112 protein-coding genes and 1 tRNA gene (1 of these 113 only partly in view) are annotated in these 112,269 nt (G+C 60.0%); 59 read left to right on the plus strand and 54 right to left on the minus strand.

Annotated elements, in window-relative coordinates; translation table 11 throughout:
• A partial coding sequence (locus tag JFU58_RS03065) for a WD40/YVTN/BNR-like repeat-containing protein (protein WP_201139828.1) occupies window positions 1-719 on the minus strand: 719 nt, incomplete at its 3' end.
• Window positions 720-1,046: 327 nt separating this feature from the next.
• Between JFU58_RS03065 and JFU58_RS03070 the strand changes: the two genes are divergently transcribed.
• Window positions 1,047-2,162 carry a Gfo/Idh/MocA family protein gene (locus JFU58_RS03070; protein ID WP_201139829.1) on the plus strand — a complete coding sequence of 372 codons (1,116 nt, stop codon included), beginning with the start codon at window positions 1,047-1,049 and terminating at the stop codon, window positions 2,160-2,162.
• A 136-nt stretch (window positions 2,163-2,298) separates the two neighbouring features.
• Here JFU58_RS03070 and JFU58_RS03075 read toward each other — a convergent pair whose 3' ends face one another.
• The 5 genes from JFU58_RS03075 to JFU58_RS03095 form a co-directional block, all read right to left on the minus strand.
• Window positions 2,299-5,412 carry an efflux RND transporter permease subunit gene (locus JFU58_RS03075; RefSeq protein WP_201139830.1) on the minus strand — a complete coding sequence of 1,038 codons (3,114 nt, stop codon included), beginning with the start codon at window positions 5,410-5,412 and terminating at the stop codon, window positions 2,299-2,301.
• A complete protein-coding gene (locus tag JFU58_RS03080; RefSeq protein WP_093198509.1) occupies window positions 5,409-6,680 on the minus strand; it encodes an efflux RND transporter periplasmic adaptor subunit in 1,272 nt (423 codons plus the stop codon). Before JFU58_RS03080 ends, JFU58_RS03075 begins: the two co-directional genes overlap by 4 nt.
• Window positions 6,673-7,911 carry a TolC family protein gene (locus JFU58_RS03085; protein WP_201139831.1) on the minus strand — a complete coding sequence of 413 codons (1,239 nt, stop codon included), beginning with the start codon at window positions 7,909-7,911 and terminating at the stop codon, window positions 6,673-6,675. Before JFU58_RS03085 ends, JFU58_RS03080 begins: the two co-directional genes overlap by 8 nt.
• Window positions 7,912-8,007: 96 nt before the next feature.
• Window positions 8,008-8,355, minus strand: coding sequence for a hypothetical protein (locus JFU58_RS03090; RefSeq protein ID WP_201139832.1), 348 nt, complete (start codon window positions 8,353-8,355; stop codon window positions 8,008-8,010).
• Between the two features lie 297 nt (window positions 8,356-8,652).
• On the minus strand, window positions 8,653-9,558 hold the full coding sequence (locus tag JFU58_RS03095; RefSeq protein WP_003219728.1) for a hypothetical protein: 906 nt from the start codon (window positions 9,556-9,558) through the stop codon (window positions 8,653-8,655).
• Between the two features lie 368 nt (window positions 9,559-9,926).
• On the opposite strand from JFU58_RS03095, the gene JFU58_RS03100 reads away from it, so the two are divergent.
• Together JFU58_RS03100 and JFU58_RS03105 are read left to right on the plus strand one after the other, a co-directional pair.
• Window positions 9,927-10,610: a response regulator transcription factor gene (locus tag JFU58_RS03100; RefSeq protein ID WP_003219726.1), complete on the plus strand. Its 684-nt coding sequence runs from the start codon at window positions 9,927-9,929 to the stop codon at window positions 10,608-10,610.
• Window positions 10,588-11,985, plus strand: a complete 1,398-nt coding sequence (locus tag JFU58_RS03105) for a sensor histidine kinase (RefSeq protein ID WP_017477141.1) — start codon at window positions 10,588-10,590, stop codon at window positions 11,983-11,985. The genes JFU58_RS03100 and JFU58_RS03105 overlap by 23 nt, the downstream gene beginning before the upstream one ends.
• 132 nt (window positions 11,986-12,117) lie before the next feature.
• Here JFU58_RS03105 and JFU58_RS03110 read toward each other — a convergent pair whose 3' ends face one another.
• Genes JFU58_RS03110 through JFU58_RS03120 form a run of 3 tightly spaced genes read right to left on the minus strand, consistent with a single transcriptional unit; the run spans window position 12,118 to window position 14,382 of the window.
• The gene (locus JFU58_RS03110) at window positions 12,118-12,534 is read right to left on the minus strand and encodes an SRPBCC family protein (RefSeq protein ID WP_177070124.1); all 417 of its coding nucleotides are present in this window, start codon (window positions 12,532-12,534) and stop codon (window positions 12,118-12,120) included.
• Window positions 12,535-12,563: 29 nt separating this feature from the next.
• Window positions 12,564-13,361, minus strand: a complete 798-nt coding sequence (locus JFU58_RS03115; RefSeq protein ID WP_063031301.1) for an SDR family NAD(P)-dependent oxidoreductase — start codon at window positions 13,359-13,361, stop codon at window positions 12,564-12,566.
• A 16-nt stretch (window positions 13,362-13,377) separates the two neighbouring features.
• The gene (locus JFU58_RS03120; RefSeq protein WP_063031303.1) at window positions 13,378-14,382 is read right to left on the minus strand and encodes an aldo/keto reductase; all 1,005 of its coding nucleotides are present in this window, start codon (window positions 14,380-14,382) and stop codon (window positions 13,378-13,380) included.
• A 118-nt stretch (window positions 14,383-14,500) separates the two neighbouring features.
• Between JFU58_RS03120 and JFU58_RS03125 the strand changes: the two genes are divergently transcribed.
• On the plus strand, window positions 14,501-15,442 hold the full coding sequence (locus JFU58_RS03125) for a LysR substrate-binding domain-containing protein (RefSeq protein ID WP_201139833.1): 942 nt from the start codon (window positions 14,501-14,503) through the stop codon (window positions 15,440-15,442).
• 73 nt (window positions 15,443-15,515) lie between these two features.
• Here JFU58_RS03125 and JFU58_RS03130 read toward each other — a convergent pair whose 3' ends face one another.
• The 5 genes from JFU58_RS03130 to JFU58_RS03150 form a co-directional block, all read right to left on the minus strand.
• Entirely contained in the window at window positions 15,516-15,725 is a 210-nt protein-coding gene (locus tag JFU58_RS03130) for a YXWGXW repeat-containing protein (RefSeq protein WP_076016843.1), read from the minus strand.
• A gap of 237 nt (window positions 15,726-15,962) precedes the next feature.
• Window positions 15,963-16,439 carry a periplasmic heavy metal sensor gene (locus JFU58_RS03135; protein ID WP_093198533.1) on the minus strand — a complete coding sequence of 159 codons (477 nt, stop codon included), beginning with the start codon at window positions 16,437-16,439 and terminating at the stop codon, window positions 15,963-15,965.
• On the minus strand, window positions 16,436-16,867 hold the full coding sequence (locus tag JFU58_RS03140; RefSeq protein WP_093198538.1) for a hypothetical protein: 432 nt from the start codon (window positions 16,865-16,867) through the stop codon (window positions 16,436-16,438). Before JFU58_RS03140 ends, JFU58_RS03135 begins: the two co-directional genes overlap by 4 nt.
• Complete coding sequence (locus tag JFU58_RS03145) at window positions 16,864-17,445, minus strand: RNA polymerase sigma factor (RefSeq protein ID WP_063031311.1); 582 nt, start codon at window positions 17,443-17,445, stop codon at window positions 16,864-16,866. The genes JFU58_RS03140 and JFU58_RS03145 overlap by 4 nt, the downstream gene beginning before the upstream one ends.
• A 47-nt stretch (window positions 17,446-17,492) precedes the next feature.
• On the minus strand, window positions 17,493-17,813 hold the full coding sequence (locus JFU58_RS03150; RefSeq protein WP_201139834.1) for a YXWGXW repeat-containing protein: 321 nt from the start codon (window positions 17,811-17,813) through the stop codon (window positions 17,493-17,495).
• 270 nt (window positions 17,814-18,083) lie between these two features.
• On the opposite strand from JFU58_RS03150, the gene JFU58_RS03155 reads away from it, so the two are divergent.
• Window positions 18,084-18,227 (plus strand): hypothetical protein, encoded by a 144-nt coding sequence (locus tag JFU58_RS03155; protein WP_167410160.1) that lies wholly within the window; start codon window positions 18,084-18,086, stop codon window positions 18,225-18,227.
• A gap of 4 nt (window positions 18,228-18,231) precedes the next feature.
• Here the strand turns inward: JFU58_RS03155 and JFU58_RS03160 are convergent, their stop codons facing one another.
• Window positions 18,232-18,480, minus strand: coding sequence for a DUF1652 domain-containing protein (locus tag JFU58_RS03160; RefSeq protein ID WP_017477131.1), 249 nt, complete (start codon window positions 18,478-18,480; stop codon window positions 18,232-18,234).
• A gap of 243 nt (window positions 18,481-18,723) precedes the next feature.
• On the opposite strand from JFU58_RS03160, the gene JFU58_RS03165 reads away from it, so the two are divergent.
• Window positions 18,724-19,668 carry a diguanylate cyclase gene (locus JFU58_RS03165; RefSeq protein ID WP_063031317.1) on the plus strand — a complete coding sequence of 315 codons (945 nt, stop codon included), beginning with the start codon at window positions 18,724-18,726 and terminating at the stop codon, window positions 19,666-19,668.
• A 286-nt stretch (window positions 19,669-19,954) separates the two neighbouring features.
• On the opposite strand, the gene JFU58_RS03170 is transcribed toward JFU58_RS03165, so the two are convergent.
• The 5 genes from JFU58_RS03170 to JFU58_RS03190 all read right to left on the minus strand — a co-directional run bounded on the left by JFU58_RS03170 (window position 19,955) and on the right by JFU58_RS03190 (window position 22,813).
• Window positions 19,955-20,215 carry a hypothetical protein gene (locus JFU58_RS03170; protein ID WP_017477129.1) on the minus strand — a complete coding sequence of 87 codons (261 nt, stop codon included), beginning with the start codon at window positions 20,213-20,215 and terminating at the stop codon, window positions 19,955-19,957.
• Between the two features lie 4 nt (window positions 20,216-20,219).
• Entirely contained in the window at window positions 20,220-20,666 is a 447-nt protein-coding gene (locus JFU58_RS03175) for a GNAT family N-acetyltransferase (RefSeq protein ID WP_093198545.1), read from the minus strand.
• Between the two features lie 90 nt (window positions 20,667-20,756).
• Window positions 20,757-21,656 carry a helix-turn-helix transcriptional regulator gene (locus tag JFU58_RS03180; protein ID WP_063031321.1) on the minus strand — a complete coding sequence of 300 codons (900 nt, stop codon included), beginning with the start codon at window positions 21,654-21,656 and terminating at the stop codon, window positions 20,757-20,759.
• A gap of 36 nt (window positions 21,657-21,692) precedes the next feature.
• Entirely contained in the window at window positions 21,693-22,388 is a 696-nt protein-coding gene (locus JFU58_RS03185; RefSeq protein WP_201139835.1) for a fumarylacetoacetate hydrolase family protein, read from the minus strand.
• Between the two features lie 95 nt (window positions 22,389-22,483).
• Window positions 22,484-22,813: a hypothetical protein gene (locus JFU58_RS03190; protein ID WP_017477125.1), complete on the minus strand. Its 330-nt coding sequence runs from the start codon at window positions 22,811-22,813 to the stop codon at window positions 22,484-22,486.
• A 213-nt stretch (window positions 22,814-23,026) separates the two neighbouring features.
• Here JFU58_RS03190 and JFU58_RS03195 point away from each other — a divergent pair, with 213 nt between their 5' ends.
• Window positions 23,027-23,572 (plus strand): hypothetical protein, encoded by a 546-nt coding sequence (locus tag JFU58_RS03195; protein ID WP_093198553.1) that lies wholly within the window; start codon window positions 23,027-23,029, stop codon window positions 23,570-23,572.
• 62 nt (window positions 23,573-23,634) lie between these two features.
• On the opposite strand, the gene JFU58_RS03200 is transcribed toward JFU58_RS03195, so the two are convergent.
• The 3 genes from JFU58_RS03200 to JFU58_RS03210 form a co-directional block, all read right to left on the minus strand.
• Window positions 23,635-24,273 (minus strand): hypothetical protein, encoded by a 639-nt coding sequence (locus JFU58_RS03200; RefSeq protein ID WP_063031325.1) that lies wholly within the window; start codon window positions 24,271-24,273, stop codon window positions 23,635-23,637.
• Window positions 24,274-24,390: 117 nt separating this feature from the next.
• Window positions 24,391-24,711 (minus strand): DMT family transporter, encoded by a 321-nt coding sequence (locus JFU58_RS03205; RefSeq protein WP_063031327.1) that lies wholly within the window; start codon window positions 24,709-24,711, stop codon window positions 24,391-24,393.
• 68 nt (window positions 24,712-24,779) lie between these two features.
• Window positions 24,780-25,226, minus strand: a complete 447-nt coding sequence (locus tag JFU58_RS03210; protein ID WP_093210093.1) for a carboxymuconolactone decarboxylase family protein — start codon at window positions 25,224-25,226, stop codon at window positions 24,780-24,782.
• A 195-nt stretch (window positions 25,227-25,421) separates the two neighbouring features.
• On the opposite strand from JFU58_RS03210, the gene JFU58_RS03215 reads away from it, so the two are divergent.
• From JFU58_RS03215 to JFU58_RS03225, 3 genes are all read left to right on the plus strand, one after another.
• On the plus strand, window positions 25,422-26,024 hold the full coding sequence (locus tag JFU58_RS03215) for an FMN-dependent NADH-azoreductase (protein ID WP_063031329.1): 603 nt from the start codon (window positions 25,422-25,424) through the stop codon (window positions 26,022-26,024).
• Window positions 26,025-26,041: 17 nt separating this feature from the next.
• Window positions 26,042-27,454, plus strand: a complete 1,413-nt coding sequence (gene pdxR, locus JFU58_RS03220; RefSeq protein ID WP_201139836.1) for a MocR-like pyridoxine biosynthesis transcription factor PdxR — start codon at window positions 26,042-26,044, stop codon at window positions 27,452-27,454.
• Between the two features lie 83 nt (window positions 27,455-27,537).
• Window positions 27,538-28,131 carry an LOG family protein gene (locus tag JFU58_RS03225; protein WP_093198563.1) on the plus strand — a complete coding sequence of 198 codons (594 nt, stop codon included), beginning with the start codon at window positions 27,538-27,540 and terminating at the stop codon, window positions 28,129-28,131.
• A gap of 55 nt (window positions 28,132-28,186) precedes the next feature.
• Here the strand turns inward: JFU58_RS03225 and JFU58_RS03230 are convergent, their stop codons facing one another.
• The 5 genes from JFU58_RS03230 to JFU58_RS03250 all read right to left on the minus strand — a co-directional run bounded on the left by JFU58_RS03230 (window position 28,187) and on the right by JFU58_RS03250 (window position 35,926).
• Window positions 28,187-30,676: a TonB-dependent siderophore receptor gene (locus tag JFU58_RS03230; protein WP_063031335.1), complete on the minus strand. Its 2,490-nt coding sequence runs from the start codon at window positions 30,674-30,676 to the stop codon at window positions 28,187-28,189.
• A gap of 89 nt (window positions 30,677-30,765) precedes the next feature.
• Window positions 30,766-31,710 carry a FecR family protein gene (locus JFU58_RS03235; RefSeq protein WP_201139837.1) on the minus strand — a complete coding sequence of 315 codons (945 nt, stop codon included), beginning with the start codon at window positions 31,708-31,710 and terminating at the stop codon, window positions 30,766-30,768.
• Entirely contained in the window at window positions 31,707-32,252 is a 546-nt protein-coding gene (locus JFU58_RS03240) for a sigma-70 family RNA polymerase sigma factor (protein ID WP_063031339.1), read from the minus strand. The genes JFU58_RS03235 and JFU58_RS03240 overlap by 4 nt, the downstream gene beginning before the upstream one ends.
• A 257-nt stretch (window positions 32,253-32,509) precedes the next feature.
• A complete protein-coding gene (locus JFU58_RS03245) occupies window positions 32,510-33,355 on the minus strand; it encodes a DNA/RNA non-specific endonuclease (RefSeq protein WP_093198573.1) in 846 nt (281 codons plus the stop codon).
• 423 nt (window positions 33,356-33,778) lie between these two features.
• Window positions 33,779-35,926 (minus strand): TonB-dependent receptor family protein, encoded by a 2,148-nt coding sequence (locus tag JFU58_RS03250; RefSeq protein ID WP_201139838.1) that lies wholly within the window; start codon window positions 35,924-35,926, stop codon window positions 33,779-33,781.
• 216 nt (window positions 35,927-36,142) lie between these two features.
• On the opposite strand from JFU58_RS03250, the gene JFU58_RS03255 reads away from it, so the two are divergent.
• From JFU58_RS03255 to JFU58_RS32465, 3 genes are read left to right on the plus strand one after another with little or no spacing between them, the layout of a single operon-like run.
• Window positions 36,143-36,301, plus strand: a complete 159-nt coding sequence (locus JFU58_RS03255) for a hypothetical protein (protein ID WP_167410161.1) — start codon at window positions 36,143-36,145, stop codon at window positions 36,299-36,301.
• Window positions 36,302-36,305: 4 nt separating this feature from the next.
• Complete coding sequence (locus tag JFU58_RS03260) at window positions 36,306-36,944, plus strand: helix-turn-helix domain-containing protein (protein WP_017477116.1); 639 nt, start codon at window positions 36,306-36,308, stop codon at window positions 36,942-36,944.
• Between the two features lie 60 nt (window positions 36,945-37,004).
• Window positions 37,005-37,526: a hypothetical protein gene (locus JFU58_RS32465; protein WP_177026302.1), complete on the plus strand. Its 522-nt coding sequence runs from the start codon at window positions 37,005-37,007 to the stop codon at window positions 37,524-37,526.
• Between the two features lie 262 nt (window positions 37,527-37,788).
• On the opposite strand, the gene JFU58_RS03270 is transcribed toward JFU58_RS32465, so the two are convergent.
• Complete coding sequence (locus JFU58_RS03270; RefSeq protein ID WP_201139839.1) at window positions 37,789-39,117, minus strand: LLM class flavin-dependent oxidoreductase; 1,329 nt, start codon at window positions 39,115-39,117, stop codon at window positions 37,789-37,791.
• A gap of 74 nt (window positions 39,118-39,191) precedes the next feature.
• On the minus strand, window positions 39,192-39,716 hold the full coding sequence (locus tag JFU58_RS03275) for a MarR family winged helix-turn-helix transcriptional regulator (RefSeq protein WP_177026303.1): 525 nt from the start codon (window positions 39,714-39,716) through the stop codon (window positions 39,192-39,194).
• 120 nt (window positions 39,717-39,836) lie between these two features.
• On the opposite strand from JFU58_RS03275, the gene JFU58_RS03280 reads away from it, so the two are divergent.
• Complete coding sequence (locus JFU58_RS03280; protein WP_201139840.1) at window positions 39,837-40,637, plus strand: SDR family NAD(P)-dependent oxidoreductase; 801 nt, start codon at window positions 39,837-39,839, stop codon at window positions 40,635-40,637.
• 14 nt (window positions 40,638-40,651) lie between these two features.
• Here the strand turns inward: JFU58_RS03280 and JFU58_RS03285 are convergent, their stop codons facing one another.
• Window positions 40,652-40,906 carry a hypothetical protein gene (locus JFU58_RS03285; RefSeq protein WP_063031352.1) on the minus strand — a complete coding sequence of 85 codons (255 nt, stop codon included), beginning with the start codon at window positions 40,904-40,906 and terminating at the stop codon, window positions 40,652-40,654.
• A gap of 86 nt (window positions 40,907-40,992) precedes the next feature.
• Window positions 40,993-41,298: a putative quinol monooxygenase gene (locus JFU58_RS03290; protein WP_063031353.1), complete on the minus strand. Its 306-nt coding sequence runs from the start codon at window positions 41,296-41,298 to the stop codon at window positions 40,993-40,995.
• A 153-nt stretch (window positions 41,299-41,451) separates the two neighbouring features.
• Here JFU58_RS03290 and JFU58_RS03295 point away from each other — a divergent pair, with 153 nt between their 5' ends.
• Entirely contained in the window at window positions 41,452-43,167 is a 1,716-nt protein-coding gene (locus tag JFU58_RS03295; protein ID WP_201139841.1) for an amidase, read from the plus strand.
• Here the strand turns inward: JFU58_RS03295 and JFU58_RS03300 are convergent.
• Window positions 43,158-43,433: a hypothetical protein gene (locus JFU58_RS03300; protein WP_017477108.1), complete on the minus strand. Its 276-nt coding sequence runs from the start codon at window positions 43,431-43,433 to the stop codon at window positions 43,158-43,160. The genes JFU58_RS03295 and JFU58_RS03300 overlap by 10 nt on opposite strands.
• Before the next feature lie 262 nt (window positions 43,434-43,695).
• Here JFU58_RS03300 and JFU58_RS03305 point away from each other — a divergent pair, with 262 nt between their 5' ends.
• The 7 genes from JFU58_RS03305 (at window position 43,696) to JFU58_RS03335 (ending at window position 55,601) form a co-directional block, all read left to right on the plus strand.
• Window positions 43,696-46,350 carry a LuxR C-terminal-related transcriptional regulator gene (locus JFU58_RS03305; RefSeq protein WP_330564181.1) on the plus strand — a complete coding sequence of 885 codons (2,655 nt, stop codon included), beginning with the start codon at window positions 43,696-43,698 and terminating at the stop codon, window positions 46,348-46,350.
• Window positions 46,351-46,521: 171 nt separating this feature from the next.
• Window positions 46,522-48,600 (plus strand): hydantoinase/oxoprolinase family protein, encoded by a 2,079-nt coding sequence (locus JFU58_RS03310; RefSeq protein ID WP_207198210.1) that lies wholly within the window; start codon window positions 46,522-46,524, stop codon window positions 48,598-48,600.
• Window positions 48,601-48,613: 13 nt separating this feature from the next.
• A complete protein-coding gene (locus JFU58_RS03315; protein ID WP_201139843.1) occupies window positions 48,614-50,272 on the plus strand; it encodes a hydantoinase B/oxoprolinase family protein in 1,659 nt (552 codons plus the stop codon).
• Between the two features lie 82 nt (window positions 50,273-50,354).
• Window positions 50,355-51,245 carry a hypothetical protein gene (locus JFU58_RS03320; RefSeq protein ID WP_177070097.1) on the plus strand — a complete coding sequence of 297 codons (891 nt, stop codon included), beginning with the start codon at window positions 50,355-50,357 and terminating at the stop codon, window positions 51,243-51,245.
• A 32-nt stretch (window positions 51,246-51,277) separates the two neighbouring features.
• Entirely contained in the window at window positions 51,278-52,099 is an 822-nt protein-coding gene (locus JFU58_RS03325; protein WP_177070095.1) for an aspartate/glutamate racemase family protein, read from the plus strand.
• A 25-nt stretch (window positions 52,100-52,124) separates the two neighbouring features.
• Entirely contained in the window at window positions 52,125-53,474 is a 1,350-nt protein-coding gene (locus JFU58_RS03330; RefSeq protein ID WP_242488204.1) for an MFS transporter, read from the plus strand.
• A 168-nt stretch (window positions 53,475-53,642) separates the two neighbouring features.
• Window positions 53,643-55,601 carry an avidin/streptavidin family protein gene (locus tag JFU58_RS03335; protein ID WP_201139844.1) on the plus strand — a complete coding sequence of 653 codons (1,959 nt, stop codon included), beginning with the start codon at window positions 53,643-53,645 and terminating at the stop codon, window positions 55,599-55,601.
• A gap of 103 nt (window positions 55,602-55,704) precedes the next feature.
• On the opposite strand, the gene JFU58_RS03340 is transcribed toward JFU58_RS03335, so the two are convergent.
• The 6 genes from JFU58_RS03340 to JFU58_RS03365 all read right to left on the minus strand — a co-directional run bounded on the left by JFU58_RS03340 (window position 55,705) and on the right by JFU58_RS03365 (window position 61,443).
• Window positions 55,705-56,250: a hypothetical protein gene (locus JFU58_RS03340; RefSeq protein ID WP_177070091.1), complete on the minus strand. Its 546-nt coding sequence runs from the start codon at window positions 56,248-56,250 to the stop codon at window positions 55,705-55,707.
• Window positions 56,251-56,326: 76 nt separating this feature from the next.
• Window positions 56,327-56,887, minus strand: coding sequence for a hypothetical protein (locus tag JFU58_RS03345; RefSeq protein ID WP_177070089.1), 561 nt, complete (start codon window positions 56,885-56,887; stop codon window positions 56,327-56,329).
• On the minus strand, window positions 56,887-57,453 hold the full coding sequence (locus tag JFU58_RS03350) for a hypothetical protein (RefSeq protein WP_177070087.1): 567 nt from the start codon (window positions 57,451-57,453) through the stop codon (window positions 56,887-56,889). The genes JFU58_RS03345 and JFU58_RS03350 overlap by 1 nt, the downstream gene beginning before the upstream one ends.
• Before the next feature lie 84 nt (window positions 57,454-57,537).
• On the minus strand, window positions 57,538-57,906 hold the full coding sequence (locus JFU58_RS03355; protein WP_201139845.1) for a hypothetical protein: 369 nt from the start codon (window positions 57,904-57,906) through the stop codon (window positions 57,538-57,540).
• A gap of 120 nt (window positions 57,907-58,026) precedes the next feature.
• Window positions 58,027-60,177: a phosphocholine-specific phospholipase C gene (locus tag JFU58_RS03360; RefSeq protein WP_201139846.1), complete on the minus strand. Its 2,151-nt coding sequence runs from the start codon at window positions 60,175-60,177 to the stop codon at window positions 58,027-58,029.
• A gap of 54 nt (window positions 60,178-60,231) precedes the next feature.
• Window positions 60,232-61,443: a XylR family transcriptional regulator gene (locus tag JFU58_RS03365; RefSeq protein ID WP_093198609.1), complete on the minus strand. Its 1,212-nt coding sequence runs from the start codon at window positions 61,441-61,443 to the stop codon at window positions 60,232-60,234.
• Window positions 61,444-61,596: 153 nt separating this feature from the next.
• On the opposite strand from JFU58_RS03365, the gene xylA reads away from it, so the two are divergent.
• From xylA to JFU58_RS03385, 4 genes are all read left to right on the plus strand, one after another.
• On the plus strand, window positions 61,597-62,913 hold the full coding sequence (gene xylA, locus JFU58_RS03370) for a xylose isomerase (protein WP_201139847.1): 1,317 nt from the start codon (window positions 61,597-61,599) through the stop codon (window positions 62,911-62,913).
• A gap of 57 nt (window positions 62,914-62,970) precedes the next feature.
• Complete coding sequence (xylF, locus tag JFU58_RS03375; RefSeq protein WP_093198614.1) at window positions 62,971-63,972, plus strand: D-xylose ABC transporter substrate-binding protein; 1,002 nt, start codon at window positions 62,971-62,973, stop codon at window positions 63,970-63,972.
• A 68-nt stretch (window positions 63,973-64,040) separates the two neighbouring features.
• Window positions 64,041-65,600 carry a D-xylose ABC transporter ATP-binding protein gene (xylG, locus tag JFU58_RS03380; RefSeq protein ID WP_201139848.1) on the plus strand — a complete coding sequence of 520 codons (1,560 nt, stop codon included), beginning with the start codon at window positions 64,041-64,043 and terminating at the stop codon, window positions 65,598-65,600.
• Window positions 65,601-66,737: a sugar ABC transporter permease gene (locus JFU58_RS03385; RefSeq protein ID WP_063031366.1), complete on the plus strand. Its 1,137-nt coding sequence runs from the start codon at window positions 65,601-65,603 to the stop codon at window positions 66,735-66,737.
• A 13-nt stretch (window positions 66,738-66,750) separates the two neighbouring features.
• On the opposite strand, the gene JFU58_RS03390 is transcribed toward JFU58_RS03385, so the two are convergent.
• Entirely contained in the window at window positions 66,751-67,500 is a 750-nt protein-coding gene (locus JFU58_RS03390) for a hypothetical protein (RefSeq protein ID WP_177026312.1), read from the minus strand.
• Window positions 67,501-67,690: 190 nt separating this feature from the next.
• Between JFU58_RS03390 and JFU58_RS03395 the strand changes: the two genes are divergently transcribed.
• On the plus strand, window positions 67,691-68,251 hold the full coding sequence (locus JFU58_RS03395; RefSeq protein WP_177070077.1) for a fasciclin domain-containing protein: 561 nt from the start codon (window positions 67,691-67,693) through the stop codon (window positions 68,249-68,251).
• A gap of 56 nt (window positions 68,252-68,307) precedes the next feature.
• On the opposite strand, the gene JFU58_RS32155 is transcribed toward JFU58_RS03395, so the two are convergent.
• The gene (locus JFU58_RS32155; protein ID WP_063031373.1) at window positions 68,308-68,505 is read right to left on the minus strand and encodes a hypothetical protein; all 198 of its coding nucleotides are present in this window, start codon (window positions 68,503-68,505) and stop codon (window positions 68,308-68,310) included.
• A 203-nt stretch (window positions 68,506-68,708) separates the two neighbouring features.
• Here JFU58_RS32155 and JFU58_RS03400 point away from each other — a divergent pair, with 203 nt between their 5' ends.
• From JFU58_RS03400 to JFU58_RS03425, 6 genes are all read left to right on the plus strand, one after another.
• Entirely contained in the window at window positions 68,709-69,077 is a 369-nt protein-coding gene (locus tag JFU58_RS03400; RefSeq protein WP_177026313.1) for a hypothetical protein, read from the plus strand.
• A 52-nt stretch (window positions 69,078-69,129) separates the two neighbouring features.
• Window positions 69,130-69,432, plus strand: coding sequence for an ArsR/SmtB family transcription factor (locus tag JFU58_RS03405; RefSeq protein WP_017477097.1), 303 nt, complete (start codon window positions 69,130-69,132; stop codon window positions 69,430-69,432).
• Between the two features lie 61 nt (window positions 69,433-69,493).
• Window positions 69,494-70,486 (plus strand): zinc-binding dehydrogenase, encoded by a 993-nt coding sequence (locus JFU58_RS03410; protein ID WP_201139849.1) that lies wholly within the window; start codon window positions 69,494-69,496, stop codon window positions 70,484-70,486.
• Window positions 70,487-70,525: 39 nt separating this feature from the next.
• A complete protein-coding gene (locus tag JFU58_RS03415) occupies window positions 70,526-70,780 on the plus strand; it encodes a hypothetical protein (RefSeq protein ID WP_017477095.1) in 255 nt (84 codons plus the stop codon).
• Between the two features lie 234 nt (window positions 70,781-71,014).
• Window positions 71,015-72,343: an OprD family porin gene (locus JFU58_RS03420; protein ID WP_201139850.1), complete on the plus strand. Its 1,329-nt coding sequence runs from the start codon at window positions 71,015-71,017 to the stop codon at window positions 72,341-72,343.
• Between the two features lie 726 nt (window positions 72,344-73,069).
• Window positions 73,070-73,483: a hypothetical protein gene (locus tag JFU58_RS03425; protein WP_201139851.1), complete on the plus strand. Its 414-nt coding sequence runs from the start codon at window positions 73,070-73,072 to the stop codon at window positions 73,481-73,483.
• 367 nt (window positions 73,484-73,850) lie between these two features.
• Here the strand turns inward: JFU58_RS03425 and JFU58_RS03430 are convergent, their stop codons facing one another.
• The 3 genes from JFU58_RS03430 to JFU58_RS03440 form a co-directional block, all read right to left on the minus strand.
• The gene (locus JFU58_RS03430) at window positions 73,851-74,225 is read right to left on the minus strand and encodes a hypothetical protein (RefSeq protein ID WP_201139852.1); all 375 of its coding nucleotides are present in this window, start codon (window positions 74,223-74,225) and stop codon (window positions 73,851-73,853) included.
• Window positions 74,222-74,557 (minus strand): hypothetical protein, encoded by a 336-nt coding sequence (locus JFU58_RS03435; RefSeq protein ID WP_201139853.1) that lies wholly within the window; start codon window positions 74,555-74,557, stop codon window positions 74,222-74,224. The genes JFU58_RS03430 and JFU58_RS03435 overlap by 4 nt, the downstream gene beginning before the upstream one ends.
• Window positions 74,558-74,703: 146 nt before the next feature.
• Complete coding sequence (locus JFU58_RS03440) at window positions 74,704-75,162, minus strand: Hsp20 family protein (RefSeq protein ID WP_201139854.1); 459 nt, start codon at window positions 75,160-75,162, stop codon at window positions 74,704-74,706.
• A 513-nt stretch (window positions 75,163-75,675) separates the two neighbouring features.
• Here JFU58_RS03440 and JFU58_RS03445 point away from each other — a divergent pair.
• Window positions 75,676-76,587, plus strand: coding sequence for a bifunctional GNAT family N-acetyltransferase/nucleoside diphosphate kinase regulator (locus tag JFU58_RS03445; RefSeq protein ID WP_201139900.1), 912 nt, complete (start codon window positions 75,676-75,678; stop codon window positions 76,585-76,587).
• A 259-nt stretch (window positions 76,588-76,846) separates the two neighbouring features.
• Here JFU58_RS03445 and JFU58_RS03450 read toward each other — a convergent pair.
• A tRNA-Ser gene (locus JFU58_RS03450) sits at window positions 76,847-76,937 on the minus strand.
• Between the two features lie 152 nt (window positions 76,938-77,089).
• Here JFU58_RS03450 and JFU58_RS03455 point away from each other — a divergent pair.
• The 7 genes from JFU58_RS03455 to JFU58_RS03485 all read left to right on the plus strand — a co-directional run bounded on the left by JFU58_RS03455 (window position 77,090) and on the right by JFU58_RS03485 (window position 81,302).
• Window positions 77,090-77,761, plus strand: a complete 672-nt coding sequence (locus JFU58_RS03455) for a Bax inhibitor-1/YccA family protein (RefSeq protein WP_003219636.1) — start codon at window positions 77,090-77,092, stop codon at window positions 77,759-77,761.
• 89 nt (window positions 77,762-77,850) lie between these two features.
• On the plus strand, window positions 77,851-78,243 hold the full coding sequence (gene tusD / locus JFU58_RS03460; RefSeq protein WP_017479530.1) for a sulfurtransferase complex subunit TusD: 393 nt from the start codon (window positions 77,851-77,853) through the stop codon (window positions 78,241-78,243).
• A gap of 1 nt (window position 78,244) precedes the next feature.
• Window positions 78,245-78,595 carry a sulfurtransferase complex subunit TusC gene (gene tusC / locus JFU58_RS03465; RefSeq protein ID WP_177026315.1) on the plus strand — a complete coding sequence of 117 codons (351 nt, stop codon included), beginning with the start codon at window positions 78,245-78,247 and terminating at the stop codon, window positions 78,593-78,595.
• Complete coding sequence (gene tusB / locus JFU58_RS03470; protein WP_201139855.1) at window positions 78,595-78,888, plus strand: sulfurtransferase complex subunit TusB; 294 nt, start codon at window positions 78,595-78,597, stop codon at window positions 78,886-78,888. The genes tusC and tusB overlap by 1 nt, the downstream gene beginning before the upstream one ends.
• Window positions 78,885-79,220, plus strand: coding sequence for a TusE/DsrC/DsvC family sulfur relay protein (locus tag JFU58_RS03475; RefSeq protein WP_093198666.1), 336 nt, complete (start codon window positions 78,885-78,887; stop codon window positions 79,218-79,220). Before tusB ends, JFU58_RS03475 begins: the two co-directional genes overlap by 4 nt.
• Entirely contained in the window at window positions 79,217-80,218 is a 1,002-nt protein-coding gene (locus JFU58_RS03480; protein ID WP_063031395.1) for a glycosyl transferase family protein, read from the plus strand. Before JFU58_RS03475 ends, JFU58_RS03480 begins: the two co-directional genes overlap by 4 nt.
• An 88-nt stretch (window positions 80,219-80,306) precedes the next feature.
• On the plus strand, window positions 80,307-81,302 hold the full coding sequence (locus tag JFU58_RS03485) for a glutathione S-transferase family protein (protein ID WP_063031397.1): 996 nt from the start codon (window positions 80,307-80,309) through the stop codon (window positions 81,300-81,302).
• Between the two features lie 129 nt (window positions 81,303-81,431).
• On the opposite strand, the gene cysG is transcribed toward JFU58_RS03485, so the two are convergent.
• Genes cysG through JFU58_RS03515 form a run of 6 tightly spaced genes read right to left on the minus strand, consistent with a single transcriptional unit; the run spans window position 81,432 to window position 88,937 of the window.
• On the minus strand, window positions 81,432-82,826 hold the full coding sequence (cysG, locus tag JFU58_RS03490) for a siroheme synthase CysG (RefSeq protein ID WP_093198669.1): 1,395 nt from the start codon (window positions 82,824-82,826) through the stop codon (window positions 81,432-81,434).
• Window positions 82,827-84,107, minus strand: a complete 1,281-nt coding sequence (serS, locus tag JFU58_RS03495; protein WP_201139856.1) for a serine--tRNA ligase — start codon at window positions 84,105-84,107, stop codon at window positions 82,827-82,829. It abuts the gene before it with no gap.
• 16 nt (window positions 84,108-84,123) lie between these two features.
• Complete coding sequence (gene crcB, locus JFU58_RS03500) at window positions 84,124-84,498, minus strand: fluoride efflux transporter CrcB (RefSeq protein WP_201139857.1); 375 nt, start codon at window positions 84,496-84,498, stop codon at window positions 84,124-84,126.
• Complete coding sequence (locus JFU58_RS03505) at window positions 84,498-85,820, minus strand: replication-associated recombination protein A (RefSeq protein ID WP_063031403.1); 1,323 nt, start codon at window positions 85,818-85,820, stop codon at window positions 84,498-84,500. Before JFU58_RS03505 ends, crcB begins: the two co-directional genes overlap by 1 nt.
• A 27-nt stretch (window positions 85,821-85,847) precedes the next feature.
• Window positions 85,848-86,471, minus strand: a complete 624-nt coding sequence (gene lolA, locus JFU58_RS03510) for an outer membrane lipoprotein chaperone LolA (RefSeq protein ID WP_026078226.1) — start codon at window positions 86,469-86,471, stop codon at window positions 85,848-85,850.
• Window positions 86,472-86,528: 57 nt separating this feature from the next.
• On the minus strand, window positions 86,529-88,937 hold the full coding sequence (locus JFU58_RS03515) for a DNA translocase FtsK (RefSeq protein ID WP_063031405.1): 2,409 nt from the start codon (window positions 88,935-88,937) through the stop codon (window positions 86,529-86,531).
• A 487-nt stretch (window positions 88,938-89,424) separates the two neighbouring features.
• Here JFU58_RS03515 and aat point away from each other — a divergent pair, with 487 nt between their 5' ends.
• The 3 genes from aat (at window position 89,425) to infA (ending at window position 91,187) form a co-directional block, all read left to right on the plus strand.
• A complete protein-coding gene (aat, locus tag JFU58_RS03520; RefSeq protein ID WP_076016782.1) occupies window positions 89,425-90,105 on the plus strand; it encodes a leucyl/phenylalanyl-tRNA--protein transferase in 681 nt (226 codons plus the stop codon).
• 55 nt (window positions 90,106-90,160) lie between these two features.
• The gene (locus JFU58_RS03525; RefSeq protein WP_017479517.1) at window positions 90,161-90,868 is read left to right on the plus strand and encodes an arginyltransferase; all 708 of its coding nucleotides are present in this window, start codon (window positions 90,161-90,163) and stop codon (window positions 90,866-90,868) included.
• A gap of 100 nt (window positions 90,869-90,968) precedes the next feature.
• Window positions 90,969-91,187 carry a translation initiation factor IF-1 gene (gene infA, locus JFU58_RS03530; RefSeq protein ID WP_002553999.1) on the plus strand — a complete coding sequence of 73 codons (219 nt, stop codon included), beginning with the start codon at window positions 90,969-90,971 and terminating at the stop codon, window positions 91,185-91,187.
• A 234-nt stretch (window positions 91,188-91,421) separates the two neighbouring features.
• On the opposite strand, the gene clpA is transcribed toward infA, so the two are convergent.
• Both clpA and clpS read right to left on the minus strand, forming a co-directional pair.
• A complete protein-coding gene (gene clpA, locus JFU58_RS03535; protein WP_010172706.1) occupies window positions 91,422-93,692 on the minus strand; it encodes an ATP-dependent Clp protease ATP-binding subunit ClpA in 2,271 nt (756 codons plus the stop codon).
• A 29-nt stretch (window positions 93,693-93,721) separates the two neighbouring features.
• Window positions 93,722-94,090 (minus strand): ATP-dependent Clp protease adapter ClpS, encoded by a 369-nt coding sequence (gene clpS, locus JFU58_RS03540; RefSeq protein WP_003219604.1) that lies wholly within the window; start codon window positions 94,088-94,090, stop codon window positions 93,722-93,724.
• Between the two features lie 218 nt (window positions 94,091-94,308).
• Between clpS and cspD the strand changes: the two genes are divergently transcribed.
• The gene (gene cspD / locus JFU58_RS03545; protein WP_063031411.1) at window positions 94,309-94,575 is read left to right on the plus strand and encodes a cold shock domain-containing protein CspD; all 267 of its coding nucleotides are present in this window, start codon (window positions 94,309-94,311) and stop codon (window positions 94,573-94,575) included.
• Between the two features lie 71 nt (window positions 94,576-94,646).
• Here the strand turns inward: cspD and icd are convergent, their stop codons facing one another.
• The gene (gene icd / locus JFU58_RS03550) at window positions 94,647-95,903 is read right to left on the minus strand and encodes an NADP-dependent isocitrate dehydrogenase (protein ID WP_003219599.1); all 1,257 of its coding nucleotides are present in this window, start codon (window positions 95,901-95,903) and stop codon (window positions 94,647-94,649) included.
• 494 nt (window positions 95,904-96,397) lie between these two features.
• On the opposite strand from icd, the gene JFU58_RS03555 reads away from it, so the two are divergent.
• The 14 genes from JFU58_RS03555 to nuoF all read left to right on the plus strand — a co-directional run.
• Window positions 96,398-98,623 (plus strand): NADP-dependent isocitrate dehydrogenase, encoded by a 2,226-nt coding sequence (locus JFU58_RS03555; protein WP_177026321.1) that lies wholly within the window; start codon window positions 96,398-96,400, stop codon window positions 98,621-98,623.
• 228 nt (window positions 98,624-98,851) lie between these two features.
• On the plus strand, window positions 98,852-99,298 hold the full coding sequence (locus JFU58_RS03560) for an NUDIX hydrolase (protein WP_201139858.1): 447 nt from the start codon (window positions 98,852-98,854) through the stop codon (window positions 99,296-99,298).
• 59 nt (window positions 99,299-99,357) lie between these two features.
• Window positions 99,358-100,482, plus strand: a complete 1,125-nt coding sequence (mnmA, locus tag JFU58_RS03565) for a tRNA 2-thiouridine(34) synthase MnmA (protein WP_063031417.1) — start codon at window positions 99,358-99,360, stop codon at window positions 100,480-100,482.
• Window positions 100,479-101,102 carry a high frequency lysogenization protein HflD gene (gene hflD / locus JFU58_RS03570; RefSeq protein WP_010172715.1) on the plus strand — a complete coding sequence of 208 codons (624 nt, stop codon included), beginning with the start codon at window positions 100,479-100,481 and terminating at the stop codon, window positions 101,100-101,102. Before mnmA ends, hflD begins: the two co-directional genes overlap by 4 nt.
• Before the next feature lie 124 nt (window positions 101,103-101,226).
• Window positions 101,227-102,597, plus strand: a complete 1,371-nt coding sequence (gene purB, locus JFU58_RS03575) for an adenylosuccinate lyase (RefSeq protein WP_017479511.1) — start codon at window positions 101,227-101,229, stop codon at window positions 102,595-102,597.
• 84 nt (window positions 102,598-102,681) lie between these two features.
• Complete coding sequence (locus tag JFU58_RS03580; RefSeq protein WP_017479510.1) at window positions 102,682-103,848, plus strand: ribosomal protein uL16 3-hydroxylase; 1,167 nt, start codon at window positions 102,682-102,684, stop codon at window positions 103,846-103,848.
• The gene (locus JFU58_RS03585; RefSeq protein WP_017479509.1) at window positions 103,841-104,263 is read left to right on the plus strand and encodes a GNAT family N-acetyltransferase; all 423 of its coding nucleotides are present in this window, start codon (window positions 103,841-103,843) and stop codon (window positions 104,261-104,263) included. The genes JFU58_RS03580 and JFU58_RS03585 overlap by 8 nt, the downstream gene beginning before the upstream one ends.
• 221 nt (window positions 104,264-104,484) lie before the next feature.
• A complete protein-coding gene (locus JFU58_RS03590; protein ID WP_201139859.1) occupies window positions 104,485-105,222 on the plus strand; it encodes a secretin N-terminal domain-containing protein in 738 nt (245 codons plus the stop codon).
• 494 nt (window positions 105,223-105,716) lie between these two features.
• Window positions 105,717-107,042 carry an isocitrate lyase gene (gene aceA / locus JFU58_RS03595; protein WP_003219577.1) on the plus strand — a complete coding sequence of 442 codons (1,326 nt, stop codon included), beginning with the start codon at window positions 105,717-105,719 and terminating at the stop codon, window positions 107,040-107,042.
• Window positions 107,043-108,182: 1,140 nt separating this feature from the next.
• On the plus strand, window positions 108,183-108,596 hold the full coding sequence (locus tag JFU58_RS03600) for an NADH-quinone oxidoreductase subunit A (protein WP_003219575.1): 414 nt from the start codon (window positions 108,183-108,185) through the stop codon (window positions 108,594-108,596).
• Between the two features lie 10 nt (window positions 108,597-108,606).
• Window positions 108,607-109,281, plus strand: a complete 675-nt coding sequence (locus tag JFU58_RS03605; protein WP_003219572.1) for a NuoB/complex I 20 kDa subunit family protein — start codon at window positions 108,607-108,609, stop codon at window positions 109,279-109,281.
• 72 nt (window positions 109,282-109,353) lie between these two features.
• Window positions 109,354-111,138 (plus strand): NADH-quinone oxidoreductase subunit C/D, encoded by a 1,785-nt coding sequence (gene nuoC / locus JFU58_RS03610; protein WP_003219570.1) that lies wholly within the window; start codon window positions 109,354-109,356, stop codon window positions 111,136-111,138.
• Between the two features lie 2 nt (window positions 111,139-111,140).
• On the plus strand, window positions 111,141-111,638 hold the full coding sequence (gene nuoE / locus JFU58_RS03615; RefSeq protein ID WP_003219568.1) for an NADH-quinone oxidoreductase subunit NuoE: 498 nt from the start codon (window positions 111,141-111,143) through the stop codon (window positions 111,636-111,638).
• Window positions 111,635-112,269, plus strand: the 5' end (the start) of a protein-coding gene (nuoF, locus tag JFU58_RS03620) for an NADH-quinone oxidoreductase subunit NuoF (protein ID WP_063031425.1). 721 nt of this gene lie beyond the right edge of the window; 635 of the gene's 1,356 nt are visible here — the first part of the coding sequence; it begins with the start codon at window positions 111,635-111,637; the stop codon falls past the right edge of the window. The genes nuoE and nuoF overlap by 4 nt, the downstream gene beginning before the upstream one ends.

Raw genomic sequence — 112,269 nt, forward strand, 5'->3', positions numbered from 1 at the left:
GCCTGGGCGGTGCCGATCACGCCGAACAGCGAGCCCTCGTAGGGGCCTTCGAGTTTTTCCCAGGCTTGCCCCTCGTCATGGGAGCGGAACATGCTGCCCTGCTCGCCGACGATAAACAGCCCGGCGTCTTTCACCTGGGCGATGGCGTTGAGGTGGAATTGGTCTTCGTTGTCGAGGCGGTCGCTGACGTCATCCCAGGTCTTGCCGCCGTCGGTGGTTTCGATCAGTGCACCGTAGGCGCCCACGGCAAAGCCGTTGCTGGCGTCCTTGAACCAGACGTCGAGCAGCGGCGCTTCGCGCTTCAAGTCCTGGAATTGTTGCGTCCAGGTCACGCCGCCATCGGTAGTGGCGAGGATCTGTGCGTCATGGCCCACCGCCCAGCCGTGTTGGTCGTCGGCGAAAAATACGGCGGTCAGCAGTTGCCGGGTGGGGACTTTGGCCTGAGTCCAGGTGGTGCCCTGGTCGTCGGAATAGAGGATGTGCCCGCGATCACCGACCGCGACCAGGCGTTTGCCTGCGTGCACCACGTCGATCATCAGGCTTTTGGCCGCCTTGGGGGATTCAATGGCAAACACCGCTGCGGCGGTGGTTTCAGTGGCGGCGTGGGCCGGTGTCGACAACGCGACAACCCCCAGCAACGAGAGCGCTGTGGCCAGCAATGCGACCCTGCGCGTGGCCTTCGGGCGGAAAAACACCACACCCATGACAGGCTCACTCATAGACCTTTCTCCCATTTATTATTGTTAGGTCGTCTTGCCGTGGGGAGCCCTGAAACCTGCAATCTAGAGCGCCTTGAGCAAGCTGGGCCATCCTAGCGGGCTTTGGAATCGTCTGACAATCGGCGCTACGTTATGTTTTGTTAACTGGAGGGGGTTTGAGCCAGTGCTGAATGTAGCGCTATCAGCAGCGGTGATCGTAGAGGGGGGCTCCCTCGCCACAGGGTGAATGGGGAACCCCGAAATGAATTTTTATTCTATGTGTTGAGTTTTGGGAATATTTATTCCATAAATAGCCCTCTCAAAACAATAATTCGAAGGAACCCGGCTATGCGCGAACTCGGAATCGGCCTGATTGGCACAGGCTTTATGGGGCGTGCCCACGCTCTGGCATTCAATAACGCACGGGCGGTGTTTGAACTGCCGGTGAAGCTCACACTGGCCGCCCTGGCCGATGCCGATACCGAACGCGCGACACGCTGCGCCGCGGACTGGGGGTTTGCCCAGGCCCATGGCGACTGGCAGCACTTGATCGACGATCCCAAGGTCGATGTCGTCGCCATCACGACCCCTAACCATTTGCACTTCCCGATGGCCATGGCTGCGCTGGCGGCGGGCAAGGCGGTGTATTGCGAGAAGCCGCTGGCGGTGAGCCTGGAGCAGGCGGCCGCCATGCGTGACGCGGCGAGCAAGGCCGGGGTGGTGACGCGGGTGGGTTATAACTATCAGCACAACCCGATGATTGGTTTGGCCCGGCAGTTGATCGCCAGTGGTGAGTTGGGAGAGATCATCAGTTTTCAGGGGGAATTCAGCGAGGATTTCATGGCGGATGCATCGTCGCCGTGGTCGTGGCGCTGTGAGGTGGGGCATGCCGGCGGTGCCTTGGCGGACTTGGGCAGTCACTTGCTGTCCATGGCGCGGTATTTGGTGGGGGATGTGCTGAGTGTGTGTGCCGATACGCAAACGGTGCATGGGCAACGGCCTGCTACGGCGGGGAGTGAAGCACTGCGGGAGATTGCGGTGGATGATCAGGTGCATGCGTTGCTGCGATTTGCCAATGGTGCGCGGGGGACGGTGAGCAGCAGTTGGCTGAAGCATGGGTATAAGAATCACCTGAGCTTTGAGATCAGTGGCACCCGGGGCACGTTGTTGTTTGATCAGGAGCGGTTGAATGAATTGCAGCTGTTTCGGGTTGGGCAGGAGGGGTTTCAGCGCTTGCTGGCGGGGCCTTCGCTGCCCGGGTATGCGGCGTTCAGCCCGGCACCGGGGCATCAGTTGGGGTACAACGAGTTGAAGACGCTGGAGGTGCATGAGTTGGTGATGGCGTTGGCTGGCAAGGGCAGCGACGGGACGGATTTTGCAGCGGCTTGGGAGGTTGAGCGGTTGGCGACGGCGATTCGGGTGGCGGCTCGGGAAGAGCGGTGGGTCAAGCTGAATGAGGTTTGAAGGATAGAGGAGGTCAAATGTGGGAGCCGGGCTTGCCCGCGATAGCGGTGTGTCAGTCAGCATATTCGGTGACTGATACACCGCTATCGCAGGCAAGCCAGCTCCCACAGAAGCCAGCTCCCACATTTGATTTTTGTCAGCTTTGAGTTTTGCGCATGAGGCGGTAGGCCGCCGGGATGACGAAGAGGGAGAGCAAGGGTGCTGTGAGCATGCCGCCAATCATGGGCGCGGCAATCCGGCTCATGACTTCGCTGCCGGTGCCGCCGCCCAACAGGATCGGCAGCAAGCCGGCGATGATCACGGCCACGGTCATCGCCTTGGGCCGCACGCGTAATACGGCACCTTCGGTGATGGCTTCCAGCAAGGCCTGGTCCCCTCCTCCCTGGCGTTCGGCCCAGGCGTTTTTCAAATACAGCAGCATGATCACGCCGAACTCCGCCGACACCCCCGCCAACGCGATAAATCCAACACCCGTAGCCACCGACAGGTTGAAGCCCAGCCAGTACAGCAACCACACCCCACCCGTCAGCGCGAATGGCAACGTGGCGAGGATCAGCAGCGCCTCATCCACCCGCCGGAACGTCAGGTACAGCAGCACGAAGATGATCAGCAAGGTCGCTGGCACTACCAGCTTCAGGCGTTCATTGGCCCGCTCCAGGAACTCGAACTGCCCCGAGTAGCTGAGGCTCATGCCCGGTTGCAACTGCACCTGCTGGTTGATCGCCTCGCGCAAGTCCTTCACCACCGACGCCAAATCACGGTCCCGCACGTCGATGTACACCCAGCCGGAAGGTCGGGCGTTTTCGCTTTTGAGCATCGGCGGGCCTTCGGTAACCTTGATGTTGGCCACGGTGCCCAAGGTGATCTGGCTGCCCGACGGCGTATAGATCGGCAGGTTGCTCAAGGCACTCACCGAATCGCGCCACTCCCTCGGGTAGCGCAGGTTGATGGGGAAACGCGCCAGCCCTTCGACCGTCTCGCCGATGTTTTCACCGCCAATGGCCCCGGAGACGATGGACTGTACATCGGTGATGTTCAGGCCATAACGCGCGGCGGCCGGGCGGTCGATATCCACGTCAATGTAGCGCCCGCCCGTCAGGCGTTCCGCCAGTGCCGAACTGACGCCAGGCACCTGCTTGGCGACCTTTTCCACGGCCTGGGTCACCGCGTCGATATCCATCAGGCGGGTGCCCGCAACCTTGACGCCGATCGGGCTTTTTACCCCGGTGGCGAGCATGTCGATGCGGTTGCGGATCGGCGGAATCCAGATGTTGGTCAGCCCCGGCACCTGCACCACCCGGTCGAGTTCCTTCACCAGTTTTTCCGGGGTCATGCCGGGGCGCCATTGATCTCGTGGCTTGAACTCGATGGTGGTTTCGAACATTTCCAGCGGTGCCGGGTCAGTGGCCGTTTCTGCACGGCCGGCCTTGCCGAACACATGGGCGACTTCCGGCACGCTCTTGATCAAGCGGTCGGTGCGCTGCAGCAACGCGCCTGCGGTTTGCGTCGACAACCCCGGCAGCGCCGAAGGCATGTACAGCAAGTCGCCTTCATCCAGCGGCGGCAAGAATTCACCGCCCAGATGCGACACCGGCCACAGTGCACTGGCGACCATCAGCAGCGCCACGAGCAAGGTCATGCGCGGCCAGCGCAGCACCGCTTCGAGGGCCGGTTGATAGAGCTTGATCAGGCCGCGGTTCAGCGGGTTGCGTTGCTCATCCGGAATACGCCCGCGAATCCAGTAGCCCATCAGCACCGGGATCAAGGTCACCGACAACCCCGCCGCAGCGGCCATGGCGTAGGTCTTGGTGTAGGCCAGCGGCCCGAACAAGCGGCCTTCCTGGGCTTGCAGGGTGAACACCGGGATAAACGACAAGGTGATGATCAGCAGGCAGAAAAACAGCGCCGGCCCCACCTCCACCGCCGCATCGGTGATGACCCTCCAGTGTTCTTCACCCTTCAATGCCTGGTTCGGATGCGCGTGGTGCCAGGCCTCGATTTTCTTGTGGGCGTTCTCGATCATCACCACCGCGCCATCGACCATCGCGCCGATGGCAATCGCAATCCCGCCCAGGGACATGATGTTGGCGTTGATGCCCTGGAAACGCATGACGATAAAGGCAATCAACACCCCCACCGGCAACGAGATGATCGCCACCAGGGACGAGCGCAGGTGCCACAGGAAGATCCCGCACACCAGCGCCACCACCAGAAACTCTTCGAGCAGCTTGTGGCTGAGGTTGTCCACGGCGCGATCGATGAGTTTGCTGCGATCGTAGGTGGTGACGATTTCCACACCGGGGGGCAGGCTGGTTTTCAGTTGCTCCAGCTTGGTCTTGACCGCCGCGATGGCCTCGCGGGCGTTCTTGCCGCTGCGCAGGATCACCACGCCGCCTACCGCCTCGCCTTCTCCATCCAGCTCGCTGATGCCCCGGCGCATGTCCGGGCCCAGTTGGATCGTCGCCACGTCGCCCAAGATCACCGGCACATTGTGGGTGTCGAGCCGCAGGGGAATGCCGCGAAAGTCCTCCAGGGTTTTCAGGTAGCCGGGCGCACGCACCATGTATTCCGATTCCCCCATGTTCAGCACCGAGCCGCCGGTTTCCTGGTTGGCCTTGCCGATGGCTTCCACCACTTGCGCCTGGGTAATGCCGCGACTGGCTAGGGCCAGCGGGTCGATCTGCACCTGGTACTGCTTGACCTGACCGCCGATGGTCGCCACCTCGGCGACGTTGGGCAGGGTCTTGAGTTCGAACTTGAGGAACCAGTCCTGCAGCGAGCGCAGTTGCGCCAGGTCGTGTTTGCCGGTGCGGTCCACCAGCGCGTACTGGTAGATCCAGCCTACACCGGTGGCATCCGGGCCCAGCGCCGGCTTGGCAGATGCCGGCAAGCGTGCCTGCAACTGGCTCAGGTATTCCAGCACCCGCGAACGTGCCCAATACAGGTCGGTGCCTTCATCAAACAACACATAGACATAGCTGTCGCCGAAGAACGAAAAGCCGCGCACGGTCTTCGCTCCCGGCACGGAGAGCATCGTGGTGGTCATCGGGTAAGTGACCTGGTTCTCGACAATCTGCGGCGCCTGGCCCGGGTATGGCGTGCGGATGATCACCTGCACATCCGACAGGTCCGGCAAGGCGTCCACCGGGGTGTTCTGGATCGACCACAGGCCCCAGGCGGTCACGAACAAAGTCGCCAACAACACCAAAAAGCGGTTGGCCACCGACCAGCGAATCAACAGGGCGATCATGGCCGAGCTCCCGGTTGCATGCTCATGCCGCCCATGGAGTCTTCACTTGAAAAACCGTCGGACGCCTGAGTGGTAATTCCCTTCAAACTTGCTTCAGAGTCCAGCAGGAATTGACCCGAGGCGACTACCTGCTGGCCTTCCTGCAGGCCTGAAACAATGACGGTCTGGTCCTGGTTCTCCGCGCCGACCTGGACTTCCGCCGGTCGATAACGTCCGCCCTCTTCAGCCACCATCACCAGCACGCGTTTGCCGGTACGAATCAACGCCTCGCTCGGCAGCAACAGCACCGATTGCCCAGTCGATTGGGCCAAACGTACTTGGGCAGTCATGCCGGGACGCAACGCGCCGTCAGGGTTGGGCAGTTCGACTCGCACCTGCACGGTGCGGCTATCCATGGCGGTAGCGGGCAGGATTGCGGCGACAGTGCCTTTGAATACCTGGCCCGGCAGCCCGACAAAACGGCTCTCGACGGTTTGCCCAACGGCCAACGCGGCGCCCTGGGCTTCCGGCACCGCGACTTGCAGCCATACGGTGCCCAGGCCGTTGACCCGCGCGAGGGTTTGTCCGGTCGCAACGGTCATGCCCTCGCGCACATCCAGGGTTTGCAACGCGCCGCCTAACGGGGTGGTAATGGTCATCACCGATTGCACCCGGCCGCTGCGCTCCATTTGCGTGATCAACCCGGCAGGCATTCCGCTCAAGCGCAGGCGCTGGCGGGCGGCAGCCAACAAACCTGGATCGCTATGTCGCAGCGCAAGGAACTCTTCCTGAGCGGCGGCCCATTCGGGCACCAGAATGTCAGCCAGGGGCGCCTGAGCCTTGAGCACATCCCCCGGCGCACGGGCGTAAACCCGCTCCACAAACCCCGCAGCCCGCGACTGCACCACCGCCACATCGCGGTCGTTGAAGGCCAGGATTCCCGACAGCTCAAGACTCGACGCCAGCACCCCACGGCTGACGCTCGCCAGGCGCACACCGATGTTCTGGGTCAGGCTCGAGTCGATATGAATTGCCGCACTCTCCTCGGCGCCACCGGCGTAGCGCGGCACCAGTTGCATGTCCATGAAGGGCGATTTGCCCGGCTTGTCGAATTTCTGCTGCGGGTACATCGGGTCGTACCAGTACAGCGCCTTTTTATCGTCCGGCGCCTGCATCGTCCCGGCCATGTCCGGCTGTGCCTCGCGCATCTGCGCAAGCCAGTAGCCGCCGCCCAGGCCCAACAGCAGCACGCCGCCCAGCAGGGCCACGTTCACGATTCGGTTATTCATTGGAGGGTTCCCCGTAAGCGAAATACAGCTGGGCGCCGATCAGGGCGCGCTGCTCAATGGCATCAATCTGTTTGAAGCGCGCCTCGACCCACTCGCGGCGGGCGCTGACCACGTTCATCAGGTCGCCCTTGCCCGCGCGATACCCCGCCAGGCTCAGGGACACTTTCTCCTCGGCCAGCGGCACCAGACTGTCCTGGCCGCGCTGCACGGCACGGTCCAGGCGCTGGTAGTTGGCCAGGTCGTCTTCGAGTGCCTGGGTGTGTTCACGGGTCTTGGCTTCGCGTTCGGCGTCCAGTTGGTCGAGTTCGGCCTGCTTGGCGGCGATACCGGGGTTTTGCCGGCGACCGGGGAAGATTGGCAAATCGAAGGTAAATTGCAGGCTGACCATGTCGCCGTACTCACGGCCTCGGTGCTGGTAGTCCACTTCCCAACTCCAGTCCGACGTTTTTTGCGCCTTGGCCTCGTTCAGCCGGGCTTCGGCCTCGCGGGTGCGCGGTGCAAAGGCTTGCAGAACCGGGTGCTGGTGCAGGTTGTGGGTGAAGCCGGTGGTGTCGATTTTCCAGTTCGGCAATTGCCCGCTGGGGGCTTCGCTGGCGGCCGGGCCAATCCAGCGCTTGAGGGCCGCCCGAGCCTGGGCGCGTTGCTGGGTCAGCTCATCCTCGCGCTCGGCCAGGTCAGCCGCTTCCTGCTTCGGGATCACAGCGTCGGAAGGCTGCCCGCGACCACCGGCCAATTGCGCACGCACAGTGTCTTGCAGCAGGCGATTCTGCTGATAGAAGTCCTTGAACAGTGCCTCTTTGCGTTCCACCGCATAGGCGCGAATCCACGCCTGGGCGGTGGCCTGCCGCACGTTCAAACGTTCGATCCGGCCTTCGGCGGCTGCCGTGTCCACGGTGGCCGACGCCAACTCAACCCGCGCCTTGCGCTTGTCGCGGCTGGGCACTTGTTGCTGGATACCGATCATTTGCTCGGTCATGTCATCGCCATACAGCGTGCCGCGATTGGGCCCGCCAATGGGGAAATTCTGCAGACCGACTACCAGTTTCGGGTCCGGCAGTTCGCCGGCCGGAATCGCTGCCTGGCTGGCAGCATGCAATTTGGAGGATTCAGCCGTCAGCGACGGCGCGTTGTTTTGCGCCAGGCGCAAGGCTTCATCCAGGGTCAGCGCGGACGCCAGCGTCGGCCACGCCAGCACGCCCATCACCAGGGCACGCACGCATAGGAAATTCATCTTGAAGTGTCCTGTTCTGTTGCGCTGCGCACCGCTTTACGCGGCCCACAGCAAGGCCGTCCCGGGTCAGGGACGAGTCTTCAGGTGCAACAGGAATCAGGTGCGGGGCGGACGCCAGACGCCGGACGGCGTGCGGTCGGGGATGAAGTCAGAAGAGACGCTGACCAGCTGCGCACTGGAAACAGTCACCGGTGCCTTGAGCACCGGTATCGACAATTGCAGCATCCCGCCAGTCTTGCACTCCTGGCCGGGTTTGCAGCTTTTGCCGTGGTCAGCGGACGTGGCGCCGTCCTGGCAACAGTCAGGGGACATATCGCTCATCATCTGCATGCCGGACATCTGCATCGGGCACGGCTCGGTGCTCGACGGCACACCCGCCATCCCGGTCAGGGGAAGCGCAAGACTCAACAGCAGGACCAGGAAAAAACGCAGATAGCGGCTCATGGGACGGGAGCTTAGCCAAAAGGAGGTTAAGCAACAATTAACAAAATCCGGAGATTTCGCCTTCGCCCGGAATGCAGCAACGACACAAAACAAAATGTGGGAGCGGGCTTGCTCGCGAAAGCGGTGTATCAGCCAATTCATATATGACTGATACACCGCTTTCGCGAGCAAGCCCGCTCCCACATGGGGACCGAGCAAGCCTGAGGATCAGTGCATGAAGATCGCGATCAGGATAATGACCGGGATAGGCACACCGAGGAAAAACAGCAGTAATGAGCGCATGAGGTTCTCCTTGAATTAACGAACGGAAGTGGTGTGGGGAGTGGTTTCCAGGTACACCACGGCATCCCGGCGGCGACCGCCAAAGGTTGCAGCGAGGCTGGCGAAAAACGCACCGATCAACAGCGCCACGAAGGTCCACAGCGAGGTGTAGGCAGCGACTTTTGCAGCCGTGTCGGCAGCCTGCTTGGCTTTCAACTTGGCGTCATCCAGGGCTTTTTGAGCCTGGCCATAGACCTGGTCAACACGCGCCTCGGCATCGGCCTGGCTGAGGTTGGTACGCTGGCTGATCAACTGTGCAAGGTACGCACGGTCTTCTGGTGCCAACTGGCCGTTGTTGCTCACGGTGCGAGCGAAGATGCGGGCGACCACACCGTGCACGGCGTCATCGCTGACGGCTGCCGGGCGGTCATCACGGAACAGGCTGTCGACGTAGTAGCCGAAGTCTTCGCCCTTGGAGGCAGCGCCAGCCACCTGGCTCATGCCACTGACGGCACCCGATGCCACACTGGCACCGGCCTTCACACCACCGCTGACCACACTGCTGACCGAACCGACGATCAGCACCGCCGTCACCAGTGTCGCCACGGCCCAGGCCAGGAAGCCATGGGCGGTGTCGCGAAAGTACACCTCATCGCCGTGCATATTGGCCCATTTCACCCGCAGGCGACCGGCGATGTAACCGCCCATCCCCGATGCGATGATCTGCGTAACCGCCAGCCAGACAATGGTGGAAATGCCAAGCCCTTTGGCGCTGATACCACTGTCGGCCCACGGCGAAACCGCCGAAAAGCCCAGGCCGAAGCCCAGCAGCACCAGGATCAAGGACAGCGCAGCCGCGGCAGCAGCCCCGGCAAAGATCGCGCCCCAGGAAACCCCGGAGAGCGTGCTCGACTCTTGCAGCGTGGATGAGGATGTGATCATTGTTGTTTTGCTCCAGGCATGAAAAATAGTGTTACAAGTCTCAAAAGGGACAGTGCAGGCGACGTGCCAGAAGCCATAAAATTAAAAACTCATATATTTCAATCAGTTAAGTAATTTGAACTAATTTGAACCATGCAACTTGCAAGAAATGCCCTGAAGCGGCGGGCGTAATGCATTCCTTGTAGGAAACAATCCTTGAGCAAGCGGTGGCGTGCAAAAAATCCTACATGCACAGCGTTCGTTCAGATTCAGCGGGGTAAGGTGAATTGTGTCGTTTGTACCTACATAAATTTTTATTTAGGAAGCGCGCTATCATTTCTTGGCAAAATGCCCGCACTTCAGTGTGAATCGCTCACCAGGTAATCCTTATGACCCGCATTTTGACCATCGAGGACGACGCCGTAACGGCCCGCGAGATCGTTGCAGAGCTGAGTAGCCATGGACTGGACGTAGACTGGGTAGACAATGGCCGCGAAGGCCTGGTCCGTGCCGTCAGCGGTGATTACGACTTGATCACCCTCGACCGCATGCTCCCGGAACTGGATGGCCTGGCCATCGTCACCACCCTGCGCACCATCGGCGTATCCACACCGATCCTGATGATCAGCGCCCTCTCCGACGTGGATGAACGGGTACGTGGCCTGCGCGCCGGCGGTGATGACTACCTGACCAAACCGTTCGCCTCCGACGAAATGGCCGCCCGCGTCGAAGTGCTGCTGCGGCGCAAAAGCACAGTCAAGGAGTTCGAAACCGCCCTGCGCGTAGCGGATCTGGAACTGAACCTGATCAGCCGTGAGGCCAGCCGTGCCGAACAACCCCTGAGCCTGTTGCCGACGGAATACAAGCTGCTGGAATTCCTGATGCGCAACACCGGGCAAATCCTCTCGCGGATGATGATCTTCGAGGAAGTCTGGGGTTATCACTTCGACCCGGGCACCAACCTGATCGACGTGCACATCGGTCGCCTGCGTAAAAAAATCGACCCGCCGGGCCTCACGCCGCTGATCCGCACGGTACGAGGTTCCGGGTATGTCATTGCTGAACCCCTCTAAAGGCTGGCGCTCTTCCAGCAGCCGGCTGCTGGCGCTCTACAGTTCGTTGTTCGTGGCCTGGAGCTGCATCCTCATGGGTGTGCTCTACTACGAGGTGTCCGGTTACCTGGGCGACCTCTCGCGCCACTCCCTGATGCAGCGCCAGCACCTGTTCCAGCGCTTTGACGGCGAAGAGCTGGTAGAAGCCCTGACCACCAGCATGACCTTTGACATGAAGGGCGTTGACGCCTACGGCCTGTTCGACGACCAGTTCAACCCCATCAGCGGCCCGATCCGCGTGATACCGCCGGACCTGCCAATGGACGGGCACATCCACGCCCTGGCCAACTGCATCGATTCCGACGATCCGAAACTGCCCCGCGACAGCTGCGACGCCGTAGCCACCCACACCGAAGACGGCCGCTGGCTGATCCTGGTGCGCGCCAACGGCTCGCTGTTTGGCGTGACCCGGATCATCCTGCACGCCTTGCTGTGGGGGATCACCCTGACGATCATTCCCGGGGCCGCGGGTTGGCACCTGCTGCGCCGGCGCCCGTTGCGGCGGATTCGCGGGATCCAGGCGAGTGCCGAAGCCATCGTGGCCGGCGACCTGACCCACCGTTTACCGTTGTCTGATCGGCGCGACGAACTGGACATGCTGGCGGCCATCGTCAACGCGATGCTCGACCGCATCGAGAAGCTGATGAACGAGGTCAAGGGCGTGTGCGACAACATCGCCCACGACCTGCGCACCCCGCTGACCCGTCTGCGGGCGCAGCTGTACCGGATCCAGCAGCAGGCCGACGAAGACGCACCCCACGCCCTGCAACTGGACGCGGCCATCGCCGAAACCGACACCTTGATGGCGCGCTTTCGCGGCCTGCTGCGGATTTCCGAACTGGAAGACCATCAGCGCCGTTCAGGCTTCCTGGTGCTTGATCCCCTGCCCTTGCTGCAGGAACTCCACGACTTCTACCTGCCCCTGGCGGAAGAAGGCCAGATGGAACTGCTGCTGCAAGTGCCGGACTCGTTGCCCTGGATCACCGGCGACCGCGCGCTGCTGTTCGAAGCCTTGGCCAACCTGCTGAGCAACTCGATCAAATTCACCCCGCCGGGCGGCGAAGTGATCCTGCGAGGCGTAAACGATGCCGGTAGCACCCGCATCGAAGTGCTCGACTCCGGCCCCGGGATTCCGGCAGCGGAGCGGGCCGCGGTGTTCCAGCGTTTCTATCGGGTGGACGAAGGCAATCAACAGCAAGGCGGGTTTGGCTTGGGACTGTCGATTGTGGCCGCGATCATCAACCTGCACGGGTTCAAACTGGAAGTCGGCAGCAGCGAACGAGGCGGCGCGAAGCTGATCCTCGAATGCCGCCAGCAGTTGATGCCTGAAGCCTGAAGAACACCGCTGTAAATGTGGGAGCTGGCTTGCCTGCGATGCAGGCACCTCGGTTTATCAGTTACACCGAGTTGATGCTATCGCAGGCAAGCCAGCTCCCACATTTGACCTCATTGACCCCAAGCCAATACTTCAGCCTGGGAAATTGCCGCGCAACGCTTCCAGCCCGCCGCTGTAGACACCGGTAAACAGCTCCTCCACCGCCGCATCCGTCACACCGGCCACCGGAGTAAACACGCCCGACCAGGTGACCTTGGCGGTGCTGTCCGTCAACGCCTCAACCTTCAACGTTGCCAGATACTCACTCACCGGAAACGGTGACTCGCTGATGGAGTAGCTGTAAGTACGTGCCGCGTTATCAAAGCCTTGCAGCCGCTCCACCACCACACCACCATCCGCCGTTTGCAGATGGCGCACACGCCCGCCTTCACTCGGCTCGCTCTTGGCGATAAAGGGCAGCCAGTCCGGCAGCGAGTTGAAGCCGCCGACCAATTGCCAAACCTGTTCGGCCGAAGCCGGGATTTCAATAACAGCAGATGCTTTTGCCACGATTAACACTCCAAACCATTCAAGAAAAATCAGATCGCCATGCTGTCGACAACACCGCCGTCGACCCGCAACGCGGCACCGGTGGTGGCAGAGGACAGCGGTGAAGCAATGTACGCCACCAGATTCGCCACTTCATCCACATTCGCTGCGCGCTGGATGATCGACGTCGGCCGCGCATTGCGCACAAACACATCCGCCTCGTCCCGCGCACTGCGCCCGGACTTGGCCACGGCGTCCTTGAGCATGTGCTCCAGGCCATCGGTGAAGGTCGGCCCCGGCAGAATCGCATTGACCGTCACCCCGGTGCCCGCCAGGCGTTTGGCCAAGCCATGGGACACCGCCAGGTTGGCGCTTTTGGTGACGCCGTAGTTGATCATGTCGGCGGGCGTTGCCACACCCGATTCCGACGATACAAAGATCACTCGTCCCCAGCCCTTCTCGACCATGCCCGGCGTGTAGTGCCGCGACAAACGCACGCCGGAGATCACGTTGACCTCGTAGAAGCGCGTCCACTCGCTGTCGGGGGCGTCGAAGAAATCGACGTCGTTGAAGATTCCGAGGTTGTTCACCAGGATGTCGGCCCGCGGCTCGGCGGCGAACAGCTTTTCCGCACCCTCGGCCGTGCCCAGGTCTGCCACCAATCCACGTAGCTCGGCGCCGGGGACTGCCTGGCGAATCGTCGCTAGCGCCTCGTCGACCTTGCCCGATTCACGCCCGATCACCACCACCGTGGCGCCGGATTGCGCCAGGGCCTGGCTGATGCCCAGGCCGATCCCGGCGGTGCTGCCACTGACGATTGCGACTTTGCCACTGATATCAATTTTCATGTTCGCGTTCCTGTGGTTAGAGCGGCAGCGGTGCACGGGCCGAAATCAATCGGGCGTCGCGCAGGGCCTGCCAAAAGGCTGCGGGAATCTTCTCTGACAACGCCGCGACGTCTTCAGCAATTCGACCCGGACGACTGGCACCCGGAATCACTGCCGCCACTGCCGGATGGGCCAGGGAGAATTGCAGTGCAGCGGCTTTCACACTGACGCCATGAGCAGCGGCAATCGCCTTGATCTGCTCGACCTTGCTGATGATCGCCGGGCTGGCTTTCTGGTACTCAAAATGCGCACCGCCCGCCAGGATGCCCGAGCTGTAGGGGCCGCCGACCACGATCTCGACGTTCTGCGCCAGGGCCGCGTCCATCAGGCGCTGCAAGGCACGTTCGTGGTCGAGCAAGGTGTAGCGACCGGCGAGCAGGAAACCGTCGGGCTGGGCTTCGGTCAGGTCCAGGGTCAACTCGCACGGCTCGACACGGTTGACGCCCAGGCCCCAGGCCTTGATCACACCTTCTTCACGCAGGCGGGTGAGCACTTTGAAAGCCCCAGTGCGCGCCTGATTGAAGTAGTCCAGCCATTGGTCCCCGTAGAAGTCCTGGGCGATGTCATGAATCCATACGATGTCGAGGCGATCCGTTTGCAGGCGGTTGAGGCTGTCTTCGATGGAACGCAGGGTGGCGTCGGCGCTGTAGTCGTTGACCATCTTGTTCGGCCGGCCGTGTTCGAACACACCGCTCTTCTCGCCGAGATCGCGGGCGCTTTCTTCCACTTCATCGAGAATCAGGCGGCCGACTTTGGTGCTGAGTACATAGTCGTCACGGTTGTACTTCGACAGGGCCTGGCCCAGGCGAATTTCCGAGAGGCCCGAGCCGTAGAACGGCGCAGTGTCGAAGTAACGCACGCCCTGGTTCCAGGCTGCTTCAACGGTGGCTTGCGCCTCTTCTTCCGGAATCGCGCGGAACATGTTGCCCAATGGGGCGGTGCCAAAACCCAGCACGCCGGGCAGTTTGTCTTTCAAGCTCATGGGGTGAATCCTCAAGATTGTTCAAGGTCGCTGTGTTGACCGTTGAGCAGATCGTAGATTGCAGAGATCGGACCGTCCAAGACATACTGCGTCAAACTTGAGTCCTTAAAGGTCTGACATGATCGATTTCCGCCAATTGCGCTACTTCGTTGTAGTCGCTGAAGAAGAACACGTGGGGCGTGCTGCCGAACGGTTGCACATCTCCCAATCGCCCCTGAGCCGACAGATTGCCCAACTCGAAGAGCGCCTGGGCCTGACCCTGTTCGAACGCAGCCAACAACGCATCCGCCTGACCCGCGACGGCCAGACGTTCCTCGCCGAAGCCAAGGCCCTGCTGACCCACGCCAACCGCCTGGAATCCCTGGGTCGGCGATTGGGCAAAGGCGAAGAAGGTGGGCTGTGCATCGGCTACATCGAAAACGCCATGCACGCGGGCGTGTTGCCGAATGCCTTGAAAGTCTTGCGCGATGCGCGGCCCAACGTGCATATCGCGCTGTACAACCTGCCCTCCGCTGAGCAACTGGAAGGCTTGCGCCAACGCAGCCTGGACATCGCTCTGGTGGGTGAGCCACCGGCGGCGGATGACCCGGACCTGATCGCCCTGCAAGTGCTGGACGACCCGATGCTGCTGGCGCTGCCCGAACATCATCCGCTGGCCAGCGTCAGCGAATTGCTGCCCGAACATCTGGCCGAGCAGCAATGGATTGGCGTGCAACGCAAACCCGGGGCGAACCCGGCGGATGACTTTGTTGCTGCGTGCATTCGGGCAGGGTTTACCCCGCAGATTCCGATGGAAGCCAGCGAGCCGTTTACCGCGTTGGGATTGGTGGCGTCGGGGTTGGGTGTGGCGATGGTGCAAAAGGGTTTGAGCCGCAATGCACCACCGGGCGTGGTGCTGCGGGAACTGCCGTGGCTGACCTACACCACGCCGCTGTGGGCGGCGTGGCATCGGATCAATTTGCGGCCGTTGGTGGAGACGTTCAGGAAAGTCCTGACAGAGCCCCTATCACATGTGGGAGCCGGGCTTGCCCGCGATGCAGGCAGCTCGGTCTGTCAGTAAAACCGCGGTGATGCCATCGCAGGCAAGCCAGCTCCCACAGGGTTTCAGTGTCTCAGTCGAAAATGTGGAGGGTTCAATACCGCCAATGCCCCGGCACCCATAACCACTGCCCGTTCCCCCAGCGATAGTGCCCCCGCACCCACTGATACCCCGGCGCCGGCGCCACCGGCACTACCTCAACCAACGGCGGCGGGCGCCGCGGATGAACAGGTTCAACAATACAACCGGATAACGCCGCCGCCATCAACGTGGCGGCCAGCGTGGCCTTGAATATGCGGGACATGGCACGGTTCCCCAATGAGACTGGCCTTCGCCTGAGTGGCGGGCCTACCCGGGTTAAACGCGGCCAACCGGGAAAATCCGTCGCCCGTCTCGGTGATTAATGCTCGTTCCAACGCTCTGCGTGGGCACGCATCCCGTGACGCTCCGCGTCACCACTGCGCAAGACTTGAACCTTGCATCGCCAACTCGACGCAGAGCGTCCGAGGCGGCATTCCCACGCAGAGCGTGGGAACGATCATCAGTGGCTCTTGGCGGCCTTGCCCTTCGTCTGCCCCTTCATATACAACGCTTCCACCAACCGCTGGCGTTCATCCCGGGGCAAGGTGTTGGCGAACTGCGCCAGGGTGTTGTCCACCAGCGCCCGGAGCGCCATGTCCGCCTCCCGGGCCTTGCCCAGATCCGTCACCAGCGCCGCACGATCCAGGGTCGGCGCTTCCAGTTGCTTGATCACATCCAGCCGCGCCTCACGCCCGGCAAGCACCAGCGGCTGGCTGTCGGCGCGGTTCTGGCGCAGCAACTGGCGCAGTTCCTTGCGCCGTTCCGGCGGCAGCTTGACCATCGCCTGGCGCAGGCCATGTTGGTTCACCACCGCTTCGGCGGGCTTGGTATTCGCCAGCCAGTGGTACAGGCCACCGCCGACACCACCGATCAAAAACACGTTGAACAACACCGACACAACCAGCAGCGGCTTCAGGTACTTGGGTGACGGGGTCATTGCTCGCTTTCCTCGGCGTTGACGGTGAAGACGACTTCGGCGTCGCCCTGGTCGAAGACACTGGGTAGTACTTCAGGACCGAGCGTGGGCAGCGGGACGCTCAAGGACGCTACCAGGATGCCGGCGGCAATCCCGGCGATGCCCACGCCGACGAAGCCGGCGGGCGATAGCCAGCCGGCGTAGCGTGCCCAAAAGGACTGGCGCTGGGGGAACGACTGGCGAATCTGCCGCGCCAGCGCCGGGTCGACGGGCGCCAGTTGATAGGCGTCCAACTGGCCATCGAGCCATCGCGCCTGGTGCAGCACCTCACGTACGCCGGCCTCGCCTGCGTCCAGCAGTGCCTGGGCCTGCGCCTGTTCGGCACGGGGCCAACGGTGCAGGTGGCCGCCGTAAGCCTCGGCCAGTTGGGCAAATCGTTCAGGCGTCATGGTTTTCCCCTTCCTGGGCGGGCGGGCCCGGGTGTGTCGTCAAGGTAACTGCGCAGGTTGCGCCGGGCCCGTGACAGCAAGCTCTCCAGTGCCTCGACGCTGATGTTCATCAGCGCCGCAGCGTCGATATTCGACAGCTCTTGGTAATACTGCAACACAATCGCCTCGCGCTGGCGTTCGGGCAGCGACGCCAGCGCCGCCGCCATATGCTCACTGCGGGCGGCGGCTTCCAGTTGTTCATCGGGCGCAGGCGCCGTGTCGACCACTTCGCTCATGGCCTCCTCATCGTTCAACGGGCGCTCCTTGCGCCGACGCAAATGGTCATGGCACAGGTTGAGCACCACGCGGTGCAACCAGGTGTCGAAACGCGCTTCGCCGCTGCGCCAGCTCGCAGCCTGGCGCCAGATACGCAGGAAGCTTTCCTGGGCCACGTCCCTGGCCTCGTCGGCATCCCCGAGAATCCGACTGGCGAGCGCGAGCAAACGCGGCAGTTTGCGCGTCACCATTTCGTTGATGGCCGCCGGTTCGTTGTTTCCGATGCGGGCCAACAGCTCAACGTCCGGATCAGTGTCTTTCAATAGGGCAAGTCTCGGTCCGGTGGCTAAGGGTCAGGTTGACGGGATGGTCAGCGGACCCAGTGCCCTTCGATCCAGTACCAGTTGGGGCCGCGCGACTCCCAGTGGCCAGGTTCCCAACGGGCGTTGCGCATCACCGGCTGCCAGTGGCCCGGCACCCAGGCATAACCGCGCCCTTCGTAGCGCCAGTGCCCGCGGTCCCACACATAGCCAGGGCGTTCGACGGGAACGGCCTCGACGCGCATCGGCGGTGGCGCTTCGCGGATGATCACTTCGGCCTGGGCAAAGGTCGGCGTGCTGACCAGGGCGGCCAGTGCCAGCGGGATCAACAGGGCATAACGTAATTTGGCCAGCGGTCGTGCAAGTCTCATGACAACTCCTTCATCGGCGATCGCCAGTGATCGCAGCTGTAGGGTTGAACGGCGGGTGTCCGAATAATCCGTCGCGTCAACATCAACTTTTTTCGCGACCGTTCAGGACAGCAGACAGGGCCAGTATTGCCCAGGGTTTGCGGGGGATTGATGAAATATGCAAAAAGCTGCGACGGATTTGGCCAGGCGGTCGCGTTCAAGGGTTAACCGTTGGCAATCGGCAAGCACTTTTTGTCGATTGGCAACGTTCACTACCTTGAGGAAATCACCATGACTCGTCGAATTTCACTGCTGGTTGCCGCAGTCCTGCTCATGAACCTTGGCGGTTGCGTGTTCCTGCCGGGCCACCGTGATCACTGCTGCTGGCGCGGCTACGGGGTGGTAACGACCCCGACAGCACAGGCCATTTCCTGAGCCTCTAGCTGACCGCCGCAAACCCTCTGCGCCCGGCCTTGATCTCGGTGCGCAGTTCGCCAATCAGGTTTGAGATGGAACGGATGCTGTCCAGACCTTGGGGGGACACGCGGGTCAGCAGCAGGTCGACGCGCCCGGACGCCGGGTCGAAGATGTTGATGCGCAGCGAACCATCGCTGTTCAGCGAGCAGTCGCAGGCGAGCGGCAGGAAGCCGGACTCCATGATGTGGCGAAACTCGGCGATCGAAACCATGCGGGCACCCTTCCCTGTACGGGGCTCGGAGGACGTGATCCGTCTAGGGTAGATGAGCTTTTTCAAACTGCCCGGGAATTAATGCAAAAGTGGTACTTGGTGCGCATTTCGGCTAAAACCGCTGGCCGGCTGACGCCAAAAAAACCACACCGACACCCTCTTATCCGATGCCGCGCGAAGGGCTTGCTTCCTGGTGATGATGGCCAGATGCTCTGGTTTTTTCCGACACCGAGAGCACTCCGCATGAGCATCGAACCTTTGATCGAACCCGACAGTGCTGTGTACAAGACGTTGCTGGAATCGACCAAGGCCATTCCCTGGCGTATCGACTGGGCAACCATGACTTTCAGCTACATCGGCCCGCAGATCGAGGCGCTGCTGGGCTGGACGCCGCAGAGCTGGGCCACCGTCGATGACTGGGTGGAACGCATGCACCCGGACGACCGCGAGTATGTGGTCAACTTCTGCGTCTCCCAGTCCCGGGCCGGGGTCGACCACGAAGCCGATTACCGGGCGCTGACCGCCAGCGGCGAGTACGTGTGGATTCGCGACGTGGTGCACGTGGAGCGCAAGGACGGCGAGGTGCAGGCGCTGATCGGCTTCATGTTCGATATCAGCGAGCGCAAGAAGACCGAGGAACACCTGATCCGTCTGCAAAAACAGTTGGAGGAATATTCGTTCCAGGACGGCCTCACCGGTATCGCCAACCGGCGCATGTTCGACACCGTGCTGGCGCGGGAATGGACCAGTGCCCAGCGCAGCCAGTTGCCGCTGTCGTTGATCCTGTTGGATATCGACTATTTCAAGCAGTACAACGACCTCTACGGGCATATCAAGGGTGATGAATGCCTGCGGCAAGTGGCGCATACGCTCTCCCGGGCGGCCAACCGGCCACGGGACTTCATCGCGCGTATCGGCGGTGAGGAGTTTGTGTGGTTGCTGCCGGAAACCGATGCCGAATCCGCCCGCCGTGTGGCAGAACGCTGCCTGCACCTGATCCGCCAGCAGCAGATCGAGCACGGGCATTCGGCGGTGTCGAACCTGCTGACATTGAGCCTGGGGGTGGGCACTTGCACGGTAAAGCCGGGCAGCGCGGCGCTGGCCTTTGTCGAAGACGTCGACAAGTTGCTGTACCAGGCCAAGCGCAATGGCCGGATGCGCGCAGAGTTTGCCGACGTAGAGGATTGATACATCCCTCAAATCGCGGGCAAAAAAATCCCAAGTAGCTGATGGAAACTTGGGATTTAAAAATGCATAAACCGTGGGAGGTGAACGCCCGGCTATATTACCGAGCGGCAAAACTTGTAACAAGATAATTTTCAACCTTTCGTCGGATTAAAACAGCGCTAAGTCATTCAATAACCACACATTTTTAATGGATCCGATTATTGAAAGTGCCACTTTTTGGTGCAATAACGCCCTGCATTAAACACACTTGCTCGGTTTAATTCCGCGATAAAAATAAGGTTATTGATTAGAAGTGCGTGGGCTTCTTCAAATAATGCTCAAACAGGTGCTTGCAGGGATCCACCAGCACAAGTTCGTTCTGAGCCGTGCCGCGCGAAACGCTGGCTGCCTGGCGGCATAACGCCAGGCGCTCCGCCGCCTCTTCCCGCTGCCGGTCTACCTGGGCATTGAGCCGAACGAAATAGGCCCCCAACAACACTGCGACACACAGAACCCCGACGACAAAATAGCGGAAGGCGTTGGATTGAGGGGGTTCCAGCTCACTCATACACTCATTGCACCTTGTGTTTCTGATAGCGAACGTCGTCGCCCTCAGCCGTGCCGACCACCGACCAGCCAAGCCGTTGGTAAAAGCCATTGGCCCGGATCTGTTCCCGCCCGTCAGTGGTCAGGCAGAGTGTGTCGTGGCGCTCGAACAGCGCCGCCTCCGCCACCGCCATCAGTTGGCGGCCCAACCCGAGGTTTTCGTGGGACGGCAACACAAACAGCGCGAACACCTCTCCTTCGGCAAGATCGACCATTGAAAACCCCACAGGCGCACCGTCTACTTCGGCCAGCCACACACAGGGCGCTTCACCCATGCAGTCAGCGACGACCTGCGGGGTAATCCCCAGCTCAGCCATCTGCTCGCGGCTTAGATGGTTTTGCACCACCGCGGTGCGAATATCGAAAATAGCATTGATATCGCCCGGCGTTGCCAACCGTATAACCGTACCCATGTGCACCGCCTCCCGGTGAGACGCTCAATTGTATGTAAATTGAAACACATCGGTTGTGTTGGATTTGTAAAACACTCACCGGATTGCGCGTTAATTCTGCTCACGCCGCCTGAACTGCCCCGGCGCGAGCCCGTGGGCCTTGCGAAAACACCGGGAAAAATAGGCCTCGTCGGTAAACCCGCAGCGGTGCGCAATTGCGCCGATCATCTGCGGGCTGTTGAGCAGCAGCGTGCGCGCCAGTTGCATGCGCCGGTCGAGCACCAATTGCGAGAAGGGTTTGCCGGTTTCCTTGCGCAACAGGTGGGTCAGGTAGTTGGGTGACAGAAAGGCTGCCGCCGCCGCATCGGTCAGGTTCAGCGACGGCTCGTGCAAATGCTCACGGATGTAGCCTTGCACCCGAGCCAGGGCGTCCTTGCGGCCACGGCGGGTGGCGTTGTTGGCGGCGAAGGCCTGGAGCGGTTCGGCGTACTGCTGGCACACCAGCCCAATCAGTTGGAACAGGTAACCCTTGAGCCGCTCCCGGGCCCCGAAGCTACGGTGGGCGTCCAGGCTGCGCATGTGTTCCAGCCAGGTTTTGACTTCTTCGAAGGCCGCGTCGTCGAGGATGAAATCCAGCTGCTCCTGGAAGCGGAACGGCGACAGCTCCGGGGCCTGGCCGATGGGGATGTCTTCCAGGTCCAGCGGGTCGCAGGTCAGTTGCGGCAGGAAAAAGCCCTGGCTGAAATTGATCAGCATGAAGTCGCCGTCTTCGGGATGGGGAATCACGTGCAGGCGATGGGGCAGGATAAAGGCCAGGGCCTTTTTCGGAAACGGGCGCACCGCACCGCCGATGTGCTGCACGGTGTCGCCGCCCAGGTTGATCTGAATCTGGAAGTATTCGTGGCGATGGGGACTGGTCAGCGCCGCCCTGCCCCGCTTGTCGCGGATGTAGAAGTCGGAGCGGTCGCTGCGTTGTTCCATGCCATAGGTGGTGATGCGGGTGCCGGGCATACGTACTTCTCGGAGGGCCTGGGCACCACTGTAGCGTCAACCCTGGCCGAGGGTGAAGCTCAGCTCCGCCAGGCCGTCGATTCCGGCGGTCACCACATCGCCCGGCTGCAAGGCGCCGACACCTGCCGGGGTGCCGGTGAAGATCAGGTCGCCGGCCTTCAGTGCCACCGATTTAGAAGCATGGTTGATCACTTCGCTGACCGACCAGATCTGGTCCGCCAGGTCGCCCACTTGGCGTTGCTCGCCATTGACCTTGAGCCAGATACGCCCGCTGACCGGATGGCCAACGGCGCTCACCGGCTGCAACGGGGTGCAGGGTGCCGATTCATCGAAGGCCTTGGCCCATTCCCACGGCCGCGACAGCTTTTTCGCCTGGGCCTGGAGGTCGCGGCGGGTCAGGTCGATGCCCAAACCGTAACCCCAGATATGCGCAAACGCGTCTTCCGGGGCGATGTCCACGCCGCCCTTGCCGATGGCCACCACCAACTCGACTTCATGGTGCAGGTCGGCGGTCAATGGCGGATAGGCGATCACGCCCTCGGCAGGCACCACGGCATCCGCTGGCTTCATGAAAAAGAACGGCGGCTCGCGGTCAGGGTCGTGGCCCATTTCGCGGGCATGTTCGCTGTAGTTGCGCCCGACACAGAACACCCGACGCAGCGGGAAGCGAGCGTCGTCGCCGTGGATGGCAAGGGACGGGGTTTCGTTGGGGGTGATGACGTAGCGGGTCATGGCATGTGCCTCTTCGATTACCTGGGGCCAGTATGCGGACGGGCTCCGGGGCGAAGTTGGACAGGCTTACGCAGATTTTGTACTGGGCGGTGCAATCATTTACGCGCCAGCTTGTAGCGCAAACAGTCCTGATAAAAACTCTGGCGAATCACCTCGGGCTTGACCCGCGAGCGGCTGTCGTAGGTCTGTTCGGTGATGCCCATGGCCATCATGTGCATCCAGGGCTTCTTGAACTGGTAGGTCTTGAGCTTCTGACGCGCGGCGTACAGCGAGACGCCCGACAGCTTCAACTCCTGGGCCCGGGCCGCGGTGCCCGCGCCCCAGCTGCACATGTACTTGTCGTTATCCCGCAGCTCCCGTGCCTCAACCGAAACCGCCCCACCCGCCATTGCGCAGGCGATCAGCATGATTCCAACATTGCGCATTTGCATCCCGCCTAACCACCTGAAAATAAAAGTGATTTTGGCGAGAATTTTGTTACAAAGGGGCCAGCAAATTGCCTTCTTGATGATTTTTCCGACAGGTACCAGAGGCAAAAAGCTACGCATCCCTTAAGGCCTTTTGCCACTATTTGTTGCCGACCTGCCAGCGTCTGACGATAATCGCCGCGCTCTCCCACACTCACGCAAGGAAACGCCGTGAAAAAGCTTCTACTGTTGACCCCATTGCTCGCGCTGCTGTTGCAAGGCTGCGGCGTCACCATGACGCAATACGAGCCGAACTTCGACAACGTCCAGGTCCTCAAGCGCGCAGCGCCGCTGCAACCCGTCAGCAATGCCCAGGTGACGGCTGCGTCGGGCGAAGGCTCGTTGTCCGTACGTGCCAACCCGATCCGCTCGCCCAGTGGCAGCATCCCGGCGCATATCCAGGCTGCGATCACCCAGGAACTGCAACTCGCAGGCCTGCTGAACCCGCAAGCGGAACGTCATCTGCAAGTGCTGGTGGTGAAGAATTCGCTGTCGGCAGGCATGGGCTCCGGCAACGGCACGCTGGCCGCGCGGTTTACCCTGCTCAAGGGCAATGACGTGGTGTACGACGCGACCAAGGAAGTGAATCACACCTGGTCCAGTTCGTTCTTCGGGTTCATTGCGATCCCGAATGCCGCCAACGCCTACAACCCGATGGTGCGGGATTTGCTCAAGTCGTTGTACAGCGACCCGCTGTTCATCAAGGCGCTTAAGTAAGGCCCAGGCTGCGAGGGCGGGTCGCCCTGCCCTCGCAGCTGTTTCAAACATTCAGTTACGTGTCACGCCCGTGGCACGCCGGCATCCAGTGCCGAGTACTTCAGGTTGTTGCCGTCGACCATTTGCTTGAGCAAGGCATTGACCTGGCGGGTGAAGGTATCGGTCACCGCCTCTTTCGGCGTGTTGGCCATCAACGGGATAAACCAGATGCCCATCCAGGTATTGATCGAGTCGTGGTTGGTGCCGGTGCTCAGCGCCTGGCCTTGCGGGTCCACCGACTCCAGCTTCATGGTGTATTGATCAGTCCCCAGCGCCGGGATGATGGTGAAGGTAAAGCCGCTGATAAAGGCCAGTGCCAGTTGGCCGCCACCCGGTGGATGGTTGTAGACCTTCAGGCGCAGGCTGTAATCGCCGGGCTGTTTCTGGAACTCATCCAGGGTCACACGACCAAACAGGCCGGAGTCGGTCAGGACTTTCTGCAGCTGTGGCTTGAGCATGTCCCGCGCTTGTGGGAATTCCGTAGCGGCGGCGTTTGTCGGCTCGCCCTGGTAGAACTTGAAGTCTACGTAGACGTTCGGTTTGTTGGCGTAGCTGGCCTTCGATGGCAGCGTGACAGGTGCGACTTCGTCCTTCGTGAAGCTGGCGCAGCCGCCCATCGACAACGTGATCAGGGCCAACCCCAGCATTTTTCCAATGTGCATTACGACTTCCTTAGTGAATGGAGCGTCTCCATGGCCGGAGTTGCTGGGGGCGGATGATAAAGAGTGAGCAACGATGTTAAAAGGCCATCTCCGAGAAATACCCGCTCGCAGGCAGCACTAGTTGGCGGAGACCAGTTTCAGGCCGATCACGCCGGCCAGGATCAGTACGATGCACAGCACTCGTAACGGTGCGGTGGAATCGCCCAGCAACACCATGCCGAGGATCGCGGTGCCCGCTGCGCCGATTCCGGTCCACACTGCGTAGGCGCTGCCCACCGGCAGCGTGCGCAACGCCGTCGACAGCAGGATGACGCTGGAGACGCCGGTCACGACGGTGAGCAATCCGGGGGTGAATCGGGTGAAGCCATCCGAAGCCTTCATCGCGAACGCGAAAGCGATTTCAAGAATGCCGGCCAAGCCGAGCAGTAGCCATGCCATGGGGTGAACCCTCAGGAAATACAGTGAGTGTGTGGCGAGGGAACCCGCCACAACGAATCCGCGTTGGCTTATGCCTTGGCGGCCGCCGCCGGCGTGGTGCGGAAGGTGATGCCCAGGCGGTTGAAGGCATTCATCAGTGCGATGCCGTAGGTGAGATCGGCCAGTTCCTTGTCACTGAACTCGCCGGTCGCTGCCGCGTAGTCAGCGTCCGAAACATCACTGGCGGTCACTGCTTCAGCAAAGGCCAGTGCCACGCGCTCACGCTGGGTGAAGACCGCGCCAGCGTCATGCCATACGGGCACCAGCACCAGCTTGCCCACGGCCAGGCCTTGCTTGAGCAAGTCCCGCGAGTGCATATCGATGCAAAAGGCGCAGCCGTTGATTTGCGAAACCCGCAGGTAGACCAGGTCGATCAGTTCCTTGGACAGGCCGCTGTTCTGCAGGTAGACGTAAACCCCGCCGAACGCCTTGTAACCTTCAGGGGAAGCTTTGGAGTAGTCGAGACGCGTTGTCATGGTGAAGTCCTGTAGCGGTTGGATGAAGCCGCCATCTTGCGACGCCATGGCCTACCCCAAAAGATCCATGATCTGGCTTGAACACCAGGCCATGAATGCGCGGACATGGCCTACTCTGAATCTTGATTCTTGGCTCTTTGGCCTGGGTCATGAGGTTCGTAGACTGAAGGCCATCCATCCAGGAAGCAGCGCACCATGAATATCCTCCATGTCAGTGCCAGCCCTCGCGGGCCAGCGTCAGAAAGCAACGCCCTCTCCCTCAAGATCATTGAATGCCTGCGCCAGCGGAACCCGGCCGCCGAGGTGATCCAGCGCGGCATCGCCGGGAACGCCCTGGCACCGTTGGACGAGCCTTATGCGACGTCCCAGCAGTCCCTCATGGATGTCTCGTCCGAAGGTTCGATGGCCCAGTCCGAGCGGCTTGTGCGGGAATTGGAGATGGCCGACATTGTGGTGATCGCCACCCCCATGCATAACTACTCGGTACCCGCAGCCCTCAAGCTATGGCTCGATCACATTGCGCGGGTACGCCGCACCTTCGATATCTCGGCCCAGGGCAAGATCGGCCTGTTGCAGGACCGCCCGGTGTTTGTCGCCATCGCCTCGGGCGGACGGTTTTCCGGGGAGCGTGCGCATCAGCCGGATTTCCTGACGCCGTACCTGAAAACCCTACTCGGCATGATCGGCCTGCATGACGTGACCTTCTTCACCGTCGAAGGCACCGCTTCACGCCCGGAGGCACTGGCCCAGACGCGCCGCCAGACCGACCAGGCGCTGCACGACTATTTCGCCACCTGAACAGGACCCGCCGCCGGATGAGCACCTCGATCAAGGCCTTTTCACCACTGGACGCCGGCGCTGCCGAGCCGATTTACCGGCAACTTTACTGGCGCTTTCGCAGCGCGATTGCCGAAGGTTTGCTCAAACCGGGGGAACGCATACCCGCAGCCCGGGCCCTGGCCAAGGAACTTGGGCTGGCCAGAGGCACCATTGACACAACGTACTCGCTGCTGGCGGCCGAAGGTTATATCCAGGCCCGTGGCCAGGCCGGCACCGTGGTGGCGGAAGGGATCAAGTCCAGCCTGCCGGAACGCCCCATGACGGCCAGCGACCACAATGCCGTCCGGCACAAGGCCGCCGTGTTGCCGTTTCAAATGGGCCTGCCGGCGCTGGATGCGTTCCCGCGCAAGATCTGGTCGAAAATCGCCGCCCGTTGCGTGCGGGCCACCCAGGTCGCCGACATGGCCAACCCCTGCGTGTTCGGCCTGCACTCGCTGCGCACGGCGATTGCCAGCTACTTGCAGGTTGCCCGGGGTATTCACTGCTCGCCGGCACAAGTCTTCGTCACCTCGGGCTACCGCAACACGCTGGGGCTGATCGCCCACGCACTGCTGGAACCGGGCGATCGGGTGCTGGTGGAGGACCCGGGCTACCTGTTCACCCGGCCATTGCTGGATTACCTGAATATCAAGGCCATACCGGTACCCGTGGATCAGGACGGCATGCAGGTGTCCCGAGCCGTGCAACAGGGCAAAGGCGCCCGCGCCGTGGTGGTCACGCCGGCCCATCAAAGCCCGCTGTGTGTCTCGCTGTCCTTGCCCAGGCGCCTGGAACTGCTGGATTGGGCGAGCCGCCAGCAGGCCTGGATCGTCGAGGACGACTATGACGGCGAATACCGTTACGTCAGCCGCCCACTGCCGGCCCTCAAGAGTCTGGACCGCGTCGGCCGGGTGCTCTATGCCGGGACTTTCAGCAAAGTGTTGTTTCCCGGCATCCGCCTCGCATATCTGGTGGTGCCTGCGGCTCAAGTGGCACGCTTCGAACACGTCAGCCAGACCTTCCTCGGTGGTTGCCCGGAACTGACCCAGGCGATCGTCGCGACGTTTATGGCCGAAGGGCATTTTGCGCGGCATATCCAACGCATGCGCAAACTCTACGGCGAGCGTCGGGAAGCCACGGCCAGGGGCCTGCGCAAAGCGCTGGGCGAGCGTATTTCGATTGATGCCCAACCGGGCGGGATGCATTTGATCCTGCGACTCAACGCGCACCAGTCCGACCGCCTGTGCGTGGAGCGACTGGCACAGGCCGGCATTTATGCCGAAGCCTTGAGCGACTGGAATATTCAGGGCCAGACCGGCCCCGGCCTGCTGCTGGGCTTTGCCAATATCGAATCGGAGACCGTCGCCGAGGTCCTTGGAAAACGCATCCTGGATGCACTCATGGCCTGATCCGCAAGCCGGTTCTTGGCTCTTTCGCCCTCAAGACGGGGCCGCCATGCTGGACGGCTTGTACTCACCAGCCTGGAATCTCCATGCCCACTCCCCTGCGCAGCCTTGCGGTTTTCTGCGGTACCAATTTCGGCTTCAACCCGCAGTACGCGGAAGGCGCCCAGGCCCTGGGCCGGGAAATCGCCCGGCGCGGCATTCGCCTGGTCTACGGCGGCACCCACAAAGGCTTGATGGGCGTGATGGCGGATGCGGTGTTGGCGGAAGGTGGCGAGGTCGTCGGCATCATCACCCGGCTGCTGCATGAGCGCGGCCACTCCCACGCCGGGCTCACCCATCATGAAGTGACCCACGACATGCGCAGCCGCAAGACACGTATGAGCGACTGCGCCGACGCGTTCATTGCCTTGCCCGGCGGGCTGGGAACACTGGAAGAATTGTTTGAAGCAGCCACGCTGACCCAGGTAGGCGAACACCAAAAGGGCGTGGCGTGCCTGAATACGGAGGGGTTCTTCAACCCGGTGCGCGCCCTGTTGGATCACACCGTGAAGGAAGGCTTCATGAAGGTCGAGCACAGCCAGATGCTGATCTTCAACGAAGACCCCGGCGCCCTGATTGATGCCCTGGAGCAGTGGCAGGCGCCGGTGGTTTCCAAACTGATTGGGCCGATGGCGAACTAACTGTTTTTGGCCTTGGCGATGCTGCTCCCGAATCCTTTCGCCAAGGCTTTTTTATTTACCACTGATACGTCGCGCTGGCCTGCACGGTGCGCTGTGAGCCATACCAGCACCACGAGTAGGAATAGCAGGACGCGACGTACTCTTTATTCGCCAGGTTGGTAGCGTTCACCGCCAGGCGCAGGTTGTCACCCTGGCGATTAATATGCGGGATGTCGTAGTGCACCGCTGCATCGAACAAGGTGTAGCCCGGTACCTTCAAGGTGTTGGCGGTATCGCCCCATGACGAACCGACATACCGCGCACCGGCCCCCACACCGAAGCCCTTCAACGTGCCGTCATGCAGGGTGTAATCCGCCCAGGCCGATGCGGTATGACGCGGTACGGCATAGGTGGTAGTGCCTTCGGCAGCCACGGCCGGGCCGACGCCGATGTCACTGATGGGCGCATAGCGCACGGTGTTGTTGGACTTGCTGATGCGGTTATCCAGGTAGGCATAGGCCGCCGTGATATCCAGGTTGTCGTTCAGGCTGGCCTTGCCTTCGAGTTCAAACCCTCGGGATTGCACTTCACCGTCCTGGATCTGGCAGCGCGAGCCGTTGCACAGGTGGGAAGCGTCCGGGTCCAGTGTCGGCACGTTGGTCTGGCGCAGGTCGAAGATGGCCGCCGTGATGAAGCTGTTGCTGCCCGGCGGCTGGTACTTGATGCCGATTTCGGTCTGCTTGCCTTCAGTCGGTTGGAACGTTGAGCCGCCATAGCCCGTGCCGGATTGCGGCTGGAAAGATTCCGAGTAGCTGACATACGGCGCCAAGCCATTATCGAACAGATAGACCAGGCCCAGGCGGCCGGTGAAGGCTTTGCTGTCCTGGCTGGATTTGGTCTTCTTCTGGGTCGTCATGGCCAGGGTGCTGTTGTCGGTGCTGGCCCAGTCATAACGCCCGCCCATCAACAGCACCCATTTGTCCCACTTCATCTGCTCTTGCAAGTACACGCCGGTTTGCTCGCTGCGCGAGGTGGCGTCGCTGGTGTAGGCCGGTACCGGCACGGCCGCGCCGTAGACCGGGTCGAAAATATCCAGCGTAGGCCCTGCCGTGTACACGCCACTGCCCGACTTGGTATCGGTGCTGGTGTTCTGGTAGTCGGCGCCCATCAGCACGGTGTGCTGCAGCGGGCCGGTGTCGAATTTGGCCTGCAACTGGTTGTCGAGGGCATAGGCGTCGATGTTCACGTCGCTGGCGATGGTCGAGCGGCGGATGGTGCGGTAATCGCTCTCCAGGTAGTTGCTGTAGAGGCTGCGGTATTGCCCTTCGCTGCGCAGATAGCGGGCATTCTGACGCACGGTCCAGACATCGTTGAAGTGATGCTCGAAGGCGTAGCCGATGGAGTAATACTCGCGGTCACTCTTCTCGAAGCTTTTCTCGCCGTCGTAGAAATCCACGTCGATCTTGCGCCCGGTTGGGCTGTGCAGCACCGAGCCCCAAGCCGGCATTGAACCGTAGGACGCGCCTTTGGGATCCTTCTGGAAATGCCCAAGCAAGGTCAGCGACGTGTTGTCGTCCGGGCTCCAGGTGAAGGCGGTGGACAGGGATTGGCGACGGGTTTCGGTGTGGTCGATCTGGCCGTCGGCATCGTCAAACAGGCCGGCGACACGGTAGGAATACACGCCTTGATCGTCCAGCGGGCCGCTCAAGTCAAAGGTGGTGCGCTTCTTGTTGAAGGTGCCGTACTCGACGCCGACTTCATGGAACGGCGTATCCAGCGGGCGCTTGCTGACCATGTTGATCACGCCGCTGGGGGTGCCCTGCCCGTACAGCACCGACGCCGGCCCACGCAGCACTTCGACGCGCTCCAGGTCGAAGGCGTCTTTTTGCGGCAAGGCATCCCGGCTCGAGGGCATGCGCAGGCCATCGAGGTAGGTCGCCGGGGCAAAGCCACGGATGGTCAACTGATCGAGGCGCGAGGCGGTGGAGCCACGGGTTTCCGGGATCACGGCGGCGCTGTAGCGCAGGATCTGGTTGAGGCTCTCGGCGTTCTGCGCGCGCATCTGGTCTTTGGTGACCACGGAGATCGACTGTGGGGTTTCGATCAGCGCGGTGTCGGTCTTGGTGCCCGACAGGCTGCGGGTGGCCACGTAACCCGACACCGGGCCGGTGGGGTTTTCCGACTGATACGCACCGCTGATGGTGGTGGCCTGCAACTCCATGGCGCCGTCGGTGTGCGGGATGGCTTCGAGGCGGTAGCGGTCGTCGGCAATCTTCAGGGCTTGCAAGCCGCTGCCAGCCAACAATTGGGCCAGGGCGGCGTCGGTGCTGTACTGCCCGTTCAGGCCATTGCTGCGTTTGCCCCGAGTCAGGCTCGGATCAAAGGCCAATACCAGGCCCGCCTGTTCGGCGAGGCTGTTGAGGGCCTGGCTCAGGTCACCGGCAGGAATCGAAAACGCGGCGCTTTCAGCCGCGAAGGACGCTTGAACGGTCAGCAGGGGTACAGCGGCAAAAGCCATCGCCACTGAAAGGGCCAGTGGCTGTAAGGGACGAGCAAGGCGCGACATGAGAAGTCCTGGGAAATGGGGGTTCTATTAGTCATGACGGCCATGTCGGAAAATCGGGTATGAATGAGAGCAGTTTTTATTCACACGTTTCACAGCGGCTTGATCACCACCACCAAATCGGTGAAGTACTCGACCTTGATCGGCAGGTTATCCGCCAGTGACGCCAGGGCCGCGCCGGTGTCGTCGAGCTTGAACACCCCCGACACGCGCAACCCTTGCAGCGCCTGCGGGTCAAAGCGCACCAGCCCATGCCGATAACCGGCGAGGGTTTGCAGCACCTCGCTCAGGGGTTGGTCGTCGACCTTGAGCAGGCCGCGGGTCCAGGCGTCCGGGTCGGCATTGCCGATGGGTTGCGGGTCGCTGGCGTGTCCGTCCTTGATTGTGGACTTCTGCCCTGCCGGCACTTTCACGTCGCCTGCACTATCGCCTTTGACGGCCACGGTAGACTCGATCACGGTGACTACGGTCGAGCCGTTCTCGGCCTTGCGCACCAGGAACCGCGTGCCCAACGCCGTGGCCGTGCCCTGGTCGGTATGCACCACGAACGGCCGTTGCGCGTCCTTGGCCACCTCGACCCACATCTCGCCCTGCAACAGTTCGATCACCCGTTGGTGGCCGTCGAACTTCACGTCCAGGGCAGAGTTGCTGTTGAGCTGCACCTGGCTGCCGTCGGTCAGTGCCACCTGACGCCGTTCGCCAACGCTGGTGCGTTGGTCGGCCATCCATACCGGCAGCCGCTCAATCCCGGCCCAACCGCACAGCAATACACCCAACAGCGCAACGGCCTGGGTACCACGGGCGGCAAACCTTGGTTTTTGCGGGGCAAACGCGCGGTTCAGGGCAAGGCGCGCCGGAGCGGCGGGCAATGCGTCGAGGCTGCCCCATAGGCTGCGCATCCGTTCGATTGCGACAGCATGCCGTGGGTCGGCCTGGCACCAAGCATCGAATGCGGCACGGTCGGCTTCAGTCACGTGATCGTCGTGCAACAACGTCAGCCAACGGGCGGCTTCACTGATGATCTGCTCGGAACTCACGACAGCGGGTCCGCCCCGTGCAGGGTGTGATAGCAGTGCACCAGCGCGCTGGAGATGTAGTTCTTCACGGTGCTGGGTGACACCTGAAGTTGTGCGGCGATTTCGCTGTAGGTCAGCCCGTCGAGGCGGCTGAGCAGAAAGGCTTCGCGGGCCTTGGCGGGCAAGCCGGTGAGCATGTCGGCGATTCGTTCCAGGGCCTGGAGTGCCACATGAATTGCCGCCGGATCCGGCATACCGGCGTCCTCGCTCTGAATCGCCAGGGCTTCCATGTAGGCCTTCTCGATCCGCCGCCGACGCGCGCCATCAATCATCAAGCGCCCCGCCGTCGTTGCCAGGAAAGCCCGGGGTTCCTTGATGGTGTGGGGTTCGGCCAGCAGCAGGATGCGGATAAACGCGTCGTGGGCCAGGTCGGCGGCATGTTGTGAGCAGCCGAGTTTCTTGCGCAGCCAACCGTGCAACCAGGAATGGTGGTCGCTGTAGAGGGCGGTGAGGGTCTGCTGGCGACGGGCTGTATCAGCCTTGGCTACAGGAAAGTCATGCATGCGCAAAAATTTCTCAAACAAGAAAGATTACCAATTGCGCAAACGATGACAGTAAAACGGAGGGGGAGCAAGGGGCTCGCCGATCGAAGCCGTCACGGTGATGGGTGGTTAACGGGATGCAGGTAGAGGGCAACTACCTTTTAACTGAAGTATTAACACTGCACTTAGTTAGAAACAGCAAAAGTCGACAGGCACTTGCGTACCTGCCAACTTAATGGACGCATGACAATTAATGACGAACGTCTAAAGTGCGACGGTTACTTGCAGCCAATCCTCTGCGGAAGTTGCCCTTGCTTCGACTTAAGTGCAGTTTGTACCGCTTGGGGCAACTCATTCCAGAATGTCAGCCCGGAACGCTGTTCAATCTGTTCGACCGTCGCGCGGTAATCACAGAAGTTCGCACCCTTAGGAGTTTCCTGATTCATGATGAACGAGGCATAAAGACCGTCTTGCGGCGACTTGCCCACGGAAACAATCTTCCAGTAGCCGCTGGGAATCGTGTGGACCTTGTTGGTCCCCGGCAGGGTGCCGATGAATTTCTCATACAGCGGGCCGGTCATCACATACACCTCATCCACCGCCGCGTCCTGGCTCAGGTTGCGCTCCTGATCCTCCAGGCGTGCCCAAGGGCCCTGGTTCAAATCGGACTTTTGCGGGGTGATGTTGGACAGGTAATTGAGGGTCTGCCAATCGGAGACGCCCGCCATCGACGCCAGGTTCGCCTGGTGCCCACGGTCGACCTTGAGCGCCACGTTGGCACCGTTATAGTCAACAGGGTCAAGGGTTTCACCCGCCGGAATCGCCGGGTCCGTCTGCCAGTTACGCGGGCGCCCGCTGGCCGGTGTGGACTTGGTGATCCGGTAAGCCACCCAGTTGGCGAACTTGGTCGACGCATTGTTATTGAGGCTGTAGGCCTGGCGATTCAACGTCAGCGGCCCACCGCCCGAAGGGCAGCCCTGGGAACAATTATCGACCGTGACGGCCTGTTCGAGCGGCGCCTGGACGGCGCGCTCCGGTGCCTGTGAAGGCGGGGTGCTGATACAGCCCGCCATCAGCGGCACCCACAACAACGCGACGTATTTGAACAATGCTTTCCTTTGCATGGTAATACTCCATTTACAGCAGATTAATTAAGTTTAAGGCGATAAAACAGGCGCAACGGGTCCCGACAGTGCAAAAGCCACTTCGTGATGAGATGACTACGCTATCAAGTTGATTGCTGACAGTTGGATAACTGTATTTGCGCGTAACGCGACATTCCATGTGCGTACACACTTAATTACCCACGCCAGTGGCGCAAGCAACTAACTGCTCATGAAAAATCATCTTTCGGTTGAGCAGGCTTTATCTTATACACGTAATTGTTACAAAAAAACCAGCGTTAAAATCAAAAAAATCAGCCCGTAAACCCGATCCAATGTGGGAGCCGGGCTTGCCCGCGATGCACGCGACTCGGTGTTTCAGTTACACCGAGGTGATGCTATCGCAGGCAAGCCAGCTCCCACAGTTGATCTTTGCTTGGCTGATTAACGCCAGCTCCAGGAAACCCCGGTGTACACGCCCATGCCATCTCCCGGCGTGGACCGCGCTACGTCCAGCCCCTTGTCGTCATAACCCGGCGTGACCGTATTGGCGTAGCGCTGGTTGGTCAGGTTGCGCAGGTCGACCCAGGCTTGCCAGTCGTGCTTCGGCGCGTCATACCCGACCGTCGCGCCGAGCAGCGTGTAGGCCGCCGCGTAGTAGGAATTGGCGTAGTCCACTGCCACCCGCGATGAGTGCTCGCCATTGAGGCTGGTGTAGAAACCGCTGGGATGGCTGTAGCGCAATTGCGCCTGATAGTAGTGCTTGGGGATGCCGGGCAAGGTGTTGTCGCCGAAGCGGTCGTCGTTCCGGTAGTGGAAGTCGCTGTAGGTGTAGGCCTGGCGCAAGGCGAGTTGGCCGGTGCGGCCGCCATCCCACAGCGGGCTGATCAGGCTCAGTTCCACGCCTTGGTGCACCGTGGGGCTGGCGTTGGACTCGGCGATGATTGCAGAGGTGGTCGAGGTCGCGGCTTGGGTTTCGACGCTGAGCAGTTCGTGGCGCACCTCGGAACGGTACAGCGCCAAGTCCCATTGGCCAAACCATTCTTCACCGCGGCCGCCGATTTCCAGGGTGGTTGCAGTCTGGTTTTTCAGCTTCACGCCTTCACGTTGCAGCCCGGCAGCCGAGCCACTGTCCTTAGGGAAATACTTGTTGGAACCCCAAATCATCGACCACGCATGAGGCGGCTCAACCGAGCGGCTCAGGTTGCCATACACCTGCAGTTGCGGGCTGAAGTCATAACGCAAGCCAACCCGTGGCGCGTAATCCCAATCGTGCTGGCTGACCGGCGTGTGGGTTTCCGGATAGCTGACTTCGGTTTCACGGCGGGTGTAGATCGCCGCCAACCCGGTGGTCAGCCAAAGGTCCGGCACCAACTCCAGGTCGTTGCCGATATGCAGCACGGTGTCGGAACCCAGGTAGCTGTAATCGCGGGTCTTGGTGCCGGGTGCATAAATGGCGGTATTGCCGGTCGGGATCCGCACGAATTCCGAGCCGCCGTTGTTAGGCATCGCCTGAGTCGTGCGCAAACCGATAGTGGTCTTGCTGTCGCGCCCGAACAACGTGTCCTGGCGGATGTAGTTCAGAGTGCCGCTGACGTCGGTGTAGGCGACCTTGAGACGGTTGGTGCCTTCACGCAGGTCCATCGGATAGTCGTGATACGCCAGCCCGACCTCGACCCGGGCGCTGTCGTCCAGGCGCAGGGTGGTTTTGTTGGCGATCCAGGTCGAGCCCGGTTGCAGGCGCTTGGAGTCGCGCGTCACGTTGAGGCTGGCGGCGGCGCGTGGGTCGTGGCTGATCTGGTCGCGGGTCAGCTTGCCGGGGGAATCGTTATCGGTTTCGCGGTAGCGGAAGTAGAAGCGGGTTTCCAGGTCGGGGTTGAAGCGATAGCCGAAGTTGGCCGCCATGCCCTTGCCGCTGCCGGCGCTGTGGTTCTGGAAACCGTCGTAGTGCGAATCGGTGAGGCTGATGTAGTAGTCGGCATCCCCCAGCACCTGCCCCGAACTGATTTCCCGTTGGGCGTAGCCATGGCTGCCGGCTTCGTAGCGCACTTGCAATTTTGGGGCGTCGTAGCCGGTGTGGGTGACGTAGTTGACCGCACCACCGAGGGCCAATGCGCCCTGGTCAAAACCATTGGCGCCGCGCAGCACTTCAACCCGGCTGAGCCACAACGGGTCCTTGAGTTCGTAGGGCGTGCCGCCCGGGCCGGTCAGCGGCAGGCCGTCGAAGGTTTCGTACAGGCCGGACGCATGGGCGCCGGGGCCCCGGTTGATGCCCGAGCCACGAATGGAAAGCTTCACCCCTTCGTTGTTCGCGGCCTTGGCGTACACGCCGGCCTGGTACTTGAACACGTCCTCGTTGGTGCTCATCCGCCCTTGCTCGACGCTGCCCATGTCGATGTAGTTGGTGGCGCCGGGAACGCTCTTGAGCTGGATCTGGGCCAGTTCATCGGCGCTGAGTTCAGCGCTGCTGACTTCGACGGGAGCCAGTTGCAGCGTGTCGTCGGCCTGGGTGACAGGGCTGAAGCTCAGGGCGGCGCCAAAGCCCAGCAAGGGCCAGGCTTTTCGTGCGGGGAACGGAAACGCGGGGGGCATGGGGGTAAATCCTTGGAATTCGTTTTTGCGACGGGCTCGGTCCGGCACAAGGTCTGTGGTGGGAAGCCTGTGAAGCCCGACGGGTCACCACTGATGGACGTACAGGCCCCAATCGGCGTTAAGTCCGAAATCGAATTACCAAATGCAAACTCAGTATTTATGGAAATAAGCGCCACGGATTACTGTAGGGCCATTGAGTCCCCAGAGATTTACGTCATGCAAACATCCGCCACCGTCATCGATTTCACCCTCCACCGCAAACGCCGCCAGGCTCGCGCAGCGGCTGAACTGATGTGGGCGATGTACGCGGCACGGGCCGGGGTCGCGGTGTTTACCGCACACGTCACCACCTCCAGCGATACCCGCCGGGCGTGAGGCAATGAATTTCCTGCACGCGCTTCCCGAAGTGCCCGACCTCCCCTCCAAACCCAAGGATTGCAACAGCGGCGACGATGACGCCATCGGCCAGTGCGTCGCGCAGAACCTGCAACGCCTGCGCAGTAAACGCTACCTGTCGCTGGACGCCCTGGCGCGCAATTGCGGCGTGAGCCGGGCGATGCTGGCGCAGATTGAATCCGGGCGCAGCGTGCCGTCGATCAAAGTGCTGTGCAAGATTGCCAAAGGCTTGAAAGTCTCGGTGGCCGCCTTCCTGGAAAACCGTGCGTTCGAAGGGGTTGAACTGCTGCCGGCACAACAGAGCAAACGCTTGGTGAGTGCCGACGGCAGTTTCATCAGCCGTGCGCTGTTTCCCTACGATATGGCACGCCAGTCGGAGTTCTACGAGATACGCCTGAAGGCACTCGGCGAAGAAGTTTCTGAAGGTCACGGGCCGGGGATTCAAGAAAATCTGGTTGTGGCCCAGGGCGTGCTGGAAGTCAGCGTCAACGACGAACGCTACCTGCTGTCCACCGGTGATTCGATCCTGTTCTACGCCGACCAGCCCCACCGCTATCGAAACCCGGCGGACAGTGAGGCGGTGGCGTTCCTGGTAATCACCTACCCGGAACGCCTGGACTGAAACGCAAAAAGCCCCGGCACTCGCCGGGGCTTTCTGGTTTCACGCCAAACGAATCAGCAGGTGCAGCACATCATCGGCATGCCGTTGCAGCTCATCATCATCGGCATGGCGCAGTCGTTCATCATCTTCATCATCAGCATGCAGCAGTTGTTCATCATGTCCATGCTCATGCCTGGCATCGGCATCATGGTGCAGGTCATGCAGTCGGCTTCCATCTTGCATTCCATGACGCACTTCATCATCGGCATGGGCATGCCCATCGGCATCATCATCGGCATGTTCAGGGTGGACATGCTGTTCATCATCGCCATGCCGTCTTTCGACATGCACATCATCGACATGTTGGCGCACTGCATCATCATCGGCATGCCGCAGTTCATCATCATCGCCATCATTTCGGCGTTGTTCTTGAACATCGCCATGTCCATGCCGGCGGCCGGCTTCATGGTGCACATCATGGCCTCGTCGGTCATCGTGCAGGTCATGGTGGCCATCATCATCGGCATGCCCATCATCGGCATCATTGGCATCGCGTTGTTCATTGGCATCTGCATGGCGTTCATCATGTTCGAAACTCCGTAATCGACAGGAAATGAGTAAGTTCTGGGGCCGATTCTAGAGATGGGACGCAACGGCGCAAGGCGCTGGCCCAGCAGCAGAAATAGACGTTGCATGGGGTTTTATCGGAGCGAGACAGCCGATAATTCTGCGATGACGGATTTAATGACGCGATCACGCCGACCGGCTCCGTTATCAGGGCCGAACCGGCGTGATGGATATGCGATTGGGGAATGGGCTCCAATCAGAAGGAAATAAACGATCTAACCACGCTGAAAATACCCGCTCATTCGGCGAAGAAGCGGTTCGCCGGACGCGGCAGTCCAAGGTTTTCCCGCAGGGTAGAGCCTTCGTACTCCCGCCGGAAGATCCCGCGCCCCTGTAACTCGGGCACCACCTTGGCGACAAAATCATCAAGACCGCCCGGCAGCCACGGGAACATGATGTTGAAGCCATCGCTGCCCTCTTCTTCCAGCCACTGCTGCATCTCATCGGCAATGCTGCGGGCCGTGCCGACAAACGACAAGCCCGCATACCCGCCAAGGCGTTGGGCCAATTGGCGCACCGTCAACTGCTCGCGGTCAGCCAGCGCCAGTACTCGTTCGCGGGAGCTTTGGCTGGCGTTGGTTTGGGGAATCGCCGGGAGGTATTGGTCGGAATCAAACTTGGTCGCGTCGGTACCCAGCGCTATCGACAGCGAGGCAATCGCGCTTTCGTAATGCACCAGGCTGTCGAGGTGCGCACGAATCCGCCGCGCGTCTTCCCGCGTATCGCCGACCACCACAAACGCCCCGGGCAGAATCTTCAGGTGGTCGGGATGCCGCCCCACCGCCAGCATCCGGCGCTTGATATCCCCATAGAACTTGCGCCCTTCTTCCAGGGTGCCCGGCGCGACAAAAATCACCTCGGCGGTTTCCGCCGCCAATTGCCGGCCTGGCTCCGAGGCACCGGCCTGCACGATCACCGGCCAGCCCTGCACTGGCCGCGCAATGTGCAGCGGGCCGCGCACGTTGAGGTAGCGACCGTGATGGTTGAGGGTGTGCAGTTTGTCCGGGTCGAAGTACACGCCGCTGTCGGCATCGCGGATGAAGGCATCATCGGCCCAACTGTCCCAGAGCCCGGTCACCACATCGTAGAACTCCCGCGCACGGGCGTAGCGCTCGTCGTGATCGTAGGCCTGTTCCAGGCCGAAATTCTGCGCGGCATCCGGGTTGGCGGTGGTGACGATATTCCAACCCGCGCGACCATTGCTCAAGTGATCCAGGGACGCAAAGCGACGGGCAATGTGGAACGGTTCGTCGTAGGTAGTCGAGGCCGTGGCCACCAGGCCGATGTGCTCGGTGGCCTGGCTGAGGGCCGACAACAAGGTGAACGGTTCGAATGACGTGGCGGTGTGGCTGCGCTTCAACGCGTCGATGGGCATGTTGAGCAAGGCCAGGTGGTCGGCCATGAAGAAGGCATCGAAACGTGCCTTCTCCAGGGTTTGGGCAAAAGCCTTGAGGTGCGTGAAATTGAAATTGGCGTCACGGTAAGCGCCGGGATAGCGCCAGGCGCCGGTGTGGATGCTGACCGGGCGCATGAACGCGCCCAGTTTCAGTTGGCGTGGAGTGGTCATGGAAAGCCCCTGATCGAGAGGGGCTCAGCATCGGATGCGCGAACGGCGTCTGTCTAATAACGAAAGGATCTGGCTTATGCCTGCGCGGACTGGCTGTTGTAGTCCGCCAAAAACGCGTCGGAGGCGATATGGTCTGCCATGCCGCGCAACTGCGCGGCCGAATCATGCCCCAGCACCTCCTCCACCCGGTTGTTGGCAGACGCCCAGAACACCAGCGCCTCATTGAACAGCGCTTCGCCCTTGGGCGTGAGCACACAGCGTTTGGTGCGCTTGTCCAGGGCGTCCGGACGTAGCTCGACGATCCCGTCGCGCACCAGCGGCTTCATGGCGTGGGTCAGCGCCGACATCAGGATCGCCAGGCGTCCGGCCAGCTCCTGCAACGTCGGCCCCGCCTGCTCGTCAACCGCCGACAGCCGGGTGATTTCACCCAGCAAGCCGACCTGTGTGGCCTTCAGGCCAATCGGTGCCAGTGCTTCGTCATACAGTTGGCCCAGTCGCCTGGCGGCACGGCGCAGTGCGTTGTTGGTGCACGCCACATCGCCGAGCAGACTCAAAAGGTCGGCGCGATCATCAGGCTTGTCAGTCTTCTCAATGGGCATTTTCAGCTCCTCCATGCCCCTAGAATGATTGAGTACTAAACCATTGACAAGGACAAACGCCAAGCCTATAACTTGAGCCCTCAACAATATTGGTTGAGTACTCATCTATTGGAGCCGTTCATGTCGACCCCCGCTTCCACAAAAATTGCCCTCATCACTGGCGCGTCTTCCGGTATTGGCGCTGTGTATGCCGACCGATTGGCGGCTCGCGGCTACGATTTGATCCTGGTCGCCCGTCGTGAAGACCGCCTCAAAGCCCTGGCGGCGAAGATCACTCAAGCCCACGGGCGCCAGGTCCAGACCCTCGGCGCCGACCTGGTTAACCCCGCCAACCTCGCCCGTGTCGAAAGCCTGCTCGCCAGCAACCCGGCAATCCACGTGCTGGTGAATAACGCCGGCCTGGCCCGCCTGCACCCGCTGGCTCAATCCTCGGTCGAAGATTCCACGACCCAGATCGCCCTGAACATCACCGCCCTCACCCGCCTGACCCACGCGGCGCTGCCGGGCATGCTCGTGCGCAATGAGGGTGTGATCATCAACGTGGCGTCAGTGTTGAGCGTGCATTCGCTGCCGGTCAGTTCCGTGTACAGCGGCACCAAAAGCTATGTCCTGGCGTTCAGCCGTGGCCTGCAAGCGGAACTGGCGGAAACCGGGGTGAAGGTGCAGATCGTGTTGCCGGGGTCTACCGCTACCGAGATCTGGGACGCCTCGGGCATTCCGCTTTCGGCACTGCAACAGGAGTCGGTCATGACCACCGAAAACCTGGTGGACGCGGCACTGGCCGGGCTGGATCAGGGCGAGACGATCACCTGGCCATCGGTGGCCGATGGTTCGTTGTGGGACACCTATGACGCGGCGCGCGGTGCGTTGTTTGCGGCAACGCAAACAGGCAAGCCGGCGCCCCGGTATGGGATTGTCTGAGGCGCCCGTTGGTTTTATTGAATACCGATGGAAAAACGCCGCACAGTCTGCTCCTCGCGGGGCAGGCTGATGTCGCCTTCGTAGGTGCACTCGCGGCCGGTGCAGCTGTTTTCCACGGTCACGGCCGCAACGCTTTTGACTGGGAAACGCGGCTTCGGCTCAGCCTGCGGCGTGAGGGGTACAGCGCTGAGGATCGGTGCCTCGTAGGTCAGGTCCAGGTTGGACGCGTGGGCCGGGGTGGCCAGAACGGCGAGCAGTGCGCTCGCCATGACAGTCCTTGTAAACAACATCGAAATCTTTCCGGGCAGCAAAAAATGAAGGGCCAATGATAAACCCTAGAGCCGCCGGGTTGAAGTCAACGTACCTGGACCGCCGGCTCCAGCACCAATACGTTGGAGGGGCCCGCACGGAATGTCGAGTTGTGCTTGGCGGCTTCCAGCATGTGAGGAGCTGCGTGGTGATCCTTAAGCGCCGCCTTTGAAGCCCACGTCTCGATCAACACAAAACTGTCGCTTTTGCCCTCAACAGGATGCAGGTCGTACTGGATGCAACCCGCTTCAGCCCGCACCAGCGGCGCCAGTCTGGCAAACGCGGCCAACTGGTCCGCACCCCGCCCGGGCTGGGTATTAATGATGACGACAAGCCGCACTTCATCGGACATAAACCGCACCGTTATCGATAAGGAAATTGAGGGGCCACAGTAAGGGATGCCATTCTCTGGCGCTATGAAAAATCTATCAGTAAGCTACTTTCACTGAATGGATTGAGTCAGCACTCAACCCCCTCCCCCTTTTCTGCACCCGGCGATAACCACGTGATCGAAGTAACCGAAGTTTCCATTGCCCAACTGCGCGCTGCGCTCGAGTCCGGCCAGACCACGGCAGTTGAGTTGGTAGAGGCCTACCTCGCCAGGATCGACGCCTACGACGCCCCCGACACCGCCACTGCCCTCAACGCCGTGGTGGTGCGCAACCCTCAAGCACTGGAGGAAGCGCGCGCTTGCGATGCACGTCGGGCCAGCGGCAAAACCCTGGGCCCGCTCGACGGCATTCCCTATACCGCCAAAGACAGCTACCTGGTCAAAGGCCTCACCGCCGCCTCCGGCAGCCCGGCTTTCGCGAACCTGGTTGCCTACCGCGACGCGTTCACCATTGAGCGGCTGCGCGCCGCCGGAGCCATTTGCCTGGGCAAGACCAACATGCCGCCCATGGCCAACGGTGGCATGCAGCGCGGAGTGTATGGCCGGGCCGAGAGCCCGTACAACGCCGACTACCTGACCGCGCCGTTCGCGTCGGGCTCCTCCAACGGCGCCGGCACGGCCACTGCGGCGAGCTTCGCGGCATTTGGCCTGGCGGAAGAGACCTGGTCCAGCGGGCGCGGCCCGGCCTCCAACAATGGCCTGTGTGCCTACACCCCGTCCCGTGGCGTGATCTCGGTACGCGGCAACTGGCCGCTGACTCCGACCATGGACGTGGTCGTGCCTTACGCCCGGACCATGGCCGACCTGCTTGAAGTGCTCGACGTCGTGGTCGCAGAAGACCCCGACACGCGCGGCGACCTGTGGCGGATGCAACCCTGGGTGCCGATCCCCAGCGTCGCCTCGGTACGCCCGCAGTCCTACGCAGACCTGGCCGCGACCGGCGATGCACTCGCCGGCAAACGCTTCGGCGTGCCACGCATGTACATCAACGCCGACCCTGAGGCAGGCACCAGCAACGAGCCGGGAATCGGCGGCCCTACTGGCCAGCAAATCAAAACCCGCGCCTCGGTGATTGACCTCTGGGAAGCCGCGCGCAAGGCACTCGAAGCGGCCGGTGCAGAAGTGGTCGAGGTGGATTTCCCGCTGGTTTCCAATTGCGAAGGCGATCGCCCGGGCGCACCGAAAGTGTTTACCCGAGGCCTGGTGTCGAAAGAATTCCTCCACGACGAATTGTGGGAACTGTCGGCCTGGGCGTTCGATGATTTCCTGCGCGCCAACAACGACCCTGCGTTGAACCGCCTGGCCGATGTCGACGGCCCGAACATCTTCCCCCACGACCCCGGCACCCTGCCCAACCGCGAAGACGACCTGGCCGCCGGCATGGACGAATACGTGCGCATGGCCGAGCGCGGTATCACGCCGTGGGACAAGATCAGCACCGTGCCCGATGGCCTACGCGGCCTGGAACAAACTCGGCGCATCGACCTTGAAGACTGGATGGATAAGCTGGGGCTGGATGCGGTGATTTTTCCGACCGTCGCCGACGTAGGCCCGGCGGATGCGGATGTGAATCCCGCGTCGGCGGATATCGCGTGGAGCAACGGTGTATGGGTGGCCAACGGTAACCTCGCCATCCGCCATTTGGGCGTGCCGACAGTGACGGTGCCCATGGGTATCATGGCGGACATCGGCATGCCGGTGGGGCTGACCTTTGCCGGACGGGCTTATGACGACTCGGCGTTGCTGCGATTGGCGTCGGCGTATGAGTCGACAGGGAGCAAGCGTCTGGTACCGCCGCGTACGCCGGTGTTGGTGGTTCGTCAGGCCTGATCGGTTTCGCTGCTGATTTTGCGCATCAACCGATCGGCTTCCGACCCGGGTTCAAATCGAAAGCCGTTCATCTCATCGAGGAGCAGGCAGTCGCTGATGGCCTCCCACAGCTGCGCCTGGGTCGGCTTGTTGCGCAGCAGAATGTACGAGAGCAAAAGTCGCTCGATGGGAACGCCTCGATTGGAGGCGGTTTCAATGATTGCCAGCAGGATAAAGCGCAGTCGAACTTCCCGCTCCGTGGGCCATACCGTTTTTCGCTTACCCAATGCCGGGCCTCAGTGTCAGGAAAAACGTGAGGCTATGGCCGCGGGGGGTGGTGTTTCAAGCACTGCATGGGGAGAAAGCCCTGCTCCTACGGAAAACAGGGAAAGGGCTTACGAAATCTCACAGGGCCTCAGTGGCACTGTCTCCTGTCACAGCAGCAACCTGCCGCATAATCTAAACATTCCGTTACTCATCATCTCAACGTTACTTTCCTATTACTGATAAAGCGTTCAGACACACCCCATCGACACGAGCCTTCCTGCCGTGACTCATGACCCTTCCCGTAACTCCCAGTACACCTGGCGTTGGATCGGCAAACTGACACCGCCGCTGACGTTACTCACCTCAACGCCCCGGCAAGACTTGTTGGCGTCATTAAAGACGAGGATTGATGGGCCATTGATTCTCCTTGTGGCTCCCCCTGGATACGGCAAAACAACACTGTTGATGCAGTGGCGACAGGAACTACTGCGCACCTCTCCACAGGCAATCGTTGCCTGGCTATCGCTGGATGAAGCAGACGCAGAACCCAACCGTTTCCTGGCCTATCTGATTCTGGCGCTTGACCACGCAGGCCTTGATCTCGGGCACCTGCCACGGCTGGCAGAAGCTCAATCCCTGGATGCGCAACCACAACGCACCATCAGTGCCTTGCTTCATGGCATGGCGCGGGAGAACCGCTCCATCACCCTACTGCTCGATGACTACCACACAGCCGCCAACGAGCACCTCGATACCCTTGTGCAAGCATTGCTGGAACAAGCTGCCCCCTGGCTGCATTGGGTTGTGGCCAGCCGTACTCGTCCCCAATGGCCCTTGGCGCGCTGGAAAACCATGGGCTGGGTGCACGAGGTGACCGCTCGCGAATTGACACTTTCAGCGAGCGAAACCAACGCGATCCTGGGGCCCGATCTCTCATCGTCAGACCTGCATCATCTACATGAAACAACCGAAGGCTGGCCCGTGGCTGTGCAACTGGCTCGGCTGTGGCGAGCCAGTGGAGACGGCTCGCTGTACCACCTGAACGAGTTTTCCGGGCACGTCACCGATATCGCCGCCTATCTGACGGAACAAGTCGTGGGACGCTTGCCACCAGCGTGTCAATCCTTCCTGATGGATACCGCATTGCTGGAGCGTTTCAACGCGGGGTTCGCTGATGCGATACGCGAGCGCACCGACAGCACTCAGTTGCTTGCACAATTAAGCCACCTTGACGCCCTGTTGGTCCCGCTGGACGCCAAGCGTCAGTGGTTCCGCTACCACCGTCTGCTGCGGGACTTCCTGAGCAAGCGGTGTGACACCAAAAATGCCCAGCGCATTCACCGCGCTGCGGCCCAATGGTTGGCACAAGAAAAGGACTGGATCCAGGCGGTGTCACATGCGTTACGTGCCAGCGACACGGCGCTGGCGGTGAATATGGTGGTGCGCGCAGGGGGATGGGAGTCTGTACTGAGGCATGGGATCCGCTATGCACAAAGCCTGTTGCAGCAGTTCGATGAGCCAACACGGCGCAGCGAGCCTGACCTTTTGCTGCTCCAAGCGTACCTGCACGCCAAGCTTGGAGACCATAGGTTAGCCACTCAACTGCTACAGCTGGCGCAAGGCGTCATCCAGGACGACAGGCGCCTGAAGCGAGACTTCCAGGTCATTCAAACGTTGGCCAACGCCTACGTCGATCGCTTTGCAGAAAACCATGCAAGTCCGTTCGACCCAGTACAGTTGCAGGGCGAAGAAGTCCTGGCCCAGGCAACCCTTGCCTGTGTAGAGGCCCTGAGCGCCATGACTCGCGGAGAACTGCCCCTTGCGCTGCAAACCATCCGCACAGCCCACATCAAGATGCGCCTGGTCGACATTCCGCGCGGTGAAAATTACTGCCGTATTCATGAGGCGCAAGTACTTTCCTTGATGGGCAACATTACCCAGTCGAGTCGCATGGTCGACGAGGCGCTGGCCATTTCAGGCGATCAGTTTGGCCGTGAAAGCTCAGTCAACGCGCTAGTCGGCTGCCTTAAGGCGCAACACTGTTACTGGCAAGGTGCATGGTCCGAGGCAACAACCTGGTGGCGGGACGGCTGGGCATCCCTCGAACAGACGGATGGCTGGTTGGATATCGCCGCCACAACAGCCGAAATCGCGTGGCGCACCACGCTGCGCGGTCAAGGCATGCAGGTGGCGCTGCGAGAACTGGAACAGGTGGCACAGTTGGCGGACACCCGTGAATGGCTGCGGCTGACACGATTGGTCAACGCATGGCGGGTCGATTTGCTGGTGCAGTGCGGCTCCCTGGTAAAGGCTCGCGAGGAGGCATTGCAAGCCGACCTTGAACGTATTGCAGGTGACCGCGATGACTGGCGTAACCATGAAGCAGCCACCTTGGCACTGGCCCGCCTGCAACTGGCCTCGGGACGTTCCGCCGCCGCGCTGACCCGCTTGCATCAAGAAGGCAAAGTGCTGCAAGACAAAGGTTTGTGCCTCCCTGCGTGGCGCCTGCAACTGCTGGCGTTAGTCGCCTATGGCAAAGGCCAGTCAACGCTGGAAACCAACGATCTGACACCGATCCTGGCATCGATACCTCAGCAGATCTTGCCGGGCCTGCTGCTGGAAGTGGGTCCAAGTCTGCTGCCGGCGCTGGAAGCCTGCCCTGAAATACTCCCTGGTCAGGCAGCCATCCTTACGCGGCTGCGAGGCTGGCGGGCACACCCGGTGCGCGCCCGCATGCCATTCAGCGCCAAGGAGACACAGATCCTCACCTTGCTCGTCAGCGGCCAGCCAAACAAGACGATCGCGCAAGCGTTGAACATCTCTGAAAACACCGTGAAATTTCATCTTAAACACATCTTCGCCAAGCTGTCGGTAGACAATCGCACGGCCGCCATCAGTGCAGCGTTGCGCCTCGGTGTTCTTGATTCCTCTCTCTGAGCCCACCCGCCTACCCATCCGGGTAGGCGCTGTGGAAATCGCGCCATGAACTACCCGTGCCGCAGGTAGTAACCCCCGCTCACCGCCCTCTAGCATCCGTCTAAACAGCGAGAGCCCCAACGCTCTGCCAGCTCCGATAACAACAATCACATCAGGAGATGCCCTGTGGATATGGACGGTAAAACTGTGCGTGTAGCGACCGATGTCGGTGGGACATTTACCGACCTGGTCTATTTCGAAAGCAACCCGGCCACCGGCCAACAAATCATTCGCACCGCCAAGGTCGATACCACACCACCGAACTTCGCCAAGGGTGTGCTCAACGTCATCCAGAAAGCGAACATCGCACTGGAAACCGTCGACTTTCTCGCCCATGGCACCACGGTGGTCATTAACGCCTTGACCGAGCGTCGAGGCGTAAAGACGGCCTTGATCACCACTCAAGGCTTTCGCGACATCCTCGAGATTGCCCGGGCCAATCGCCCGGACTACTTCAACTTGAAATGGGTCAAGCCAGCGCCCTTCGTGGCTCGCTACCTGAGGCGCGAGATAGCTGGTCGCCTGCATACCGACGGCAGCGAGCGTGAACCGCTGGATCTTTCAGGCCTGGTGGACATACTCGATGCGTTTCGCGCCGACGGGGTTCAAGCCATTGCCATCTGCCTGTTGCACGCCTACGCCAACCCGGTTCATGAGCAGGCGGTACTGAAAGAAGTACAGCGGCTCTGGCCCGAGGTCTCGGTCGTTGCCTCACATCAGATCACTCGCGAGTGGCGCGAATACGAACGCTCCAGTACCACAGTGCTCTCGGCCTACGTCCAACCCATCGCCGCACGCTACCTCGATAACCTGGAGACCGGCCTGCGCGAAGGTGGCTACAAGGCACCGCTGTACATCATGCAGTCCAACTGCGGCGTCGACAGTGTGACCCATGCCCGGGACATTCCCATCACCATGGTCGAGTCGGGGCCTGCCAGCGGCTTTTGGGCCGCCGCCGAGCTCGGTCGCCTGCTTGACGAGCCGAACCTGCTGGCATTGGACATCGGCGGTACCACCGCAAAATGCTCGCTGGTACGTAACGGCCAAGTGTCGATCAAGACCGACTATTGGATTGAACGCAATCGGCTCAATGCGGGCTACCCGATCATGGTACCGGTGGTGGACCTGGTGGAAATCGGTAATGGCGGTGGTTCCATTGCCTGGGTCGACGAATTCGACAAAATGCACGTCGGCCCCGAGTCTGCCGGAGCCCTGCCCGGCCCTGCGGCCTATGGCAACGGCGGTACGCAGGTCACAACGACGGATGCCAACCTGGCCCTGGGCCGGATCAACCCCGGCTACTTCTGCGGTGGCGAGCTGGTCGCGGATATGGCGGCTGTCGAGCAGGCCTTCGACCCACTGAGCGAGCGCCTGAAGCTACCCGCCTGTGAAATCGCCCGCGGCATCATTCGGATCGCCAACGACAACATGGTCAACGCATTGAAACTGGTGTCGTTGAGTCGTGGCCATGATCCCCGGGAGTTGACCCTGATCGCCTTTGGCGGCGGCGGCGCCATGCATGCTGTCGCCTTGGCTCAAGAGCTTGGGGTCAAGAAAGTCATTGTGCCCCGAGGTGCATCCGTGTTCTCCGCATGGGGCATGACCATGTCCGACCTGCGCCGCGACCTGTTCATCAATCGCTTTGTCGAAACCGAACGCGAAGGCGAGCTCGCACTTACCCAGCTATTTCTCCAGGACCTGATGCACAACGCCCGGGAGCAATTTGTCGACGAAGCCATTGCTCCGGATCAGGTCGACTTGCGGGTGTCCTGCAAGCTGCGTTACCAGAACCAGGAGCACGCCGTCGAGGTCGCCTTGGATCATGAAGAATCCCTCTCAGAGCATTGGCCGGCGATAGCCCGACGTTTCCACGATATTTACCAGCAGCAGTACTCCTACAGCCTACAGGCGCCGTTGGAAATTGTCGGTTTCCATCTGGTGGCCGTCGCGCAGATTGGCAAGTTGAACCTGCAAGCCCTGCCCGTCACCGGTCGCACGCTGGCAGAGGCCCGCAAAGGCCAACGCCCGGTGGATTTCGCCCTCGAAGGCATCCACGACACGGCCATCTACGACTACGCCCGCCTGGAGCCGCAGATGAGTTTCAGCGGCCCAGCCATCATCGAGGATGCCGGTTCCACCGTCGTGGTCCATCCCGGCAATCAGGTACTCGTCGACCGCCTCGGCAACCTGCATATCACCCTCGGCGCCTGAAGGAGCAGCCCCCATGAGCAAAATCGATATATTTACCCTGGATATCATCCAGAACTCGCTACAGGCAATCGCCGATGAAATGTTCGAGGCGATGCGCAAGGCTGCCATGAGCCCGGTGATCTATGAGGTTCTGGACATGGGCACCGGCATCACCGATGCCCATGGCGAAATCGCCAGCTCGGGCGCGGGTATTCCAGCGTTTGTCGGTGTGCTCGACAAAGCCGTCAAGCAGATTCTGATTCAGCACCCCACGCCCGGGGAGATCGAGGACGGTGACGTATTCATCACCAATGATCCCCACAGTGGCGGCGTCACCCACCTCAACGATGTGGTGCTGGCGATGCCGGTGTTCGCCGAGGGTCGTTTACTGGCCTGGACCGCCAACATCGCCCACTGGAACGACATCAGCGGCATGGTCCCGGGTTCGTTGTCGACGGAGGCAACCGAGATTTTCCAGGAAGGCCTGCGCCTGGCCTCGGTCAAACTCATCAGTCGGGGCCAGCCGATTCGTTCAGTGCTGCAGATCCTGCGTTGCAATACCCGCATGCCGGATTTCATGGAAGGGGATTTATGGGCAGGTGTCGCCGCAGTACGCAGTGGCGCCCTGCGCCTGCAGGCACTGAGCGCGAAGTACGGGATCGAGGTATTCCTCACGGCCATGCAGGAATTTATGAGCCTGGGTGAAAAGATCTCCTTGGGCGCACTGCGCAACTTGCCTGCCACTCACCTTCATCAAGAAGAAGTGCAGGACGACGGCAGCCTCTTCCAGGTGTCGATTCAGATATCCAAACGCGATCTGATCATCGACCTGCGCGACAACCCTGACCAATGTGCCGGGCCCACCAATCTTAGCCGAGATGGCGCAGTGGTCGCGGCGCAGATGGCCTTCAAGGCCTTGACCGCGCCACAAGGCGTCACCAATGGAGGCACCTTCCGCCCCCTCCGGGTATTGACCCGGCCCGGGTCGCTGTTTGATGCCCAGCCTCCCGCAGCCGAGGGGTTCTATTTCGAAAACCTGATCCGCGTGCACGACCTGATCCTGCGCTGCCTGGCCCAGCGGTTTCCTGATCGCTTGCCCGCCGGCAATTTTGCCTCGGTGTGCGCCACCATCATCGGTGGTGTGCATCCCGATACCGGGCGCGTATTCACCCTGGTGGAGCCCGAGATTGGCGGCTGGGGGGCCGAACCCGGCCGCGACGGCAACAACGCGGTGTACTCGGGCCTTCACGGGGAAACCTACAACTGCCCGGTTGAGGTGTGCGAAGCCCGCTATGGCCTGTACGTCGAACGTATGGAACTCAATGACGAGCCCGGTGGCCACGGCCAGTTCCGCGGCGGGCGAGGCCTGCTCATCGACTACCGCATACGCTCCGATGCCAGCTTCCTGACCTGCGGCTACACCCGTGCCGTCATACCACCGTGGGGGCTTGAGCAAGGCCTGGACGGTACGCCCAACTATGTCGAAGTCTCCCGCTGCGACGGCACACAACAGCGTTATGCCATGGCCAGCAGCATCAGCCTCGACGCAGGCGATTTGGTACGCGTGCGCACCGGAGCCGGTGGTGGTTACGGGTCACCCTCTGAGCGCAACCGACAAGCCGTGCTGGATGACCTGAAGAACGGCTATGTCGATACCGAAACGGCCAGAACGATATACGGCGTGCAGATTTGACCTACAGGTGCTGCTGACGACGATTACGCCGAACGCACCAGCCCTCAGTACTTAGAACAACAACAAAAAAGCGAGAACTGATATGAAACCGTACACCCCTTCACGTCCTTGGGTGTTGCCCGCGATTGCCTTGGTTTTGGGATTCAGCGCATCAGCCAACGCCGAGCAGTTCATTGGTTTTGGCCAGCCGGGCATCCCGGGCAAATGGGCACTGGAGTCATTCCCGGTGTTCAATCGCACGGCAGACGGTAACGTCCGCGCCGGTGGCAATACAGTGTTGGCGTACTTCTCCGAGACGGGCTTTACCGACACCACCCGTGATCAGTTGCAGTTCTGGGTGGGCGCCGTCCCCGGTTACGCCAGCACCAATGGCGCACGGGACACCAGCCCCTGGGGCGTTGCTTCACCCAACCTGGGCTTTGCCTACTACTACAACGTGGTGGAGCCCACCAGCGAACCCGGCTCTGCTGACTACACCACGTTCTGGACCAACCCGACCCTGATGGTCGAGTTCCCCAATGGCAATGATGACATCGCCGGCTACGGCGCGTTCGCCAATCGATATGCGGTGAGTTTCAGCCTCGCCAATTACGTGCGCGTCGGGAACTTTGCCGCGACCTTTACCCCGGCGGGCATCCATTACGCCGCGCGCAATCGCAATACCACCGACCTCGGCACCGACAACCCCAAGCGCCTGCGTGGCGGAGTCAGCTTATGGCTGGCGAATGTTGCCGCCGGGTACCTCGTCACCGACGACCTGTGGTTGGGCGTGCATCACGTCTATCACATCAACAACAAAGCCGCGTCGGACTTCGCCGAGTCACGCGTTGCAAAGATCGGCCCGTCCATGACCTATACCGGGTTTGCCCAACAGGGGTTCTACCTCTCCGCCAATATGAACTTCGAGTACTACCGCAGCGCCAACCTGACCCGTGCCAATGAACTGACCATGGCACTGGTGAAGTTCTTCTAATCGCGCCTGCGAAAATTTCCGAGGACTATTGCATGCACACTACAACACCCGCTCCCCAGCCGCAGGATGTACCCGTAACGGTGCGCTGGCTGAACCCAATTGGTTGCTCCACATTCGACGCCCCCATCGCCGACCTGCTCCGCGGCATCAAGCAACCATCGACGCACATCGAAGTCGTGTCCTTTGACATGGCACACAGCCCGACCCATCTGGAATATCGGGCGTACGAAGCACTCACTTATGAACGCACACTCCGTATCGCCCGTGACTGCGGGCAACAGAATATTGATGCGCTGGTGATAGGCTGCTTCTACGATCCCGCGCTGGAAGATGCCCGGGAAATCTCCGGCGAGACGATCGTTGTCGCCCCTTGCCAGGCAAGCCTGCAAGTGGTCGAGCATCTGGCCAACCGGTTCTCGATCATCGTCGGTCGCAACAAGTGGATGGAGCAGATGCATGAACGGGTTCGCAGCTACGGCGCGGCGGACCGGCTGGCATCGATGAGACCACTGGGCATGGGGGTTGATGAATTCCAGAAGGACCCCGCCCTCACCCGCAGCCGAATCATCGAACAAGCCATGCTGGCCGTCGAAGAGGACGGGGCGGAAGCCATCGTGCTCGGCTGCACCATCGAGTTCGGTTTCTTTGAGCAGGTGCAGCGGGAAGTCGGCGTACCGGTAATCGACCCCGTGGTTGCGGCCTTCAAGATGGCCGAGGCCATGGCAGGCATGAAACGGCGCTTCGGCTGGTCACCCAGCCGGGTTGGCAGTTGTGAACCGCCACCGGAAACCGAGATCAAGGCCTTCGGCCTGTTCCAGGGGCCGGTGCCGATCGGCAATCGGGTCAAGGCATAACCCTCCCTCACTTGGATGATCTTCCATGAGTATGAGCAACGTCACCGAGACGCCCTCGCCGGGCAGCAACGCGTCCATCCAGCAGGTGGGCGATGTGTTCAGAGATGTTCCCTTGACTCGCGAGCATCTGAAATGCTGCCTCGCGTTGTTCTTTGTATTTGCCATCGAGGCGTGGGAGATGATGATCATCGTCTACACCGCGCCGCTGATAGCAGAAGACCTGGCCCTCGACGCGCTCGCAGTCGGCAATCTGATCAGTGCCATGTTCATCGGCATGCTGCTGGGGTCATTGGCCTGGGGCAAAGTCGCCGAACGAATTGGACGCAAACGCGCGATTCTCTGGAGCCTGGCGATCTACGGCGTGATTTCGCTGGCCAGTGCGTTCGCCCCGAACTACCTCAGCCTTTATGTGCTGCGGCTGCTGTCGGGCGTAGCGGCAGTGGGGATGATGGTCGTCACCTTTGCCCACTATCAGGAACTGCTGCCGGTGCGCCATCGCGGCGCGCTCACGGTGTACCTCGCCTCGGGCTGGCCGATCGGGATGCTACTGGCGCTGGGAGCCTCGGTATGGCTGATGCCCTGGGGCTGGCGCGCGATTATCGTGCTGAGTTCCATGGGAAGCCTCTGGGCGCTGGTGGTGGCGCTCTGGGTTCCGGAATCGCCTTATTGGCTGGCGAGTGTGGGCAGGCAAGCTCAGGCCAAGAGGGTGATCCAGCGACTGAGTCGCGGCGCCGTGCAAATAGCTGAAAGTTGCCAGCTGCAAGTCGACCAGAGCACCCGAGGCTGCCAGCGCGATTTGTTTGCAGGCGCCATACTCAAAGTCAGCGCCCTGCAAATCCTCGTCAACTTCACGTTCTCATGGGGCTATTGGGGTTTGCAGACTTGGCTACCGACCCTATTGCAGCAACGTGGTCTGAGCTTGCCGCAAAGCTACGGCTTCATTGCACTGTCGGCGCTGTGCATGATCCCCGGTTACGTCGCCGCGTCCTTCCTGACCCATCGTTTCGGGCGCAAGAAAATCATCATCGGCTTTATCGGAGCCTCAGTGGTTGCCGGCTACGGTTTTGCCAACGCACACACCCTGGAAATGCTCTACCTGAGCAACTTTGCCCTGGCTTTTTTCAGCCTTGGCGCCTGGGGTGTCTGGGGCACCTGGATCGCCGAACTGTACCCGACGCCACTACGCACCATTGGTTACGGCTGGGCGATTTTCGCCCAGCGGGTAGCCAACGTTCTGGCGCCCTCACTGATCGGTGCACTGGTGGCTTATGGCGCGTCTTTCAATGTTACGACCACCCTCATCAACGCCTTCATGCTGGTTACCGTGATGTTAGTGGCATTTATTCCGGAGACCGAAGGCAGGGCCTTGCAATGAACCGCCAACCGTCGCCGCCGTTTCGGACAAGACAGCAAGAAGCAGCCCGACATCAGCCTCGAGACAAGTCGGTTTGAATGCATGCCGTTGGCATCAGCTTCCCGGACAACCGGGAAGCTCTATTACTGCGTGACGTCGCTGCACATCACCCCAGAAACGGAATTCATCATGGACACACAATCGCCGGCCAATGGGCTGGTATTTCCAATGCAACGGGGCCCCTTCCAGAACAACGGGGCTTCACCATGGTACTCAACAATCGCACTGGGCAGCCCTGGTCAACCGTTGAAGCTGGCAATCGATTCAGGCACCAATATCAGTTGGGTGACTTCAACACTTTGCCCAGCTGATCGATGCGTTCATTTCGCCGCAGGCCGGTTTGACCACCGAGCTTCCAGCACCTTCGCATTTACCGACTGCCTGCAACGCCCCTATAGCTTTGGCCCCTGGGGCACGATGCAGGTTGAAAGCGCTTCGGACGTACTAACCGCCCCTTCAGGAAGCGCACAGCCGATCAAGCTGTTTCTGGCAACCTACTATGACGGTGACTCGTTCAAGCAGTTGGATTGGGATGGCAGTATCGGCCTGCCGTGCAGCAGCGCCTACATTGAAGGACGAAGCTCATTTCTGTTACAGGATCTGATCAGCAGTGGTCGACTCGACCCGACGCATCCCTACGTAGCGTTCGACTGGAACTCCACAGATCGCAGCGGCACGTGCCAGATGGGAGCTATCGATGCCTCTAAAACCCGGGGCCCCGGGTTGTTTCTCCCCTGGTCCGTCTATAGCAGATTGCCGGGTGTGGAATACATATGGTCTACCGAACTGAAGTCCTACTCGGTGGGCGGTGAAACGCTGGCGAACAACTTGAGCTTTGCCCTGGACTCTGGATCTTCGCAATTCAAGGGCGATGACAAGATCATGGGACAAACCCTGGCGCTTATCGCTCGCGGCGCACGACCTGATGTCGTGTTGGGATTTGCCGAGGGTGAAATCACCTTGGGTGCTGACCTGTATAGCCTGCTGGTTGAAGAAGGCCCACAAAAGGGGCAGACCGTCCCGCAGTTTTCGCCGCTGGGCCTGCCTGACCTTGTGCTGGTGGGATCACTGGTCATGGAGCACTGCTACACCGTTTATGAATATCAGGTGGTGCAATGCGGGCATGAGGTTTACTCACTCGCCCCCACCGGAATCTGGTTGTTCAATCGCCCAGGTGGGCCGCAGATCATTACCCGGTCGTCGTCACGTCCGTTCAACCCAGGCCCCCGCCCGGTGGCGAACACAAAGGTCATACTTCCTGGCCCGACGATTGAAGTCCCCTCCGCCGAGCATAAATCGGTGGCAGGCACCTGGAAAAATGAATACGGATCAGTCATGACCCTGGCGGTGACGGGCAATCGGATTCGCGGCACCTATCAGTCTTCGACCGGCTCAACAGGCAAGTACGAAGTGACAGGTTTTCAACTGAACGAGCCTGCTACCCCCGCTGTAAGTCAGCCGGTGACACTGGCTATCGAGTGGCACTCCATCGGCGATGATCCGGCGGATCCGAGCTGGAATTGGTGTTCAGGACTAAGCGGGCAGATGAGTGTTACACCCGCAGGAGACAAGTTGCAGCTATCGCACGTGTTGGTAGCAAGCAGCGACTTTCCCGGGCTTGCGGGACAGGGGACTTACGTTGACAAGCTTACTTATCGGCGGGTGGATACGGCATCGCTTGATGACCCGGGTGCGCCGCCCCTGGAAACACTACCGATTGAGAACGCGTTGAACGGCACATGGCTGGCTGACAATGGGACGACACTTGAACTGAGTGTGCATGCTTTCAGCCAGCGGCAGTTGGGTCACGTCCGTGGGCAGCTATCCACACCGTTTGGTCATGTCGAGGTGTCCGGCTTCACCGATATCAACGCGCTTGCGAGCAAGCTGGCGCTGCAATCGGTGAGCCTCACCGCCGCACAAACGCAGGAATCGAGCGTAAGCAGCCTTTGTGGTTCATTGGAATTACAGAGTGACGTACTGAACTTGTTCTCGGTGACAAGTTCAGCAACGACACCCCAGCGTTCCTATTTGGCGACACAGCTAATAGTTATGCGCTTCAAGCGTAAAGGTGCGGCAATCTCTTAAGAACTAAACGCTGGAGCATCGTGTTCAAGTCGATAAGCCCCCTGCCTCATGGCGGAGGTATTCATGACCAAAAACAGGAAATTCCAACTAAGACCTTTGATGGTTAGGTGAGCAATGCTTGCTCATCATGCTCCAGAGACCTAAGGGCCCGACCTATTTTTTCGTTGATTTCAGAATAAAGGACCGTCGAAGAGTCAAAGGTTTTGACAGCCTCTTCTTTTGTATCCGTGTACTTAATACTCGCGCACGACAAAGATAATTGACTTGTAAGCTCCCTAACCTCTTCATCACTTACCCTGACTTTCATCAGGGTGACAGAGCGGAAGTTATTTCTAGACCTTTCAGCCAAATCTTCAGGTGGTTCAGTTTTCCACCATAAGCCAGTCTCGTGATGTTGCTGAATCGCGTGCTTTTGCATCTGATTTGTCGTGCGCATCAGATCTGAAAGAGCAAGCTGCAAGTCACAAAGAACCTTTCGTTGGAGATCAATACGCTGTAACAGTATGATCTCCTTACGCTTCTCGAGTCTGGATTCCCTATCAAAAGCAACTTTTCTATTCTCCGTCCATGCATCGAAGATAGCCTTCAAAAAAACGCCTACTACCAGCGTAACTACTGGAAACCATATTGTTGGACTGATCGCTTCCACTCTGCCCTCTTTACTTTTTGATTAATCAAACTTTAACCCGCAACCTTATATCAGCAGAAAACTACACTTCTCTTTCCTATTGAAACCCACGCCAATGAGTTTCCACCATCCACATGGGGCGCCCATCCGAAACGGCGCGAATCGCCTCGATTACACGCTGATATTGCGGTGAGTCAAACATTGACCATCTCTGTTTACGTGCCGTCTTCCATGTCGCACGCAGCCCCCCCACATCCAGCCTATAGAGTTCATTCAGCAGCAGGCTGTCGATGGGTGGATGCAGGGCTTTCACATTGGGGTGCCACTCGTGACCAGCACACACGAATGCACCCTTCAGGTAAACATTGATCAACTTCGCCGCCACACCGTGGCCGAAACAGCGGAGGCCTTTTGCTTCTGCCTCGAAAATGGCCGTTTCCCGCCAGACACTATGCATTTCGTCAATTTTTTCCGGAGTGGGTAACAGCACTGGGGCCGCCAGCAAATCGTGTAGCCCAACGGCCTCAATGATGGCACGCCCGGTACTTACGTCGAAACGACAAGTCTTGGTGCTAGCCGCGCGGCTTCCAGCCCAGGCGGCAAAACGGTGTTTGTGTTCGACAATATCGTATGTCGCCTTCAGGGCTCCAATCACCATCAACTAAGCTCCAGCAGTTCAAAAGCAAACAACCAATACAATGTATTGCCGTTCTCGAATGTCTTGACCTCAAAGACGCCCCGCTCATCCGGCAGCCATTCATTGTCCCAACTGCGACTGCTGTCCTTGGCTGTCCACCAGTCCACGGTAGCTTTTTGCCAAGTCTCCGCCAGCATGACGCGATATACGCTTCGCTCGCTGGTTTCAGCACGGGTGAATTTCTCCAGAACCGGCGCTAGGTTGATTGCGCTCATCCGATGAAAATCGAGGCGCAGTTGTTCCGCTTTTTCCGGGCTGTAGAGCCTCTTGCACTCCACAAAAGCAACAGTAGTTGGGTCGAATAACATGCAGTCGATACGAAACTCGTAGCGCTCGGTTACTGGGTTGAGAAAGGGCACTTCCATAAAGGCATGTGCATTGCTTCGCGCCGCAAACGCTTTGGACATTTGGTATGTCAGGTTGCGCTCGTTAAGGCCGTTGCTGCCATAAGACGGGTAAAACTCGTCTAGGCTGACAGCAAAATTCTTGGCCGCCTGCTGTAACACGCTGGTGATGACTTCGCTCACGGTAAGACTCTTTTCAAGCTGCTGGGTGGCTAGCGCCAGGCATAGGCCAGGCGCTAATTGAAGGCGACGGCGCAGTGAAATCACTCAGACACTGGCAGCACGACTGTGATGGAAATACAGGTAAATCAAACCCACCGGCGCGATAAACAGCGCCATGCTCCGACACATCACCATGGTGAACAGCTTGACCAGTAGCATGGGTATGGCAGGCACGTAAAACACGTTCTCCCCCATGATGTAACCCACCACGCTTTCATAGACGAAGCGTGCATACGGGTACAACAAACTGCACACGATCGAAAACACCACCACGCCCCATTTGCCCGAAAGCCCATTTTTGGAATGGGCAAGGCTCCAGACGATGGCGACGCTGAACATCAAGCCAAACAGAAATTGCCGGATATAATACCGAGCCGTGAGGCCACCGAAGGTTTTGGAAAGAAACGCGTGCATAAATTCCCTTTTACGATCAACTGAGTGGCCAAATGATATCACTCTGGCGAACAGAGTTCCTCACTTGGTTCCTTATTCAACCGTGCGTCCCTTCAAACTCCTGACGCCTGAAGCGACGTCTCAACCGCGCTTACCCATCAACGGATCACTGATACTGTGCGCCCCCGTCTCGATGCGCCCCGCCACGCGCCGTACCCAACCATGCTCATCACGTAGTTTGAAGTCATACCAGCCCCCATTCGGCTGGCAGGAGAACGTCCGTTGCACGGTACTGCCGCCCGCAATCTCCAGCAGCCAAGGCCCCTGTTTGGTGTAAGGGCAGCGCTCGATGGTCACCGAGGCAGCACGCTTGCCAGGGTTGGCCAGAGTCAGCAGCAAGGTGTCGCCATGATACGCCAGGGATAGCTCCGGCTCGCGACGCTGCAGGTGCCCTTTGAACGACCGGTGGAACCCATTCGGCCCCAACAGCCAGAGCTTGTAGGCCCCCGCGACTTGCCAGGTGTCACTGAGGTGTTTGCCCGCTTCCACCGTGTAGCGCCGCGGTACCTCGTCCAGGTGCAAGCGATCGTAGACGTGGAAGACCGCGCCTTGTTCGCCATTGTTGAAGAAGTCCAGGCTCACTGAGCTGGCGCGGCGGTCAACCGAGCCCTCGACGTTCAACTGGTACGGCAGCGCCCGGGATGGCCGCGCCATTCGCGCCTGGAACGGTGCCTGTTGCTGGCCCACGGTTGGCAGGGCGACTTGGGGCAGTTGCTCTTGGCGTTGGCGCAGGGAGTCTGCGGCCTGGCGACTGATGGTGTGCAGCGGCGGCAGGGTCTCGGTGTTGGGGTTGACGAAGTTGAAGGCTGAGGTGAGGTCACCGCAGACGGCGCGGCGCCAGGCGCTGATATTGGGTTCGCGTACGTGGAAGCGCTTTTCCAGAAATTGCAGCACGGAGGTGTGATCAAACGCCTGGGAGTTGACCCAGCCACCACGGCTCCACGGCGACAGCACCAGCATCGGTACCCGCGGGCCGGGCCCGTACACGCCGCCGTCGGGCGCGGGTTGCTGGCTAGAACCGGGGGGCGCCGGGTGGGTGAAGATCTCGCTGTCGAACTTTACCGTGGACTTGCCGGCAAAGCTGCCGTCCAGGCGCTTGGATGGGGCTGATGGCGACGGCACGTGGTCGAAGAAACCGTCGTTTTCATCGTAGTTGACCAGCAGTACCGTCTTGCTCCAAACGTCCGGATTGGCGGTCAACGCCTTGAGGATTTCCTGGGTGAACCAGCCACCCTGCACCGGGCTGGAAGGCCCTGGGTGTTCGGAGTAATCGGCCGGGGCCACCAGCCAGCTGACCTGGGGCAGACGCCCGTCGTTCACGTCCTTGCGAAAGCCCTGGATGATCGCCTCAAGGTCGCTGCCGCTGACCGCCGGCAGGGTGTTGCCATTGCCTTTGTACAACGGCACCCGGGCATTCAGTTGGTCGCTGTAGGGCACGAAGTCTTTAAAGTCTTTCGGTGGCACTGCAGGGTTGCCGGCCGCGACGCTGGCCGCACGAAACTGACGAAACCCGGCCAAGGGGTTGTCGCCAAAGTTATCCGGCAAGTACTGGTAAACCTTCCAGCTCACGCCCGCTTCTTCCAGGCGCTCAGGATAGGTTTTCCAGGTGTAGCCCACGCTAACGGCACCGGGGCCGTCCCATTCGTTGACCACCGCCGCCACATTCGCGCCGGTGGGGCCGTTGGTGCCGGTCCAGTGGAACAGCCGATTGGGATTGGTGCCAGCGTGCACCGAACAATGGTAGGCATCGCACACGGTAAAGGTGTTGGCCAGGGCAAACTGGAACGGCACTTCCTGCTCGCGGTAGTAGCCCATCGAGGTGGGCGTCTTGTACGTCGGCCAGGCATTCATCCGGCCACTGGCCCACGCGGCGTGCTCATCGATCCAAGAATGGGGCGTGCCGCTGACCCGCTGTGCGTTGCCACGGGAACTGTCCAGGTGATAGGGCAAAATCCGCCGCCCGACGCCCTGCTGCTCCCACACCCGATGCCCACCCTGCAGTGGAATGGTGAAGCGGTCACTGAACCCGCGCACACCCGGCAAGGTGCCGAAGTAGTGATCGAATGAGCGGTTTTCCTGCATCAGGATCACCACGTGTTCGACGTCCATGAGGGTGCCGGTGCGGTTGTTGGCGGGGATCGCCAGGGCCTGGCGAATGGAGTCGGGCAACAGGGTGTAGGCGGATCCGATGGCAGCTGCCTGCAGCAGCTTTCTGCGTGTAAGAGTCGGCATAAGACGATTCAATCCCTTGAGGTTCTGGAGCGAGGCTCAGGACAAAATAGGGACTCAAGGCGACAAAGAAATGACATCGTTCGAATCGCGTTCGAGCTGCCCCACCTGATACTCCCTCGGCGTACACCCGAACTCGCGCTTGAATACCGTGTGCAGGTACTGCGCCGATTTGAACCCGCAGTCGTAGGCAATATCAGCAATCCCCGCCCCGGTATTTTCCAGGCTCGCCACCGCCGCCGCGAGTTTGAAGCGCAGGATTTCGTCGTGGACGCTGCGGTTCAATTCGCTGCGAAAATGCGCTTCCAGGGACGACCGCGACACACCGACGTAGTTGGCGACCTGGGCGGTCTTGATGCCCTGGCAGGCGTACTGGCGAATGAAGTGCAGCGCCTGCATCACGTAGGGATGGCCGAGGGGTTGATGCAGGCTTGAGGTCTGCACGTTGACCGCTTCCGGCGGCACCAGGATCTGACTGCCCGCCGAGGGCATGCCGTGCAACATCTGGTGCAGCAAGCGCGCGGCAGTGCGGCCCATTTTTTCGGTGCCCTGGATCACCGAGCTCAGTGGTACGCGGGTCAGGGTGCGGGTCAGCGGGTCGTTGTCGATGCCGATCAGTGCCACTTGCTCCGGCACCGGGATGCCGGCGGTGAGGCAGGCTTGCAGCAACTGCCGGGCACGGGCGTCGCTGACTGCAATGATGCCGATGGGCTTGGGCAAGCTGTGCAACCAGGCGATCTGCTGCTCCACCGCCGAGTCCCACAGCGGAGCACTAGTGCCCAGCCCGCGATACACCTCCACGGGCAGGCCATCGCGCTCCAGCAAACGGCGGAAGGCTTTTTCGCGCTCCTGGGCCCAGCGGTTGATATCGGCCTCCGGCAAGCTGAAACAGGCGAAACGCGTCAACCCGGCTTCGATCAGGTGTTCATACGCCAGCTTGATCAGGGCGAAATTGTCGGTGGCCACGTACGGAATATGCCGTGGGTAAGCCCGCTCATCTTCGTAGGAGCCGCCCACCGCCACCACCGGCACATGCACACCCGCCAACGCGGGGCCCATCGCCGGGTCGTCGAAGTCGGCAATGATCCCGTCGCCATGCCAGCGCTCGATGCCCTTGAGCCGGCAGACGAAGTCCTCCTCCAGAAACAAATCCCACGACACCCGCGTGCTGCTCAAGTAGTTGCCGATCCCGGTGATGATGCCGCGATCGTAGATCTTGTTGCCGTTGAACAGCAGGGCAATCCGGTGCACAGGCGGGACGGTTTTCACAGGGGCGGCTCCATGGGAGGTGTCGATCAACTATGCACCCAAAACTACTCAAAATCGAACCCGGCTCTGGTGATTTTCATAATCGGTTGGCCGGGGGCCGTTGCTAGTATCGAGGCAAGGTTAACGTGCACTCATAACAACAAGGATCTGGCGATGCCCTACTTTCCCGCTGTCGATAAAATCCTTTACGAAGGCCCGCAAAGCGACTCCCCCCTGGCCTTCCGGCACTACGATGCAAACAAGCTGATCCTCGGCAAACCGATGCGCGAGCACCTGCGGATGGCCGCGTGTTATTGGCACAATTTCGTCTGGCCCGGCAGTGACATGTTCGGTTCCGGCACCTTCCAGCGGCCCTGGCAGCAACCGGGAGAAGCCATGCAAGTGGCACGCGGCAAAGCCGACGCAGCGTTCGAGTTTTTCTCCAAGCTGGGCATCGACTACTACAGCTTCCACGACACCGATGTCGCCCCCGAAGGCGCAAGCCTGGCGGAGTACCGCAACCACTTCGCGCAAATGGTCGACGAACTCGAACGCCATCAGGAAGAGACCGGTATCCAGCTGCTGTGGGGCACGGCCAACTGCTTCAGCAACCCGCGCTTTGCCGCCGGTGCCGCGAGCAATCCCAACCCCGAGGTGTTTGCCTATGCGGCGGCCCAGGTGTTCAGCGCGATGAATGCCACCCACCGTCTCAAGGGCTCCAGCTATGTGTTGTGGGGCGGCCGCGAAGGCTACGAGACCCTGCTCAATACCGACCTCAAGCGCGAGCGCGAGCAACTCGGGCGTTTCATGCGCATGGTGGTCGAGCACAAATACAAGATCGGCTTCACCGGCGAGCTGTTTATCGAGCCCAAGCCACAGGAGCCCACCAAGCACCAGTACGACTACGACAGCGCCACCGTGTTTGGCTTCCTGCATCAGTTCGGCCTGGAGAAAGAGATCAAGGTCAACATCGAGGCCAACCACGCCACCCTCGCCGGCCACAGCTTTCACCATGAAATCGCCACCGCCGCGTCCCTGGGGATTTTCGGCAGCATCGACGCCAACCGCGGCGACCCACAGAACGGCTGGGACACCGACCAGTTCCCCAACAGCGTCGAGGAACTGACCCTGGTCACCTACGAGGTACTCAAGGCCGGTGGTTTCAAAGGCGGCGGCTACAACTTCGATTCTAAAGTGCGCCGCCAAAGCCTGGATGAAGTTGACCTGTTCCATGGCCACGTGGCCGCCATAGACGTGCTGGCGCTGTCCCTGGAACGCGCAGCCGCCATGGTCCAGAACGACGCCCTCGAGCAGTTCAAAGCCCAGCGTTATGCCGGCTGGGACCAATCGTTCGGGCGCGCCGTACTCGGCGGTGACTTCAGCCTGGAATCGCTGGCCGAGCATGCCTTCAGCCACCAACTCAACCCTCAAGCGGTAAGCGGCCGCCAGGAGATGCTCGAAGGCGTGGTGAATCGCTTTATCTACCCATGACCGCTACGCTCCAGGTCCAGAAGTGCGTCTAAACAACAATAAAAGGGACTCACCATCATGAAACACCTGAAAACCGTCTTGATCACCAGCGTTCTGGCACTGCTTTCCAACTCGGTCATGGCCGACGCGGCCCATCCGAAAATCGGCTTTTCCATCGACGACCTGCGCCTTGAGCGCTGGGCCCGCGACCGTGATTACTTCACCGCCGCCGCCGAGCAACTGGGCGCCAAGGTCTATGTGCAATCGGCGGACGCCAACGAACAGCGGCAGATCTCGCAGATTGAAAACCTGATCTCCCGGGGCGTCGACGTGATCGTGATCGTGCCGTTCAACGCCACGGTGCTGAATAACGTGGTGGCCGAGGCCAAGAAAGCCGGGGTGAAAGTGCTGTCCTATGACCGGCTGATCCTGAATGCCGATATCGACGCCTACATCTCCTTCGATAACGAAAAGGTCGGCGAGATGCAGGCCCAGGGCGTGTTGAACGCGCAGCCTAAAGGCAATTACTTCCTGCTGGGCGGTGCGCCTACCGACAACAACGCGAAGATCCTGCGCCAGGGCCAGATGAAGGTGCTGCAGCCTTCGATCGACAAGGGCGACATCAAGATTGTCGGCCAGCAATGGGTCAAGGAATGGAACCCCACCGAAGCCCTGAGCATTGTCGAAAACGCCCTGACCGCCAACAACAATAAAATCGACGGCATCGTCGCCTCCAACGACGCCACCGCCGGCGGCGCGATCCAGGCCCTGGCGGCACAAAAACTCGCGGGCAAGGTGCCGGTCTCAGGGCAAGACGCCGACCTCGCCGCGATCAAGCGCGTGATCGCCGGCACCCAGACCATGACCGTCTACAAACCCCTGAAGCTGCTGGCGTCCGAGGCGGCCAAGCTGTCGGTGCAACTGGTGCGCGACGAGAAACCGGCCTACAACTCGCAGTACGACAACGGCAGCAAACAGGTGTCGAGCATCCTGCTCAAGCCGACCGCATTGACCAAAGACAACGTCAACGTGCTGGAAGAAGACGGGTTCTACACCAAAGCGCAAATCGCCGGGCAGTAAGCGTACGGCTCACTGCAGGGGTGGCTTGAGGCCGCTCCTGCCTTTTCGCTGTGGAATGAGTGCCCGCCATGTCCGAATACCTGCTGGAAATGAACAACATCGTCAAAACCTTCGGTGGCGTCAAAGCCCTGAACGGCATCGACATCAAGGTAAAACCCGGGGAGTGCGTGGGGTTGTGCGGCGAGAACGGCGCCGGCAAATCGACCCTGATGAAGGTGTTGTCGGCGGTGTATCCCCATGGCACCTGGGACGGTGAAATCATCTGGGACGGCCAGCCGCTGCGCGCCCATTCCATCGCCGAAACCGAAGCCTGCGGCATCGTGATCATCCACCAGGAACTGACCCTGGTACCCGACCTCTCCGTGGCCGAAAACATCTTCATGGGCCACGAGCTGACACTGCCCGGCGGGCGCATGAACTACCCCGCCATGATGCACCGTGCCGAAGCCCTGATGCACGAGCTGAAAGTGCCGGACATCAACGTCGCCCTGCCCGTTTCGCAATACGGCGGCGGCTACCAGCAACTGGTGGAAATCGCCAAAGCCCTGAACAAGCAGGCGCGCCTGCTGATCCTCGACGAACCCTCCTCGGCGCTGACCCGCTCGGAAATCGAGGTGCTGCTGGACATCATCCGTGGGCTCAAGGCCAAGGGTGTCGCCTGCGTGTACATCTCCCACAAGCTCGATGAGGTCTCGGCCATCTGCGACACCATCGCGGTGATCCGCGACGGCAAGCACATCGCGACCACGGCCATGGCCGACATGGACGTGTCGCGCATCATCACGCAGATGGTGGGCCGTGAGATGAGCAACCTCTACCCCACCGAACCCCACGCCGTCGGCGAGGTGCTGTTCGAGGCGCGCCACATCACCTGCTACGACGTCGACAACCCGAGCCGCAAACGCGTGGACGATGTCTCGTTCAGCCTGCGCCGTGGCGAAATCCTCGGTATCGCCGGGCTGGTGGGCGCGGGCCGTACGGAGCTGGTGTCGGCGCTGTTCGGCAGTTACCCCGGGCGCTACGAAGGCGAGGTGTGGCTGGACGGCAAACCCATCGATACGCGCACGCCGCTGAAGTCGATACGCGCCGGGCTGTGCATGGTTCCGGAAGACCGCAAACGCCAAGGCATCGTGCCGGACCTGGGCGTTGGGCAAAACATCACCCTGGCGGTGCTCGACAGTTTCTCGCACCTGACGCGCATCGATGCCGAGGCGGAACTGGGCAGCGTAGAGCAGGAAATCAAACGCATGCACCTGAAGACAGCGAACCCGTTCCTGCCGATCACCAGCCTTTCCGGTGGCAACCAGCAGAAAGCCGTCCTGGCCAAGATGCTCCTGACCAAACCCCGGGTGCTGATCCTCGACGAACCGACCCGTGGCGTGGACGTGGGCGCCAAATATGAGATCTATAAATTGATGGGCGCACTGGCGGCCGAAGGCGTGTCGATCATCATGGTGTCGTCGGAGCTGGCCGAGGTGCTGGGGGTGTCCGACCGGGTGTTGGTGATCGGCGAAGGCCAACTGCGCGGGGACTTCATCAACCAGGGCCTGACCCAGGAACAGGTACTCGCCGCCGCCCTCAGCCAACCGAACGGGCATGACAATAATAATGATCGGAAGTCCGCGTAAATGAACCAGGTCAAACAGCTCTTCACCCGCTACAAAATGCTCGCCCTGTTGATCGCCGTGGTGCTGATCTGGGTGTTTTTCAGCTGGCAGACCGAAGGCGGTTTCCTGACCCCGCGCAACCTGTCGAACCTGCTGCGGCAGATGTCCATCACCGGCATTCTGGCGTGCGGCATGGTGCTGGTGATCATCAGCGGCGAGATCGACCTGTCGGTGGGCTCGATGCTCGGTTTGCTCGGCGGCGTCGCGGCGATCCTGGATGTGGTTTATCACATTCCGCTGCCGCTGAACCTGGCCATTGTCGCCCTCTGCGGCTTGTTGATTGGCCTGGGCAACGGCTACATGACCGCGTACCTGCGCATCCCCTCCTTCATCGTCGGCCTGGGCGGCATGCTCGCGTTTCGCGGGGTGCTGCTGGGCATTACCGGAGGTACCACGATTGCGCCGGTGTCGGCGGAGCTGGTGTACATCGGGCAGGGCTACCTGCCGACGGTGGTGGGTGTGATCCTCGGCGTGTTGCTGTTCGGGCTGACGGTATTCCTGACCTGGCGCCAACGCCACAACCGCGCCCTGCACGGCTTGGCACTGCCGTCGATGCTGCGCGACAGCGTGCGCGTGGTGTTGATCGGCTTCGTGCTGGCCGGCTTCGTCTACACCCTCAACAGCTACGACGGCATTCCCGTGCCGGTGCTGCTGCTTTTGGTGCTGCTGGGGGTGTTCAGCTACGTCACCAGCCAGACCGTTTTTGGCCGGCGCATCTACTCGGTGGGCAGCAACATGGAAGCCACGCGCCTGTCGGGGATCAACGTGCAGGCGGTCAAGCTGTGGATCTTCGGGATCATGGGCGTGATGTGCGCCCTCGCCGGGCTGGTCAACACCGCGCGCCTGGCGGCCGGTTCACCCTCGGCGGGCAACATGGGCGAACTGGATGCCATCGCGGCGTGCTTTATTGGCGGCACCTCGATGCGAGGCGGTTCGGGCACGGTGTACGGCGCCCTGCTCGGTGCGCTGGTGATCAGCAGCCTGGACAACGGCATGTCGATGCTGGATGTGGACAGCTACTGGCAGATGATCGTCAAGGGCAGCATCCTGGTGCTGGCGGTGTGGGTGGACGTGAGTACGCGGACGGGACGGCGCTGAGGGCGCCAGCCGGTTACTGCACCGGCAGGAAATTCATCAGCAGCAGGCTTTGCGCATAGTTGAGACCGATGCGTCGGTAGCGTTCGTCGAGCATCTGGGTCAACAGGTCGAGGCGCGCGACGACCTTGCCGAATTCGACGGCGAAACTGAGGTTGCTACCCGCCTCCGAGATCTCATTGGAGAACAGCAACAGCGAGCCATTGGCATCCTGACGCTGACTGAGCAGCCAGGTGGCCTTCTCGATATTGCGCGCGGCATTGCTGACGAACTGGGGGTTGATCGAGTCCGTTATATAAAACTCGGTGCGCCCGCCGTGTGCCGTCACCAGCATGCTGCCGATCGCGTAGATGAAGGCGCCCACCCGGTCGCCGCGGAACTCCGGGCTCAGGGAGTAGCTCAATGCGGCCAGGTCGCGGCGATCCCCCAGGGCGGGCAGCGGTTGGCGAAGTTCGATGGCCTGGCGGATTTGCCGGGCGGCGGTTACAGCGTCTGTGTAACCCGATTGACGCCACTGGTTAGGGTTGCGCAGGTAGAGCTTGCTCATCAGCAAATACAGGCTTTGCAGGTTGTCGCGCATGCTCAGGGTGGCCATGCGATCGACGCTGGTCTGGAAGAACTCGTCGGGCTTGCCGTTGCTGAACTGCTGGGCAATATCGCGCCCCTGCTGCTGGCTGCAACCGCTGGCGCAAAGCATCAAAACCGCAGCCAGCCACAGCGGCTGACGCATCCATCGGGTGATAAAAACAGGTAACGTGCGATCCATCGGCACCAGGTCTGGGTCTTCTGTCCACGCCGGAAATTAGTGTGGTCGGGACAGAGATAGATCGGAAGAATGGGAAAAAGTGCGGCACGGGCCGCAAACGAATAATTTTTCGAGGCATGCATCCACTTTGGTCCTTGGTACGTAGATTCAATACCCTCAACCGGGGGAACAAGAACCAAGGAGATACATCATGCACGCCATCTACAAAAAAATTGCTGCCGTCGCCTGCTTCACGATCCTCTCCATCACAACCACCCTCAGCGTTGCCGCCGACACCGTGATGGTGGGCGGTGCGGCGATGTATCCGACGAAAACCATCGTCGAAAATGCCGTCAACTCAAAGGATCACACCACTCTGGTAGCGGCGGTCAAGGCAGCCGGACTGGTTGATACCCTTAACAGCAAAGGCCCGTTCACCGTATTCGCACCGACCAACGAAGCCTTCGCCAAGCTCCCCGCAGGCACCGTGGATACGCTGGTGAAACCTGAGCACAAAGCCGACCTGACGAAAATCCTGACCTATCACGTGGTGCCTGGCACCCATACCTCTGCGCAACTGATGGCCGACGCCAAGAAGAACGGCGGCATGGTGATGTTGAAAACCGTGCAGGGTGAGTCGCTGACGATCAAGCTGCACGACGGCAAGCTGTGGGTGGTGGATGCCAAGGGTGGCAAAGCCAGCATCAGCATTGCGGATGTGATGCAGTCCAACGGCGTGATTCATGTGGTTGATTCGGTGCTGATGCCGTAATCGCCGCTCGACACCGAAAAGCCCGGCGCATTGCGCGTCGGGCTTGTTCGGATGCGTCAGTTGTCGGGGTGTTCACTCGCGACAGAATCAGCGGCGTCTACGTCCGACATATCCTCCTCCAGAGGGGCGTCATCGTCCGGTGGTAGAGGCACTTCAGGTTGATCGCGCCGAGGGTCATGCCCGGTTTCATTGTCTGTACCACGGGTTACGCCCTGTTGGGATACGTTTCCAGGGGCCTTCTCGTCAATTTCCATGCTGGCTCTCCGTTCTGGCGCGCGGGATGTCCGTGCTTGAACATGAGAAACGGTGCGTGGTCGCGAGTGCCGGGGGATAGACGAACGGTGGGGGTAATTTCTGCTTGAAAGGGGACGAATGCTCGCTCGTACAGGACTTGAAAGGGTGACGGGTTGCCGGTATTTATGTGCGCCTCAAGCAAGCAAGGAAGGGCTGACTCGCGATGCTCACGCAAACGTCAATGGCTGCAATGGCGCTGATTTTTATCTGCGCTCCCGTAGCCGCCGATACCTATTCGGATCTCAACACCCCTGACAAATCGGGCTTCATGTGGGGACAGGTTTATCAGCGCACTAAAACAGCTTGCGGCACCCTGCCCCAGGATCTTGAAGACGACTACGCCAAAGCGATTCGACTCCTTTCAGAGTCCTCTGCGGAGTTTGGCCCAACCTATCAAGATGGCCTGAAGCCTAGCGTGAAGAAAGACCCTCCAAGGTCCGCCGAGGAAACGGAGGATTTGTGTCTCAAAGGTCAGTCAAGTCTCAGAAACCAGGTAAAGCTCGCCAGGTATTGGTTTACGGCGAAATGGTAGCAATGGCAGAGACGCACATTGACATATCGGTAATTCTCGATATGATCGCGCCATGGACTTACTCGAAATATTCAAAGCACTCTCAAACCAGACACGCCTCGAAATCCTGAAAGGTTTGAAAGATCCCGAAAAGAACTTCCCGCCTCAAGATGAAGGTGACGTTCACACGGTGGGTGTGTGTGTCAGCAGCATCCAAGAAGGTATCGGACTCTCGCAATCGACGGTGTCCGGTTACCTTGCAACCCTGCAGCGAGTGGGCCTGGTGGAAGTCCGGCGTATCGGCCAGTGGACCTACTACAAGCGCAATGAAGCAACCATCAGGATGCTCGCCGAGGTTATGGGGAAAGAGCTGTAAATTTTTGCCCCACAATATCTAGATTTCGCGATATCCCTTTTTATCGAAATAAGGAAATACAGTGAAAGCGTTGATACTCAATTCATTTGGCGGCCCGGAATCGTTCGAACTGTGCGACGTGCCCAAGCCAGTGCCACACGCAGGACAAGTCCTGGTGCGCGTACACGCAACCTCCATCAACCCTCTGGATTATCAGGTCCGGCGTGGCGACTATTCCGGCTTGGTGCCGTTACCAGCCATTACCGGGCATGACGTATCGGGTGTTGTTGAAGAAGTCGGGCCGGGGGTTACGACCTTCGCGCCAGGCGACGAAGTCTGGTATACCCCGCAAATTTTCGAAGGCCCGGGCAGTTATGCCGAGTACCACGTGGCGCACGAAAGCATTATCGGGAAGAAGCCCTCTTCGCTGAGTCATCTTGAAGCAGCAAGCCTTAGCCTGGTCGGCGGCACAGCCTGGGAAGCGCTGGTGGTGCGTGGGGCGCTCAAAGTGGGAGAAAGCATTCTGGTGCACGGCGGCGCAGGAGGCGTCGGCCATGTGGCGATCCAGCTGGCAAAAGCCATGGGCGCCAAGGTGTTCACAACCGTGCGCGAAGCGAACGCTGAGTTCGCACGAAGCATGGGCGCCGATGTGATCATCGACTACGAAAAGGAGGATTATGTCGACGTCATCCAGCGAGAAACGGCTGGTCGTGGAGTCGATGTCGTGTTCGATACCATCGGCGGCAACACGTTGTCGCGCAGCCCGGACGCGCTTGCGCAGCTGGGGCGCGTGGTCTCGATTGTGGACATTTCACACCCGCAAAACCTGGTTCAGGCCTGGGGCAAGAACGCGAGTTATCACTTCGTTTTCACACGACAGAACCGCGGCAAACTGGATGAAATGAGCGCACTGATAGCCAACGGTAAACTGCGCCCACATCTTGGCGCGGTCTATTCGCTTGCCGACATCCCACTCGCCCATTCCCGGCTGGAGAGCCCTAACAATGGCATCCAAGGAAAAATCGCGATTGCCGTGTCTTCCGAGTTACAGGAGGATTGGCGCAACGGCGTTTGAGCTGATGGCACTGAACCATTCTTTGGGGAGCACGAGTAGATGGCAGAACTGATGGAAATGCTCGACGGCCCAAGGACCGCACAACAGGAACTGTTCTACGACCTCGAAGATGCGATGGCTGTTATCGCCTGGTCGGTCAATGAGCTGGCCAGTATCGCCGGGGTCGCCAAATCACCCGACGAAGCTGTCGCTCTGATGAAGATGGGCGCCCTGCTCGCTGCTCAGCAGGAAAAGCTCAGCGGGTACGCGGATGAGGTGAAGGCGGGAAGGATTGTGCGGGGGGAGGATCAATAGCGGTCAATACGCTCCGCCCCCAACATTCTTTCACATCCCTTTCACAGTTGAGCGCTTATGGTTACCCCAGCTCCTAAGTGAACACCTTTAAGCCCGCACTCCCCATCGCGGGCTTTTCTTTGCCTGGAATTCAGTAAAAGGGGATATCAAAACCTTCATCCAGTTTCATTTGTTGATGGCCTGGGCTGTCGCCTTAATGCTCCAACACGAACGCGTGCACAGGAGCAAAAAATAATGAAAAAACGTCAACCGTTACTTCAGCTTAATACCTTGGCCGTGGCGCTGGCATTTGCCTTGCCGGCCATGAGCTATGCCAGCGACCAGTCCGACTCCAAGGGCTTTGTCGCCGACAGCAGCTTGAATATCCTCAACCGCAACCTGTTCTGGAACCAGAACGGCAACGGCGCCCACACCCGTGACTGGAGCCAGGCGCTGATGGCGACCTACAGCTCGGGCTTCACTCAAGGCACCGTTGGCATCGGCATTGATGCGTTTGCCGACCTGGCGTTGCGCATCGACGGGGACACCGACCGTGCCGGTGGCCCGAACATACCGTCCGACGCCAATGGCAATCCGGATCACGGCTTCGCGAAGGCTGGTGGTGACGTCAAGTTCCGTATTTCCAATACCACGCTCAAGGTCGGCGACTTGCAGCCTACATCGCCGGTGTTCGCCACCGCCGATAACTACCTGATGCCACAGACCGCAACAGGCTTCCAGATCGACAGTCATGAAATCACCGGCCTGAACCTGGAGGCCGGCCATTACACCTCCGGCACCGGGACCACCACCACCTCGCGCAGCGGCGACATTCTCGCCAGCTATGCAGGCGTGGCTGCGTCGTCGGCCAGCTTCGCGGGGGGCAAATACCAGTTCAGCAAGGAATTCACCGCGTCGCTGTACGGGGCGCACCTGGAAGACGTGTGGAATCAGTACTACGTCAACTTGAACCTTGTTCATCCACTGACCGATGACCAATCCGTCGCGCTGGACTTCAACCTCTATCGCACACTGGACGACGGCAGCGCCAAGGCCGGGACCATCGACACCACCGCAGCCTCGCTGGCGGCTGCCTACACCCTGGGCGCGCAGACGTTCACCCTGGCCGGACAGAAAGTTCATGGTGACGAGCCGTTCGACTATGTCGGCTTTGGGGAGACCAATGCCGGTGTCGGTGCCGGCCGCTACGGCAACTCGATCAACCTGGCTGACTCGGTGCAATACTCCGACTTCAACGGACCGGGCGAGCGGTCCTGGCAGATGCGCTATGACCTGGACATGAGCACCTTTGGCGCCCCCGGCCTGAGCTTCATGGCCCGTCATATTCGCGGCTCCGGCATCGACGGTACGCATACTCCCGGCAATTCGGCCTACACCGGTTTCTATGGTGCCAACGACCAGGAACACGAAACCGACGCCGAAGTGAAATACGTGGTGCAGAGTGGCCCGGCCAAGAAGCTGTCCTTCCGCCTGCGGGAAGCTTGGCACGATGGTGATGCGTCCACCGGGGGGCATCTGGTGCAGACGCGGCTGATTACCGAGTATCCGTTGAATATCTTCTAACGGGCAGGCGTGCCCGGTGAATGAATCAACCGGGCACTCCGTACGCGGCCTGCGTCCCGAACGCCCTTAGTAGGCCGTCGGGGTGAAAGAAAAGCTGCTGCCATGTTGAGAAATTCTACGGCGAACCAGATCGCCCGGCTTCACATCAATTTCTGACTCGATGAATCTTGACGTACCAGAGATCGTGTATTTCGAAACGCCAAGGATATGCTTGCCAGGGGTCAACCCAAACCTGGCCACCTCCCCCGGGTGAAACTCGGGCCTCTTCAATCGTAGAGCCCGCCAAGCGCGGGCTTCTTTGTGACATCTTAACTACTGGGGTGCGCTTGGTGATGGTTCTAACGAGGCTTGAGGTAATGCAACAGCCGACAGATTTCCTGTAGCGTCTTCAGGCAGCGTATACATGGCACCTGTCAGCGGATCTACGATCAGCATGCCGATCAAACCGCCAATCAACAAATTTCCCCAGTACCAGCCGCTAACGGTAGATTTCAGAGGAACAGTCGTCTCTGTGTATCCGTCCTTCTGGAAGGTCACTGTATAGCTCTGGCTTTTAAAGTAGCCTCTGCTCGTCTCCAAAAGCGCCGTGCCTGGAGTGACGCCCTTCAGCAGTACGCTTCCCTTGCTGTCCTGGCTTTTTGTGCGACTTGCCGGGCCGCTCTGCCCCCCAATGGTGGCGGTACGCCACGAATGGTAAAGTGCGGCATCAGCCAGAGAGGGAACCTCATGCTTAAGAAACTGCTTGTGGCCTGCGCCACCTCGCTTCTTCTCACCGGGTGCGTCAAACCCACTCCAGAGCAGCTTGAAAACCCGGACTACGGCCCCTATCCCTTCGAATATGAACGCACGATCAAGGCGTATATGGCGCGGACTCAGCCGGATCCCGACTCAACAAAGTATCAGTTTCTGGGTGACCCTATTCCGATGTGGAACGGAATCTTTGGGCTTCGATTCGGGTATGGGATATGTCTCATCATGAATGCAAAGAATATTTACGGTGGCTATTCAGGGCAGGAGCTGTGGTTTTTCATGCTGCGCGGCGACCAAGTAATGGAGACCAATAGCGCTCGTGTGGGTGGCAACCCAAAAGCATTTGCTCGGCTAAAGTGCGAGAAGGTAGGCTTCAATGTAGGTGGCTGAACCAGGTCGTCTACAAACGTCCTTAGCGGAGCTGAGTTGTCATTTATCTCTTGTCTTCAAGCATAACGAAAACCACCTTTTTTCAAATTCGCTTACTGCTCTTTTTGGGTTTTCTTCAGTACGGAAAGATGTGCTGTACGCATCTTTAATGATCTGCGCCCCTAGCGCATGAAGACCGGGTTTTCCTGTGGTGACCACGGTGATGCGGGATGACGTATTCGCCGTCTTGCTTTGAAATGCGTGAGCTCGTCACTCGGTACTGGTTTCGCATCTCACGCAGACATTGGCGAAGTCGCACACCCCGCCAGCGCAACCAACGCCAGCGCCCCTATGAACGGTTTCATTTCGTTCCTACGCATTGAACACCTTAAAGGCAGTTACGCACTGCCGCTTCAATTGCTGTCCGCCCAACGCCTGGCATCCAAGCGACTCGCTGATAAAAAGCCACGGCACTTCCAGCTGGTGTTTTCTTGATTTCCAGTAGTTCGTCCGTCAGCTGCATCGCGCCGATCACAAGGCGGTAACCGTTCTCGGTTTCCGACATCGTCGCCTCAGACCTTGCGTCCTGCCATTGAGGGAATACGCACAGGGCATACTTCTTCGGATCTTTTTTCGTTGTAGCACTGATGGTTGGTGTGTTGGTACGCAGGTCACTCGGTGACACGCACCCCGCCAGCAGAGCTACCAAAGAGGAAAAGACCGCAATCAGGCTTAATTTTCGTAATACGATTAGAGCTGTCATTTACTTCTTACCTTCACGCATAACGAAAACCACTTTTCTTTAAATTCGCTTACCGCTCTTTTTCGGTCTTCTTCAGTACGGAATGCCGATGTGCTGTACGCATCCTTGACAATCACTGCCCCTAGCGAAGCAAGATCGGGTTCTCCTCCTGAGATGACCTTCATCATCTCGGCCATAGGCATTTCGTCCTGACGACTCTTCATGATTGATCCGGCCATGTCAGAAAGAGTTTTACAGTAGCTGAGAGTCTTATCGGATGGCTTCGCCGCCAACGCCACATTGGTGGACAGTGTCAGCACAGCAAATGTCATCCCTGCCATCAAAATCCGCATGTCGTTCCCTCTTTGGTTTGGCGGGACTGTAGCATTATGAAACCACTCCAGAACGCCGAAATGCCCGGAATGGGGCCAAGTCTTCGTTGTGATTCCACAAATACAAAAAAGGCGCTACCAAGAGCGCCTTTTTTGCTACCGCTGACTTATTGCAAACTAACCTGACGCAGTTCGGGTTCTTTCCCGCTGCCAATCGTGATGCGCTTGGGTTTGGCCTCTTCAGGAACCACGCGCAGCAAGTCGATGCTTAACAGCCCGTTGTTCATCGAAGCACTGCGCACCTCGATGTGATCTGCAAGCCGGAACGACAACCGAAATGCTCGTTGCGCGATGCCCTGGTGCAGATAAGTGACTGCTTTCTCGGTTTCGCGCTTGTCGCCCACGACTGTCAAAACGCCCTTCTCGACCTGAATATCCAGATCCGCTTCAGTAAGCCCGGCGACTGCAATGACAATGCGATATTCGTCATCACCGTGCTTTTCTACATTGTGAGGCGGATAAGTATTCGGAGCCTCGCTGCGAAGCGCCGACTCAAACAGGTCATTGAAGCGATCGAAGCCCACGGATTGACGGAACAAAGGGGCCAACGAAAGGGTAGTAGCCATCTCAAAATCTCCTGATTAAATCCAAGTGATTAAGTGCGCGACCCGCATTCGGCGTCGCGTGATGAAAACTTATGTTCGCCGGAAAAATTTTCAAGAGGGCAGATAAAAAATTTTACATTTGAGTGCCAGCCGGGAACGGTTGCTGGCCTGTCACTGGATCAAGCGACTCAGCAACCGTTGAAAAGCCGCCAGCCTGGATGACAGCGGCGGATCATACTGGCTTCCTGTTCGAGGAATTTTGAGGCTCGCACAGCGACGAGATGCGAAAAAATTCGGCCTGAAGCACAAGCCAGTGATGAATCCGATTCTGGCCCGCCCTCAGGCTGCGATGCGTAGTCAGCCCACCTTTCTCTTGAGTGCTTGCCTGGGTCGGGTTCAGCAAGCGGTGGCTTCTTGGAACTCTCTGGCATGTTCGCCATTACTCGCGGTATGTCTTAAAATATCCGGTTGCTGAAGAACCGCCATGACATATCCATGAAGGGCTTCAATCCTTTACAAATAAGTGTGGTTAAGATGAACAAGCCTTTCATTTCGCTGTGCCCTGAAATTACTCGGGCGCACGCGCTAACGTTGGTGGATTGGTTAGAGGATGAACGCATCACCTGCTATCTGAGCGATTCGCGTCATGTCTCCCGCTCCATTGAGCAAGTCATTGATCGGACTCAGTTGCCGATCCTGACTCATCTATTCAACCGGGGCGGCAGATTCTTTATGGCCTATGACCGGCATGACGCCCCGGTGGGCTTTGTCCGTCTCATCAAGACAGGTTCAAATTGCGAGATAGTCCTGGTCATCGGAGACAGCGACAAATGGGGCCGAAACCTAGGCGCCCGCACGATCCGCGAAGGCATGAAACTGGCCTTCCTCGACATGCGGGCCGAGAAGCTCATCGCCAAGATCCACCCGGACAACTCGCGTTCGCTGAAAGCCTTTCTGCGCAGCGGCTTTATGCTTGAGAGCGAAACGCCGACATTGAAGTCATTTTCCATGACGGCGGCGCGCTATTTCCAGTTCTTGCGCGAAGGCGCCGGTGGCGACTCCACCAGGATCTACATCACTGAAATCGACAAGGCCAGGCTCGAGGAACTAATCGCGTTCGAGCAAGGCCCGGCGGTTGTTGAACTCGAACATGAGCTCGAGCGAGCCATTGTCGTCAAGCCGCAGCAGGTGGCGCGCAATGTCATCACGATGAACTCCAGGGCGTTGCTGCAACTGGACGACGACGAGTTCGAAGTGGCCTTGGTCTACCCTGAAGACGCGGACAGCAACGCAGGAAAGCATTCCGTGTATTCCGACATAGGCGCCGCCATCCTTGGCTATCAGGAGGGAGACGCCATCGACTGGCGAATTGCTGATCGGACCCGCCGGATTGAGATCAAGAAAGTGCTTTACCAGCCGGAGGCTGCGGGCCATTTCCACCTATAACGGCGCCTTTTTCTCAGTAACGAATCACGTCAGCCGGCTCGCCCGGCTTGGGCGCCTGACTTATCCCGAGTGAACTGATAAACGGGACGGTTTATCGGCGCGTGGGTGAGATCGTGAAACCTACCCGTTGACTCCCACTTTTTGCAGAATTGCGGAAACTGCCTGAAATGATGCGGAAACGATTAGATGTTTCACTGCCAATATTCCTGAACCCCAAAAACGCAAAAGCCCCGCAATAGCGGGGCTCTTGAGTAAATCTTGGCGGGAAACCAGGGATTCGAACCCTGGGAACGCTATTAACGTTCGCCGGTTTTCAAGACCGGTGCATTCAACCACTCTGCCAATTTCCCTTGTGCAACACAGGATTAGCGTAGCCCATCCTGTCTCAGCGGGCGCCATAATACCCGAATGAAACACACTGTCAAACTCTCGCCATAGCTTGTTACAGAGCGTCTGTTATGATCCTTGCGACTGAATGTTTCAAAACTGAAGGAGTGTCGCCATGCGCGAACAAAATTACGCAGTGAATGGAAACGCGCAGGCTGAGCAGCTAGAAGTTAGCCGCGTCCTGCGCAATACATACGGCTTGCTCGCTCTCACCCTCGCTTTCAGCGGCGTGATGGCCTTCGTAGCCCAGCAAATGCGCGTCGGCTACCCGAATATCTTCGTCGTGTTGATCGGCTTCTATGGTCTGTTCTTCCTGACCAACAAGCTGCGCGACTCGGCCTGGGGCCTGGTGTCGGCGTTTGCCTTGACCGGTTTCATGGGCTTTATCCTCGGCCCGATCCTTAACCGTTACCTCGGCATGGCCGGCGGCGCGGAAGTGGTCAGCTCGGCATTTGCCATGACTGCCCTGGTATTTGGCGGCCTGTCGGCTTACGTGCTGATCTCCCGCAAGGACATGAGCTTCCTGGGTGGTTTCATCACCGCCGGTTTCTTCGTGTTGCTGGCTGCCGTGCTGGCAGGCATGTTCTTCCAGATCAGCGGCCTGCAACTGGCGATCAGCGCCGGTTTCGTGCTGTTCTCCTCGGCATGCATCCTGTTCCAGACCAGCGCGATCATCCAGGGTGGCGAGCGTAACTACATCATGGCCACCATCAGCCTGTATGTATCGATCTACAACCTGTTTATCAGCCTGTTGCAGATCTTCGGCATCATGGGCCGCGACGACTGATCGCAGCCACATGCAAAAAGCCCGCTTCGGCGGGCTTTTTGTTGTCTGCGGCTTTATCATTGCCACAGGTTTTGCCTTCAGAGTGTTCCATGAAGTTCGCGATTGCGCTTTTTTCCGCCGCCCATGCGCCCTCCTCGCGCCGTGCCTTGCTGTTCGCCCAGGCGGCGCTGGCGGGCGGGCATGAAATTGTACGGCTGTTTTTTTATCAGGATGGCGTCTACAGCGCATCCACCAACATTGTTGCGCCGCAGGATGAGCAGGATATCGCCCGTCAGTGGCGCGAGTTTGTCAGCGAGCATCAGCTTGATGGCGTGGTGTGCATCGCGGCGGCCCTGCGTCGTGGGGTGCTGAATGCCGAAGAGGCCACCCGCTATCAGCGCAGCGCGGTGAATCTGGAGGCGCCTTGGGCGCTGTCCGGGCTTGGGCAACTGCATGACGCCGCCCAGGCCGCTGACCGTTTGATCTGCTTCGGAGGGCCGTGACATGTCGAAATCATTGCTGGTGATCAGCCGACAGGCGCCGTGGTCCGGCCCCAGTGCCCGCGAAGCGTTGGATATTGTGTTGGCTGGCGGCGCGTTTGATTTGCCGATTGGCCTGTTGTTTTTGGATGACGGCGTGTTTCAACTGGCCGCAAGCCAGGACGCCAAGGCCGTGCAACAGAAAGACCTCAGCGCCAACCTCCAGGCCCTGGAGTTGTTTGGGGTTGAGGATGTGTTTGCCTGCAGCCATAGCCTCACCGAGCGTGGCCTGACCGCCTCCGACAACGCGCAGCCGCTGAGCAGCGAACAGATCTCACAGATGATTGACCGTTACGACCAGGTGATTACCCTCTGATGTCGACTTTGCATGTGGTCTCCCACTCCCCGTTTACCGATAGCCGGCTGGACAGCTGCCTGCGCCTCTGTGGCGCACAGGATGCGATCCTGCTGTGTGGCGACGGTGCCTACGCCTTGCAGCCCGCCAGTGCGCCCTTCCAGGCCCTGCAAGCCAAGGGTTTGAAGGTGTTTGTGCTGGCCGAAGACAGCCAGGCGCGCAGTCTCGCCGTGCCTGCCTGGGTCGCCAGCGTCGATTACCCGGCCTTCGTCCAGCTGTCGATCGATTACGACAAGGTCAACACCTGGCTATGAACACCCTGACCGTAGGCGAACGCACCCTCGAACTGGACAAGGACGGCTACCTCGTCGACTTGAACGCGTGGTCCAGCGACGTGGCCAACGCCCTCGCCACCTCAGAAGACTTGGCGCTGACCCCGGAACACTGGGAAATCCTCGAACTGCTGCGGGGCTTCTACAGCGAATTCCAGCTATCGCCCGCCACCCGGCCGCTGATCAAGTACACCGCCTTGAAGCTGGGCCCGGAAAAGGGCAACAGCCTGCACCTCAACCGACTGTTCAAAGGCACTCCCGCCAAACTCGCCGCCAAGCTGGCGGGCCTGCCCAGGCCGACGAATTGCTTATGACTGATTTTGCCCCGTTGATCACTGAAACCCCTGCCGAGCACCCGTTCGCGCCGTTCGTGCGCATCCTCGGCAAAGGCAAGCGCGGCGCCCGCAACCTCACCCGCGAGGAAGCCCGGGAAGCCATGGGCATGCTGCTGGACGAGAAGGTCGAAGACACCCAACTCGGCGCCTTCCTGATGCTGTTGCGGCACAAGGAAGAAAGCCCGGAAGAACTCGCCGGTTTCACCGAAGCCGTGCGCGAACGCTTGAATGCACCGTCACTCAATGTGGATGTCGACTGGCCTACCTACGCCGGTAAAAAACGCCACCTGCCGTGGTACCTGCTGGCAGCCAAGTGCCTGGCACAGAACGGCGTGCGCATCTTGATGCACGGCGGCGGCGCACATACCGCAGGTCGGCTCTACACCGAGCAATTGCTGGACGGCTTGCAGATTCCGCTGTGCCGGAATTGGCAACAGGTGGAAGCGGCCCTGGAACAGGGCAACCTGGCGTTTATTCCGCTGGGAGACTGGGCGCCACAGCTGCAGCGCATGATCGACCTGCGCAACACATTGGGCCTGCGTTCGCCGATCCACTCCCTGGCGCGCATCCTCAACCCGTTGAGCGCCCGCTGCGGCCTGCAAAGCATCTTCCACCCGGGCTACCAGGGCGTGCACCGCGATGCCAGTGGCTTGCTCGGTGACAACACCATCGTGGTCAAGGGTGACGGCGGCGAAATCGAGATCAACCCGGACACCATCAGCCACCTATACGGCACCACCGGCGGCGAAAGCTGGGATGAAGAGTGGCCTGCCCTCTCCGCTCAGCGCCACGTCAAACCTGCCGCCCTGGAGCCCGAGCACCTCAAGGCGTTATGGCGCGGCGACGTGCAGGACAGCTACCCGCAACTGGCATTGATCGCCACCATGGCCCTGGCCTTGCGCGGCCTCGGTCACCCGCGGGAGCAAGCGTTTGAACTGGCCCAGCAATACTGGAACGCCCGGGACAAATCGATTTAGTCGATCATTAACCCCCAGCCTTTGCGCTTTTTGTTCGAACTCAGACCTTTAGACTGCACTCCTACGCTTATTAGCCAAGGAGTCAGTCATGGGTTTGCTGATCGAAGGACGCTGGCATGACCAGTGGTACGAAAGTAGCGCAGACGGTGCCTTCCAACGGGAGCAGGCGCAACGCCGTAACTGGGTGACCGCCGATGGCGAGCCCGGCCCGACCGGCGAAGGCGGTTTCGCGGCCGAAGCCGGCCGCTACCATCTGTACGTCTCCCTCGCCTGCCCTTGGGCACATCGCACATTGATCCTGCGCAAGCTAAAAGGCCTGGAAAGCCTGATTGATGTGTCCGTGGTCAGTTGGTTAATGCTCGAGAACGGCTGGACCTTCGACAAGGCCCACGGCTCCAGCGGCGACAGACTCGACGACTTCACCTACATGCACCAACGCTACACCGCCGACTCCGCCAACTACACCGGGCGCGTTACCGTCCCGGTGTTGTGGGACAGGAAGCTCAAGCGGATTGTCAGCAATGAATCGGCGGAGATTATTCGCATGTTCAACAGTGCGTTTAATGAACTGACCGGCAATCAACTGGACTTCTATCCCGAGGCCCAGCGCTCAACCATCGATGCACTGAACGACCGGATCTATCCCGCCGTGAACAACGGTGTATACCGCGCAGGTTTTGCCACGTCGCAAAAAGCGTATGAAGCGGCATTTGATGATGTGTTTGCCGAACTGGATCACCTTGAACAGCATTTGGGTAAGCATCGTTACTTGGCGGGGGAGTACCTGACTGAAGCCGATGTAAGGCTTTTCACCACGGCGATTCGGTTTGATGCGGTGTACTACAGCCACTTCAAATGCAACCTGCGACGGATTGCGGATTATCCAAATTTATCGAATTGGCTAAGGGAGCTGTATCAGTGGCCGGGGATTGCCGAGACGGTGGATTTTGCCCACATCAAGGGGCATTACTACGCCAGTCACCGCACGATTAATCCGACGGGGATTGTGCCGAAGGGGCCGTTGCAGACGTTTGAGGCGGAGCATGATCGGGAGCGGTTGAGCGGGAAAGGGATTTGGAGTTGATCCAAGCCCTGTAGGAGCAAGCTTGCTCGCGAAGGTCGTCAACGATAACGCGCCCATGCTAAATGAGCGCAGTGACCTTGAGTTTTTCGCGAGCAAGCTCGCTCCTACAGTTGGAATGCGTCGCGCTTGTCAGACTTGCGACTGAGCGCCTTCAAACCACTTCAGCTTCTCACGCAACAGCACCACTTCTCCCACAATCACCAGTGTCGGTGCATGAACTTCATGCTCCGCCACCATGCGTGGCAGGTCAGCCAGTGTGCCGGTAAACACCCGCTGGTTGGACGTGGTGCCCTGCTGGATCAACGCCGCCGGCGTATCCGCTGAACGGCCATGCTGGATCAGTTGTTCGCAGATGATCGGCAACCCGATCAACCCCATGTAGAACACCAGAGTTTGCGACGGCCCTACCAGGTCACTCCATGGCAGGTCCGAAGTCCCGTCCTTCAAGTGCCCGGTAATGAAGCGAACCGATTGCGCATAGTCGCGATGGGTCAGCGGAATACCGGCATACGCCGCGCAACCACTGGCTGCCGTAATGCCCGGCACCACCTGGAACGGGATGCCATGGGCCGCCAGCTCTTCGATCTCTTCACCGCCACGACCAAAGATAAACGGGTCGCCACCCTTGAGCCGCAGCACGCGTTTGCCTTGCTTGGCCAGGTCCACCAGCTGCTGGTTGATCTGGTCTTGCGGCACCGCATGGTCAGCGCGTCGCTTGCCGACGTACACCCGCTCAGCATCTCGGCGGCACAGCTCAAGAATCGCCGGCGCCACCAAACGGTCGTACAGCACCACATCGGCCTGCTGCATCAAGCGCAACGCGCGGAAGGTCAGCAGGTCCGGATCACCCGGGCCTGCCCCCACCAGGTAGACTTCGCCCGGTGCGTGAGGCGGCGCGCCGTTGATTTTCTCCACCAGCAAACGCTCGGCTTCATCGCCCTGCCCGGCCAGTTGCCGGTCAGCAATCGGACCTTGAAACACGTCTTCCCAGAACGCGCGACGCTGCTGCACATCCGGAAACAAACCTTTGACCTGGCTACGAAACCGCGCCGCCAACCCGGCCAATTGACCGTAAGTCGACGGAATCCAGGTTTCCAGCTTGGCGCGGATCAAGCGTGCCAGCACCGGCGCATCGCCGCCGCTGGACACTGCGATCACCAAAGGTGAACGGTCGACAATCGCCGGGAAGATCACGCTGCACAAGGCCGGCGCATCCACCACATTGACCGGTACGCAACGACGCCGGGCATCGCTGGACACTTGCGCGTTCAGCGGCTCGTCGTCGGTCGCGGCGATGATCAGAGTGCAGCCGTCGAGGTCGGCCTCCTGATAACCGCGCAAAATCAGTTCACCGCCACTGCCCTGCACCAGTTCACGCAACTGGTCTTCAATCTGGGGAGCAACCACCCGCAACAACGCGCCGGCGTCGGCCAGCAGCCGGGATTTGCGCAAGGCAATCTCCCCGCCACCAACGACCAACACACGACCGCCGCGCAGGTTATGAAACAGCGGCAGAAATTCCATTTAGCCGATGACCTCAACGCCCGCCATGTAAGGCTTGAGCACCTCAGGTACACGGATCGAACCGTCAGCCTGCTGGTAGTTTTCCAGCACCGCCACCAAGGTACGGCCTACCGCCAGGCCCGAGCCGTTGAGGGTGTGGACCAGCTCAGGCTTGCCGGTTTCCGGGTTACGGAAACGCGCCTGCATGCGACGGGCCTGGAAATCACCGCAGTTGGAGCACGACGAAATCTCGCGGTATTTGTCCTGGCTCGGCACCCACACTTCCAGGTCGTAAGTCTTCACGGCACTGAAACCCATGTCGCCGGTGCACAAGGCCAGAACGCGGTACGGCAGCTCCAGCAGCTGCAGGACGCGTTCGGCGTTGGCGGTCAGGCCTTCCAGCGCTTCCATGGAGGTCGACGGCTCGACAACCTGCACCATCTCGACCTTGTCGAACTGGTGCTGGCGGATCATGCCGCGGGTGTCGCGACCCGATGCACCGGCTTCACTGCGAAAGCACGGCGAGTGGGCGACAAACTTGATCGGCAGTTGCTTGGCGTCGAGGATTTCCCCGGCCACGATGTTGGTCAGCGACACTTCGGCGGTCGGGATCAGGTACAGATCGGCTTCGCCATCGCGGCTGATCTTGAACAGGTCTTCCTCGAACTTCGGCAGCTGGCTGGTGCCCATCAACGCCGGCGCCTGAACCAGGTACGGGGTGTAAGCCTCTTCGTAGCCGTGTTCGCCGGTGTGCAGGTTGATCATGAACTGCGCCAGAGCACGGTGCATGCGCGCGATCGGGCCGCGCAGCAAGGCAAAGCGCGCACCGGACATTTTGGCCGCTGTCTCGAAGTCCAGGCCACCGGTCAATTCGCCCAGGGCAACGTGGTCCTTGATCTCGAAATCGAAAGCTTTTGGCGTGCCCCAGCGACGGACTTCGACGTTGCCGTCTTCGTCTTCGCCAATCGGCACGGACTCGTGTGGCAGGTTCGGGATACCCAGCAGGATCGAGTCCAGCTCGGTCTGGATCGCGTCCAGCTCGATTTTGCCGGAAGCCAACTCGCCAGCCATACGCTCGACGTCCGCCATCAACGGCGCGATGTCTTCACCGCGCTGCTTGGCCTGACCGATGGATTTGGAACGCGCATTACGCTCAGCCTGCAGTGCTTCGGTGCGGGTCTGGACGGTCTTGCGCTGTTCTTCCAGCGCTTCGATGCGCGCAACATCCAGGCTGAAGCCACGGGATGCCAGGCGGTCCGCTACGTCCTGAAGGTTGCTACGTAACAGTTTGGAATCGAGCATGTCGGTCTCTCGTTTATCAAAGTTTGGTCAAGGACAGGCCAGCCCACGTGGCGAGCAGCCCGCCGAACACGCTGATGGCCAGGTACCCGAAGGCGACCAATGCCTGCCCGCTTTCCAGCAGGCGTAGCGTGTCCAGTGAAAAGGATGAAAAGGTCGTCAGACCGCCTACAAAGCCGACAATCAAGCCGGCCCGAATCTCAATCGGCACTTCCGGGCGAATCAGAAACCACCCGTACAACAAACCGATGATCAAACAGCCCACCAGATTGACCGCCAGGGTCGCCGCATAAAAATGCTTCGGCCAATTGGCGCTGACCCATGTGCTGGTGGCGAAACGCAATAATGTACCAGCGATGCCGGCCACGGACACGGCAAGAATCGTTCTGAGCACTACTTTCTCCGCTGTTTCGGGCTGAGCCGGTCAAGTTGGGCGAGGTGATTGAGCTTTTCGCCGATCTTCAGCTCCAGGCCGCGAGGCACTGGCTGGTAGAACGGCTGCGGCTCAAGGTCATCCGGGAAGTAATCTTCGCCAGCCGCATAGGCGTCCGGCTCATCGTGGGCGTAACGGTATTCATCGCCATAACCGAGCTGCTTCATCAGCTTGGTCGGCGCATTGCGCAGGTGCAGCGGCACTTCCAGGGAACCATGCTCAGCGGCGGCACGCAGGGCGGACTTGAAGCCCATATACACCGCGTTGCTTTTCGGCGCGCAGGCAAGATAAGTGATGGCCTGGGCCACCGCCAACTCGCCTTCCGGGCTGCCCAGGCGCTCCTGCACTTCCCAGGCGGCCAGGCACAGACTCAGCGCGCGCGGGTCGGCATTGCCGATGTCTTCACTGGCCATGCGCACCACGCGCCGGGCCAGGTACAGCGGGTCGCAACCACCGTCGATCATGCGCGCAAACCAGTACAGCGCGCCGTCGGGATTAGAGCCGCGCACCGACTTGTGCAACGCGGAGATCTGGTCGTAGAACGCTTCGCCGCCCTTGTCGAAACGCCGACGAGTGTCGCCCAGCAGGCTTTGCAGCAAGTCGACACCGATTTCGCTGCCATCCTCGGCCAGGTCGGAAGCGTTCTCCAGCAGATTGAGAAAACGTCGACCATCGCCGTCAGCCGCAGTCAGCAGAATCTTGAAGCCTTCCTCGCTGACACTCAGTTGTCGCTTGCCCAGGCCCTTGTCTTCAGTCAACGCACGCTGCAACAGCTTTTGCATCGCGGCTTCATCAAGACTTTTGAGCACATAGACACGCGCCCGGGACAGCAAGGCGTTGTTCAGTTCAAAAGACGGGTTTTCGGTGGTGGCGCCAATAAAGATCAGCGTGCCGTCTTCGACATACGGCAGGAACGCATCCTGCTGCGACTTGTTGAAGCGATGCACTTCGTCGACAAACAGGATGGTGCGCTTGCCGTATTGCCCGGCCTGCTGCTTGGCGACTTCCACCGCCTGGCGGATTTCCTTGACCCCGGCGAGCACCGCCGAAACCGTCTCGAAGTGGGCATCCGAGACTTTCGCCAGGAGCCGCGCCAGGGTGGTCTTACCCACGCCCGGCGGCCCCCAGAAAATCATCGAGTGCAGCGCACCCTGCTCAAGGGCTTCGCGCAAAGGCTTGCCGCGAGCGAGCAGGTGTTCCTGCCCGACGTACTCGTCCAGGTTGGTCGAGCGCAGGCGCGCCGCCAGAGGCTGAGCAATCGGGTCACTTCGAAACAGGTCCATGGGCAGCGTTTGAAACCTCTGGGCAGTTTATTCCTGGATCACGTCGGCACCCTTCGGGATGTCGAACTTGAACTTGGACGCGGCCACCGGCTCGTTGGCCTTGACCCCGGTGAACAGGATGTTGGTGCGTTGGCCAACGCTGTCCACCAGTTGCATGTCGTTGATCACACCGTTGCGGAACGACAGGCGCAGACTGTCGAACAGCGTGTCCTTGGATTTCGGCTTCAGCGTGAAGTCGATGACGTTGCTGGCCTGCTTGGAGGTGATATCAAAACTCTGGCTGATCTGCGACACATCGCCCGACAGCAGCAACGCCGGGGTCTGGCTCAGGCGCGGATCGAGCTTCTTGATGGTCGCCTGTTCCAGGTCCGGGTCCCACAGGGTGACTTTCTGGCCGTCGGAAACGATGGTCTGCTCGTTTGGCGCGTCGGTTTTCCAGTAGAACAGCCCCGGACGCTGCACGGCCATTTCGCCGGCGGTTTCCTGCAATTGAGTGCCGCCACCGTCCAGGGTCAGCTGGGAGAAGCGCGCACTCAGGGTCTTGGATTTGTCCAGCAGGTTGGTCAGGCTCGCAACGGAAGCCGGATCAGCGTGAGCCGAAACAGCAGTCAGGGCCAATGCCGGCAACAACAGCATGCGGATAAGACGCATGGGAGTCCTCTTAGATTCGTTTGCAAGGCGTGCCGCGTGTTGCCACGCGGCACGTAATCAGTCACGCATCTGCGCTGGCGCAATCACTTCGCGCGAGCCGTTGGTGTTCATCGAGGTGACCACGCCGGCCATTTCCATGGCTTCGATCATGCGGGCAGCGCGGTTGTAGCCAATCTTCAGCTTACGCTGTACGGCGGAGATCGAGGCGCGGCGGCTTTCAAGGACGAACTGCACCGCTTCGTCGTAGAGCGCATCGGTCTCGGCATCATCGTCGCCACCGCTGCTGCCACCGTCGAAGCCGCTGCCGGCCTCTTCGACGCCCGCAAGGATGTCGTCGTTGTATTCCGGGGCGCCGCGCAGCTTCCAGGCCTCCACCACACGGTGCACTTCATCGTCGGAGACGAAGGCGCCGTGAACGCGGATCGGCAGACTGGTGCCCGGTGGCATGTAGAGCATGTCACCGTGGCCCAGCAGTTGCTCGGCGCCGCCCTGGTCGATGATGGTACGGGAGTCGATCTTGCTCGATACCTGGAACGCCATGCGGGTCGGGATGTTGGCCTTGATCAGGCCGGTAATCACGTCCACCGACGGACGCTGGGTCGCCAGGATCAAGTGGATACCGGCGGCCCGCGCCTTCTGGGCGATACGGGCGATCAGCTCTTCGACCTTCTTGCCGACGATCATCATCATGTCGGCAAATTCGTCGACCACCACCACGATAGTCGGCAGCTTGGTCAACAGCGGCGCTTCGTCGTGAATGCTTTCGCGCTTGTACAGCGGGTCGGTCAGCGGCGTGCCGGCGTCCTGGGCTTCCTTGACCTTGGCGTTGAAGCCCGACAGGTTACGTACGCCCATCTTCGCCATCAGCTTGTAGCGGCGCTCCATCTCGGCGACGCTCCAGCGCAGGGCGTTGGCGGCGTCCTTCATGTCGGTCACTACCGGGCACAGCAGGTGCGGAATGCCTTCGTAGATCGACAGCTCGAGCATTTTCGGGTCGATCATGATCAGCTTGGCGTCTTCCGGGCCAGACTTGAACAGGATCGACAGGATCATCGCGTTCACACCCACCGACTTACCGGAACCGGTGGTACCGGCGACCAGCAAGTGCGGCATTTTAGCCAGGTCGGTGATCACCGGCTTGCCGCCGATGTCGTGGCCCAGGGCCAATGTCACCGGCGATTTGAAGTTGTCGTATTCCGGGGTCGACAGCACTTCAGAGAAGCGCACGATCTGCCGGTCTTCGTTGGGAATCTCGATACCGACGGTGGTCTTGCCCGGAATCACTTCCACCACCCGCACGCTGGTCACGGCCAGCGAACGCGCCAGATCCTTGGCCAGGTTGGAAATGCGGCTGACCTTCACGCCGGCAGCCGGCTGGATTTCGTAGCGGGTAATCACAGGGCCCGGGTGGATCGAATCCACCGAGACTTCAACGCCGAATTCCTTGAGCTTGATTTCCAGCAGGTGGCCGACGGCCGCCAGGGATTCAGGGGAATAGTTGAGCTGTTTCTTTTCCGCCGGGTCGAGAATCGAGATCGGCGGCAAGGTGCCTTCCACGGCGCTGTCGACAAACAACGGCGCCTGTTTCTCTTTCTGCACGCGATGGCTTGGCTCGGGCGCCTTCGGCGGCGCAGGCGCGATCACCGGCGGTACCTGCTTCTCGCGGTCCGACATGTGTTTGGTCAGCGCCTGCTCGCGTTCGATCAGGCGCTCCTTGACCTTGGCTTGCTCACGCCGGTCCGGCGTGCTCGGGGCCACCACCTCATTGACGCGGGTATCGACCTCACGCAGCTGCGCAACCATGCGCTTGCGGTCGACCCGGGCCGACCACCAGCGATTGGCGGCGCCCTGGAACAGTTCGAGCAGATCGAGGGTGATCTTGCCGGTCACGTCCATGACCTTGAACCACGACAGGTCGGTAAACACGGTGAGGCCGAACAGGAACAACGCGATAAACATCAGGGTGCTGCCCTGGATGTTCAGGGTCCTGCGGGCCAGGTCGCCGAGGCTTTCGCCCAGTGCGCCGCCAGCACCGGCCGGCAAGCCGGTAGGTGCGTGGAAATGGATGTGGGCCAGGGCCGCGCCCGACAGCACCAGGAACACCAGGCCGATCAGACGCCAGGAGAACAGCCAGCCGCTCCACTGCCAAGGTTCATGACGTTGGCGGAAGATCTGCCAGGTCTTGATGGCCAGCAACAACGGGAAGATATAGGCGAAATAACCCAGCACCATGAACAGGATATCGGCGCTGTAGGAGCCGGCAGGACCACCGAAGTTCTGCACGTCTTCGATCTTGCTGTTGTGGCTCCAGCCTGGATCGTCCTTGCCATAGGTGAGCAAGGCCATCATCAGGAACAGGCACAGGGCGCCGATGGCGATCAGTGCACCCTCCTTGAGTCGATAGTGCAGGTGCTGGCGCCAGGCGGGCACGACTGCGGCTTTAGGTGTTGCGGCGGATTTCTTCAAAACGGGTCTATTCCTGCGCCTTTAGCGCGTCCATCTGTTGAATGACTGCAAAATACTGCTCAATCCGAGCAGGTAAAAAATGAACGAGTGCCAGTGAAGCTACTTTTAACACTCTGCAACTGATTCATGAAACGGCGATAACGCCTGAATGGCCGCATTGTACGGGTTTGTGTGCGCTATGCCACGCACTTGGACCTACGTTACACAGCATAGCCAATCTTAGGTTTCATAACGTTCAATTTGAGCATGCATTGTCTTTGCTGACAAAGGCTTATGAGCTGTTTTTGCCAATCCAGGCTAGCTTGCCGACCGACGTACGCGATTACGACCACGCCCCCGGCATAGAGTTGCAGAAACACCCGTTCATGCTTATCTGCACCGATCCCATGTTCGGGGTAGCCCCAGAGCGTTTCGTCGACAATAATCACAGCTCTTGCAACGGGCAACATCGCCGTTACCGCCCTCCCCTTCCGTAAGCCTGGATGCCATGCTGACCTGGTTACAACGCAACACCCTGACGTTTCCACCGCTGGCCAAGGCCATGCGCGAACCCAATGGCCTGCTCGCCGCCGGTGGCGACCTGTCGGCCGACCGCTTGATCCAGGCCTATCGCCACGGCTGCTTTCCGTGGTTCTCGGAGGGCCAGCCCATCCTGTGGTGGTCGCCCGACCCGCGCACCGTGCTGTTCCCCGACGAGCTGCATGTTTCCCGCAGCCTCGGCAAACTGTTGCGCCAGCAGCGTTACACGGTGACCTTCGATCAGGATTTCGCCGCCGTCATCCAGGCTTGCGCAGCGCCACGCAGCTATGCCGATGGCACCTGGATCACCGAAGCCATGCAGAGCGCCTACCTGCAATTGCACCAGCGCGGCTATGCGCACTCGGTGGAGGTCTGGGACGAAGGCGAACTGGTTGGCGGCCTGTACGGCCTGGCGATGGGCCAGTTGTTTTTCGGCGAGTCCATGTTCAGTCGCGCCGACAACGCCTCGAAATTCGGCTTTGCGACCCTGGTCAGGCAATTGCAGGCATGGGGCTTTGTGCTGATCGACTGCCAGATGCCCACCGACCACCTGCACAGCCTCGGCGCCCGCGCCATTCCCCGCAGCGACTTTGCCAACTACCTGCGCGACCATTTGGACCAAACCAGCTCTGCGCCATGGGTTTCCTAGGCGACTTTCCCGCACCTGGCTTACACTTATTTCAAAGCTTATCCGAGGGTTGATCATGACCGAGCTGGCGCGTTTGAAGTTTTATGCCACTCAACCCCACTCTTGCAGCTATCTGCCCGATGAGCAGGCCACCACGCTGTTCCTCGACCCCAGCCAGCCGATGGACGTGCATGTGTATGCCGATTTGTCGGAAATGGGCTTCCGGCGCAGCGGCGACCACCTCTACCGGCCGCACTGCCAGAACTGCAACGCCTGCGTACCGGCGCGTATCCCGGTGGCGCAGTTCCTGCCGGACCGTAATCAGAAACGCATCCTCAAGCGCAATGCCGACCTGACCGTCACCGCTGCCAAACCGGGCTTCAGTGAAGAATATTTCGACCTCTACCAACGCTACATCGAACAGCGCCATGCCGACGGCGACATGTTCCCACCCAGTCGCGACCAGTTTTCCACCTTCCTGGTGCGCGACCTGCCCTTCTCGCGTTTCTACGAGTTCCGCCTTGAAGGGCGCCTGGTCGCCGTAGCCGTCACCGACCTGCTGCCCAATGGCCTGTCGGCGGTCTACACCTTTTATGAGCCCGCCGAAGAGCGTCGCAGCCTGGGACGCTTTGCGATCCTGTGGCAAATCGGCGAAGCCTTGCGCATGGAATTGGAGGCGGTGTACCTCGGATACTGGATAAAAAACTGCAAAAAGATGAACTACAAGACCCAATATCGGCCCATTGAGCTGTTAATTAACCAAAGATGGGTCACCTTGAACTAGAACCTCTTGGCTTAAACACCCTTTTTCGGGCACAATGCACGCCGCTTTTGCCTGGCGCAGTTGCACCGGGCCATTCACTGGATACCGAGGGCTTTACTGCATGTCGAAAGAAGACAGCTTCGAAATGGAAGGCACTGTCGTCGACACCCTGCCCAACACCATGTTTCGTGTGGAGTTGGAAAATGGGCACGTCGTAACCGCGCATATCTCCGGCAAGATGCGCAAGAATTACATCCGTATTCTTACCGGTGACAAAGTGCGCGTCGAACTGACGCCCTATGACCTGAGCAAAGGGCGCATCACTTACCGCGCCCGTTAATCAAGTCAATACAAGACGCCCGGTTATGCCGGGCGTTTTTGTGCGCGCGCGATTTACCTGAAACCAGAAATCCCTTGTGGGAGCGGGCTTGCTCGCGAATGCGGCGTGTCAGTGACTGATTGTGTCGACTGGCACACCGCATTCGCGAGCAAGCCCGCTCCCACATTTGATCCATCGGTTTCAAGACAGCAAAAAGGCGCCTCACGGCGCCTTTTTGTTTTGTTGCGTCAGCTATCAGGCCATTTCAGCCGTGGTCTCGAAGTCGAAGGTCAGCTCGCCGTCCTTCAGGTCGATATGCACCACGCCACCGTGGTCTGCCAGTTCGCCGAACAGGATCTCTTCCGCCAGTGGGCGCTTGATCTTGTCCTGGATCAGGCGAGCCATTGGCCGAGCGCCCATTGCCGCGTCGTAGCCACCTTCCGCCAGCCAGTTGCGCGCCGCGTCCGTAACCTCCAACTGCACGCGCTTGTCTTCCAACTGCGCCTGAAGCTCGGTGAGGAACTTGTCCACCACACTTTTGATGACCTCATGACTGAGGCGACCAAACTGGATAATGGTGTCCAGGCGGTTGCGGAATTCCGGCGTGAAGCTCTTCTTGATCACTTCCATGGCGTCGGAAGAGTGATCCTGATGAGTAAAGCCAATGGAAGCCCGCGCGGCCGTTTCGGCACCGGCGTTGGTGGTCATGATCACGATCACGTTGCGGAAGTCCGCCTTGCGCCCGTTGTTGTCGGTCAGGGTGCCGTGGTCCATCACCTGCAACAGCAGGTTGAAGACTTCCGGGTGCGCCTTCTCGATTTCATCGAGCAGCAGAACGCAATGCGGCTGCTTGGTGATCGCCTCGGTCAACAGGCCGCCTTGGTCGAAGCCGACATAGCCCGGAGGCGCACCGATCAGGCGCGACACAGTGTGACGCTCCATGTACTCGGACATGTCGAAACGCACCAGCTCAATACCCATGGCCTTGGCCAACTGCCGCGCCGCTTCGGTCTTGCCGACACCGGTAGGCCCGGCGAACAGGAACGAACCGACCGGTTTGTCCGGCGACTTGAGGCCCGCACGAGACAGCTTGATCGCGGTGGACAGCGAGTCGATGGCCGCATCCTGACCAAACACCGTCAGCTTGAGGTCGCGCTCCAGGTTACGCAGCAGCTCCCGGTCGGACGTGTTGACGTGTTTTGGCGGAATCCGCGCGATCTTCGCCACGATGTCCTCGACCTGAGGCACGTCGATGCGCTTCACACGCTTCTCCACCGGCTGCAGGCGCTGGTAGGCACCCGCCTCGTCGATCACGTCGATGGCTTTGTCCGGCATGTGCCGGTCATTGATGTAACGCGACGCCAGCTCGGCGGCTGCACGCAGCGCTTCATCGGTGTACTCGATACCGTGGTGTGCTTCGAAACGCCCCTTGAGCCCGCGCAGGATGCCGATGGTGTCTTCAACCGAAGGCTCGGACACGTCGACTTTCTGGAAGCGGCGCGCCAGGGCGCGGTCTTTCTCGAAGATCCCGCGGAATTCCTGGAACGTGGTCGAGCCGATGCAACGGATATCGCCCGAAGACAGCAGCGGCTTGAGCAGGTTCGAAGCGTCCATCACGCCACCGGAAGCTGCACCGGCACCGATGATGGTATGGATTTCGTCAATGAACAGGATCGCCTGCGGGCGTTTTTTCAGCTCGCCGAGCAACGCCTTGAAGCGCTTCTCGAAGTCGCCACGGTACTTGGTCCCGGCGAGTAACGCGCCCAGGTCAAGGGAGTAGACGACGCTGTTGGCCAGCAGGTCTGGCACCTGGTTATCAACAATGCGCTTGGCCAGGCCTTCGGCAATCGCGGTTTTACCCACGCCCGCCTCACCCACCAACAGCGGGTTGTTTTTGCGACGACGCGCCAGGATCTGCGCCACGCGCTCAACTTCCAGCTCACGCCCTACCAGCGGATCGATCCGCCCCTGGCGCGCCAGTTCGTTGAGGTTGCTGGCATAAGCATCCAGCGGGTTGCTCGAAGAAGAAGACTCACCGCCCTCGTCATCCTGCATATCCTGCTCACCTTCTGAGTGATCGCCATGCCCCGGCACTTTGGAAATGCCATGGGCGATGTAGTTGACGACATCAATACGGGCAACGCTTTGCTGCTTGAGCAGGAATACGGCCTGGCTTTCCTGCTCGCTGAAGATCGCCACGAGCACGTTGGCCCCTGTGACTTCGCGCTTGCCGGAGCTCTGTACGTGGAAAACGGCACGCTGCAGTACCCGCTGGAAGCCCAGGGTTGGCTGGGTCTCGCGGTCCTCGTCATGAACGGGGATCAACGGCGTGGTGGAGTCGATAAACTCCTGCAGGTCATGCTTGAGTTTGTCGAGATTGGCACCACACGCACGCAGTACGGTGGCGGCAGCTTCGTTATCCAAAAGTGCCAGCAGCAGGTGCTCGACGGTCATGAACTCATGACGCTTCGAACGGGCCTCCTTGAAGGCAAGATTGAGGGTGACTTCGAGCTCGCGGTTTAACATAGCTTCACCTCATACCCAAGTGGTCGGAGTTAACCGTCCTTCTCGATTTCACAGAGTAGCGGATGCTGGCTTTCCCTGGCGTACTGGTTGACCTGCATGGCCTTTGTCTCGGCGATGTCGCGGGTAAACACTCCACATACTGCCCGTCCTTCTGTGTGAACGGCCAGCATTACCTTGGTCGCCAACTCGCGGTTCAGGTTAAAAAACACCTCGAGCACTTCGACGACGAAATCCATCGGTGTGTAGTCATCATTAAACAAAACCACCTTGTACATCGGCGGCGCCTGTAAAGCAGGCTTGGCCTCCTGAACAGCAATGCCTGCAGAACCGTCGTCGTCTTCTTGATGATCCGGGCGATCCTGATTGAATGTTAGTCGAATCTGGCTGATTGCATGCATGGAAAGAAAGGTTCGTCAGTGGTTCAAATACAGTGGTGGGGGCGACCTGTCAGATTTTCAACTCTGACCGACTGGTCGCCTTGACTATCGGCAAATCAGTGTTACAACCAATAGAACCCACAGTGGGTAAAAAAGGTCCGCGCAGTCAACCTTATTTATTCGGGTTAGGACGGATAAACTGGATGATACTCCAGTGATGGAGTCTGGTGCAGAGGGATATGGGCATGGCGAGCGGTAAGGTCAAGTGGTTCAACAATGCCAAGGGTTACGGCTTCATCAACGAAGACGGCAAGACTGACGACCTATTTGCGCATTACTCCGCTATCCAAATGGATGGCTACAAGACACTGAAGGCAGGGCAATCGGTTTCCTTCGATATCATTCAGGGACCCAAAGGCTTGCATGCGGTGAATATCGGCGCTCCAGTCAGCGCCAGCACAACTATAGAAGACGTCGCTCAAAAATCACAAAAACAGCCGGCCTGATCAGCCGCTGAGCAACCGCTCAAAAAAAACCGGCCATCAACAGGCCGGTTTTTTTATGCCTGCTTATAAGCCTACATATGCGAAATCAGCGCATCCCCGAACGCTGACGACGACAGCAACTTGGCGCCGTCCATCAAGCGATGGAAGTCATAGGTCACCGTCTTGGCCGAAATTGCGCCATTGGTGCCCTTGATGATCAGGTCGGCCGCTTCGGTCCAACCCATGTGACGCAGCATCATTTCCGCCGACAGGATCAGCGAACCCGGGTTGACCTGGTCCTTGCCGGCATACTTCGGCGCGGTACCGTGGGTGGCTTCGAACATGGCCACGGTGTCGGACAGATTGGCGCCCGGCGCAATACCGATACCGCCCACTTCAGCCGCCAGGGCGTCGGACAGGTAGTCACCGTTAAGGTTAAGCGTAGCGATCACATCATATTCCGCCGGGCGCAGCAGGATCTGCTGGAGCATGGCGTCGGCAATGGCGTCCTTGACCACCACATTCTTGCCGGTGCGCGGGTTCTTGAATTGCATCCACGGCCCGCCATCCAGCAGGGTCGCGCCGAATTCTTCAGCCGCCACTTCGTAGGCCCATTCCTTGAAGGCACCTTCGGTGAACTTCATGATGTTGCCTTTGTGCACGATGGTCAGCGAGTCGCGATCGTTATCCACGACATACTGCAAGGCCTTGCGCGCCAGGCGCTTGGTGCCTTCCAGGGACACCGGCTTGATGCCGATCCCGCAGTTCTGGTCGAAACGGATCTTGGTAACGCCCATCTCTTCTTTCAGGAACTTGATGACCTTGATCGCTTCCGGGGAGCCGGCCTTCCACTCGATACCGGCGTAAATGTCCTCGGAGTTCTCGCGGAAGATGGTCATGTCCACATCGCCGGGCTTCTTGACCGGGCTTGGCACGCCTTCGAACCAGCGCACCGGGCGCAAACACACATAAAGGTCGAGCTGTTGGCGCAGGGCCACGTTCAGCGAACGGATGCCGCCACCGACCGGGGTGGTCAGCGGGCCCTTGATGGAAACCACGTAGTCCTTGACCGCATCCAGGGTTTCCTGGGGCAGCCAGGTGTCCTGGTCGTAAACCTGAGTGGCCTTTTCGCCGGCATAAACCTCCATCCAGGAGATCTTGCGCTTGCCGCCATAAGCCTTGTTAACAGCTGCATCGACAACCTTGATCATCACCGGGCTGATGTCGACGCCAATACCGTCACCCTCAATAAAAGGAATGATCGGGTTGTCAGGAACATTGAGAGAATGGTCTGCATTGACGGTGATTTTGTCGCCGACTGCCGGAACCTGAATCTTCTTGTATCCCATGCTGAACTCCATCTATGGATTGAACATCTGGCTGCGTTCGAGCCTACTCCAGATAAATGAGGACTGAAACCTCAGGCCCTGCACATTTGCGTCGAAAACAGCACATTTAGTGGCCTACAAGCTTGAAAGCAAAGGGAAAAGCGCCAATCTTGAGCACGTCATGCGACTTTAGGCGCAACCCGCTGCCTGCGACCTTTAGACCAATGGACGACACACCTTTTGTATGAAGGCTCGGCGTAAGCATAGCGACCTATGTATAATGCCGCCGCTGACCAAAGAGTCACGACGGCCGACCGCTCTAGACAGACGCCCTCCGCCAGAAAAGCCGAGCTACTACAGTAGCTCACCCGCTTGACGCTCGACTGATGCAACCCAACATCACCGCGAAGAAACTTCGACATTTCGCTCATGGATGACTTTGAACGAACGCGCTTTACCCGGCGCATCTCGAGTTTCTGCGCATGCTTTCAGCAAAGAAGAGAGTTAATCCGAATATGCCCACCCGCTCGAAGATCATCTACACCTTCACCGACGAAGCACCAGCCCTCGCCACCTATTCACTGCTGCCTATCGTAGAGGCCTTCACCGCTTCCGCTGATATTGCCGTGGAAACCCGCGACATTTCCCTGGCCGCGCGCATCCTCGCAAGCTTCCCCGAGCAACTGGGCGCCAAGGCCGTGCCGGACCACCTCGCCGAACTGGGCGACCTGGCCGTAACCCCTGAAGCCAACATCATCAAGCTGCCGAACATCAGCGCCTCGACCCCTCAGCTGCAGGCTGCCATCAAGGAACTGCAAGCCCAGGGCTTCGACCTGCCGGACTACCCGGAAACCGTAACCACCGACGCGGAAAAAGAAACCCGTGCACGTTACGACAAGGTCAAGGGCAGCGCCGTGAACCCGGTACTGCGCGAAGGCAACTCCGACCGCCGCGCACCGCTGTCGGTCAAGAACTACGCACGCAAGCACCCGCACAAAATGGGCGCCTGGGCTGCCGACTCCAAGTCCCACGTTGCCCACATGAGCAACGGCGACTTCTACGGCAGCGAGAAAGCCGTACAGATCGAAGGCGCTGATGCCGTCAAGATCGAACTGATCGCCAAAGACGGTACCGCTACCGTCCTGAAAGAGAAAACCAGCGTACAAGCTGGCGAGATCATCGACAGCGCCGTGCTGAGCAAGAAAGCCCTGCGCAGCTTCATCGCCGCTGAAATCGAAGACGCCAAGAAACAAGGCGTACTGCTGTCGGTTCACCTGAAAGCCACCATGATGAAGGTCTCCGACCCGATCATGTTCGGCCAGATCGTGGCCGAGTTCTATAAAGACGCACTGGCCAAGCACGCTGTGGTGCTGGAGCAGATCGGCTTCAACCTGAACAACGGCATCGGCGACCTGTACGCTCGCATCAAGGCCCTGCCTGGCGATCAGCAAGCGCAGATCGAAGCTGACATCCAGGCGGTGTACGCCGCTCGCCCTTCCCTGGCGATGGTCAACTCCGACAAAGGCATCACCAACCTGCACGTGCCGAGCGACGTCATCGTCGACGCCTCGATGCCTGCCATGATCCGTGACTCCGGCAAGATGTGGGGCACCGACGGCCAGCTGCACGACACCAAGGCTGTGATCCCGGATCGCTGCTACGCCACTATCTACCAGGCGGTGATCGAAGACTGCAAGGCTAACGGCGCCTTCGACCCAACCACCATGGGCAGCGTGCCAAACGTTGGCCTGATGGCGAAAAAAGCCGAAGAGTACGGCTCCCACGACAAGACTTTCCAGATCAAGGCTGACGGCGTAGTCCGCGTCACCGACAGCAAGGGCAACCTGCTGATGGAACAGGCTGTTGAAGCCGGCGACATCTTCCGCATGTGCCAGACCAAAGACGCGCCGATCCAGGACTGGGTCAAACTGGCCGTCAACCGTGCCCGCGCCAGCAACACCCCGGCCATTTTCTGGCTGGACCCACAGCGCGCGCACGACGGCGTCGTGGTCGAGAAAGTTCAGGCTTACCTGAAAGACCACAACACCGAAGGCCTGGACATCCGCATCATGTCGCCGGTCGACGCGATGAAGTTCACCCTGGAGCGCACCCGCAAGGGCCTGGACACCATCTCGGTGACCGGCAACGTATTGCGCGACTACCTGACTGACCTGTTCCCGATCATGGAACTGGGCACCAGCGCCAAGATGCTGTCGATCGTGCCACTGATGAACGGTGGCGGCCTGTTCGAAACCGGTGCCGGCGGTTCGGCTCCGAAGCACGTACAGCAACTGGTTGAAGAAAACTTCCTGCGCTGGGATTCCCTGGGCGAGTTCCTGGCCCTGGCCGCGTCCCTCGAGCATTTGGGTGTGAACTACAACAACCCGAAAGCCCTGGTGCTGTCCAAGACCCTGGACCAGGCCACCGGCCAGTTCCTCGACAACAACAAGTCGCCATCGCGCAAAGTCGGCAACATCGACAACCGCGGCAGCCACTTCTACCTGGCGCTGTACTGGGCTCAAGCCCTGGCCGCCCAGACCGAAGACACTGCACTGCAAGCGCAGTTTGGCGAACTGGCCAAGACCCTGACCGCGAACGAGGCAACCATCGTTGCCGAGCTCAACGCCGTTCAGGGCAAGCCAGTGGACATCGGTGGCTACTACGCACCGAACGCCGAGCTGACCAGCAAGGCCATGCGCCCAAGCAACACCCTCAACGCGGCCATCGCTGCGCTGGTGTAAGGTTGTAAGGATGCAAAGAAGCCCCGGCCCTGTGCCGGGGTTTCTGTTTCTGAACATGGCGTTTTTATTGAAGAAACCCAATCAAAATGTGGGAGCGAGCTTGCTCGCGAAAGCGGCGGGTCAGTCAATATCTCTTTAACTGACACGCCCAATTCGCGAGCAAGCCCGCTCCCACACTGAATGCAATCGCGCCTGAACACAGCGTTACACCTTGAATCGAGGCACTTTATGACCTGGCTCCCCCACATCACCGTCGCCACCATCGTCGAAGACAATGGCCGCTTCCTGATGGTCGAAGAACTCAAGGGCGGCCGCGCCGTGCTCAACCAGCCCGCCGGCCACCTCGACCCGAATGAAACCCTGACCGAGGCCGCCGTGCGCGAAACCCTCGAAGAAACCGGCTGGGACGTCGAAGCCACCGGGATTGTCGGGATTTACCTGTACACCGCTCCCAGCAATGGCGTGACCTATCAGCGCGTGTGCTTCACCGCCAAGGCCCTGAAACATCACCCGGACTACCCACTGGACGACGGCATCCTGCGCGCCCGCTGGCTGACCCGTGACGAATTGATGGCAGTGCGCGAAGACTGGCGCAGCGAGCTGATTATCCGCTGCATCGACGATTATCTGGCCGGCCAACGCCACAGCCTCGAATTGATCCGCCCTTCTCTTTAGCCTTGCAGACGCGAGCCTGCTAGAATCGCGTCCTTTTTAAAGACTCCCGTTGAAATCCTATGCGTGATCCAGCCCCTTCTGACACACAAAAGAAGCGCGTCATCGTCGGTATGTCCGGCGGCGTGGATTCTTCCGTTTCCGCCGTTCTGCTCATGGAGCAGGGTTATGAGGTGGAAGGCCTGTTCATGAAGAACTGGGAAGAAGACGATGGAACGGAATATTGCACCGCCATGGACGACCTGGCGGATGCCCAGGCCGTCTGTGACAAAATCGGTATCAAGCTGCACACCGCCAACTTCGCCGCCGAGTACTGGGACAACGTGTTCGAGCACTTCCTGGCCGAATACAAGGCCGGTCGCACGCCGAACCCGGACATCCTGTGTAACCGCGAGATCAAGTTCAAAGCGTTCCTCGACTACGCGATGATCCTTGGCGCCGACCTGATCGCCACTGGCCACTACGTGCGCCGTCGCGACATCCATGGCCGCACCGAGCTGCTCAAGGGCCTGGACGCCAACAAGGACCAGAGCTACTTCCTGCACGCCGTCGGCGGCGAACAGATCGCCAAGACCCTGTTCCCGGTGGGCGAGCTGGAAAAGCCCGAAGTGCGCGCCATTGCCGAGAAACACGGCCTGGCCACCGCCAAGAAGAAGGATTCCACCGGGATCTGCTTTATCGGCGAGCGCCGTTTCAGCGACTTCCTCAAGCAGTACCTTCCGGCGCAACCGGGCGAGATCAAGACCACCGAAGGCGAAATCATCGGCCGTCACCACGGCTTGATGTACCACACCATCGGCCAGCGCCAGGGCCTGGGTATCGGCGGCTTGAAAGACGCCGGCGAAGAGCCGTGGTACGTGCTGGTCAAGGACCTGGAGCACAACGAACTGATCGTGGGCCAGGGCAATGACCACCCATGGCTGTTCTCCCGCGCCCTGCTCGCTTCGGACATCTATTGGGTCAACCCGGTGGACCTCAGCAGCCCGCGCCGCCTGACCGCCAAAGTGCGCTATCGCCAGAGCGACCAGCCCTGCACCCTGGAAAAAACCGCCACCGGCTATCGCGCCACCTTCGACGACCCCCAGCGCGCCGTAACGCCGGGCCAATCGGTAGTGTTCTACGACGGAGAGATTTGCCTGGGGGGCGGCGTGATCGAAGTTGCCGAACCCTGGAGCAGCCAGGCATGAGCCCGACCCAGGAGCAATTGACAGCACTGGGCGGCGTGTTTCTCGCTGCGGTACTGGTGGACAAGATCGCCAAGACCGGCCAGGTCACCGAGGCGGGCCTGACCTGCATGCTCGGCAGCCTGCTGATCCGCGACCCGAAGGACACCCTGGAAGTGTACGGCGGCGACGACCTGGCCCTGCGTGAAGGTTATCGCGCACTGGTCGGCGCCCTCGAGCGCGACCCGAGCACTTTGCAGCGCGAGCCACTGCGCTACGCCCTGTCGATGCTCGGCCTGGAGCGCCAATTGGCCAAGCGTGATGATTTGCTGGAAACCATCGGCAAGCGCCTGCCGCAGATTCAGTCCCAAGTCGAACACTTCGGCCCGGCCCACGAAAACGTGATCGCGGCCTGTGGCGCGCTGTACCAGGACACCCTGAGCACCTTGCGCCAGCGGATCCAGGTGCACGGCGACATGCGCAACCTGCAACAACCGAACAACGCCTCGAAAATCCGCGCCCTGCTCCTGGCCGGTATTCGTTCGGCGCGGTTGTGGCGTCAACTGGGCGGTCACCGCTGGCAGTTGGTCATCAGCCGTCGCAAATTGCTGAAAGAGCTTTACCCGTTGATGCGCAACGAATAAGTCGCAACAACCGATTTTTTTATAGCCCCACGCGTAATACGCCGGTCAGTTGGCAACGGACCGGCGGATTTTTTCATGTATGATACGCGCCCCATTTCGTTGCCCGACTGTCCGAGAACACCCCATGCAGCTTTCTTCGCTCACTGCGGTTTCCCCTGTTGACGGCCGCTACGCCGGCAAAACCCAGGCCCTGCGCCCTATTTTCAGCGAATACGGCTTGATCCGTGCTCGTGTTCTGGTTGAAGTGCGCTGGCTCCAGCGCCTGGCCGCTCACCCTGGCATCAGCGAAGTGCCGGCGTTCTCCGCCGAAGCCAACGCGGTGCTGAACGCCCTGGCGGAAAACTTCGCTCTGGAGCACGCCGAGCGTGTCAAAGAGATCGAGCGCACCACCAACCACGACGTTAAAGCCATCGAGTACCTGCTCAAAGAGCAAGCGGCCAAGCTGCCGGAACTGGCCAAGGTCAGCGAGTTCATCCACTTTGCCTGCACCAGCGAGGACATCAACAACCTGTCCCACGCTCTGATGCTGCGCGAAGGCCGTGATGACGTCATGCTGCCACTGATGCGCCAGACTGCCGACGCTATCCGCGAGCTGGCCATCCGTTTTGCCGACGTACCGATGCTGTCGCGCACCCACGGCCAGCCGGCTTCGCCGACCACTTTGGGCAAAGAACTGGCCAACGTGGTGTATCGCCTAGAGCGCCAGATCGCTCAAGTGGCCGCCGTGCCACTGCTGGGCAAGATCAACGGCGCCGTAGGCAACTACAACGCCCACCTGTCGGCCTACCCTGAGATCGACTGGGAAGAAAACGCCCGCGCCTTCATCGAAGACGAGCTCGGCCTGGGTTTCAACCCGTACACCACGCAAATCGAACCCCACGACTACATCGCCGAGCTGTTCGACGCGATTGCGCGCTTCAACACCATCCTGATCGACTTCGATCGCGATATCTGGGGTTACATCTCCCTGGGCTACTTCAAGCAGCGCACCATTGCCGGTGAAATCGGTTCGTCGACCATGCCGCACAAGGTCAACCCGATCGACTTCGAAAACTCCGAAGGCAACCTTGGGATCGCTAACGCCCTGTTCCAGCACCTGGCCAGCAAGTTGCCGATCTCCCGCTGGCAGCGCGACCTGACCGACTCCACCGTACTGCGCAACCTCGGTGTGGGCTTTGCCCACAGCGTGATCGCGTACGAAGCCAGCCTCAAAGGCATCAGCAAACTGGAGCTCAACGCGCAGAAGATCGCCGCTGACCTGGACGCTTGCTGGGAAGTCCTGGCCGAGCCGATCCAGACCGTGATGCGCCGCTACAACATCGAAAACCCGTACGAGAAGCTCAAAGAGCTGACCCGCGGCAAGGGCATCACCTCTGAAGCGCTGCAAACTTTCATCGACGGCCTGGACATGCCAGCCGCCGCCAAGGCTGAGCTGAAACTGCTCACCCCGGCTAACTACATCGGCAACGCTGTGGCCCAAGCCAAACGCATCTGATAGAAGCTTGACCCTTTGAGACGCCCGGCAGCGCCGGGCGTTTTTATTCCCGTCTGAAAAGTGCTTTTTTTCAATAGGTTACACATGAATCCTGATATTCCTCTTCAACTTCTGGGCGGCATCACGGCACGGGAATTCCTGCGCGACTACTGGCAGAAAAAACCGCTGCTGATCCGCCAGGCCATTCCTGACTTCGAAAGCCCGATCGACGCCGACGAACTGGCCGGCCTGGCGCTGGAAGAAGAAGTCGAGTCGCGCCTGATCATCGAACACGGGGAGCGCCCGTGGGAGTTGCGTCGCGGCCCGTTTGCCGAAGATGCCTTCAGCACCCTGCCCGAGCGTGAGTGGACCCTGCTGGTGCAGGCCGTCGACCAGTTCGTGCCGGAAGTGGCTGAACTGCTGGAAAACTTCCGTTTCCTGCCGAGCTGGCGCATCGATGACGTGATGATCAGCTACGCCGCCCCGGGTGGCAGCGTGGGCCCGCACTTCGACAACTACGACGTGTTCCTGCTGCAAGGTTCCGGCAAGCGCAACTGGAAGATCGGCCAGATGTGCAACTCCGAAAGCTCGCTGCTGCAGCACGCCGACCTGCGCATCCTCGCCGAATTCGAAGAAACCGCAGAATGGGTACTGGAACCGGGCGACATGCTTTACCTGCCGCCACGTCTGGCCCACTGCGGCGTTGCCGTGGATGATTGCATGACCTACTCCGTAGGCTTCCGCGCCCCGAGCGCGGCTGAAGTGCTGACCCACTTCACCGACTTCCTCAGCCAGTACCTGACTGACGAAGAGCGCTACACCGACGCCGACGCCCAGCCGGTCAGCGATCCGCACCAGATCCAGGCCGACGCGCTTGATCGCCTGAAGAGCCTGCTGGCCGAGCACATGAGCGACGAGCGCATGCTGCTGACCTGGTTCGGCCAGTTCATGACGGAGCCGCGCTACCCGGAACTGGTCGCCGGCCCGGAAGTGGAAGAAGAAGACCTGCTGGGCAGCCTGCAAGACGGCGCCGTGCTGATCCGCAACCCAAGCGCACGCCTGGCCTGGTCCGAAGTGGACGACGACCTGCTGCTGTTCGCCAGCGGCCAGAGCCGCCTGTTGCCGGGCAAGCTGCGGGAACTGCTGAAGCTGGTGTGCGCTGCCGACGCACTGCACATCGACAACCTCGGCCCATGGCTGGCGGATGAAGATGGCTGCGCCCTGCTGTGGGAACTGGTCAAGCAAGGAAGCCTGGGGTTTGCCGATGAATAAGATTCACGTAAGTGTCGCGGACTGGCAAAAGGATATCGCCGAGATACGGCGCATTCGTGAAGCGGTATTTATCGCTGAACAATCGGTTCCACCGGAGCTGGAATGGGATGCTGACGATGCCGGTGCCGTGCACTTCCTGGCATTCGAAGGCGACTTCCCCATCGGCACCGCCCGCCTGCTGCCTACCGGCGAGATCGGGCGCGTGTCGGTCCTCAAGGACTGGCGCGGCCTGAAGGTCGGCGACAAGCTGATGGAAGCCGTGATCGGCGAGGCCGAGAAACGCGGCCAGACCCGGCAGATCCTCAGTGCACAGGTCCACGCAGCGCCATTTTATGAGCGCCTGGGCTTCAAGATTGTCAGCGATGAATTCCTGGAAGTCGGGATTCCTCACGTTGATATGGTGCGCGAGGGCTGATCCGAGACCGAGTCGCACCCTTCGCGAGCAAGCCCGCTCCCACACTTGGAATGCGTTCTGCTGTGGGAGCTGGCTTGCCTGCGATAGCGGTATCAGCAACACCTCAAAAGGCCCTGCCATCCACCGATGGCAGGGCCTTTTGCCGTCCAGGATTCAACTTGCACCCCACCAGGCCGACAAACTGGCACTATCAAGCCTAATGACTCGCAGAGATAACGGACATGTCCCTACGCACCCTGCTCACTACTTTGCTCCTGGCCACCAGCTTCTCGGTGATGGCCGCCACCGAAGTCGTGCCCCTGAGCAACCGCACCAGCGCCGACCTGCTGCCCGTCGCGCAGAACTTTATCGGCAAGGACGGCACCGTCAGCGCCTACGGCAACCAACTGATCGTGAATGCAGAACCCGACAAGATCCAGGGCCTGCGCGCCTTGCTTGCGCAACTGGATACACCTTCCAAGCGCCTGCTGATCACCGTCGACACCAACGAGAACAACCAGCAAAGCAACGGCAACAATCAAACTCAGGTCATCACCTACAGCACCGAGAGCCGTGACGGCGGGATCCAGCAGATCCAGGCCAGCGAAGGCGTGCCCGCGTTGATCCAGGTCGGCCAGAGCGTGCCGCTCACCACCACCCAGCCTGATGCCTACGGCCGCCCGCAGAACCAGACGCAGTATCGCAACGTGACCCAGGGCTTCTACGTCACCGCCAGCGTCACCGGAGAGACCGTTCACCTGAGCATCAGTACCAATCGTGACCGCATGAGCCAAGAACGTCCCGATGTAGTGAACGTTCAAAGTACCGACACAACCGTCAGCGGACGCTTGGGCGAGTGGATCACTCTGGCTGGGATCAATCGCCAGACCCAGGCCGACAAAAGCACTACAACCCGCAGCTACTCTACTCAAGGGCGCGATGATCTGACATTGCGGGTCAAAGTCGAGACCCTGAACTGAAGCACCAAAAACTGACTGGTGAGTCGTATTAGACTAAAGATGTAGTGCTTTAAAAAAAGCACTACAAAACATTTGACGATCCAAAAAAGCATGGGCATGATGGCCTCGCTCCCGCTAATCAGGGGCCCTGGCAAGGGCCTTCGGATCGTCGCTCTAAGCTACCCACCTGAGCCGATTCGTGTCTGTACCACCCACAAGGTGTGTTTGACGAGGTTGCGACTGGAACGAAGTTGTCCCGAGGGACGGAAGCTAACCAGGTAACCCGGCAACACACTGATGGATCGTACAAAGGCCCACGACGCCCGAAGACTGTTCGCAGTTCGCCCTTACCTGCTCAACTCCCCCTCTCGCCACTCGTTCATCCCGTCGCCTTCCCCGCCAAGCCTGACTTGACCGCCTAAGCTTCTGGTCAGCGAGCAGCCATAACCACGCAGTGATTACGTGGCTGGCAAATGGAATTTTCCACCTAGACCTATGCGACGAGGTTTTCCCCCATGGCACTGACACGCGAACAGCAAATTGCAGCCCTTGAAAAAGACTGGGCTGAAAACCCACGCTGGAAAGGCGTGACCCGCGCTTATTCCGCTGCTGACGTCGTCCGCCTGCGTGGCTCGGTTCAACCTGAGCACACCTTTGCAAAACTCGGCGCCGAGAAGCTGTGGAAGCTGGTCACCCAGGGTGCCAAGCCGTCCTTCCGTCCCGAAAAAGATTTCGTCAACTGCATGGGTGCCCTAACTGGCGGCCAAGCGGTTCAACAGGTAAAAGCCGGTATCCAGGCGATCTACCTGTCCGGCTGGCAAGTGGCAGCGGACAACAACTCCGCTGAATCCATGTACCCCGACCAATCGCTGTACCCGGTGGACTCCGTGCCAACCGTGGTCAAGCGCATCAACAACTCGTTCCGCCGCGCCGACCAAATCCAGTGGAAAGCCGGTAAAGGCCCGGGCGACGAAGGCTACATCGACTACTTCGCGCCGATCGTTGCAGACGCTGAAGCCGGTTTCGGCGGCGTACTGAACGCTTACGAGCTGATGAAGAGCATGATCGAGGCGGGTGCTGCCGGCGTTCACTTCGAAGACCAGCTTGCATCAGTGAAGAAATGCGGCCACATGGGCGGCAAGGTACTGGTTCCAACCCAGGAAGCTGTTCAAAAGCTGACGGCTGCTCGTCTGGCTGCTGACGTTGCTGGCACTCCGACCATTATCCTGGCCCGTACCGATGCCAACGCGGCAGACTTGCTGACCTCGGATTGCGACCCGTACGACCAGCCGTTCGTGACTGGCGAGCGTACCCAGGAAGGCTTCTATAAAGTGCGCGCCGGTCTCGACCAGGCGATCGCTCGCGGCCTGGCCTACGCGCCGTACGCCGACCTGATCTGGTGCGAAACTGCCAAGCCGGACCTGGACGAAGCTCGTCGCTTTGCAGAAGCCATCAAGAAGGAATACCCGGACCAACTGCTGTCCTACAACTGCTCGCCTTCTTTCAACTGGAAGAAGAACCTGGACGACGCGACCATCGCCAAGTTCCAGCGCGAACTGTCTGCCATGGGCTACAAGCACCAATTCATCACCCTGGCCGGCATTCACAACATGTGGCACAGCATGTTCAACCTGGCGCATGACTACGCCCGCAATGACATGACTGCCTACGTGAAGCTGCAGGAGCAGGAGTTCGCTGATGCTGCCAAGGGTTACACCTTTGTGGCGCACCAGCAGGAAGTGGGCACTGGCTATTTCGACGACATGACCACCGTGATCCAGGGCGGCACCTCGTCCGTGACTGCGCTGACTGGTTCGACTGAAGAAGAGCAGTTCCACTAAATACTGAGTACACGGCCACTGCGGCCCCAAGGAAGACCTAACCGCAGTGCCGCATAATCTGACGCTCCGACTGGTTCGGGGCGTTTTTTTGCGGCTCTGAAATGGGTGTATATCCGTTATTTGGGTGATGACCTCTATTGGTTCCGCTCTTACAGCGGCTCACTTTTGAACAGCGCAAAAGTAAGCAAAACGCTCTTGCCCCACCACTCGGCACCTCGCCTAGGCTCGGAGTGCCCTCACTCCGGCTTTGGACCGTGGGCCGCCGCGATGGGCCATCCATGGCCCAGCGCGGCTAACCCGGCGTCCTGCCGGGTTACCCACGCTCCAAAGCCTGCGTTCGGCCAGCGTGGTTTAACGGGGCGCCTAAGAACAAGATCAACAGCAAGAGCACAGCGGCCTACCGGCCGGCTTGAGTGTTTAGAAGCAAAATCAAAAGCTAAAGCGGGCACGGTCAAATGTGGGAGCTGGCTTGCCTGCGATAGCATCAACTGGGTGTACCTGATCCACCGAGGTGTCTGCATCGCAGGCAAGCCAGCTCCCACAGAAAAGCAGAGCCACCCCGCCCGTAGCAGCTGTCGAGCCTAGGCGAGGCACCGAGTGGTGGGCAAAGACCTTTTGGTTAATTTTGGCAGGGCCGGCATTCCGGGCGTTTGCCAAAAGTGACCCGCTCCGTTACCGCAGCAACGGATATGTATACAGCCCCCTACGCCCCCCTTCACCACCAAATTTCGACCAAAACATTGATCCAGAGCGGTATCCCCACCCGCAAAGTCAGTTAAAAGATCCGCTTTACCAACTAACACCACCCGCACAAGTAACAGCAACTTCCTCCGCTAAACCCCGAACAGCTGTTTAAAATCCACGCAAACAATATTCATTATCATTTAGAGCATGAAAACTTCTTTACAGCTTAAACAAAACATAATTGGTGAAATGCCCGCTAATGCCCGCCCCACAAGGGCTACAGCCCCAAGAAGGTGCACTATGTCCTTATTCCATCGAATAATTTCGCTATAGGAATTTTACTTGCCCGGTGTTTAGCCATAAAATCACCGCGATTGATTGCGCTGCGACATATCGTCACTGCATCGTTACTTTTTCGAGCTCAGAGACCTTTGCTCTCTGTTAAGGATTTCCAGCATGACCGAAGCGACAGGACTCATGGCCCACAACTGGGGCTTTGCCATTTTCCTCCTCGGTGTTGTCGGCCTCTGCGCCTTCATGCTCGGTGTCTCCAGCCTCCTCGGGTCAAAAGCCTGGGGCCGCAGCAAAAATGAACCGTTCGAGTCCGGCATGCTGCCTACAGGTGGCGCCCGCTTGCGGCTCTCAGCCAAATTCTATCTGGTCGCGATGCTCTTCGTGATCTTCGATATCGAAGCCCTTTTTCTCTTTGCCTGGTCTGTGTCCGTCCGCGAAAGCGGCTGGACCGGATTCGTCGAAGCCCTCGTTTTCATAGCAATTCTGTTGGCAGGCCTTGTCTACCTATTCCGAGTGGGCGCCCTTGACTGGGCTCCGGAAGCTCGTCGTAAGCGGCAAGCGAAGCTGAAACAATGAGGCTTTGGCGATGCAATACAATCTCACCAGGATCGACCCGGATGCTCCTAACGAGCAGTACCCCATCGGCGAACGGGAAACCGTTTCCGATCCGTTAGAAGACCAAGTCCACAAAAACATCTACATGGGCAAGCTGGAAGACGTGCTGAGTGGCGCGGTCAACTGGGGACGTAAGAACTCCCTGTGGCCGTACAACTTCGGTCTGTCCTGCTGCTACGTGGAAATGACCACCGCCTTCACGGCGCCCCACGACATCGCGCGCTTTGGCGCCGAAGTTATCCGGGCATCGCCGCGTCAGGCGGATTTCATGGTTATCGCCGGTACCTGCTTTATCAAGATGGCGCCGATCATTCAGCGTCTCTACGAGCAAATGCTCGAGCCAAAGTGGGTTATCTCCATGGGTTCGTGCGCCAACTCCGGTGGCATGTACGACATCTACTCCGTAGTTCAGGGGGTGGACAAGTTCCTGCCCGTGGACGTCTACGTGCCTGGCTGCCCGCCCCGCCCTGAAGCATTTCTGCAAGGCTTGATGCTGTTGCAGGAATCGATTGGCAAGGAGCGTCGCCCACTTTCCTGGGTTGTCGGAGATCAAGGCGTATACCGCGCCGAGATGCCGTCACAAAAGGAACAGCGCCGCGAACAGCGTATTCAGGTAACCAACCTGCGCAGCCCCGACGAAGTCTGATCCAGAACCGCTTCTTTTATAGAACGAAAACCTGGCTTCATTCTTTACGTTGACCGAAAGCGATAAAAAACCATGACTACAGGCAGTGCTCTGTACATCCCGCCTTATAAGGCAGACGACCAGGATGTGGTCGTCGAACTCAATAACCGTTTTGGCCCTGACGCCTTCACCGCCCAGGCCACACGCACCGGTATGCCGGTGCTGTGGGTGGCGCGTGCCAGGCTCGTCGAAGTCCTGAGCTTCCTGCGCAACCTGCCCAAGCCGTACGTCATGCTCTATGACCTGCATGGCGTGGACGAGCGCCTGCGCACCAAGCGCCAGGGACTGCCGAGCGGCGCCGATTTCACCGTGTTCTACCACCTGATGTCGCTGGAACGTAACAGCGACGTGATGATCAAGGTGGCCCTCTCCGAGAGCGACCTGAGCGTCCCGACCGTGACCGGTATCTGGCCCAACGCCAACTGGTACGAGCGTGAAGTGTGGGACATGTTCGGCATCGACTTCCCGGGCCACCCGCACCTGTCGCGCATCATGATGCCGCCGACCTGGGAAGGTCACCCGCTGCGCAAGGACTTCCCTGCCCGCGCCACCGAATTCGATCCCTTCAGCCTGACCCTCGCCAAGCAGCAGCTTGAAGAAGAGGCTGCACGCTTCCGTCCGGAAGACTGGGGCATGAAGCGCTCCGGCACCAACGAAGACTACATGTTCCTCAACCTGGGCCCGAACCACCCTTCGGCTCACGGTGCCTTCCGCATCATCCTGCAACTGGACGGCGAAGAAATCGTCGACTGCGTGCCGGACATCGGCTACCACCACCGTGGCGCCGAGAAGATGGCCGAGCGTCAGTCGTGGCACAGCTTCATCCCGTACACCGACCGTATCGACTACCTCGGCGGCGTGATGAACAACCTGCCGTACGTGCTCTCGGTCGAGAAGCTGGCCGGCATCAAGGTGCCGGACAAGGTCGACACCATCCGCATCATGATGGCCGAGTTCTTCCGGATCACCAGCCACCTGCTGTTCCTGGGTACCTATATCCAGGACGTCGGCGCCATGACCCCGGTGTTCTTCACCTTCACCGACCGTCAGCGCGCCTACAAGGTCATCGAAGCCATCACCGGCTTCCGCCTGCACCCGGCCTGGTACCGCATCGGCGGTGTTGCCCACGACCTGCCGCGTGGCTGGGAGCGCCTGGTCAAGGAATTCATCGACTGGATGCCCAAGCGTCTGGACGAGTACCAGAAAGCCGCCCTGGACAACAGCATCCTCAAGGGCCGGACCATCGGCGTCGCCCAGTACAACACCAAAGAGGCCCTGGAATGGGGCGTCACCGGTGCTGGCCTGCGTTCCACCGGTTGCGATTTCGACCTGCGTAAAGCGCGCCCGTACTCCGGCTACCAGAACTTCGAATTCGAAGTCCCGCTGGCGGCCAACGGCGATGCCTACGACCGCTGCATCGTGCGCGTCGAAGAAATGCGCCAGAGCCTGAAGATCATCGAACAGTGCATGCGCAACATGCCGGAAGGCCCGTACAAGGCGGATCACCCGCTGACCACGCCGCCGCCGAAAGAGCGCACGCTGCAACACATCGAAACCCTGATCACGCACTTCCTGCAAGTTTCGTGGGGCCCGGTGATGCCGGCCAACGAGTCCTTCCAGATGATCGAAGCGACCAAGGGTATCAACAGTTATTACCTGACGAGCGATGGCGGCACCATGAGCTACCGCACCCGGATTCGTACGCCAAGCTTCCCGCACCTGCAGCAGATCCCTTCGGTGATCAAAGGTGAAATGGTCGCGGACTTGATTGCGTACCTGGGTAGTATCGATTTCGTTATGGCCGACGTGGACCGCTAAGCATGAATAGCACGCTTATCCAGACAGACCGTTTCACCTTGAGTGAAACCGAGCGCTCGGCCATCGAGCACGAGCTGCATCACTACGAAGACCCGCGCGCGGCGTCGATCGAAGCCTTGAAGATCGTCCAGAAGGAACGTGGCTGGGTGCCCGACGGCGCCCTCTACGCCATCGGCGAGATCCTCGGCATCCCCGCCAGCGACGTTGAAGGCGTGGCGACGTTCTACAGCCAGATCTTCCGCCAGCCGGTTGGCCGCCACATCATTCGCGTGTGCGACAGCATGGTCTGCTACATCGGTGGCCACGAGTCTGTGGTCAGCGAGATCCAGAGCAAGCTGGGCATCGGCCTGGGCCAAACCACTCCGGATGGCCGCTTCACGCTGCTGCCGGTGTGCTGCCTGGGCAACTGTGACAAGGCGCCGGCGTTGATGATCGACGACGACACATTCGGTGACGTACAGCCTGCTGGCGTCACCCAATTGCTCGAGGGCTACCCATGACCCTGACTTCCTTCGGTCCTGCCAACCGCATCAAGCGCACGGCTGAGACTCACCCGCTGACCTGGCGCCTGCGTGACGACGGCGAAGCCGTTTGGCTCGACGAGTACCAGGCCAAGAACGGTTACGCGGCCGCGCGCAAAGCCTTTGCCGACATGGCCCAGGACGACATCGTCCAGACCGTGAAAGACGCAGGCCTCAAAGGCCGCGGCGGCGCAGGCTTCCCCACCGGGGTCAAGTGGGGCCTGATGCCGAAAGACGAATCCATCAACATCCGTTACCTGCTGTGCAACGCGGATGAAATGGAGCCGAACACCTGGAAAGACCGCATGCTGATGGAGCAACTGCCCCATCTGCTGATCGAAGGCATGCTGATCAGTGCTCGCGCGCTGAAAACCTACCGTGGCTACATCTTCCTGCGTGGCGAGTACACCACCGCCGCCAAGCACCTCACCCGTGCCGTGGAAGAAGCCAAGGCAGCCGGCCTGCTGGGTAAAAACATCCTCGGTTCGGGTTTCGATTTCGAACTGTTCGTGCACACCGGCGCCGGGCGTTACATCTGCGGTGAAGAAACCGCACTGATCAACTCCCTCGAAGGCCGCCGCGCCAACCCGCGTTCCAAGCCGCCCTTCCC

Origin of the sequence: Pseudomonas sp. TH34, assembly GCF_016650865.1 — a bacterium.
Taxonomy (GTDB): domain Bacteria; phylum Pseudomonadota; class Gammaproteobacteria; order Pseudomonadales; family Pseudomonadaceae; genus Aquipseudomonas; species Aquipseudomonas yamanorum.

Excerpts from the sequence above, each read along its gene's own strand:
- JFU58_RS03360 (WP_201139846.1), bottom strand. The coding sequence starts at position 60,177 with ATGCCGACTCTTACACGCAGAAAGCTGCTGCAGGCAGCTGCCATCGGA.
- clpS (WP_003219604.1), bottom strand. The coding sequence starts at position 94,090 with ATGCATGCAATCAGCCAGATTCGACTAACATTCAATCAGGATCGCCCG.
- JFU58_RS03430 (WP_201139852.1), bottom strand. The coding sequence starts at position 74,225 with ATGACAGCTCTAATCGTATTACGAAAATTAAGCCTGATTGCGGTCTTT.
- cysG (WP_093198669.1), bottom strand. The coding sequence starts at position 82,826 with ATGGAATTTCTGCCGCTGTTTCATAACCTGCGCGGCGGTCGTGTGTTG.
- tusB (WP_201139855.1), top strand. The coding sequence starts at position 78,595 with ATGTCGACTTTGCATGTGGTCTCCCACTCCCCGTTTACCGATAGCCGG.
- JFU58_RS03190 (WP_017477125.1), bottom strand. The coding sequence starts at position 22,813 with ATGCGCAATGTTGGAATCATGCTGATCGCCTGCGCAATGGCGGGTGGG.
- icd (WP_003219599.1), bottom strand. The coding sequence starts at position 95,903 with ATGGGATACAAGAAGATTCAGGTTCCGGCAGTCGGCGACAAAATCACC.
- JFU58_RS03245 (WP_093198573.1), bottom strand. The coding sequence starts at position 33,355 with ATGCAAAGGAAAGCATTGTTCAAATACGTCGCGTTGTTGTGGGTGCCG.
- JFU58_RS03200 (WP_063031325.1), bottom strand. The coding sequence starts at position 24,273 with ATGCACATTGGAAAAATGCTGGGGTTGGCCCTGATCACGTTGTCGATG.
- JFU58_RS03560 (WP_201139858.1), top strand. The coding sequence starts at position 98,852 with ATGACCTGGCTCCCCCACATCACCGTCGCCACCATCGTCGAAGACAAT.
- JFU58_RS03120 (WP_063031303.1), bottom strand. The coding sequence starts at position 14,382 with ATGAGCTTGAAAGACAAACTGCCCGGCGTGCTGGGTTTTGGCACCGCC.
- JFU58_RS03390 (WP_177026312.1), bottom strand. The coding sequence starts at position 67,500 with ATGGATCGCACGTTACCTGTTTTTATCACCCGATGGATGCGTCAGCCG.
- xylA (WP_201139847.1), top strand. The coding sequence starts at position 61,597 with ATGCCCTACTTTCCCGCTGTCGATAAAATCCTTTACGAAGGCCCGCAA.
- JFU58_RS03085 (WP_201139831.1), bottom strand. The coding sequence starts at position 7,911 with ATGAATTTCCTATGCGTGCGTGCCCTGGTGATGGGCGTGCTGGCGTGG.
- JFU58_RS03475 (WP_093198666.1), top strand. The coding sequence starts at position 78,885 with ATGAACACCCTGACCGTAGGCGAACGCACCCTCGAACTGGACAAGGAC.
- JFU58_RS03385 (WP_063031366.1), top strand. The coding sequence starts at position 65,601 with ATGAACCAGGTCAAACAGCTCTTCACCCGCTACAAAATGCTCGCCCTG.
- clpA (WP_010172706.1), bottom strand. The coding sequence starts at position 93,692 with ATGTTAAACCGCGAGCTCGAAGTCACCCTCAATCTTGCCTTCAAGGAG.
- xylG (WP_201139848.1), top strand. The coding sequence starts at position 64,041 with ATGTCCGAATACCTGCTGGAAATGAACAACATCGTCAAAACCTTCGGT.
- JFU58_RS03405 (WP_017477097.1), top strand. The coding sequence starts at position 69,130 with ATGGACTTACTCGAAATATTCAAAGCACTCTCAAACCAGACACGCCTC.
- JFU58_RS03420 (WP_201139850.1), top strand. The coding sequence starts at position 71,015 with ATGAAAAAACGTCAACCGTTACTTCAGCTTAATACCTTGGCCGTGGCG.
- JFU58_RS03585 (WP_017479509.1), top strand. The coding sequence starts at position 103,841 with ATGAATAAGATTCACGTAAGTGTCGCGGACTGGCAAAAGGATATCGCC.
- JFU58_RS03115 (WP_063031301.1), bottom strand. The coding sequence starts at position 13,361 with ATGAAAATTGATATCAGTGGCAAAGTCGCAATCGTCAGTGGCAGCACC.
- JFU58_RS03320 (WP_177070097.1), top strand. The coding sequence starts at position 50,355 with ATGAAACCGTACACCCCTTCACGTCCTTGGGTGTTGCCCGCGATTGCC.
- JFU58_RS03075 (WP_201139830.1), bottom strand. The coding sequence starts at position 5,412 with ATGATCGCCCTGTTGATTCGCTGGTCGGTGGCCAACCGCTTTTTGGTG.
- JFU58_RS03415 (WP_017477095.1), top strand. The coding sequence starts at position 70,526 with ATGGCAGAACTGATGGAAATGCTCGACGGCCCAAGGACCGCACAACAG.
- JFU58_RS03205 (WP_063031327.1), bottom strand. The coding sequence starts at position 24,711 with ATGGCATGGCTACTGCTCGGCTTGGCCGGCATTCTTGAAATCGCTTTC.
- JFU58_RS03275 (WP_177026303.1), bottom strand. The coding sequence starts at position 39,716 with ATGCCCATTGAGAAGACTGACAAGCCTGATGATCGCGCCGACCTTTTG.
- JFU58_RS03170 (WP_017477129.1), bottom strand. The coding sequence starts at position 20,215 with ATGAGTGAGCTGGAACCCCCTCAATCCAACGCCTTCCGCTATTTTGTC.
- JFU58_RS03445 (WP_201139900.1), top strand. The coding sequence starts at position 75,676 with ATGAACAAGCCTTTCATTTCGCTGTGCCCTGAAATTACTCGGGCGCAC.
- aceA (WP_003219577.1), top strand. The coding sequence starts at position 105,717 with ATGGCACTGACACGCGAACAGCAAATTGCAGCCCTTGAAAAAGACTGG.
- JFU58_RS03155 (WP_167410160.1), top strand. The coding sequence starts at position 18,084 with ATGACTCGTCGAATTTCACTGCTGGTTGCCGCAGTCCTGCTCATGAAC.
- JFU58_RS03165 (WP_063031317.1), top strand. The coding sequence starts at position 18,724 with ATGAGCATCGAACCTTTGATCGAACCCGACAGTGCTGTGTACAAGACG.
- JFU58_RS03135 (WP_093198533.1), bottom strand. The coding sequence starts at position 16,439 with ATGACCCCGTCACCCAAGTACCTGAAGCCGCTGCTGGTTGTGTCGGTG.
- lolA (WP_026078226.1), bottom strand. The coding sequence starts at position 86,471 with ATGCGTCTTATCCGCATGCTGTTGTTGCCGGCATTGGCCCTGACTGCT.
- JFU58_RS03225 (WP_093198563.1), top strand. The coding sequence starts at position 27,538 with ATGCCCACTCCCCTGCGCAGCCTTGCGGTTTTCTGCGGTACCAATTTC.
- JFU58_RS03185 (WP_201139835.1), bottom strand. The coding sequence starts at position 22,388 with ATGACCCGCTACGTCATCACCCCCAACGAAACCCCGTCCCTTGCCATC.
- JFU58_RS03080 (WP_093198509.1), bottom strand. The coding sequence starts at position 6,680 with ATGAATAACCGAATCGTGAACGTGGCCCTGCTGGGCGGCGTGCTGCTG.
- tusC (WP_177026315.1), top strand. The coding sequence starts at position 78,245 with ATGTCGAAATCATTGCTGGTGATCAGCCGACAGGCGCCGTGGTCCGGC.
- nuoC (WP_003219570.1), top strand. The coding sequence starts at position 109,354 with ATGACTACAGGCAGTGCTCTGTACATCCCGCCTTATAAGGCAGACGAC.
- JFU58_RS03285 (WP_063031352.1), bottom strand. The coding sequence starts at position 40,906 with ATGGCGAGCGCACTGCTCGCCGTTCTGGCCACCCCGGCCCACGCGTCC.
- JFU58_RS03070 (WP_201139829.1), top strand. The coding sequence starts at position 1,047 with ATGCGCGAACTCGGAATCGGCCTGATTGGCACAGGCTTTATGGGGCGT.
- JFU58_RS03255 (WP_167410161.1), top strand. The coding sequence starts at position 36,143 with ATGCAAACATCCGCCACCGTCATCGATTTCACCCTCCACCGCAAACGC.
- JFU58_RS03435 (WP_201139853.1), bottom strand. The coding sequence starts at position 74,557 with ATGCGGATTTTGATGGCAGGGATGACATTTGCTGTGCTGACACTGTCC.
- JFU58_RS03425 (WP_201139851.1), top strand. The coding sequence starts at position 73,070 with ATGCTTAAGAAACTGCTTGTGGCCTGCGCCACCTCGCTTCTTCTCACC.
- JFU58_RS03130 (WP_076016843.1), bottom strand. The coding sequence starts at position 15,725 with ATGTCCCGCATATTCAAGGCCACGCTGGCCGCCACGTTGATGGCGGCG.
- JFU58_RS03395 (WP_177070077.1), top strand. The coding sequence starts at position 67,691 with ATGCACGCCATCTACAAAAAAATTGCTGCCGTCGCCTGCTTCACGATC.
- JFU58_RS03105 (WP_017477141.1), top strand. The coding sequence starts at position 10,588 with ATGTCATTGCTGAACCCCTCTAAAGGCTGGCGCTCTTCCAGCAGCCGG.
- JFU58_RS03590 (WP_201139859.1), top strand. The coding sequence starts at position 104,485 with ATGTCCCTACGCACCCTGCTCACTACTTTGCTCCTGGCCACCAGCTTC.
- JFU58_RS03310 (WP_207198210.1), top strand. The coding sequence starts at position 46,522 with ATGGACGGTAAAACTGTGCGTGTAGCGACCGATGTCGGTGGGACATTT.
- JFU58_RS03100 (WP_003219726.1), top strand. The coding sequence starts at position 9,927 with ATGACCCGCATTTTGACCATCGAGGACGACGCCGTAACGGCCCGCGAG.
- xylF (WP_093198614.1), top strand. The coding sequence starts at position 62,971 with ATGAAACACCTGAAAACCGTCTTGATCACCAGCGTTCTGGCACTGCTT.
- JFU58_RS03125 (WP_201139833.1), top strand. The coding sequence starts at position 14,501 with ATGATCGATTTCCGCCAATTGCGCTACTTCGTTGTAGTCGCTGAAGAA.
- JFU58_RS03330 (WP_242488204.1), top strand. The coding sequence starts at position 52,125 with ATGAGTATGAGCAACGTCACCGAGACGCCCTCGCCGGGCAGCAACGCG.
- tusD (WP_017479530.1), top strand. The coding sequence starts at position 77,851 with ATGAAGTTCGCGATTGCGCTTTTTTCCGCCGCCCATGCGCCCTCCTCG.
- JFU58_RS03525 (WP_017479517.1), top strand. The coding sequence starts at position 90,161 with ATGACCGAGCTGGCGCGTTTGAAGTTTTATGCCACTCAACCCCACTCT.
- nuoE (WP_003219568.1), top strand. The coding sequence starts at position 111,141 with ATGAATAGCACGCTTATCCAGACAGACCGTTTCACCTTGAGTGAAACC.
- aat (WP_076016782.1), top strand. The coding sequence starts at position 89,425 with ATGCTGACCTGGTTACAACGCAACACCCTGACGTTTCCACCGCTGGCC.
- JFU58_RS03280 (WP_201139840.1), top strand. The coding sequence starts at position 39,837 with ATGTCGACCCCCGCTTCCACAAAAATTGCCCTCATCACTGGCGCGTCT.
- JFU58_RS03485 (WP_063031397.1), top strand. The coding sequence starts at position 80,307 with ATGGGTTTGCTGATCGAAGGACGCTGGCATGACCAGTGGTACGAAAGT.
- cspD (WP_063031411.1), top strand. The coding sequence starts at position 94,309 with ATGGGCATGGCGAGCGGTAAGGTCAAGTGGTTCAACAATGCCAAGGGT.
- JFU58_RS03555 (WP_177026321.1), top strand. The coding sequence starts at position 96,398 with ATGCCCACCCGCTCGAAGATCATCTACACCTTCACCGACGAAGCACCA.
- JFU58_RS03270 (WP_201139839.1), bottom strand. The coding sequence starts at position 39,117 with ATGACCACTCCACGCCAACTGAAACTGGGCGCGTTCATGCGCCCGGTC.
- JFU58_RS03230 (WP_063031335.1), bottom strand. The coding sequence starts at position 30,676 with ATGTCGCGCCTTGCTCGTCCCTTACAGCCACTGGCCCTTTCAGTGGCG.
- JFU58_RS03355 (WP_201139845.1), bottom strand. The coding sequence starts at position 57,906 with ATGCACGCGTTTCTTTCCAAAACCTTCGGTGGCCTCACGGCTCGGTAT.
- JFU58_RS03150 (WP_201139834.1), bottom strand. The coding sequence starts at position 17,813 with ATGAGACTTGCACGACCGCTGGCCAAATTACGTTATGCCCTGTTGATC.
- serS (WP_201139856.1), bottom strand. The coding sequence starts at position 84,107 with ATGCTCGATTCCAAACTGTTACGTAGCAACCTTCAGGACGTAGCGGAC.
- JFU58_RS03345 (WP_177070089.1), bottom strand. The coding sequence starts at position 56,887 with ATGGTGATTGGAGCCCTGAAGGCGACATACGATATTGTCGAACACAAA.
- hflD (WP_010172715.1), top strand. The coding sequence starts at position 100,479 with ATGAGCCCGACCCAGGAGCAATTGACAGCACTGGGCGGCGTGTTTCTC.
- JFU58_RS03600 (WP_003219575.1), top strand. The coding sequence starts at position 108,183 with ATGACCGAAGCGACAGGACTCATGGCCCACAACTGGGGCTTTGCCATT.
- JFU58_RS03250 (WP_201139838.1), bottom strand. The coding sequence starts at position 35,926 with ATGCCCCCCGCGTTTCCGTTCCCCGCACGAAAAGCCTGGCCCTTGCTG.
- JFU58_RS03140 (WP_093198538.1), bottom strand. The coding sequence starts at position 16,867 with ATGACGCCTGAACGATTTGCCCAACTGGCCGAGGCTTACGGCGGCCAC.
- JFU58_RS03090 (WP_201139832.1), bottom strand. The coding sequence starts at position 8,355 with ATGAGCCGCTATCTGCGTTTTTTCCTGGTCCTGCTGTTGAGTCTTGCG.
- JFU58_RS03455 (WP_003219636.1), top strand. The coding sequence starts at position 77,090 with ATGCGCGAACAAAATTACGCAGTGAATGGAAACGCGCAGGCTGAGCAG.
- JFU58_RS03580 (WP_017479510.1), top strand. The coding sequence starts at position 102,682 with ATGAATCCTGATATTCCTCTTCAACTTCTGGGCGGCATCACGGCACGG.
- pdxR (WP_201139836.1), top strand. The coding sequence starts at position 26,042 with ATGAGCACCTCGATCAAGGCCTTTTCACCACTGGACGCCGGCGCTGCC.
- infA (WP_002553999.1), top strand. The coding sequence starts at position 90,969 with ATGTCGAAAGAAGACAGCTTCGAAATGGAAGGCACTGTCGTCGACACC.
- JFU58_RS03210 (WP_093210093.1), bottom strand. The coding sequence starts at position 25,226 with ATGACAACGCGTCTCGACTACTCCAAAGCTTCCCCTGAAGGTTACAAG.
- JFU58_RS03480 (WP_063031395.1), top strand. The coding sequence starts at position 79,217 with ATGACTGATTTTGCCCCGTTGATCACTGAAACCCCTGCCGAGCACCCG.
- JFU58_RS03215 (WP_063031329.1), top strand. The coding sequence starts at position 25,422 with ATGAATATCCTCCATGTCAGTGCCAGCCCTCGCGGGCCAGCGTCAGAA.
- mnmA (WP_063031417.1), top strand. The coding sequence starts at position 99,358 with ATGCGTGATCCAGCCCCTTCTGACACACAAAAGAAGCGCGTCATCGTC.
- JFU58_RS03505 (WP_063031403.1), bottom strand. The coding sequence starts at position 85,820 with ATGGACCTGTTTCGAAGTGACCCGATTGCTCAGCCTCTGGCGGCGCGC.
- JFU58_RS03335 (WP_201139844.1), top strand. The coding sequence starts at position 53,643 with ATGGACACACAATCGCCGGCCAATGGGCTGGTATTTCCAATGCAACGG.
- JFU58_RS03400 (WP_177026313.1), top strand. The coding sequence starts at position 68,709 with ATGCTCACGCAAACGTCAATGGCTGCAATGGCGCTGATTTTTATCTGC.
- JFU58_RS03095 (WP_003219728.1), bottom strand. The coding sequence starts at position 9,558 with ATGATCACATCCTCATCCACGCTGCAAGAGTCGAGCACGCTCTCCGGG.
- JFU58_RS03605 (WP_003219572.1), top strand. The coding sequence starts at position 108,607 with ATGCAATACAATCTCACCAGGATCGACCCGGATGCTCCTAACGAGCAG.
- JFU58_RS03160 (WP_017477131.1), bottom strand. The coding sequence starts at position 18,480 with ATGGTTTCGATCGCCGAGTTTCGCCACATCATGGAGTCCGGCTTCCTG.
- JFU58_RS03315 (WP_201139843.1), top strand. The coding sequence starts at position 48,614 with ATGAGCAAAATCGATATATTTACCCTGGATATCATCCAGAACTCGCTA.
- JFU58_RS03325 (WP_177070095.1), top strand. The coding sequence starts at position 51,278 with ATGCACACTACAACACCCGCTCCCCAGCCGCAGGATGTACCCGTAACG.
- JFU58_RS03440 (WP_201139854.1), bottom strand. The coding sequence starts at position 75,162 with ATGGCTACTACCCTTTCGTTGGCCCCTTTGTTCCGTCAATCCGTGGGC.
- purB (WP_017479511.1), top strand. The coding sequence starts at position 101,227 with ATGCAGCTTTCTTCGCTCACTGCGGTTTCCCCTGTTGACGGCCGCTAC.
- JFU58_RS03240 (WP_063031339.1), bottom strand. The coding sequence starts at position 32,252 with ATGCATGACTTTCCTGTAGCCAAGGCTGATACAGCCCGTCGCCAGCAG.
- JFU58_RS32155 (WP_063031373.1), bottom strand. The coding sequence starts at position 68,505 with ATGGAAATTGACGAGAAGGCCCCTGGAAACGTATCCCAACAGGGCGTA.
- JFU58_RS03260 (WP_017477116.1), top strand. The coding sequence starts at position 36,306 with ATGAATTTCCTGCACGCGCTTCCCGAAGTGCCCGACCTCCCCTCCAAA.
- JFU58_RS03180 (WP_063031321.1), bottom strand. The coding sequence starts at position 21,656 with ATGCCCGGCACCCGCATCACCACCTATGGCATGGAACAACGCAGCGAC.
- JFU58_RS03290 (WP_063031353.1), bottom strand. The coding sequence starts at position 41,298 with ATGTCCGATGAAGTGCGGCTTGTCGTCATCATTAATACCCAGCCCGGG.
- JFU58_RS03175 (WP_093198545.1), bottom strand. The coding sequence starts at position 20,666 with ATGGGTACGGTTATACGGTTGGCAACGCCGGGCGATATCAATGCTATT.